117 protein-coding genes and 2 tRNA genes (2 of these 119 cut by a window edge) are annotated in these 113,268 nt (G+C 58.6%); 58 read left to right on the top strand and 61 right to left on the bottom strand.

Annotation, left to right across the window (positions count from 1 at the left end):
• Positions 1-235, top strand: partial view of a FecCD family ABC transporter permease gene (locus WG939_RS07040; RefSeq protein WP_339984099.1) — the 3' end only. 746 nt of this gene lie to the left of the window's left edge; the window shows 235 of its 981 coding nt (coding positions 747-981); its start codon lies beyond the left edge, outside the window; the stop codon is at positions 233-235.
• Positions 232-1,053: an ABC transporter ATP-binding protein gene (locus tag WG939_RS07045; RefSeq protein WP_339984101.1), complete on the top strand. Its 822-nt coding sequence runs from the start codon at positions 232-234 to the stop codon at positions 1,051-1,053. The genes WG939_RS07040 and WG939_RS07045 overlap by 4 nt, the downstream gene beginning before the upstream one ends.
• Before the next feature lie 11 nt (positions 1,054-1,064).
• On the opposite strand, the gene WG939_RS07050 is transcribed toward WG939_RS07045, so the two are convergent.
• Positions 1,065-1,769, bottom strand: a complete 705-nt coding sequence (locus WG939_RS07050; protein ID WP_339984103.1) for a hypothetical protein — start codon at positions 1,767-1,769, stop codon at positions 1,065-1,067.
• Between the two features lie 88 nt (positions 1,770-1,857).
• Here WG939_RS07050 and WG939_RS07055 point away from each other — a divergent pair, with 88 nt between their 5' ends.
• Together WG939_RS07055 and WG939_RS07060 are read left to right on the top strand one after the other, a co-directional pair.
• The gene (locus WG939_RS07055) at positions 1,858-2,379 is read left to right on the top strand and encodes a peptidylprolyl isomerase (RefSeq protein WP_339984105.1); all 522 of its coding nucleotides are present in this window, start codon (positions 1,858-1,860) and stop codon (positions 2,377-2,379) included.
• A 68-nt stretch (positions 2,380-2,447) separates the two neighbouring features.
• Positions 2,448-3,107: a rhomboid family intramembrane serine protease gene (locus WG939_RS07060; protein WP_339984107.1), complete on the top strand. Its 660-nt coding sequence runs from the start codon at positions 2,448-2,450 to the stop codon at positions 3,105-3,107.
• A gap of 247 nt (positions 3,108-3,354) precedes the next feature.
• Here WG939_RS07060 and crgA read toward each other — a convergent pair whose 3' ends face one another.
• The 8 genes from crgA to WG939_RS07100 all read right to left on the bottom strand — a co-directional run bounded on the left by crgA (position 3,355) and on the right by WG939_RS07100 (position 12,108).
• Positions 3,355-3,615: a cell division protein CrgA gene (crgA, locus tag WG939_RS07065; protein ID WP_339984109.1), complete on the bottom strand. Its 261-nt coding sequence runs from the start codon at positions 3,613-3,615 to the stop codon at positions 3,355-3,357.
• Between the two features lie 62 nt (positions 3,616-3,677).
• Positions 3,678-5,594 carry a Stk1 family PASTA domain-containing Ser/Thr kinase gene (gene pknB / locus WG939_RS07070; RefSeq protein ID WP_339984111.1) on the bottom strand — a complete coding sequence of 639 codons (1,917 nt, stop codon included), beginning with the start codon at positions 5,592-5,594 and terminating at the stop codon, positions 3,678-3,680.
• A 17-nt stretch (positions 5,595-5,611) separates the two neighbouring features.
• A complete protein-coding gene (locus tag WG939_RS07075; RefSeq protein ID WP_339984113.1) occupies positions 5,612-6,937 on the bottom strand; it encodes a serine/threonine-protein kinase in 1,326 nt (441 codons plus the stop codon).
• A 13-nt stretch (positions 6,938-6,950) separates the two neighbouring features.
• Positions 6,951-8,381, bottom strand: coding sequence for a penicillin-binding protein 2 (locus tag WG939_RS07080; protein ID WP_339984115.1), 1,431 nt, complete (start codon positions 8,379-8,381; stop codon positions 6,951-6,953).
• Positions 8,378-9,595, bottom strand: coding sequence for an FtsW/RodA/SpoVE family cell cycle protein (locus WG939_RS07085; RefSeq protein ID WP_445227890.1), 1,218 nt, complete (start codon positions 9,593-9,595; stop codon positions 8,378-8,380). Before WG939_RS07085 ends, WG939_RS07080 begins: the two co-directional genes overlap by 4 nt.
• Positions 9,596-9,654: 59 nt before the next feature.
• A complete protein-coding gene (locus WG939_RS07090) occupies positions 9,655-10,959 on the bottom strand; it encodes a PP2C family protein-serine/threonine phosphatase (RefSeq protein ID WP_339984119.1) in 1,305 nt (434 codons plus the stop codon).
• Complete coding sequence (locus WG939_RS07095; protein ID WP_339984121.1) at positions 10,960-11,397, bottom strand: FHA domain-containing protein FhaB/FipA; 438 nt, start codon at positions 11,395-11,397, stop codon at positions 10,960-10,962.
• A gap of 3 nt (positions 11,398-11,400) precedes the next feature.
• On the bottom strand, positions 11,401-12,108 hold the full coding sequence (locus WG939_RS07100; protein ID WP_339984123.1) for a DUF3662 and FHA domain-containing protein: 708 nt from the start codon (positions 12,106-12,108) through the stop codon (positions 11,401-11,403).
• A gap of 110 nt (positions 12,109-12,218) precedes the next feature.
• Here WG939_RS07100 and WG939_RS07105 point away from each other — a divergent pair.
• A tRNA-Leu gene (locus tag WG939_RS07105) sits at positions 12,219-12,301 on the top strand.
• 40 nt (positions 12,302-12,341) lie between these two features.
• Here the strand turns inward: WG939_RS07105 and WG939_RS07110 are convergent.
• Positions 12,342-13,625 carry an HNH endonuclease signature motif containing protein gene (locus WG939_RS07110; protein ID WP_339984125.1) on the bottom strand — a complete coding sequence of 428 codons (1,284 nt, stop codon included), beginning with the start codon at positions 13,623-13,625 and terminating at the stop codon, positions 12,342-12,344.
• Positions 13,626-13,841: 216 nt separating this feature from the next.
• Here WG939_RS07110 and WG939_RS07115 point away from each other — a divergent pair, with 216 nt between their 5' ends.
• Positions 13,842-14,081, top strand: a complete 240-nt coding sequence (locus WG939_RS07115) for a hypothetical protein (protein WP_339984127.1) — start codon at positions 13,842-13,844, stop codon at positions 14,079-14,081.
• An 828-nt stretch (positions 14,082-14,909) separates the two neighbouring features.
• On the opposite strand, the gene WG939_RS07120 is transcribed toward WG939_RS07115, so the two are convergent.
• Positions 14,910-16,895 carry a catalase gene (locus WG939_RS07120; protein WP_339984131.1) on the bottom strand — a complete coding sequence of 662 codons (1,986 nt, stop codon included), beginning with the start codon at positions 16,893-16,895 and terminating at the stop codon, positions 14,910-14,912.
• Between the two features lie 84 nt (positions 16,896-16,979).
• Entirely contained in the window at positions 16,980-17,984 is a 1,005-nt protein-coding gene (locus tag WG939_RS07125) for an App1 family protein (protein WP_339984133.1), read from the bottom strand.
• Positions 17,985-18,122: 138 nt separating this feature from the next.
• On the opposite strand from WG939_RS07125, the gene WG939_RS07130 reads away from it, so the two are divergent.
• Positions 18,123-19,376, top strand: a complete 1,254-nt coding sequence (locus WG939_RS07130; protein ID WP_339984135.1) for a cytochrome P450 — start codon at positions 18,123-18,125, stop codon at positions 19,374-19,376.
• On the opposite strand, the gene WG939_RS07135 is transcribed toward WG939_RS07130, so the two are convergent.
• From WG939_RS07135 to WG939_RS07145, 3 genes are all read right to left on the bottom strand, one after another.
• Positions 19,373-20,743 (bottom strand): L-aspartate oxidase, encoded by a 1,371-nt coding sequence (locus WG939_RS07135; protein ID WP_339984138.1) that lies wholly within the window; start codon positions 20,741-20,743, stop codon positions 19,373-19,375. The two genes, WG939_RS07130 and WG939_RS07135, sit on opposite strands and share 4 nt — an antisense overlap.
• A 78-nt stretch (positions 20,744-20,821) precedes the next feature.
• A complete protein-coding gene (locus WG939_RS07140; protein ID WP_339984140.1) occupies positions 20,822-21,670 on the bottom strand; it encodes a hypothetical protein in 849 nt (282 codons plus the stop codon).
• 36 nt (positions 21,671-21,706) lie between these two features.
• On the bottom strand, positions 21,707-22,342 hold the full coding sequence (locus WG939_RS07145) for an MOSC domain-containing protein (RefSeq protein WP_339984142.1): 636 nt from the start codon (positions 22,340-22,342) through the stop codon (positions 21,707-21,709).
• A 21-nt stretch (positions 22,343-22,363) separates the two neighbouring features.
• Between WG939_RS07145 and WG939_RS07150 the strand changes: the two genes are divergently transcribed.
• Together WG939_RS07150 and WG939_RS07155 are read left to right on the top strand one after the other, a co-directional pair.
• A complete protein-coding gene (locus WG939_RS07150; RefSeq protein WP_339984144.1) occupies positions 22,364-22,810 on the top strand; it encodes a DoxX family protein in 447 nt (148 codons plus the stop codon).
• A 587-nt stretch (positions 22,811-23,397) separates the two neighbouring features.
• Entirely contained in the window at positions 23,398-23,997 is a 600-nt protein-coding gene (locus WG939_RS07155) for a hypothetical protein (RefSeq protein WP_339984146.1), read from the top strand.
• Positions 23,998-24,239: 242 nt separating this feature from the next.
• On the opposite strand, the gene WG939_RS07160 is transcribed toward WG939_RS07155, so the two are convergent.
• Positions 24,240-25,196: an LLM class flavin-dependent oxidoreductase gene (locus WG939_RS07160; RefSeq protein ID WP_339984148.1), complete on the bottom strand. Its 957-nt coding sequence runs from the start codon at positions 25,194-25,196 to the stop codon at positions 24,240-24,242.
• A 157-nt stretch (positions 25,197-25,353) separates the two neighbouring features.
• Between WG939_RS07160 and WG939_RS07165 the strand changes: the two genes are divergently transcribed.
• Positions 25,354-26,028, top strand: a complete 675-nt coding sequence (locus WG939_RS07165) for an ABC transporter ATP-binding protein (protein WP_339984150.1) — start codon at positions 25,354-25,356, stop codon at positions 26,026-26,028.
• Complete coding sequence (locus tag WG939_RS07170) at positions 26,022-28,238, top strand: ABC transporter permease (RefSeq protein ID WP_339984152.1); 2,217 nt, start codon at positions 26,022-26,024, stop codon at positions 28,236-28,238. The genes WG939_RS07165 and WG939_RS07170 overlap by 7 nt, the downstream gene beginning before the upstream one ends.
• A 6-nt stretch (positions 28,239-28,244) precedes the next feature.
• On the opposite strand, the gene WG939_RS07175 is transcribed toward WG939_RS07170, so the two are convergent.
• The 4 genes from WG939_RS07175 to WG939_RS07190 form a co-directional block, all read right to left on the bottom strand.
• The gene (locus WG939_RS07175) at positions 28,245-28,598 is read right to left on the bottom strand and encodes a hypothetical protein (RefSeq protein WP_339984154.1); all 354 of its coding nucleotides are present in this window, start codon (positions 28,596-28,598) and stop codon (positions 28,245-28,247) included.
• A 52-nt stretch (positions 28,599-28,650) separates the two neighbouring features.
• Positions 28,651-29,847, bottom strand: a complete 1,197-nt coding sequence (locus WG939_RS07180; protein WP_339984156.1) for a hypothetical protein — start codon at positions 29,845-29,847, stop codon at positions 28,651-28,653.
• 12 nt (positions 29,848-29,859) lie between these two features.
• Complete coding sequence (locus WG939_RS07185) at positions 29,860-30,525, bottom strand: hypothetical protein (protein WP_339984158.1); 666 nt, start codon at positions 30,523-30,525, stop codon at positions 29,860-29,862.
• Positions 30,526-30,608: 83 nt separating this feature from the next.
• A complete protein-coding gene (locus tag WG939_RS07190; protein WP_339984160.1) occupies positions 30,609-31,451 on the bottom strand; it encodes a hypothetical protein in 843 nt (280 codons plus the stop codon).
• Between the two features lie 142 nt (positions 31,452-31,593).
• On the opposite strand from WG939_RS07190, the gene WG939_RS07195 reads away from it, so the two are divergent.
• The 12 genes from WG939_RS07195 to WG939_RS07250 all read left to right on the top strand — a co-directional run bounded on the left by WG939_RS07195 (position 31,594) and on the right by WG939_RS07250 (position 47,006).
• Positions 31,594-32,892, top strand: coding sequence for a glycosyltransferase family 4 protein (locus WG939_RS07195; protein ID WP_339984162.1), 1,299 nt, complete (start codon positions 31,594-31,596; stop codon positions 32,890-32,892).
• Positions 32,889-33,452, top strand: a complete 564-nt coding sequence (locus WG939_RS07200) for a hypothetical protein (RefSeq protein WP_339984164.1) — start codon at positions 32,889-32,891, stop codon at positions 33,450-33,452. Before WG939_RS07195 ends, WG939_RS07200 begins: the two co-directional genes overlap by 4 nt.
• Positions 33,449-35,506, top strand: a complete 2,058-nt coding sequence (locus WG939_RS07205; RefSeq protein WP_339984166.1) for a glycosyltransferase — start codon at positions 33,449-33,451, stop codon at positions 35,504-35,506. Before WG939_RS07200 ends, WG939_RS07205 begins: the two co-directional genes overlap by 4 nt.
• 111 nt (positions 35,507-35,617) lie before the next feature.
• Positions 35,618-36,463, top strand: coding sequence for an ABC transporter permease (locus WG939_RS07210; RefSeq protein ID WP_339984168.1), 846 nt, complete (start codon positions 35,618-35,620; stop codon positions 36,461-36,463).
• Positions 36,464-36,473: 10 nt separating this feature from the next.
• The gene (locus WG939_RS07215; RefSeq protein ID WP_339984170.1) at positions 36,474-37,304 is read left to right on the top strand and encodes an ABC transporter ATP-binding protein; all 831 of its coding nucleotides are present in this window, start codon (positions 36,474-36,476) and stop codon (positions 37,302-37,304) included.
• Positions 37,305-37,433: 129 nt separating this feature from the next.
• Positions 37,434-38,681 carry a UDP-N-acetyl-D-mannosamine dehydrogenase gene (gene wecC / locus WG939_RS07220; RefSeq protein WP_339984172.1) on the top strand — a complete coding sequence of 416 codons (1,248 nt, stop codon included), beginning with the start codon at positions 37,434-37,436 and terminating at the stop codon, positions 38,679-38,681.
• A 27-nt stretch (positions 38,682-38,708) separates the two neighbouring features.
• Entirely contained in the window at positions 38,709-39,128 is a 420-nt protein-coding gene (locus WG939_RS07225; protein ID WP_339984174.1) for a hypothetical protein, read from the top strand.
• 8 nt (positions 39,129-39,136) lie between these two features.
• On the top strand, positions 39,137-40,783 hold the full coding sequence (locus tag WG939_RS07230) for a hypothetical protein (RefSeq protein ID WP_339984176.1): 1,647 nt from the start codon (positions 39,137-39,139) through the stop codon (positions 40,781-40,783).
• Entirely contained in the window at positions 40,776-41,324 is a 549-nt protein-coding gene (locus WG939_RS07235) for a hypothetical protein (RefSeq protein WP_339984178.1), read from the top strand. The genes WG939_RS07230 and WG939_RS07235 overlap by 8 nt, the downstream gene beginning before the upstream one ends.
• Before the next feature lie 9 nt (positions 41,325-41,333).
• Entirely contained in the window at positions 41,334-45,161 is a 3,828-nt protein-coding gene (locus tag WG939_RS07240; RefSeq protein WP_339984180.1) for a glycosyltransferase family 4 protein, read from the top strand.
• 25 nt (positions 45,162-45,186) lie between these two features.
• Positions 45,187-46,110: a hypothetical protein gene (locus tag WG939_RS07245; protein ID WP_339984182.1), complete on the top strand. Its 924-nt coding sequence runs from the start codon at positions 45,187-45,189 to the stop codon at positions 46,108-46,110.
• A complete protein-coding gene (locus tag WG939_RS07250; RefSeq protein ID WP_339984184.1) occupies positions 46,110-47,006 on the top strand; it encodes a hypothetical protein in 897 nt (298 codons plus the stop codon). Before WG939_RS07245 ends, WG939_RS07250 begins: the two co-directional genes overlap by 1 nt.
• Positions 47,007-47,056: 50 nt before the next feature.
• Here the strand turns inward: WG939_RS07250 and WG939_RS07255 are convergent, their stop codons facing one another.
• The 6 genes from WG939_RS07255 to WG939_RS07280 form a co-directional block, all read right to left on the bottom strand.
• Positions 47,057-49,231, bottom strand: coding sequence for a hypothetical protein (locus WG939_RS07255; RefSeq protein WP_339984186.1), 2,175 nt, complete (start codon positions 49,229-49,231; stop codon positions 47,057-47,059).
• 28 nt (positions 49,232-49,259) lie between these two features.
• Positions 49,260-50,420: a non-hydrolyzing UDP-N-acetylglucosamine 2-epimerase gene (gene wecB / locus WG939_RS07260; RefSeq protein WP_339984188.1), complete on the bottom strand. Its 1,161-nt coding sequence runs from the start codon at positions 50,418-50,420 to the stop codon at positions 49,260-49,262.
• 125 nt (positions 50,421-50,545) lie between these two features.
• Positions 50,546-50,890, bottom strand: a complete 345-nt coding sequence (locus tag WG939_RS07265) for a hypothetical protein (protein WP_339984190.1) — start codon at positions 50,888-50,890, stop codon at positions 50,546-50,548.
• Positions 50,891-50,939: 49 nt separating this feature from the next.
• The gene (locus tag WG939_RS07270; protein WP_339984192.1) at positions 50,940-51,257 is read right to left on the bottom strand and encodes a hypothetical protein; all 318 of its coding nucleotides are present in this window, start codon (positions 51,255-51,257) and stop codon (positions 50,940-50,942) included.
• A gap of 358 nt (positions 51,258-51,615) precedes the next feature.
• Positions 51,616-52,647 (bottom strand): alpha/beta hydrolase, encoded by a 1,032-nt coding sequence (locus WG939_RS07275; protein WP_339984194.1) that lies wholly within the window; start codon positions 52,645-52,647, stop codon positions 51,616-51,618.
• 170 nt (positions 52,648-52,817) lie between these two features.
• A complete protein-coding gene (locus WG939_RS07280) occupies positions 52,818-53,357 on the bottom strand; it encodes a hypothetical protein (protein WP_339984196.1) in 540 nt (179 codons plus the stop codon).
• 99 nt (positions 53,358-53,456) lie between these two features.
• On the opposite strand from WG939_RS07280, the gene amn reads away from it, so the two are divergent.
• Entirely contained in the window at positions 53,457-54,782 is a 1,326-nt protein-coding gene (gene amn, locus WG939_RS07285; protein ID WP_339984198.1) for an AMP nucleosidase, read from the top strand.
• Between the two features lie 15 nt (positions 54,783-54,797).
• Here the strand turns inward: amn and WG939_RS07290 are convergent, their stop codons facing one another.
• Positions 54,798-55,736, bottom strand: a complete 939-nt coding sequence (locus WG939_RS07290) for a DUF559 domain-containing protein (protein WP_339984200.1) — start codon at positions 55,734-55,736, stop codon at positions 54,798-54,800.
• Positions 55,737-55,871: 135 nt separating this feature from the next.
• Between WG939_RS07290 and WG939_RS07295 the strand changes: the two genes are divergently transcribed.
• Positions 55,872-56,426, top strand: coding sequence for an HAD family hydrolase (locus tag WG939_RS07295; RefSeq protein ID WP_339984202.1), 555 nt, complete (start codon positions 55,872-55,874; stop codon positions 56,424-56,426).
• A complete protein-coding gene (locus WG939_RS07300; protein WP_339984204.1) occupies positions 56,423-56,944 on the top strand; it encodes a gamma carbonic anhydrase family protein in 522 nt (173 codons plus the stop codon). Before WG939_RS07295 ends, WG939_RS07300 begins: the two co-directional genes overlap by 4 nt.
• Here WG939_RS07300 and WG939_RS07305 read toward each other — a convergent pair.
• Positions 56,900-57,808: a hypothetical protein gene (locus tag WG939_RS07305; RefSeq protein WP_339984206.1), complete on the bottom strand. Its 909-nt coding sequence runs from the start codon at positions 57,806-57,808 to the stop codon at positions 56,900-56,902. The two genes, WG939_RS07300 and WG939_RS07305, sit on opposite strands and share 45 nt — an antisense overlap.
• 187 nt (positions 57,809-57,995) lie before the next feature.
• On the opposite strand from WG939_RS07305, the gene WG939_RS07310 reads away from it, so the two are divergent.
• Positions 57,996-59,483, top strand: coding sequence for a DUF885 domain-containing protein (locus WG939_RS07310; RefSeq protein ID WP_339984208.1), 1,488 nt, complete (start codon positions 57,996-57,998; stop codon positions 59,481-59,483).
• A gap of 84 nt (positions 59,484-59,567) precedes the next feature.
• Here WG939_RS07310 and WG939_RS07315 read toward each other — a convergent pair whose 3' ends face one another.
• Positions 59,568-60,614, bottom strand: a complete 1,047-nt coding sequence (locus WG939_RS07315) for an AbrB family transcriptional regulator (protein ID WP_339984555.1) — start codon at positions 60,612-60,614, stop codon at positions 59,568-59,570.
• A 31-nt stretch (positions 60,615-60,645) separates the two neighbouring features.
• Here WG939_RS07315 and WG939_RS07320 point away from each other — a divergent pair, with 31 nt between their 5' ends.
• Positions 60,646-61,416, top strand: coding sequence for a TSUP family transporter (locus WG939_RS07320; RefSeq protein WP_339984210.1), 771 nt, complete (start codon positions 60,646-60,648; stop codon positions 61,414-61,416).
• On the opposite strand, the gene WG939_RS07325 is transcribed toward WG939_RS07320, so the two are convergent.
• From WG939_RS07325 to WG939_RS07340, 4 genes are read right to left on the bottom strand one after another with little or no spacing between them, the layout of a single operon-like run.
• On the bottom strand, positions 61,413-61,604 hold the full coding sequence (locus WG939_RS07325; RefSeq protein WP_339984212.1) for a helix-turn-helix transcriptional regulator: 192 nt from the start codon (positions 61,602-61,604) through the stop codon (positions 61,413-61,415). The two genes, WG939_RS07320 and WG939_RS07325, sit on opposite strands and share 4 nt — an antisense overlap.
• 6 nt (positions 61,605-61,610) lie before the next feature.
• Positions 61,611-62,063, bottom strand: coding sequence for a hypothetical protein (locus tag WG939_RS07330; RefSeq protein ID WP_339984214.1), 453 nt, complete (start codon positions 62,061-62,063; stop codon positions 61,611-61,613).
• A 43-nt stretch (positions 62,064-62,106) separates the two neighbouring features.
• On the bottom strand, positions 62,107-64,248 hold the full coding sequence (locus tag WG939_RS07335) for an ATP-dependent RNA helicase (protein ID WP_339984216.1): 2,142 nt from the start codon (positions 64,246-64,248) through the stop codon (positions 62,107-62,109).
• Complete coding sequence (locus WG939_RS07340) at positions 64,241-64,837, bottom strand: DUF6474 family protein (RefSeq protein WP_339984218.1); 597 nt, start codon at positions 64,835-64,837, stop codon at positions 64,241-64,243. The genes WG939_RS07335 and WG939_RS07340 overlap by 8 nt, the downstream gene beginning before the upstream one ends.
• 39 nt (positions 64,838-64,876) lie before the next feature.
• Between WG939_RS07340 and WG939_RS07345 the strand changes: the two genes are divergently transcribed.
• Complete coding sequence (locus tag WG939_RS07345) at positions 64,877-66,268, top strand: TM0106 family RecB-like putative nuclease (protein ID WP_339984220.1); 1,392 nt, start codon at positions 64,877-64,879, stop codon at positions 66,266-66,268.
• Here the strand turns inward: WG939_RS07345 and WG939_RS07350 are convergent.
• Positions 66,237-66,887: a queuosine precursor transporter gene (locus WG939_RS07350; RefSeq protein WP_339984222.1), complete on the bottom strand. Its 651-nt coding sequence runs from the start codon at positions 66,885-66,887 to the stop codon at positions 66,237-66,239. The two genes, WG939_RS07345 and WG939_RS07350, sit on opposite strands and share 32 nt — an antisense overlap.
• Before the next feature lie 14 nt (positions 66,888-66,901).
• On the opposite strand from WG939_RS07350, the gene gluQRS reads away from it, so the two are divergent.
• Positions 66,902-67,744, top strand: a complete 843-nt coding sequence (gene gluQRS / locus WG939_RS07355) for a tRNA glutamyl-Q(34) synthetase GluQRS (RefSeq protein WP_339984557.1) — start codon at positions 66,902-66,904, stop codon at positions 67,742-67,744.
• On the top strand, positions 67,731-68,057 hold the full coding sequence (locus WG939_RS07360; protein ID WP_339984224.1) for a CHY zinc finger protein: 327 nt from the start codon (positions 67,731-67,733) through the stop codon (positions 68,055-68,057). Before gluQRS ends, WG939_RS07360 begins: the two co-directional genes overlap by 14 nt.
• Here the strand turns inward: WG939_RS07360 and WG939_RS07365 are convergent.
• Both WG939_RS07365 and arsB read right to left on the bottom strand, forming a co-directional pair.
• Complete coding sequence (locus WG939_RS07365) at positions 67,992-68,387, bottom strand: arsenate-mycothiol transferase ArsC (RefSeq protein WP_339984226.1); 396 nt, start codon at positions 68,385-68,387, stop codon at positions 67,992-67,994. The two genes, WG939_RS07360 and WG939_RS07365, sit on opposite strands and share 66 nt — an antisense overlap.
• Before the next feature lie 3 nt (positions 68,388-68,390).
• The gene (gene arsB / locus WG939_RS07370; RefSeq protein ID WP_339984228.1) at positions 68,391-69,419 is read right to left on the bottom strand and encodes an ACR3 family arsenite efflux transporter; all 1,029 of its coding nucleotides are present in this window, start codon (positions 69,417-69,419) and stop codon (positions 68,391-68,393) included.
• A gap of 74 nt (positions 69,420-69,493) precedes the next feature.
• Between arsB and WG939_RS07375 the strand changes: the two genes are divergently transcribed.
• Positions 69,494-69,805 carry an ArsR/SmtB family transcription factor gene (locus tag WG939_RS07375; RefSeq protein WP_339984230.1) on the top strand — a complete coding sequence of 104 codons (312 nt, stop codon included), beginning with the start codon at positions 69,494-69,496 and terminating at the stop codon, positions 69,803-69,805.
• Here the strand turns inward: WG939_RS07375 and WG939_RS07380 are convergent.
• Both WG939_RS07380 and WG939_RS07385 read right to left on the bottom strand, forming a co-directional pair.
• Entirely contained in the window at positions 69,802-72,189 is a 2,388-nt protein-coding gene (locus WG939_RS07380) for a multicopper oxidase domain-containing protein (protein ID WP_339984232.1), read from the bottom strand. The two genes, WG939_RS07375 and WG939_RS07380, sit on opposite strands and share 4 nt — an antisense overlap.
• A 50-nt stretch (positions 72,190-72,239) precedes the next feature.
• Positions 72,240-73,400, bottom strand: coding sequence for an MFS transporter (locus WG939_RS07385; RefSeq protein ID WP_339984234.1), 1,161 nt, complete (start codon positions 73,398-73,400; stop codon positions 72,240-72,242).
• Positions 73,401-73,444: 44 nt separating this feature from the next.
• Here WG939_RS07385 and WG939_RS07390 point away from each other — a divergent pair, with 44 nt between their 5' ends.
• Complete coding sequence (locus tag WG939_RS07390; protein ID WP_339984236.1) at positions 73,445-74,311, top strand: LysR family transcriptional regulator; 867 nt, start codon at positions 73,445-73,447, stop codon at positions 74,309-74,311.
• 37 nt (positions 74,312-74,348) lie between these two features.
• Here the strand turns inward: WG939_RS07390 and WG939_RS07395 are convergent, their stop codons facing one another.
• A complete protein-coding gene (locus WG939_RS07395; RefSeq protein ID WP_339984238.1) occupies positions 74,349-74,948 on the bottom strand; it encodes a superoxide dismutase in 600 nt (199 codons plus the stop codon).
• 76 nt (positions 74,949-75,024) lie between these two features.
• Between WG939_RS07395 and msrA the strand changes: the two genes are divergently transcribed.
• A complete protein-coding gene (msrA, locus tag WG939_RS07400) occupies positions 75,025-75,609 on the top strand; it encodes a peptide-methionine (S)-S-oxide reductase MsrA (protein ID WP_445227885.1) in 585 nt (194 codons plus the stop codon).
• On the opposite strand, the gene WG939_RS07405 is transcribed toward msrA, so the two are convergent.
• Genes WG939_RS07405 through WG939_RS07415 form a run of 3 tightly spaced genes read right to left on the bottom strand, consistent with a single transcriptional unit; the run spans position 75,604 to position 76,757 of the window.
• Positions 75,604-75,906, bottom strand: a complete 303-nt coding sequence (locus WG939_RS07405; protein WP_339984242.1) for a DMT family transporter — start codon at positions 75,904-75,906, stop codon at positions 75,604-75,606. The genes msrA and WG939_RS07405 overlap by 6 nt on opposite strands.
• A complete protein-coding gene (locus WG939_RS07410; RefSeq protein ID WP_339984244.1) occupies positions 75,903-76,202 on the bottom strand; it encodes a DMT family transporter in 300 nt (99 codons plus the stop codon). Before WG939_RS07410 ends, WG939_RS07405 begins: the two co-directional genes overlap by 4 nt.
• Before the next feature lie 42 nt (positions 76,203-76,244).
• Positions 76,245-76,757 (bottom strand): NADPH-dependent FMN reductase, encoded by a 513-nt coding sequence (locus WG939_RS07415; RefSeq protein ID WP_339984246.1) that lies wholly within the window; start codon positions 76,755-76,757, stop codon positions 76,245-76,247.
• 206 nt (positions 76,758-76,963) lie between these two features.
• Between WG939_RS07415 and WG939_RS07420 the strand changes: the two genes are divergently transcribed.
• Positions 76,964-77,422, top strand: a complete 459-nt coding sequence (locus WG939_RS07420; protein ID WP_339984248.1) for an alpha-ketoglutarate-dependent dioxygenase AlkB — start codon at positions 76,964-76,966, stop codon at positions 77,420-77,422.
• Here WG939_RS07420 and WG939_RS07425 read toward each other — a convergent pair.
• Positions 77,409-77,576 carry an antitoxin gene (locus WG939_RS07425; RefSeq protein WP_339984250.1) on the bottom strand — a complete coding sequence of 56 codons (168 nt, stop codon included), beginning with the start codon at positions 77,574-77,576 and terminating at the stop codon, positions 77,409-77,411. The two genes, WG939_RS07420 and WG939_RS07425, sit on opposite strands and share 14 nt — an antisense overlap.
• A gap of 191 nt (positions 77,577-77,767) precedes the next feature.
• Positions 77,768-77,977: an antitoxin gene (locus WG939_RS07430; protein ID WP_339984252.1), complete on the bottom strand. Its 210-nt coding sequence runs from the start codon at positions 77,975-77,977 to the stop codon at positions 77,768-77,770.
• A gap of 121 nt (positions 77,978-78,098) precedes the next feature.
• Between WG939_RS07430 and WG939_RS07435 the strand changes: the two genes are divergently transcribed.
• Genes WG939_RS07435 through WG939_RS07460 form a run of 6 tightly spaced genes read left to right on the top strand, consistent with a single transcriptional unit; the run spans position 78,099 to position 81,090 of the window.
• On the top strand, positions 78,099-78,698 hold the full coding sequence (locus WG939_RS07435; protein ID WP_339984254.1) for a DNA-3-methyladenine glycosylase I: 600 nt from the start codon (positions 78,099-78,101) through the stop codon (positions 78,696-78,698).
• On the top strand, positions 78,695-79,396 hold the full coding sequence (locus WG939_RS07440; RefSeq protein ID WP_339984256.1) for an SDR family oxidoreductase: 702 nt from the start codon (positions 78,695-78,697) through the stop codon (positions 79,394-79,396). The genes WG939_RS07435 and WG939_RS07440 overlap by 4 nt, the downstream gene beginning before the upstream one ends.
• The gene (locus WG939_RS07445) at positions 79,393-79,713 is read left to right on the top strand and encodes a YbjQ family protein (protein ID WP_339984258.1); all 321 of its coding nucleotides are present in this window, start codon (positions 79,393-79,395) and stop codon (positions 79,711-79,713) included. The genes WG939_RS07440 and WG939_RS07445 overlap by 4 nt, the downstream gene beginning before the upstream one ends.
• A gap of 11 nt (positions 79,714-79,724) precedes the next feature.
• Positions 79,725-80,012 (top strand): RNA-binding S4 domain-containing protein, encoded by a 288-nt coding sequence (locus tag WG939_RS07450; protein WP_339984260.1) that lies wholly within the window; start codon positions 79,725-79,727, stop codon positions 80,010-80,012.
• 2 nt (positions 80,013-80,014) lie between these two features.
• The gene (locus tag WG939_RS07455; RefSeq protein ID WP_339984262.1) at positions 80,015-80,830 is read left to right on the top strand and encodes a VOC family protein; all 816 of its coding nucleotides are present in this window, start codon (positions 80,015-80,017) and stop codon (positions 80,828-80,830) included.
• Positions 80,827-81,090 carry an MGMT family protein gene (locus WG939_RS07460; RefSeq protein ID WP_339984264.1) on the top strand — a complete coding sequence of 88 codons (264 nt, stop codon included), beginning with the start codon at positions 80,827-80,829 and terminating at the stop codon, positions 81,088-81,090. The genes WG939_RS07455 and WG939_RS07460 overlap by 4 nt, the downstream gene beginning before the upstream one ends.
• On the opposite strand, the gene WG939_RS07465 is transcribed toward WG939_RS07460, so the two are convergent.
• Positions 81,076-81,639 carry a hypothetical protein gene (locus WG939_RS07465; protein WP_339984266.1) on the bottom strand — a complete coding sequence of 188 codons (564 nt, stop codon included), beginning with the start codon at positions 81,637-81,639 and terminating at the stop codon, positions 81,076-81,078. The genes WG939_RS07460 and WG939_RS07465 overlap by 15 nt on opposite strands.
• A gap of 13 nt (positions 81,640-81,652) precedes the next feature.
• Between WG939_RS07465 and WG939_RS07470 the strand changes: the two genes are divergently transcribed.
• Together WG939_RS07470 and WG939_RS07475 are read left to right on the top strand one after the other, a co-directional pair.
• Positions 81,653-82,078 carry a methylated-DNA--[protein]-cysteine S-methyltransferase gene (locus tag WG939_RS07470; protein ID WP_339984268.1) on the top strand — a complete coding sequence of 142 codons (426 nt, stop codon included), beginning with the start codon at positions 81,653-81,655 and terminating at the stop codon, positions 82,076-82,078.
• Positions 82,075-82,692, top strand: coding sequence for a CG0192 family protein (locus tag WG939_RS07475; protein ID WP_339984270.1), 618 nt, complete (start codon positions 82,075-82,077; stop codon positions 82,690-82,692). The genes WG939_RS07470 and WG939_RS07475 overlap by 4 nt, the downstream gene beginning before the upstream one ends.
• Here WG939_RS07475 and WG939_RS07480 read toward each other — a convergent pair.
• The 3 genes from WG939_RS07480 to WG939_RS07490 are packed head-to-tail and all read right to left on the bottom strand — an operon-like array spanning position 82,689 to position 85,764.
• Positions 82,689-84,653 carry an FtsX-like permease family protein gene (locus WG939_RS07480; RefSeq protein ID WP_339984272.1) on the bottom strand — a complete coding sequence of 655 codons (1,965 nt, stop codon included), beginning with the start codon at positions 84,651-84,653 and terminating at the stop codon, positions 82,689-82,691. The two genes, WG939_RS07475 and WG939_RS07480, sit on opposite strands and share 4 nt — an antisense overlap.
• Positions 84,650-85,300: an ABC transporter ATP-binding protein gene (locus WG939_RS07485; protein WP_339984274.1), complete on the bottom strand. Its 651-nt coding sequence runs from the start codon at positions 85,298-85,300 to the stop codon at positions 84,650-84,652. Before WG939_RS07485 ends, WG939_RS07480 begins: the two co-directional genes overlap by 4 nt.
• The gene (locus WG939_RS07490) at positions 85,297-85,764 is read right to left on the bottom strand and encodes a PadR family transcriptional regulator (protein ID WP_339984276.1); all 468 of its coding nucleotides are present in this window, start codon (positions 85,762-85,764) and stop codon (positions 85,297-85,299) included. Before WG939_RS07490 ends, WG939_RS07485 begins: the two co-directional genes overlap by 4 nt.
• A 76-nt stretch (positions 85,765-85,840) precedes the next feature.
• Between WG939_RS07490 and WG939_RS07495 the strand changes: the two genes are divergently transcribed.
• Together WG939_RS07495 and WG939_RS07500 are read left to right on the top strand one after the other, a co-directional pair.
• On the top strand, positions 85,841-86,377 hold the full coding sequence (locus WG939_RS07495) for an ABC transporter ATP-binding protein (protein ID WP_339984278.1): 537 nt from the start codon (positions 85,841-85,843) through the stop codon (positions 86,375-86,377).
• The gene (locus WG939_RS07500) at positions 86,374-87,318 is read left to right on the top strand and encodes a hypothetical protein (protein WP_339984280.1); all 945 of its coding nucleotides are present in this window, start codon (positions 86,374-86,376) and stop codon (positions 87,316-87,318) included. Before WG939_RS07495 ends, WG939_RS07500 begins: the two co-directional genes overlap by 4 nt.
• Positions 87,319-87,341: 23 nt before the next feature.
• On the opposite strand, the gene WG939_RS07505 is transcribed toward WG939_RS07500, so the two are convergent.
• A complete protein-coding gene (locus tag WG939_RS07505; protein WP_339984282.1) occupies positions 87,342-89,114 on the bottom strand; it encodes a M13 family metallopeptidase in 1,773 nt (590 codons plus the stop codon).
• 20 nt (positions 89,115-89,134) lie between these two features.
• On the opposite strand from WG939_RS07505, the gene WG939_RS07510 reads away from it, so the two are divergent.
• Genes WG939_RS07510 through WG939_RS07520 form a run of 3 tightly spaced genes read left to right on the top strand, consistent with a single transcriptional unit; the run spans position 89,135 to position 91,512 of the window.
• Complete coding sequence (locus tag WG939_RS07510; RefSeq protein WP_339984284.1) at positions 89,135-89,686, top strand: hypothetical protein; 552 nt, start codon at positions 89,135-89,137, stop codon at positions 89,684-89,686.
• Positions 89,683-90,483: a PrsW family intramembrane metalloprotease gene (locus WG939_RS07515; protein WP_339984286.1), complete on the top strand. Its 801-nt coding sequence runs from the start codon at positions 89,683-89,685 to the stop codon at positions 90,481-90,483. The genes WG939_RS07510 and WG939_RS07515 overlap by 4 nt, the downstream gene beginning before the upstream one ends.
• Before the next feature lie 30 nt (positions 90,484-90,513).
• The gene (locus WG939_RS07520) at positions 90,514-91,512 is read left to right on the top strand and encodes a glycoside hydrolase family 25 protein (protein ID WP_339984288.1); all 999 of its coding nucleotides are present in this window, start codon (positions 90,514-90,516) and stop codon (positions 91,510-91,512) included.
• Positions 91,513-91,637: 125 nt separating this feature from the next.
• Here the strand turns inward: WG939_RS07520 and WG939_RS07525 are convergent, their stop codons facing one another.
• The 5 genes from WG939_RS07525 to WG939_RS07545 all read right to left on the bottom strand — a co-directional run bounded on the left by WG939_RS07525 (position 91,638) and on the right by WG939_RS07545 (position 100,576).
• Positions 91,638-93,119 carry a SulP family inorganic anion transporter gene (locus tag WG939_RS07525; RefSeq protein ID WP_339984290.1) on the bottom strand — a complete coding sequence of 494 codons (1,482 nt, stop codon included), beginning with the start codon at positions 93,117-93,119 and terminating at the stop codon, positions 91,638-91,640.
• A gap of 61 nt (positions 93,120-93,180) precedes the next feature.
• On the bottom strand, positions 93,181-96,480 hold the full coding sequence (locus tag WG939_RS07530) for an arabinosyltransferase domain-containing protein (RefSeq protein WP_339984292.1): 3,300 nt from the start codon (positions 96,478-96,480) through the stop codon (positions 93,181-93,183).
• A gap of 11 nt (positions 96,481-96,491) precedes the next feature.
• Positions 96,492-98,426, bottom strand: a complete 1,935-nt coding sequence (locus tag WG939_RS07535; RefSeq protein WP_339984294.1) for a galactan 5-O-arabinofuranosyltransferase — start codon at positions 98,424-98,426, stop codon at positions 96,492-96,494.
• Positions 98,427-98,440: 14 nt separating this feature from the next.
• A complete protein-coding gene (locus tag WG939_RS07540) occupies positions 98,441-99,184 on the bottom strand; it encodes a decaprenylphospho-beta-D-erythro-pentofuranosid-2-ulose 2-reductase (RefSeq protein ID WP_339984296.1) in 744 nt (247 codons plus the stop codon).
• A complete protein-coding gene (locus tag WG939_RS07545; protein ID WP_339984298.1) occupies positions 99,185-100,576 on the bottom strand; it encodes an FAD-binding oxidoreductase in 1,392 nt (463 codons plus the stop codon). It abuts the gene before it with no gap.
• A gap of 194 nt (positions 100,577-100,770) precedes the next feature.
• Between WG939_RS07545 and WG939_RS07550 the strand changes: the two genes are divergently transcribed.
• Positions 100,771-100,914: a hypothetical protein gene (locus WG939_RS07550; RefSeq protein WP_339984300.1), complete on the top strand. Its 144-nt coding sequence runs from the start codon at positions 100,771-100,773 to the stop codon at positions 100,912-100,914.
• 3 nt (positions 100,915-100,917) lie between these two features.
• Here the strand turns inward: WG939_RS07550 and WG939_RS07555 are convergent, their stop codons facing one another.
• Positions 100,918-101,145 carry a hypothetical protein gene (locus WG939_RS07555; RefSeq protein ID WP_339984302.1) on the bottom strand — a complete coding sequence of 76 codons (228 nt, stop codon included), beginning with the start codon at positions 101,143-101,145 and terminating at the stop codon, positions 100,918-100,920.
• A gap of 18 nt (positions 101,146-101,163) precedes the next feature.
• Here WG939_RS07555 and WG939_RS07560 point away from each other — a divergent pair, with 18 nt between their 5' ends.
• From WG939_RS07560 to WG939_RS07575, 4 genes are all read left to right on the top strand, one after another.
• Positions 101,164-101,553 carry a hypothetical protein gene (locus WG939_RS07560; protein WP_339984304.1) on the top strand — a complete coding sequence of 130 codons (390 nt, stop codon included), beginning with the start codon at positions 101,164-101,166 and terminating at the stop codon, positions 101,551-101,553.
• A 17-nt stretch (positions 101,554-101,570) separates the two neighbouring features.
• A complete protein-coding gene (locus tag WG939_RS07565; protein WP_339984306.1) occupies positions 101,571-102,599 on the top strand; it encodes a hypothetical protein in 1,029 nt (342 codons plus the stop codon).
• Between the two features lie 23 nt (positions 102,600-102,622).
• A complete protein-coding gene (locus WG939_RS07570; RefSeq protein WP_339984308.1) occupies positions 102,623-103,369 on the top strand; it encodes a hypothetical protein in 747 nt (248 codons plus the stop codon).
• Between the two features lie 116 nt (positions 103,370-103,485).
• The gene (locus WG939_RS07575; protein WP_339984559.1) at positions 103,486-103,872 is read left to right on the top strand and encodes a GtrA family protein; all 387 of its coding nucleotides are present in this window, start codon (positions 103,486-103,488) and stop codon (positions 103,870-103,872) included.
• On the opposite strand, the gene glfT1 is transcribed toward WG939_RS07575, so the two are convergent.
• Genes glfT1 through wzm form a run of 3 tightly spaced genes read right to left on the bottom strand, consistent with a single transcriptional unit; the run spans position 103,869 to position 106,418 of the window.
• Entirely contained in the window at positions 103,869-104,765 is an 897-nt protein-coding gene (gene glfT1 / locus WG939_RS07580) for a galactofuranosyltransferase GlfT1 (protein ID WP_339984310.1), read from the bottom strand. The genes WG939_RS07575 and glfT1 overlap by 4 nt on opposite strands.
• A complete protein-coding gene (gene wzt / locus WG939_RS07585; protein ID WP_339984312.1) occupies positions 104,766-105,557 on the bottom strand; it encodes a galactan export ABC transporter ATP-binding subunit Wzt/RfbE in 792 nt (263 codons plus the stop codon).
• A gap of 12 nt (positions 105,558-105,569) precedes the next feature.
• On the bottom strand, positions 105,570-106,418 hold the full coding sequence (gene wzm / locus WG939_RS07590; protein WP_339984314.1) for a galactan export ABC transporter permease subunit Wzm/RfbD: 849 nt from the start codon (positions 106,416-106,418) through the stop codon (positions 105,570-105,572).
• A gap of 96 nt (positions 106,419-106,514) precedes the next feature.
• On the opposite strand from wzm, the gene WG939_RS07595 reads away from it, so the two are divergent.
• Complete coding sequence (locus WG939_RS07595) at positions 106,515-107,756, top strand: aminotransferase class V-fold PLP-dependent enzyme (RefSeq protein ID WP_339984316.1); 1,242 nt, start codon at positions 106,515-106,517, stop codon at positions 107,754-107,756.
• On the opposite strand, the gene WG939_RS07600 is transcribed toward WG939_RS07595, so the two are convergent.
• Together WG939_RS07600 and WG939_RS07605 are read right to left on the bottom strand one after the other, a co-directional pair.
• Positions 107,728-108,924 carry a hypothetical protein gene (locus tag WG939_RS07600; protein ID WP_339984318.1) on the bottom strand — a complete coding sequence of 399 codons (1,197 nt, stop codon included), beginning with the start codon at positions 108,922-108,924 and terminating at the stop codon, positions 107,728-107,730. The genes WG939_RS07595 and WG939_RS07600 overlap by 29 nt on opposite strands.
• Before the next feature lie 11 nt (positions 108,925-108,935).
• Positions 108,936-109,877, bottom strand: a complete 942-nt coding sequence (locus WG939_RS07605) for an NAD(P)H-quinone oxidoreductase (protein ID WP_339984320.1) — start codon at positions 109,875-109,877, stop codon at positions 108,936-108,938.
• A gap of 78 nt (positions 109,878-109,955) precedes the next feature.
• Here WG939_RS07605 and WG939_RS07610 point away from each other — a divergent pair.
• The 4 genes from WG939_RS07610 (at position 109,956) to WG939_RS07625 (ending at position 112,466) form a co-directional block, all read left to right on the top strand.
• A tRNA-Ser gene (locus WG939_RS07610) sits at positions 109,956-110,043 on the top strand.
• Between the two features lie 262 nt (positions 110,044-110,305).
• Positions 110,306-110,878, top strand: coding sequence for a hypothetical protein (locus tag WG939_RS07615; RefSeq protein WP_339984322.1), 573 nt, complete (start codon positions 110,306-110,308; stop codon positions 110,876-110,878).
• Positions 110,879-110,959: 81 nt separating this feature from the next.
• Positions 110,960-111,514: a hypothetical protein gene (locus WG939_RS07620; protein WP_339984324.1), complete on the top strand. Its 555-nt coding sequence runs from the start codon at positions 110,960-110,962 to the stop codon at positions 111,512-111,514.
• Positions 111,515-111,539: 25 nt separating this feature from the next.
• Positions 111,540-112,466, top strand: a complete 927-nt coding sequence (locus tag WG939_RS07625; protein WP_339984326.1) for a lipase family alpha/beta hydrolase — start codon at positions 111,540-111,542, stop codon at positions 112,464-112,466.
• Here the strand turns inward: WG939_RS07625 and WG939_RS07630 are convergent.
• A protein-coding gene (locus WG939_RS07630) for an LCP family protein (RefSeq protein ID WP_339984328.1) crosses the window boundary here: on the bottom strand, positions 112,463-113,268 show its 3' portion. It continues 445 nt past the right edge of the window; 806 of the gene's 1,251 nt are visible here — the last part of the coding sequence; its start codon lies off the right edge, out of view; the stop codon is at positions 112,463-112,465. The genes WG939_RS07625 and WG939_RS07630 overlap by 4 nt on opposite strands.

The following is a 113,268-nucleotide window of genomic DNA, read 5'->3' on the forward strand; positions in this document are numbered from 1 at the left end:
ACCGATTTCCTTTGTGGCGCTGGCTGCACCGCACGTCGCTCAGGGATTGACTCGAGCAAAGCGCAGCCCGCTGCTGTCTACAGCGCTGGTGGGTGCACTCCTCCTGTTGGTTTCGGATGTCCTCGCGCAACGCCTTTTTCACCCTGTTCAGGTGCCGGTTGGCTTGGTGACTGTCGTCATCGGTGGCCTTTACCTGCTGTTCTATATCTCTCGTACTGCTAGGAAGAATTCATGACTGCATTGCACACCGAAAATGCCACTCTGGCCTGGGAGAAGAATGTCATTTCATCCGATCTGTCGGTCGAGATACCTTCCGGAGCGTTCACAGCGATTATTGGGCCAAACGGTTGTGGTAAGTCCACGCTGCTCAAGAGTTTCGCGAGGATCCTGAAACCGTCGCAGGGAGCAGTGTTTCTGGGGGAAGCTGACGTCAACGGGATGGCTAGCAGGGACGTCGCAAAGCAATTGGCGCTGTTGCCTCAGTCGACGGTGACGCCGGCAGACATTTCGGTGGAGGAGTTGGTGCGGCGCGGTCGCTACCCGCACCAGAGCTTGTTGAAGCCGTGGTCGGCTGAAGACGCGCGTGCGGTGGAGGCAGCGATGGTGGCGGCGCAGGTCGCGGGGCTCGCTGAGGAGCGAGTTGCAGAGTTGTCGGGTGGGCAGCGCCAGCGCGTCTGGCTCGCAATGGTGTTGGCGCAAAACACGCCGGTGTTGTTGCTGGATGAGCCGACGACCTATCTGGATATTTCGCATCAATACTCGCTGCTCGAACTAGCAAAGGCGCTGGTCACGCAGTTAGATCGAACGGTAGTGGCAGTGCTGCATGACCTGCAACAAGCGATTCGATACGCGGATCATCTAGTCGTGATGAAGGATGGCAAAGTGGTGGCTGAGGGCGGCCCAGCCGAAGTGGTCACTAGTGAGCTCATCCAAGACGTTTTCGGAATTTCGGTGGGAGTTCACGAGGTGGAAGGCCAGGTGGTCGTGCTGCCAGCGGCGTTGCCAACGCCAGATGTGGGGGTCATAGAAAAAGCCCCGGCGAACCGGGGCTAGAAAGCTAAAGATTAGCGGCCGTCGAACTTCCTCTCGGCGTCCTCAGCCTGGTCCTCCAGGGAGTCCAGCTCGGAAACGTTAGCCTCGTCGATGGCTTCATCAATGGCTTCGTCAGCGAACTCGCCGTCGTTGATAGCCTGTGCCTGCTGCGCAACCTCAGTGTCCTGAGCCTTGTGCTCAGCCAGCTGCTTGTCCAGGTCCTCCAGGAACTCTGGGGAAACCTCAGACTCGGTTGGGGTCACAGTCGAGTACACCAGGCGGGAGCCTTCCTGCTCCTCCACACGCGGTGGAACGGTGCTTGGCTTCTCCTCGCGGAAAATGAACCAGTAAACAGCAGCGCCGACGGCACCGAGCAGCGCAAGGATCAGAGCGACAAGGCCAGCCTTGCCCTTCTTCTTTGGCTTTTCCTTAATGCCAAGGTCGATGGCCTTCTTGTCAGCCTTCTTAGCCAGCTCCTTGGAAGCGGAAGCGGAGGCCTCACGAGCCTTCTCCAGGCGGACACGAGCATTCTCAGCGACCTTCGCAGCATTATCGCGACGCTCGTCGAGAAGCGCCTTGCCCTTTTCCTTGCCCTGTTCGGCGAGCTCAGCGATGGTGTAGTTCTCCGCAACATCGGCGAGGGCCTCGTAAGCTTCAGCGGCCTTGCGCTCGCGGTAGTCGTTGATCGCGTTGATGGCGGCTCGCGTGGTGTTAACAGCGAGGCGGACGTTATTCATAGTTAAACCTCAATTCCTGTAACTTAAATGGCTTCTTGATAACCAAGCGTAGCGACATTACGGCAATCATGTCGGTAACATGGTGCTCATGACTCAAAAGACCGCTACTGCGACGCTGCACACCAACCGTGGTGACATCGTCATTGAACTGTTTGGCAACCACGCACCTGAGACCGTCGCTAACTTCGTTGGCCTGGCTCAGGGCACCAAGGAATACAAGACCGCCAACGCCTCCGGCACCAACGAAGGTCCGTTCTACGACGGTGCGATCTTCCACCGCGTCATCGACGGCTTCATGATCCAGGGTGGCGACCCAACCGGCACCGGCATGGGTGGCCCAGGCTACAAGTTCGGCGACGAAATCCACCCTGAGCTGCGCTTTGACCGTTCCTACCTGCTTGCCATGGCTAACGCTGGCCCAGGCACCAACGGCTCCCAGTTCTTCATCACCGTCGCAGCTACCCCATGGCTGAACGGCAACCACACCATTTTCGGCGAAGTCACCGACGAGGCATCCCAGAAGGTCGTCGACGCGATCGCTACCACCGCGACCGGCGCCATGGACCGTCCAATTGAGGACGTCGTCATCAATTCGATCACGATTTCCTAAAGTTTTCGCCCACGCCTGCTTGTCGACGACCGTCGGCCGGCAGGCTTTTGTCATTTCGGAGCACATTAATGCTGAAAACCTGGTGGCGCCAAGCGCCCGTCACCGTCGCCCTCTGCGGCCTCATGATCCTGTGTTACCTCATCACGGCCACCCAATCGTTGTCCCTCCTCGACAACCTCCCGGAAAGCTGGTTGGCGGATCACTCAGTGCTGTATCTGCCGGTGATGAACGAGCCGTGGGGACCGATGCGCGCCATCACGGCAGCCTTTATGCACATCGGGCCGGCGCACCTGCTGCTGAATTTGCTGCTGCTCTTCCTGCTCGGCAGGGAAGTGGAAGGTAGCTATGGGTCCCGGCTGTATTTGCTGGTGTGGGTCGTGGCCGCAATTGGAGCGAGCACTGTGTCCGTGTGGATGGATCCCTTGGTCGCGACGGCTGGCGCCTCCGGCGTGGGCTACGCGCTGATGGTCATCTTCGCGTTCATCGTGGCCAAGCGAGGCGGGGACCTACGCGGACCGATCGTGCTGATCCTGGCCAACATTGCCTACACCTTCATGACTCCCACCGTGTCGCTCTGGGGCCACCTCGGCGGACTGCTCGCAGGCCTGCTGTTGTCTTTGGCGTTGCTGCCTCGCTCCCGCGCTTTGTGGGTGGTGCTCGTCGGTGCGTTCTTCATTGCAGGGTTGTTGTGGCGAATCAGTTCTTTTCACAGTGGCTGGCTCTTTTGATCCACAAGTTATCCCCAAGCGCTAGTTATCCACAAAAGTTATCCACACTGTGGATAACTACATTCTTGTAATTTACGAATCTGCTCTTCGAACAGTTCGCCGTTTCCAGGAGTTTTACCTAGAAAATAGAACAAAAGCGCGAAGGTGGATAAGTACTCCACACGGTTATCCACAGGTGTGGATAACGCTATATGCACAAAAAATTCCCCAGCCTGTGGATAACCAGGCTGGGGAATAAAGACTCTAACTAGCGCCATCCCATGGTCATGAGCAGACCCATGATGAACAGGCCGAAGCCGATGCCGTAGTTCCATGGTCCCAGCTCACGCATGAAGGTAATGTCCTGGCCAGCCAGGTAGTTCACTACCAGCCAGAGCAGTCCGGCAAGCATGAAGCCGAACATGATGACCTTGTACCACACTGGGGTGCCGGAGGAGCTAATCTTCACCGGGGTGCGGTTGGCCGGGCTTACTGGTACTGCGTTCTTGGAAACTTTTGCTTTAGGCATCTTTCACCCTTAATACGTTGTTAATTGGACTTCATTGTGCCAGCTGTGGACCTGCTGAGCAATTACGGGGCAGCTGGCAGCAGCTGGAATTCGTACACGTCAACGTACACCAGGGAGTCCTTTGGCAGTGGCTCACCCGCTTGCGGGTCTTGCTTGGCAATCTTGCCTTGGTCCACAAGCGCGTTCGTTGGCACTCGTCGTTGCTGCAGCGACGTCTCGGGTGCGGTCCAACCGGCGTCGCGAAGCGCCCGCACCGCCTGCGGCACGGTCATGCCCGTGATGGTTGGGGTGCTAATCGACGAACCGTTGGATACCGTCACGTTCACCACGGAACCCTTCGGCATCTTCTGACCTGCCTGTTCCAGTGAGATCACGGTTCCCTTTGGCAGGTCGGAGTCGATGATTTTCACCTCGGGGACGAAGCCCAGGGAGGTGAGGTTCTTCTCGGCGGTTTCCCACTGCATGCCGTCGATGGCTGGGACGCGCACTTCCTCCACGCCGGAGGAGACCTTGATGGACACGCGCGAACCCTTTGACACCTGCGCACCTGCGCCAGGGGACTGCTCCAGGATCTGTCCTTCTGGGACGGTGTCGGAGGCTTCCTTCTTCACCGCAGGGTCCAGCTGGAGACCGATTTCGGCGAGCGCCTTGGAGGCGTCCTCAACTGTCATTTTCTCCAGCTCAGGAACTTCCACGACTTCCTTGCCAGAGGAAACTACTAGGTTCACCACGGCTCCGTTGCGGATCTGCGAACCGGCGGCCGGGTTCGTGGCGATCACGGTGCCCTTCGGAACGGTCGGGCTGGCTTCCTCGCGACGCTCCACCTTCAGACCCATCTGCGTCAGCTGAGCCATCGCTGCAGCTTCCTGCTGGCCAGCAACGTTCGGAATCGTCACGTTGGACGCGCCGGTCTTCTTGGTGTCGTCGCCTAGCTGCGTGTAGGCGTAGTATCCGCCTCCGCCCAGCAGGGCGAGGACTGCGAGGGTTGCGACGACGGTGCCCCACGGCGACTTCCGTTTTTCCGCTGGCGGAATGTAGGTCACGGGCTCGGTGACAACCGTCGGCGGATCGTATGGCTGTGGGGTCGGATCAGGGTCCGTGTTGAGGTGATTGCGGGCAGCCATCGCCACGGAGTTGCGCTCAATGCGGCGCAGGTCCTCGGCGAATTCGGCGGCAGTTTGGTAGCGGTCACCCGGGTGCTTGGCCATGGCGGTCAGGCACACGGAGTCCACGTTCACACTCACCGTAGGGGACAGGCTTGGGATGTACTCCGACGGTGGGGTCGGTTCTTCCTGCACGTGCTGGTACGCGATCGCCAGCGGGGAATCACCAGAAAACGGTGCTTTGCCGGTCAGGAGCTCATAGAACACGCAGCCCAGGGCATAGATATCCGAACGCGCATCGGCGCTCTTGCCTCGCGCCTGCTCAGGAGACAGGTACTGGGCGGTGCCGATCACGGCGGCGGTGGCGGTCATGGCCGAGGTGGCGTCGCCAAGCGCGCGGGCGATGCCGAAGTCCATCACCTTCACATCCCCGGTCGGGGTGATCATGATGTTGGCCGGCTTGATGTCGCGGTGAATGATGCCGGCGTCGTGGCTGACCTGCAGCGCTTCGCACACTGGGACCAGCATCTTTGCCGCATCGGAAGGGGCGATCGGCGCTTGTTCGCGGATGATAGTGCGCAGCGTCTTGCCACGCACCAGCTCCATCACGATGTACGGAACGGTGACGCCATGGATTTCGGTGTCGCCGGTGTCGTACACGGCCACGATCGCGGGGTGATTCAGGCTGCCGCCATTTTGCGCTTCCTTGCGGAAACGTTCGCGGAAACCTTCGTCGCGGGCCAGATCGGCGCGCATGATCTTCACCGCGACTTCACGACCAAGCAGCGTGTCGGTTGCGCTGTACACATCCGACATGCCACCGGTACCGATCATGTCACCCAGCTCGTAGCGTTTACCGAGTGAATGTAGGGGCATGCGCCGATCCTCCTTCCTTAGTTGACAGGTGCATTAGTTATTAAATCACCTAAGTTAGGTAATTCAATGCTTGGTGGCGTCGGGGTCTTCGTCTTCGTGCGCGTCGGAGTAGGTTGCTGCTGCGTCGTCAACGTAGGCGTCGGCGTTAGCTCCGGCGTTTCGTAGATCGTCGTTGGCGACGGCTTCGGCGTGCTCGTCTTCGTTGGCGTCGGCTTCGGTGCCTGCACGCTTGTCGACGTCACCTGGCTCGTCACCGTCGTGGCCGGCGGGGCCGTTGGAGTTGGCAGTTCTTCGCCACCCTCCTGCATCGACATGAAAGCGAAGGCTCCGCCTCCCAGCGCGAGCAGTGCGGCGATCACGCCAGCTGCAATCCAGCCAGCGCTGGACTTCTTCTTCTCTGGGGCTGCCTGCTCCAGCACCTGCGCAGGGGTGCGCACCGGCATGACAGTCGTCTGAGCACCAGTTGGCGCATAATGAGGCTGCTGCGGGGCGTGCGGGCTCGGGTCTGCAGGCTGGCTACCGAGGCGGACCTGCGAAATCGCACCGGCGAATGCGCGGCCATCGGCGAACCTGCGCCTTGGATCCTTGCGCAGCGCAATAGCGATCAGTTCGCGCGCCGGGGCGGAAATCGACACGTCCAGTGGCGGGGCGGCGTCCTTGATGTGGGAAATCGCCACGGACACGGAGGAATCCCCGTTGAATGGTCGCTGGCCGGACAGCAGCTCGTAGCCCACCACGCCCAGGGAATAAATATCGGATGCGGCGGACACATCGTGGCCCTGCGCCTGCTCCGGGGAGACGTACTGGGCGGTGCCCACCACCATGCCGGTGCGGGTCAGTGGCACGGCTGCCGCTGCCTTCGCAATGCCAAAGTCAGTGATCTTCACCCGGTCTTCCGGGGTGATCAGAATGTTGCCCGGCTTGATGTCGCGGTGCACCAGTCCCATCGAGTGGATCGTCGCAAGGCCGTGGGCGGCCTGCTCCAGGATCCCGAGTGCCCGTTCTTCCGGCAGCTTGCCCTCGCGGGCGATCAGGTCCGCTAGCGATTCGCCACGCACGAACTCCATGACGATGAAACAGAAATTGCGGCCTCGGTCGTCGACAAGCTCGCGGTAGTCGTAGGTAGCAACAACGTTGGGGTGCTGAATCTGCTCAGCGGTGCGTGCCTCGTTGCGGAAGCGGCTGAGGAATTCCTGGTTGTCGGAAAATTCGGGGCGCAGTACCTTGATGGCGACTTCGCGGTTCGCGCGGTTGTCGTCGGCAAGCCAGACGGTGGACATGCCTCCCTGGCCGATTTCCCACTGCAGGGTGTAATCGGGTCCAATCAGTGCTTGAAGATCCATGCTCGTCCTTTCCTTAGCGCGTGCTCCGCAGCGCTGCGTCGATGACGGCGCGGCCAATTGGGGCTGCCACCGAACCGCCTGTTGCTGCCTGCCCTGCGTCGCCGCCGTTCTTCACGACGACAGCCACAGCGACGTCAGCGTCAGCAGATGGTCCGAAAGCGATGTACCACGCGTGTGGATTAGAGTTCCGAGAGTCCTCGCCATGTTCCGCAGTACCCGTTTTGGAGGCAATATCTGCCCCCGTTGCCCCCACGGTCATGCGCTCGGAGCCCTTCATCAACTCGGTCAGGGTCTTCGCCTGCTCCGCGCTGATCGCTTGGTTTAGCTCCTTCGGCTTCGTCTTCTTCAGGGAACGCAGGTCCGAGCCCAACACCTCGGCTACCAGGTGTGGCTCCATGCGCTTGCCCTTGTTTGCCACGGTCGCTGCCACCACGGCGTTCTGCAGCACCGACATGGAGATGTCGCGCTGGCCAATGGCGGACTGGCCGCGGGCTGCGTCGTCGGAAAGGTCGCCGATCGCGCCGGCGCTCATTGGCAGGCCGAGGTCGTAGGTTTCGCCCAGGCCGAATTCCTTGGCTGCCTTGGTCATGGCGTCGTCGCCGACCTTCACGCCCATTTCCACGAACGCAGTGTTGCAGGACTTGGCGAAGGCATCACGCAGGGTGGTCGTGGTGCCACCACAGGACTGGCCACCGTAGTTCTCCAGGGTGGTGTTGGTACCAGGCAGGGTGATCTGGCGGGCACCGGTGACGCTGGAGTCCGGGGTGTAGCCGTTGGCCAGGCCAGCTGCGGTGGTGACCACCTTGAACGTCGAGCCCGGAGGCAGCGTTTCCTGGGTGGCGTGGTTCAGCATTGGCGCGCCCTCTTGGGTTTGCAGCTGATTCCAGTTCTCCTCGATGCTCGCTGGATCGTAGGAAGGCGTGGAGGCCATCGCGAGGATTTCGCCGGTCTTCGGGTTGATCGCTACCACGGCGCCCTCATAACCGCGGCTGGCCAGGCCTTCGTAGGCGACCTGTTGGACAGCCGGGTTGATGGTCAGGCGCAGGGAAGCACCGGTCTTTTCCTTGCCCGTGATGGTGTCCCACCAGCGGGAGGCGAACAGGGAAGCATCGGTGCCGTTCAGTACGCCGTTGTAGGAGCTTTCCAGGCCCGATGCGCCGTAGGTGTCGGACAGGTAGCCCAGGGTTGGGCCGTAGGCCTTCACGTCGTTCGGGTACTGGCGGTAGTAGAAACCGTCTTGGCCGATTACGGATTGCGCGAGGACTTGGCCGCCTGCGGAGATTTGTCCGCGCGGGGTGGACTTCATCTCATAGAGACCGCGGCGGTTGAGGTCGCTCTTCGCGTAGTCCTTGTCCTTGAACACCTGCACGATGCTGAGGTTCACCAGGAGCGCCAGGATGATGATGATGGCGAAGATCGCGGTGTTTCGGATGGAGCGGTTCATGCGGTCCTCCTGGCCTGGTCGGAAATGCGGAGGATCAGCCCCAGCAGGATGTAGTTAGCCATCAGCGAGGAGCCACCGGCCGACATGAACGGGGTGGTAAGACCCGTCATTGGCATCATGGCGGAGATACCGGCGGTCACCACAAAGATCTGGATCGCCAGGGTGAGGGACAGGCCGGCGGCGACGAGCTTGCCGTAGGCGTCCTTCACCTTGAGGGCGGCGTCCATGCCACGGGAGATGAACACCATGAACAGCACCAGCACAGCCGCCAGGCCGACGAGGCCCAGCTCCTCGCCCACGGAGGAGAGGATGAAGTCGGACCAGGCGACAGGCACGATGTGCGGGTAGCCCTGGCCGAGGCCGGTGCCCGTGATGCCGCCCCAGGACATGCCGAAGAGGGCCTGCGCTAGCTGGTAGCTGGTTTCGTAGTTGCCGATTGGATCTTGGAAGTTCGCAAAGCGAGCCTGGATCTTGTCGGAGATTTGGTAAATTCCGAAGCCACCGATCGCCACGAGGACCACACCAATGAGCAGCCAGGAGGCGCGGTTGGTGGCCAGGTACAGCATGCCGAGCACCGTTGCGAACAGCAGCAGCGCCGGGCCGAAGTCGTTCTCGCCGGCCATGATGAACAGGGCGATGGCCCACACCAGCAGGATCGGGGCGAGGTCCCTCAGGCGAGGGAAGTCCATGCCCAGGATCCGGTATCCGGCCACCGTAAACAAAGCGCGCTTATTAACCAGCAGCTGCGCAAAGAACAGCAGCAGGAGGATCTTGGAGAACTCGCCCGGCTGGATGGAAAACGGGCCGAGGGTCAGCCAAATCTTGGCGTCTGCTGCCGTCTCGGGCTGGATTGGCCACACCATCGGCAGCGCCAGCAGAATCAATCCCACCAGGCCGAGCAGGTAGGAATACCGGCTGAGCACTTTGTGATCGCGCACGAACACGAGCACGAGCACCATCAGCACAACGCCCACCAGCGACCACATCACCTGCCTACTGGCCATCGCATTCCCGAGCGCTGCATCGAGCCTGGAAATCATGATCAGGCCTAGGCCGTTCAGTAGTGCCGCGACGGGCAGCATGAACTGGTCGGCGTTGGGCGCCAGGAAACATAGCGCCAGGTGCGCGATGGTGAACACCACGATGAATCCGCCGATGACGTAGAACATGTCGTGGGTCAGCGGATTACCGAGCGCCACCTCCAGGTTGACCATGGCCAGCCCGGTAAGTAGCGCTGCGAATAGGAGTAGGAAGAATTCTGTGCGTCGCCAGGTCACTTGCGTACCTCCCGGCAGTTCACGCCCGGCGTGGTCAAATCACCCGGCGTCGTCTCGTCCTTCTTCTCGCCCTCATGTGTCACACACTCAGGCAACAGCTGCTCAGACAGCCTGGTGACCTGCTGCATCACTTCGTCATAGGAACCAGCCGGCATCGCCGCAACGGAACCGCGTGCGTCGGGCTTGATGTCCTGGACGGTGAAGGGGGTGCAATCGCCCTTATCGACGACCTTCAGCTTCCCCTCCTCCAGGCATGCCTGCTGGTAAGTCTGGTGCAGGTCCTTCCCGAAGATGGTTTTGTTGAAGCCTTGCTCAATGACGATCTGGTCGTCTTTGGTGGCGACGAAGAAAGTGTCCTTGCGTTTCTGCATGGCCAAGTAGCCGAGGCCGGCGAGCAGGCTAATCACTACGACGGCGACCACGAGTCCGAGCCAGGGGCGACGCTTCTTAGCGGCTGCTGGGATTTCTACTGGCTGGCGCGATTTGTCCACCATGGCGGCTGCGCGTCCAGCGGAGGTGTCCGGCCGTGGCTGTTCTGGTTCCCCGGTATTAAGCGCTCCCGCGGTCACGGGAAGCTCGGGCACTTCGTCATCGCCCGAAACCACATCCGCAATTACTACAGTTACGTTGTCTGGGCCTCCGGAACGCAGTGCGAGTTCGATCAGGCGAACTGCTGCGTCGTGTGGGGTGCCTTCCTTCAGTGCGGTCTCAATGGTGCTGTGTGTGACGGGATCGGAGAGGCCGTCGGAGCACAGTAGGAGGCGGTCACCGATCTGTGCGTCCAGGAATTGCAGCGTTGGCTCAACTGGCTGGCCCGTGTAGGCCTTCAGGATCAGGGAGCGTTGTGGGTGCGTGGATACGTCTTCCGCGTCCAACTCGCCCTCATCGACGAGTGACTGGACGTAGGTGTCGTCCCTGGTGATGCGTTCCAGCTTGCCGTCGCGGAGTCGGTAGCCGCGGGAGTCGCCGACGTGGAGGAGTCCGAAGCGTTCGCCGTCGAAAAGCAGGGTGGTGCAGGTGGTGCCCATGCCGGCGTTTTCGGGGTGCTTGTCGGCTTCTTCGGCGATGGCGACGTTGGCGTCGTCGGCGACGGTGCCGAGGAGGGCGAGGATGTCGTTGTCTGCGGGGTCGGCGTCGAGGACCCGCAGGTGGTTGATCATGATTTGGGAGGCGACTTCGCCTGCTGCGTGGCCGCCCATGCCGTCGGCGAGCGCGAGGAGGCGGGGGCCGGCGTACGCGGAGTCTTCGTTATTGCCTCGGACGAGGCCGCGGTCGGAGGCGACGGTGAAGTTGAGTTTCATTTATGGCTCCAACCTGACGGTGGTCCGTCCAATTTTGATGTCGCTGCCGACCTGGACTTTTTCTGGCTGGTCGATGCGCATGCCGCCGAGGTAGGTGCCGTTGCGGGAGGCGAGGTCTTCGACGAACCAGTCGTGGCCGCGGCGGAAGAGGCGGGCGTGGCGGCCGGAAGCGTAGTCGTCACCGACGGTGAAGTCTGCGTCGTTGCTGCGGCCCATGGTTATTTCCTGCAGGGTGGAAATGTCGAGGTGGGAGCCGGTGAGTGGGCCGTCCACAATTGTCAGGAGGCGGGGCTGGCCTTTGGCTTTGAAGGTCGGCTTGGTGGCGGGGCCGGCTGCTTGGCCGAGGTCTTTGCGGATGGTGCGCACGATCACGAGGATGAAGAGCCACAGCAGCGCGAGGAGGCCGATGCGGAAGATGAGCAAAATTCCGATGTCCATCTGCTATCCCTTCGTGATTCTGACTTCGATGCGCGAGTGCCCCATGGTAATGACATCGCCGTCGGCGAGCATCCAGTTATCAACTGGCATGTCATTCACAGTGGTTCCATTGGTACTTTGCAGGTCGGTGAGAACTGCGTCTTCGCCGTTCCAGGTGATTTCGGCGTGTTCGCGGGAGACGCCGGTGTCGGGGAGACGGAGGTCAGCTTCGGTGCCGCGGCCGATGATGTTGGATCCTTCCCTCACTGTGTAGGTGCGGCTGGAGCCGTCTTGCAGGAGGAGGTTGAGGTGTTGCGTCACTGGCTTTTCTTCCACTTCATCGATGCTGGAATTTTCGTCGCTGCTGGAATTCAGTTTTAGCTGGCCGGTTTTGAGGGATTCGCTGGCTTGGATGCGAACTGTGATGGGGCCGACGGCGACCCAGCCTTGGTTGCGGAGGTGGCGCGTCATGAGGTCGGCGAGGTCTTCTTCGAGGCGTGGGTGCTGCTCGGCGAGGTTGTCGCGGTCTTGGCGGGAGACGAAGACGTCGTAGATGTTGGGCGCTTCGACCGTTCCTTCATAGGTATGGACGCGTCCGTCTTCGGCTTGTTGTTTGAGCGCTTCTTCGATTTCTGCGGGTACAACGTTGCCGCCGAATACTCGGGCCAGCCCATTATCGAGTCCACGTTGCATTGCTGAGTCGAGCCTTGCGAAACGATCCATCAATCCCACGAGCACACCTCCTTCGATTTTAACGTGTCCAGTATAGGGGCATTAGCTGCGGATTTGTAGATTTGCAGGTGGTACGTGCTAAGTTATTGGAGTCGCAATTGATGTTGCTCGGGCGAGTGGCGGAATGGCAGACGCGCTGGCTTCAGGTGCCAGTGTCCGCAAGGACGTGGGGGTTCAAGTCCCCCTTCGCCCACAGAAGGTAGAGCCCCGGTCTTGATAGGCCGGGGCTTTTACTATGCCCGGAGTTGGGCCCCGGCTGATTGGTTGGCGGGGTAGGAGTCATTGAATTGTGGGGGCGCGCCGGGTTGTTCGTGGTAGCCGACGCGTTTTGTATTGGGGCAGCGTTCGGCGTGGCCCCGGTCGGGTCTTCGTTTGGTGTCATCGTTGCTGGTGTGGTGGTGTCTGCAGAGCAGGGTGAGGTTGCTGAGGTCGGTGTGTCCGCCTTGGATCCAGGCTGTGATGTGGTGGGAGTCGCACCAGATGGCGGCTTGGTCGCATCCGGGGTGTGTGCAGACCCCTTCGGTGACTGCGAGGATGATTTTTTGTTCGATTGTGGCGTGCCGCGAGTGGGTGGCCGCTGCGATGGGGTCTCCTTCGGGGCCGTGGAGCAGGCTCATGCCCTTGCTGGTGATTCCCAGTGCGAGGAGTTCGTATGGGGTGAGGCTGTAGGAGGTGTTGGTCCGGATCTGGGTTGTGTTGTTGAGGTTCAGTAAATCGTTTTCGGTGAGGGACAGGACGATGGTGCCGAGGCCTTTGCGGTTGGTGCTGGACAGTAGGCGTTCGTGCTGGCGGATGATGCCCATGAGTGCGTCGTAGCGCTTCTGGGTAAAGGTGCGGTTTTCGTTGTTTTGAGCTGCTGCGCCACCGCGGATGCTGTTGGCTAGTGCGGCTTCGAGCATTGCAGCGTCGGCGGCGGGTGCGTAGCCGGAGAATTCGACTCCGCCGTCGCGGTCTTGGGCTCCCATGCGGAATGAGCGTTTACGACGGGCGCGGGTCGGATCAGGATCGAGTTGATTATTGAGTTCGTTTACCCGGTTACGTAACAACCTGCGGGTTTCATCGGGGCTGACAGCTTTCAGGGCAGTGGAGATGAGTTCTGGGGTGTGGCTCTTGAGTGAGTGGTCGAGCTTCTTCAGTTCTCTATCGATAATGCGTGCGGTTTCGCTGGATATCGATTGTTGGGCTATGGCCGCCTGGCATTCGGCAGCGATAGGGTCGCCGGCGCGGTGGAGCCTGTTGGCTAGGTCCATGCGGTGCATCGCTTCAGCTCGAGAAAGGCCGAGGCGTTTGGTGAGGTAGTCCAGTGTCTTCGCGGAGCCAACCTTTGAACCTGATCCGGCAGCCATGGCGGAGTAGGTAAAGGAGGCGTCGAGCTGGGTTTTGATGTGGAGCGCGTGCTCTAGGAGCTCGATCGCTTCGTGGTGTTGCTCAAAGGCCTCAGCGGACGGCGTGGCGAACTGGTGTTCCAACAATTCGAGATCATGTCGAATTCGTTCAACAACGTACTTTAGGTCCACCGAGGTCACCCCCTTCAAGCATGTAACTCTTGGCCTCGGTTATGACTCCATATTAGAACAGATATGCGTCCCAGGTAAACAAACAACGGGTTAACAGTATGCGAACTTTAGGCGTCGACAAGCGGCCCCCCAAGCGGACCGAAAGCAAGCAACAAGCGGACCGAAAGCAAGCAACAAGCGGACCGAAAGCACGGCCAAACCAACTACCCTAAAATCATGACCACCTGGAAACCCCCGCAAAAATGGCACTTGGCTCGAAAGAAGCGTTTCCGAGTAACCGTGCGGACCGCGCAGACAATAACCCAGCGCGACCTCGGCGGCGTCACATTGACTCCGCTGGATGGCGGACTCGTACAAGTAGAAAGTTCTGGCGAAGACGCGCTCGATTCGCTGAGCTATGCGCTCAACGAATATCTCACTCAACCGTTTGAGGTCGTTGATGAGGAGGTTTTATAACCGAGCCCCAGACACCCCATGTCCAGCGCGAGGGCGGTAGGGGTCATGAACTTGCGCTCAAATTCGGTGCCCATGAGCTGCGGCAATGTGTTCCCCAGGAATGCAATACCTAAAAGACGGAGCGCCAGGAGTTCCCGTTTCGAGCTTGCCGAACCAGCGGCCCGGGCGATAAGCACGCCCGCCGGCACTAACGACACCAGGCTGCCAATTGCGATCGCTCGTCCCGTTGAATCCGATTGAACGCGGCCACCATTTACCCGGGTAACGGACAGCGAACCTGTGATGACGCGCGCATGGGTCTGGACGGTCGCACCCCATCCGACCAGCGCCAATGAGCTTGAAATGGGCTGTAAATCGGTTTCAGAGCTTCAGAAAGTCCAGAGTTAACGTTAGCGTGCTCTTTTGAGCTCATCGGTAGGAGCCTTGTTCTACTTCTTAAAAGAGCAGGTCAAGATGATGAAGTGTACATTGCTGTCTTGAATGACCGTGGGCGCGAAAGTGATTGCCCAAACCTGCGCGCGAATCTCATAAACCGCAGATGCTTGAGGCCAATCGCAGCTGGACCCACGATTTCGAGCGAGTTGAATCCCTGGTTAGGCACAGGCTCCTGCTCCCCGCCAGGAGTAAACCACCGAAATTGATTCAGATATCCCATCGAATCCCCCAAGGTCGCCTCCATTTGAGGTTCCGCGCCACAGTGTGGGCCAGCACGCTTATCGACGCCCCATCGACCTCAGCTGCATCAGGGTGCCCTCGTAAAGGGACGTCCTTACCCAACCGTTTGAGGTGCTAACGGAGGAGGTGCTCCGCTAGCACCACGTGGCTCCGCTAGCCCCAGGTGCGGTGCTTCGGCAGCTGGCCAAGCACTTCTTCGACAGACTCGGATACTGGCTTGAAGTGGCGCTTTGCTTCCTCGACGAGCAGTGCTACCTCCGGCAGATCCGGCTGCTCCACAATCACCAGGGCATCGAACTCGGTGGACCGGGTGGTGGAGTAGGTGCGGTTGATGCCGTCGCCACCAGTCTTGGCGATCACGAGCGGTGTCACACCCGCATCCTTGAGGGCTGCGACCTGGTCGTCGGCGTGGCCGTCGGCGGTGAGGATGCCGACGGTGCGGCCGTCGATAGGCCAGGTCTTACCCAGCTGGGATAGCGCCTTGGAAGGGGTGACCTTGGCGACTTCGTCGGAGGTCGGTGCCTTCAGGCCGAGTTCGGCAGCGACAGCGGAGCACAGCTTCGGGGAAATGCGGGCCAGGACCGTGAGGGCGCGTTCCTTGATGGCCTTCTCGTAGCACTTGCCCAATTCGAACGCGTAGGCGGAAGCGACGTGATCCTGCTCGACCGGGGTGAGGGATTCGAAGAACAGGGTGGCCTGCGAGAAATGGTCATCAAAGGAGGCCGGCTTTTCGCGGGTGAAGGTACCGGAGACGTCCTGCGGGACGTCGATGAGCGTTGCCTCGCCTGCAATGAACGGGCAGCCCGCGCCGAGGGAGTTCGGGTTGTACGGGGCGCCGCCGTGGATCGCGGTTTGGTGCATGCCGTCGCGGAAGTTGTCGTTGACTGGCGCGTGCGGACGGTTGATCGGCAGCTGGGAGAAGTTCGGGCCACCCAGGCGGGACAGCTGGGTGTCCAGGTAGGAGAAGAGTCGGCCCTGGAGCAGTGGGTCGTTGGTGAGGTCGATGCCCGGCACCAGGTGACCAGGGTGGAAGGCGACCTGCTCGGTTTCGGCGAAGTAGTTCGTCGGGTTCGCGTTCAGGGTCATCGTGCCGATGATCTGGACGGGAGCGAGTTCCTCTGGAACGAACTTGGTTGGGTCGAGGAGGTCGATGCCCTCGAAGGTTTCCTCCGGGGTGTCAGGGAATACCTGCACGCCGAGGTCCCACTCCGGGAAGGCGCCAGCTTCGATGGCGTCGGCAAGGTCGCGGCGGTGGAAGTCCGGGTCCATGCCGCCGGTGAGCTGCGCTTCCTCCCACACCATGGAGTGCACGCCGAGCTTCGGCTTCCAGTGGAACTTCACCAGGCACGTCTCGCCGGAGTCGTTGATCAGGCGGAAGGTGTGGATGCCGAAGCCTTCCATCATGCGGAGCGAACGCGGAATGCCTCGGTCGGACATGTTCCACAGGGTGTGCGCGGTGGCCTCGGTGTGGAGCGTGACGAAGTCCCAGAACGTATCGTGCGCGCTCTGGGCCTGCGGAATTTCGCGGTCAGCGTGCGGCTTACCTGCGTGAATGAGATCCGGGAACTTGATCGCGTCCTGGATAAAGAAGATCGGCATGTTGTTGCCCACCAGGTCGAAGGTTCCCTCGGACGTGTAGAACTTGGTGGCAAAGCCTCGGGTATCGCGCACGGTGTCTGCGGAGCCGCGGGAGCCCAATACAGTGGAAAAGCGCACGAAAACAGGGGTTTCCACGTCCTTGGCAAGGAACCCGGCCTGGGTCAGCTTCGCCGCCGCCCCATTGGCCTTGAACACACCATGGGCACCAGCGCCACGGGCGTGAACTGCACGCTCCGGGATGCGCTCGTGGTCAAAGTGAGTGATCTTCTCGCGGAAGTGGTGATCCTGCATGAGCAGTGGGCCGCGACGGCCAGCCTTCAGGGAGTGGTCCGTGTCATTGATGCGAGCGCCCTGCTGGGTGGTGTGGAAAGCGCCCTGCTCGCCGAAGTCGGCCGGGTTGGCGTGAACCGGGCAACCCGTCGGGGTGTGTGGCTTCGGGCTGCCCTGGTCTGGCTTAGGAGGGATCGGCCCACGCGGATCCGTTGGCTCTGCCTTCTGAGCTGGGGTGGAGGTCGGTACTCCCGGTACGTCGTGATTCATAGCTCTCCTAACCTCGATGAGTGTGTGACTCCACAGTAGGGGAAAGTGATCACAAATGTTCCGCCTCCTGGCCCTAAGTGTTGCCTAATCGTGATCGTTCAGCTTGGCGGATTCCAGGCGCAACGCCGCGCCATCGCTGCCCTCGATCCATGGCACCGGGGTGTAGTTGGTGCCGGATTCTATTGGAGTGGCGGTGCCGTGAGCCAGGACGTGTTCGCCTGGGGTGAGCTGGCGAATCGCAACCATGGTGACGCGGTCCGGGTGCTCGGATACGAAATTTCCGTAGATCAGCGGGTCGTGCTGGCCGTCGTCGCCGACGAGGATCCAGTGGATATCCGGGAAATCGATGACCAGGTTGCGCAGCTGAACCTTCTTGTGCTCCTGGCCGGAACGGAACATGCCGGTTGCGGTTGGGCCCCAGTCGGTGAGCAGCATCGGTCCACGTGGGAAGCGGTTTTCCTTCAGGAAGGTATCCAGTGCCGGGAAGGTATTCCACGCGCCGGTAGACAGGTAAAACACCGGCATGTTCTCGCCGAAGCGCTCCCGCAAAGCCTCGTAGAACGAAGCCATGCCAGGAACGGCCTTACGAGCATTGGTACGCAGGTACCAGGAGTTATATGCGGCATGGAGGGCGCGGGGGAGCATGGTGACCATGACCGTGTCGTCAATGTCGGAAATCAATCCGTAGCGCACGCCGCGCTCCAGGACGAGGACGTCGGCGTAGGCCGGATCGCCACCCTCAATCTCGAGCTTCACCTGCTGCCAGCCAGGCTCCAACCCGTGATCCAAAACGGGAACGTCGATGTAGCCGTTGTCGTTGGTGCGGGCGTGCACGGTCTGCGAACCGGCCGTGATCGTCACCGGCACATCAGCAACCTGGACCGTGAAGAACTGGCGGAAACCACGCTGCGCTTCGGAAGAAGGCTCATCGCCCTGCATCAACACACGCGCTAGCACACGCACCCGATCCTGGTCACCGTAGCCGTAATAGCTGGTTACCGCGGGCCGCCACCCGGCCTTCACCGCACGCTGCTTACCGACGCGATTGATTGTCTTTTCTACCGAACGAGCAATATCAGAAAGTGCCATGAACCCCAGCGTAGCCATAACCCCGGTCACGATTCCATAACCATTCGACCAGCGAATACTCACAACAACGACGCGAAACGCTAGCGCCGTTACCTCGCAGTAGCCCGAGTGCTGCCAAGAATTCGGACAATAGGAGACATGGAACTCAAGAACATGATCAAAGATGAAGCAGCCAATTTCATTTCGCAGGGCTACCTGTTTGCGGGCAGGGTGCGTCGCAAAGCGGGCTTTGCCCCGGACAGCAACCAGCCGGTGACCTTTAACCTCCTCGGCACCCCAACGGTGCTTTTGCGCGGCAAGGAGGGCGTGCGATATTTCTACGACACCACCAAGGTCAAGCGCGAAAACGCGATGCCGAAGTTCATTTCCACCCCGCTGTTCGGCAATGGTGCGGTGCACGGCCTGGATGGCGACGCGCACCTTGAGCGCAAGAAGATGATGGCCGACATGGCCTACGACGATGCGCGCGTGGAGAAGTTCAAGCAGCTCGTCGCTGAAGAGGTCGAAACCATGGTGAGCAAGTGGCGCGAGAAGGAAGGCAACGTGTACGACGATGCCGCCATCGCCTATGGTCGCGCCGCATTCCGCTGGGCCGGCGTGCCAATGTCCGACGCCGAGATGGAAGAAAAGGCCACCCAGTACTCCCGCCTGCTGGACACCTTTGGCAGCCCGCTGACCAACATCGTGTCCTGGCGCGAGCGTCGCAGCCTCGACGCCTACTTTGCCGAGGTCATCGCGAAGGTCCGCTCCGGCGAAACCCCCGTCGACGAGGACTCCGTCACCGCGCACATCGCCGCCTCCGACCTCGACGACACCACCGCCGGCATCGAACTACAAAACCTAACGCGCCCGACCGTCGCGGTCTCCCGCTTCGCTGCCTTCGCCGCCGCGGCCCTCGTGGAGAACCAGGACTGGATCGAGCGCATCCGCACCGCCGCAAACGGGCAGCTTATCGACGTCCCAGAAGCCATCGCCTTTGCCCAAGAAGTGCGCCGTACCAAGCCTTTCGTTCCGATGCTCCCGGCAACGGCTACCCAGGACGGCGAGGTATCCGGTTGCCCAATTAAGAAGGGCCAGCGCGTCCTCATCGACATCCTGAACACCAACACCGGCTCCGACTGGGACAAGCCTGGCACCTTTGACCCGTCCCGCTTCCTGGGCGTGGACGGCGAATCCATCGACACCTTCATCCCGCAGGGTGGTGGCGACGTCTACACCGGTCACCGCTGCCCAGGCGAGAAGATCGCCGTGACAGCGCTGTCCGTCACCATCGCGGCGCTGTGCCGCCCAGAGGTGCAGATCTCCGATGACCAGGAGGACACCACCTTCTCCTGGACCAAGATGCTGACCCGCCCAACCACCGGTGTGCGCGTAAAAGCAGTAACGGCCTAGCCCGCCGGGTCGAAGCTGTGGCAGCCGAGCGTCTGGGGTCGCTTCATCGCGGCCAAGGCGATCTGCTTGGCCACCACGACGGCCCCGGCCTCGGGTAGCTCTTCCAAGACCGAGAGGGCATCGCGCAGCCCGTCAAAGGTGCGCATGATGCCAACGCCCCTGGTCATCGCGTTGCGGAGCATGGCCCATTCGGCATCGCTGAGCTGCGGGCGGACAACGCCTGAGAGGCGAGCGCTGCCCGCAATGCCACCGGCTGCCACATCTTCCGCCACGCGCTTACCCACAACGAGCCCCTCCAACAGGGAGTTGGAGGCGAGACGGTTGGCACCGTGCAAACCGGTGCAGCTGCATTCACCCGCGGCGTACAGCCCGGTCACGCTGGTGCGACCATGCGCGTCCACGGCAATGCCACCACAGGTGTAGTGTGCGGCAGGCGCGACCGGCAGCAGGTCCTTTGAAGGATCCAGGCCGATCGTCGCTGCACCCTTGGTCACGGTAGGAAAGCGCGAGGTCACCTCCGGGATGGAACGGGCATCAAGGAACGCCTCGCGTCCGAAGATCGCCCGGGAGACCACGTCACGCGGGGCGAGGTCATTTTCGGTCAGTCGGTTCCCAGAACGATCCACCAGATGCGCGCCCTCACCGCGCAATGCTTCCGTGAGCAGCGGTTTCTGCCCATTGCCAGGGGTGCGCAGCACAGTGGGGTGGAACTGGATGAACTCCATGTCTTTAAGCGTTGCACCAGCATCCAGCGCCAAGGCCATCCCTTCGCCGGTCGCTCCGCGGGGCGCAGTGGTCGCCTCGAAAAGCTGACCGCAGCCGCCCGTGGCGACCAGCACATTCCTTGCCTCAACCTCTCCAACGGACGTCAGCAGGCCAGTGGGAGTGATGGCTAGGACGTCGCCAAGCAGCACCTCAACCTCGGTGACCGCGGCGATCAGCGCGCGCTCAATTTCGGCACCGGTCGCGTCCCCGTTGGCGTGGATGATGCGCCGGCGCGAATGCCCGCCCTCCAGCGTCCGGTTGTACACCCCGCCGCTTGAATCAAAAACGGCACCGTTGCCGATGAGCCATGCCACGGCATCCGCCGCCGCGCCGATGATGTCCGCGGTCGCCGGGACATCGTTATGAAACACACCCGCACGAACGGTGTCCTCAACATGCAACTGTGGGGAATCATGCAGTTCAGCGGGCTGATCGGGCAGCCCCACCACGGCGAGTCCGCCCTGCGCGTAATGCGTGGCGGCGCCGGGGAAACCCCGCCCATGCCTATCGACGACCACAACCGCCAGCCCCAGTTCATGGGCGCGCCGGGCTGCGGAGAGTCCTGCGACTCCACCACCAATAATCGCGAGGTCGTATGCCATAGGAAAACTGTACGCCCGCTATTTTTTCAGGCAAAAACACTCACCCATTGGATAGTGCATTGGTGCGAAAACGCAGCGCTAGCGACGTTTTGTCACAGCGGTCACTAGCCCCGTGAGCAGGAGCAGCGCCAGCACGCCCGCTACGGCGTACAGCCCGTACTTCTTGGTTGGTGATTCCTTCGTGTTCATGGTCGACGGCTGGCTCGGGCTTTTCGCCGCATCGGTCGGGGTGGCCGCTGGCTGCGAAGAGTCCGTGAGCGTGACAACCGCGATGGACTTGCCGTCCTTCACGGCCTCCATGATGAACGGATTATCCGGCGTCTGGCCCTCTGGGTAGGTCAGCGTCAGGGTGCGGGCACTCTTGTTGATATCCCGCTTTACGCCCTTGATTTCCTTGCCGTTGACGTCCAGGTAGCGCAGCTTCACGCCCTCGGTGGCGGTCCCGCCGAACTTGCTTTGCAGGCTCATCGCCTCGGATAGTCCCAGCTTGGCCACGATCGTGTTGCCCTCAATCTTCGCGTCGAGGTGGATCTGTTCCGCCTCCGCGCGGTCGGGTTCATTATTTGCTTTGGAAGGCTGCGGGTTCTCCTCGGATGCCTCAGGAATTGCAGGAATAGCTGGCACTTCCGGTACCTTCGCCCCTTCCTCCGCGATTAGCGTGACGGTGGCGTTGTAGCCCTGCGCGGACACAGGGACGCTCACACTGCCCGACTCGGGCGCGGTCACGGTGACGGAGCTGCCCTGGGACGATACTTGCCAACCACCGCCGCTGTAGTTGGCGGTCACGGGGATCCCGAGGTCGATAGTGGTGGTTTGACCTGCTGGAACGCTGTATGGTCCGCCGACTAGCGACTGAATGTCCTGGGCGTATGCGGGTGCCGGCGCCACGATGGCGACAGCGATGACAGGTGCAATGAACTCTCGCATGGTTTCGCCTTCCCTTCGTCGTGCGTGTTGTTCAACCTACCCGAAAAGTCGGGCGCGGTAGCGCTGCAGGTACATCTCCGGCAGGGCATTAAATTCAACGATTCGGCGCATGGCCTCCTCCGATCCCATGTGCGCGGCGAACGCATCGACCATGGTGATCCCGTGGTCCGGCGCCTCACCCAACTCCAGCACTGACCCCGCCGAGATCCGCCCCGGCTCCACCACCCGGAAGTACGCGCCAGCCCGCCCTCGCTCCGAGAATGTCCGCGCCCAGCCCTGCACACCGAGCCACTGCGCGAAGGTGCGGCACGGCGTGCGCGGAACCGAAACTTCCAGCACCGCCTTATCGACGGCTACCCGCTGCCCCAACACCAGGCCGGAAAGATCCAGATCAACGGTGGTGAGATTCTCCCCAAAGTGGCCGTCGGGGAAGACGTCGCCAAGCAGCGAACCCCAGTAGTCCAGCTCCTCACGCTCATAGGCGTACACCGCCTTGTTGGCGCCGCCGTGGTGTTTGCTGTCGCCAACAAAATCGCCGCGCACGCCCGATCCATCGCCATAATTCGGGCCCGGGGCGAACACATCCAGGTAAGCGACGGGCTCCTTGGAGATACCCGTGACACGGCCAGGAGTTTGCGGAGCGAGATTCGTTGACTTCACTATTGGGGACATAGCTGCAATATACTTCCAACCATGTCAAAGGTCCTCGATATCATCTCCGCCATCGCCCGCTTTTACATGGCATACGTGTGGATCCACGCGGGCATCGCGAAGCTTGGTAAGCACATGGCGATGACGCAGGCCATCACCGCATACAAAATCTTCACCCCAGAATGGTCCTCCTACCTGGCACAACTCATCGGACCCCTCGAAATCGCCGGCGGCGTCCTCCTACTCCTCGGCATCTTCCTGCGCCACTCCTCCAAAGTCGCAGCCGTCGTCCTCATCCTCTTCATGATCGGCATCGGCCAAGCCTGGGCCCGTGGCCTCGCCATCGACTGCGGCTGCTTCAACGTCGAAGGCCTTTCCGACGACCAAACCATGGACTACCTCAAGACCCTGGCGCGCGACGCCGGATACCTCTTCCTCACCGCATGGACCATTTGGCGGCCGTTCAAGCGATTCGCCATCTACGCCTAACGAAATCTTTCCCCCATTAGGACTGCCTGCCTGGTGTTTTCCCAGGTCGGCTTGTCCGAATGGGGGATGTTTTTGTCTCCGCCGGAAATCTTTCCCCCAATCGGACGCCCTGTCCTGGGCTTTTGCCGAAAATCCAGTCCAAAGACGGGAAAGATTTCCCCACCCCGGAAATCCATCCCCCATTTGATCCACCCCTCCTGGGCAAACGCCAGAAATCCGTCCCAAATACGGGATGTTTTTCCCCAAATGGAACCTTTTGGCCTGTTCCATCAGTCCAAGTAAGTATGGAGCATTTACCAAAATTAAGGTCTGAGATTCTGTCGTCTGGTGTTTCTAGGAAACAATTTGGGGAGGATTTTTGTCGTGTCACTAGGGGCGTGTACCTGCCGCGGGCGTCGATACCGCCGGCTGGGTTGATGGGGTTGTCGGTGGGCACGCGCGCGTTTGCGTGTTTCTTGCGTTTCCCGAGTTCGATTATTGGGGGTTGGGCGGCGGCCCAGTATTGGGGCCTGCGGTTTTTCTTGGAGGGGGCGCCGGTGAATGTGCATTCGCGGTCGCGTTCGTTGGGGGAGGTGCGCGATCTGAAGGTGCGTCATCATTTTTTGGTTCGGGATTTGTGGGCGCGGACGGAGACGGTGCGTTATGTCCTTTTTGAGCAGGCGCTGATTGATTGCCTCGTCGACATCCGCGATGGCGCCCACGCGTGGTGGGTGCCGGCCGTGGAGGGGCTGTCGCCGAAGCAGGTCATGTCGATCCAGCTTATCGACGCCTTCCGGAACATCCAGAAGGTTTCCAAGGCTCGATTGTTGGCAGCGGCTCATCATCGCTTTGACCGGGAAGTCCTGGAGGACTATTGGCGTCAGAGCTGCGCGAACGCGCAGTCTCCTTGGGAGACGATCCTTCGACTTACCATCCGCGACCTCGCCCAATGGACCCCACAGCAGCCCTTCCATGACGCCACTGGTTATCAGTACACCGTCGCCGATTTTGTCTCCACGCGCCACCGTGTCGCTGCCTTCTACGATGGTCACCACCACAACGAACCAGCCCAGATCGCCCATGACAAACTCGTGGACCAGAAGCTCCTCGAAGCCGGCTGGTATCCCTTCCGGGTAACAAAAGAGCAGCTCAAAGACGCACGGGCTTTGCGACGCCGCCTAGCCAACATCCTCAACCGCCGCAACTGAGGAAATCTTTCCCCTCTTAGGGACGGATTCCTGACGTTTTCCCAGGACAACCTGTCCAAAGAGGGGAGGTTTTTCTTCCGGGGCGAAATCTTTCCCGTGCTTGGGACGGATTTTCGGCAAAACCCCAGGATGGCCTGTCTAAAGACGGGAAAGATTTCCCCGACGACCAAAAACATCCCCCAATTAGGCAGGCCGACCTGGGGAAACGCCAGGAAAGCATCCTAAAGGCGGGAAAGATTTCCTCAGACCCCGAGTAGCTGCCGCACCCGCGGAATGACCTCGGTGCCGTACAACCGGATGCATTCCAGGGAGTCTTCGTGTGGGTGGAGTCCGCAGGTGTAGCGCAGGTAGAACCGGTCGAGGCCGAGTGTTTCTACGGTGGTGGCGATTTTGCGGGCGACGGTTTCGGGGGAGCCGACGAAGAGGGCGCCGTCTTCGACTTCGTGGAGGAAGCGGTCGTATTTTTCGCGGTCGCTGGTTGTGCTTCCGAGGTTGTGGGACCAGGGGTCGAAGGCGCGGGAGCGTGCTTCTTCGTCGGTGGGGGCGATGATGCCTGGGGCGAGGAGGCCGAGTGGGTTGTGGGCTTGGCCGAATCTGGTGTTGGCCATGCGGTAGAGGTCGGTGAATGGTTTTTGTTCGAGGGGGTCGCCGCTGTTGACCTGGAGCATGATTGGGATGCGGTAGCGGACGGCCTGGAGGATGGCGTCGGAGCGGCCGCTGACTTCGATCCAGGTGGGTTGGATGTGGCAGTCGGCGGTGATGCGGCACCATTCGTCGAGGTTGGAGTTGAATTCTGGGTCGGTTTCGGTGACGTCGGTGTGGTTGCCGATGATGAAGCGATCGCGGTCCAGGACTAGTTCGACGCGGCCGTCGGTGGCGTCGATAAGCGTGTGCAGTTGTTCGTGGCGTGGTTCGAGGTCCTCGGTGGCGATTTTGCCGATGGAGGTGCACATGTTGAGGGTGGTGGTGCGCTTGCCGATGTCGAGGACGACGTCGAAGGGGTCGAGGCCGAGGACGGAGCGGGAGTAGCCTTCGCTGACGCCGAAGAAGTCGATGCCGCTCTGTTCTGCGCAGATGGCTTCTTCGATGGTGTTTTCGTAGGCGTTTTCGGAGTAGCACAGGGGGCTGCTGTTGCCGAACACGCTAAATGAGGCCACGCCGAAAAGGGGTCCACGGCCAGGTTCGTTGACAAGGGGCATTGCGCTACCTCGAGAAGGAAATGATAGTTCTTAAAGGATTGTATCGCTGTTATGTAACCGTAACAATAAAAATGGTAGAGCGCTTCGTTAAGAAAGGCTGAGTTGGGCCGACTCACTACACTGGAGGAGTCCTGACCGCGTCGACAAGGAAGCCCCCATGACCGAATCTGTGATTTCAGCTCGCCATCTCCAGCACACCTTCGGTCGCGCGGATGCCCAGGTGACCGCGCTAAATGATGTCAGTGTGGATATCCCCCGGGGGCAATGGACGTCGATAATGGGCCCCTCAGGTTCCGGCAAAACGACGCTGCTGCACACCCTCGCGGGGCTGAGCGTCCCCGATCGCGGGCGCGTGCTTCTCGACGGCACAGACCTCACTCGCCTGAATGAAAACCAACGCGCGAAGCTACGTCGCACTAAAATCGGCGTGATTTTTCAGGAGTTCAACCTCGTTCCCGTGCTGAGCGTGCAGGACAACATCAAGCTGCCGCTGCGGCTCGCGCACCAGAAGATCGACAAGCAGTGGTACGAGGAAATTGTTGAACGACTTGGCCTCGGCGGCCGCCTGAAGCACCTACCTCACGAGCTTTCCGGTGGCCAGCGCCAGCGCGTCGCCATTGCCCGCGCCCTCCTGCCACGCCCCGCGATCATCTTCGCCGACGAACCAACAGGCAACCTCGATTCCGAGGCGGGCGCGCAGGTGCTGGAGCTGTTCCGCACGCTTGTCGACGACTACGCCCAAACCCTCGCCGTGGTGACCCACGATCCGGCAGCCGCTGAGCGCGGAGATCACCTGATCACCATGCATGACGGCAAGGTGGTCGCATGCTAAAGCTGGCATTAGGGCAGCTCAGGCACCGCTTCGCGCGCTACCTGTCCCTCTTCTTCGCAGTGTTCGCCGCGGTCGCGCTCACCACTGGCACGGTGGCGATCGTGCAGTCGCTGCAATCTACGGTGGGTGGCCTGTTTGATAAGCCGTATGCCGGCGTCGCCCAGGTGGCGCAGGTGCGCAGCTCGGAGCCGCTGACGATCCCGGAGGGCGCTGTGCTGGAGCAGCAGACGTCGGTGTCGGTGAAGGTCGACGGCAATCTGTATGACCAGGTCACCGCGCGTTCCATCGCGGAGGGCCCCTTGCAGTGGCGTGCCATTCAGGAGGGGCACTTGCCGCATGGCCCTGGCGAAATCGCCGTGTCCGATGACACCCCGCTCGGCACCGTCTACCAGCTGAAATCCGGCCCCGTGACGGTGGTTGGCCGCGTAGAGCAGAGCGCACAGGAGCAGCTGAACGGCGCACGCACCCTCTTCGCCGATCCCGCGACCATCAAGGAATGGGCGGGCACCACCACGGTGGGCGAGCTGCGCTCCCCAAAGCCGATTGAGAAACAGCAGGGCATCACGGACATCACCTCCGCCCAGAAGCACACTCAAAAACTTGCTGATAAATACCTAGCCAAGCGCGGCCAGTACTTCCTGCTGCTCAGCGCGTTCATGGCGGTGGTCGCTGTGGTGGCCATGCTGGTGATCTTCTCCAGCTACTCCGTGATCGCCGCGGAGCGTCGTCGCGAATACGCCCTGCTGCGCGCCGTCGGTGCGTCCGCCCCGCAGCTGCAAGGTTCCGCCGTGCTGGAAGCCCTGATTCTGGGTGGCATCGCCGGCGTGTTGGGCGCTCCCGCGGGCATGTGGGCGGCGAAGTGGGCCGGTACGAATGCGGGCCGCTTCGGTATCCGCGTGCCCCTCACCGACGTCTCCATCGACCCCCTATGGGCCGTGGCCATCGCTCTCGCCGGCATTGCCGTGTGCGTGCTCTCCGCCCTCCCGGCGGCCAGTGGCGCCATCCGTTCTCCGCTGGTCTCGTCCTTGAGTGCCAGTGCTCCGCGCGCCACCCTATGGGGCCCAGTCGTGCTGGTGCTGGGCGCCGCGCTCGTGGCCGGTGGCTGGTGGTACATGCCGCGCGCCAACGGAATCATCGATGCCATCGGCGTCGCCGGGCTCATCGTCTTCGGTGCCGTGCTGCTGCTCGCCGTGGTGCTCCCGTGGCTCATCTTCGCCATCTCCCGCCTGCTTTCAGCCCTGCCATCGCTGCAGCTCGGCATGGCGTTTGTGGGTAGGCAGCGCCTGCGCGCCGGGGCCCTCGTCGCGATCGTCCTCGCCGGTTCGGCGCTCGTCGCCGCGGTGCTGTCTGGCCAGCAGCGCATCGAAACCCACCTGCTGTCCACGGCCACGAATAAGGGCGCGGTGGATGTCGCCGTGCGGGCGCTGGATAACACGGCGGAGCAAGAGCTCATCGACGCCCTCCTCGCCACCCCAGGCGTCGCCGCCGGCGTTGCCCCCACCGCACTGCCCGTCAGCTTTGGCGGTGCCTCCGATTCGGCGCTTGCGCTCCTCGACACCGAAGGCGCCCCCGTCCTCCGCGGCCCCGTCACGGGTGCCCGCCCCGGCGAGCTCGTCCTCGGCACCAACTCGCCGCTGCGCAGCACGCTTAGCGACGGCCAACAGGCCACCATCTCCGTGCGTGGCCTTGAGCATGACCTGACCGTCCGCTACAACGACGGCCTGGAAACCTTCATCGACCCAGTAACCACCCCGATGCTGCCAGCGGTGGTCCGTCCGGGAGTGGATACTCGCATGCCTAGGCCATTCGTGCTGCTGCGCCTGGAGGGCGACACGGATCAGAAGGCGGACTCGCCTGTTTTGAAGGACTTGCGCAGAGTGGCCGCTGGCTCCGCCGAAGAGGTGTCCTTCCAGGAGGCTTTCAGTGCGCGTCAGGACATTGCCGACATGACCGCCCGCGTGCTCACTCTCTCCACGCTGATGTCCATCGTGGCGTTGCTCGTCGCCCTGGTGGGTGCCGTGAACACCGTGATCCTGATGGTCCGAGAACGACGCCAAGACCTATCGCTACTGAGCGCCATCGGCGTGGGTAGCGCAGGACGATTCACCATGCTGGCAGTCGAACTCATCGTGTTGGTCATTCCAGCCTTTGCGGTCGGCTGGCTGCTCGGCGGCTGGATCGGCGACTGGGTTGCCGGGGTAGTGGTCTAATCCTCATTACGGGAATCGCTGAGGTGGGCGGACCTTCGTCATCTCCGCAGTAGGAGCACCTTGATCCGTCCGCGGAGGCGGATCCTCGCGACCAATTGGAAGTGGAGCAGGAACTGGTTGCTCCTTCGGCGGTTGTTCGATGCTCGTAGGCACTGGTTGAGGCTGGTGTTCAGGGGCTGGGTTTGGGGCGATGACCTGCTCGGATGTGGTTGGTTGAGTCTTTGTTGGGGTCGGGGTAACCGATGTGGTTGCTTGGGGAGTGGTTTCCGGCGTCTTTTCGGGTGCCTCTTCTGGCGTTTTGGAGCAGGCAGTGAGGGCCAGACAGCTCACCACCGTGGCAGTAACTAGGCGCAAATGCATGGGATTCCTTGAAGAATTAAAGGGTCTCTTCAATTCTGCCGGAGAATGGCACCTAGCGGGTGTAGCTAGCTGTGATGTATTGTCGCAGCTCGGTCTTATGGTCGTTATCTGCGGGGCTGTACCATTCGATGCCTGCGTTTTGCAGTCCTGATTCCAATGATGGGCGAACACCAGCCGGCAGGTTCTGATAGAGCTCTGGATCGGCTTTGATCAGGAAAGATAGGTCCATCGCTTGTGCATCGCGAATGATGCTGTCTTCCAAGCCTCTAACCATTTGTTGGGCGAGATCGGGCCTTCCGAGCCAGCAAACCAATAACGCGCTCAAGTCCACCACGAAATTTTCACCGAGGGCATAGTGTGGTCGCATCGGAGCGGAAACATTGCCCAAGTTAAAGGGTTTTCCCGCATATTGAAGGGTGGCCACTGCAATGGCCCACTTCCTGAACAGCTTTTCTTCCTTCGGGTTAGCTACGGAAAGCAAGGAGGACTGCAGGTTCTCGCGCTCGAAATGATCGACGATCAATATGGTTCCAGCTTCCGAAAGTCCCTGAACAACTGGGGCATTTTGGTAGCCAGCAATCGCAAAAGGCGGGAAGGTTTTGTTCTTGGCGTAGACAGAGTTTGATTTCAGCTCTGTAGCCTCGATGATCGAGCCAAAAGACATGTATTCCCGCTGGAAAGCTTCAGATGAGAGTAGTGAAGCAATACCCAAAAAAGACCAAGAATTGGTGCGGAGCGGTGTGTCAATGATGTTGGTGGACACGATGAACGGGTCGTACTTTTCAAAAAACACTCGTTCACGTGAGAACGTCCCGCCGAGGTCCATAGACACTAATTGCGTATCAGCAGGAAGCAGGTGGCGTGCCGCCATAGAATCCAGGCCACCCGAGAAATTGAGGATGGCTCCGTGTCGTGAAATTTCGGTGAGTTTCTCTGTTTCTGATGAGGATACTTCTGCCTTCGTCCAGTCAGAAATCCGCGAATTGATCTCGGCAGAGACACCGAAGTCAAAGTGGATACGATCGAATGCTTGACCAGCCAGGGTGGATAAGGCGTTGGCCAATGAATTGCCTGACACTTTTACGTCTTTATTGAATTCAAACGTGATCGATATCGGCTTTTCAGGGAGTAAACGAATGAATGGCTGAAAAATTCGAGATGGGGATAGACGTTCAGTGGACAAGTTAGTCCTGAGCACAATTTTTCGGTCAGTCCAAACCACAGGGTGAAATGAAAGGATTGTACTCATTAATCGTCCTTCTTAAGGCTCGGCGACGGTGGGGGATGCGTTTGCAACGCCAACAGGTGGGGTAGGAGTTCGTTCATCGGCACCCCCGGGCTCATTTCCAGGAGTGGAGGTCACCCCTCCTTGATACTGCAGGTCAGTGGTTTGTGCTTGAGAAGGCGGTGTGTATGCGGGCACCGGTTGGTATTGAGATGTCACAGTGGTCCGCTGCTGAAAGCTAGAGGTAGTCACTTCGGGAGCCGTAGGTTCCGTGCTCGGAGAAGGCGATGGAGTTTCTGAAGTGGTGAAAATCGGTGTTGACTCGACAGACTTAGTAGGTGTCATCGGTGCCGGGTAGTTCTTGATGCCCTTCAACTTGTTGTGGCCGTGTGGCAAAAGGATGAAGGCAGCTACCAAACATACGATGCACAGCACGACGTACGGCGCTAATACCGTTGCGTTCGGCTTCTTCAGCTTAGGGCCGGGAGTGGAATCGAGCTTGGAGCGGTCATCTGGAGAAAGCAATGACCGGACATATGCGTAGTCGCGGATAGATGCTCCGTGGATTGCCTCCGCGCGAACCCATCGGCGCCTGTACTGAAGCAAACCAAGACCAAGCACTATTCCTGCGAAGCCAACGGCAGCGACAGACTTGTACAGGGGCGCGGGGCGGAAATAAAGAAAACCTGAACTAGCGAGCAAAATTAGTCCACTGAGCAGGCTCAACCACACAAAAATGGTGAGCCAGTGGCGCCTTCTATTAAACATTCTCATGTTTCAAAGCTCTAGTTTTCGAACAGCTCGTCGGCGAAAAACTCCGCCCAATTTCCGTCAACGGCAGCGGCAAATCCCAGGATTCCCATTAGTAGCATCCGTGGTACAGGTGAGTGCCCTTCTCCCCAGTCACCCAGGACGAGTTTCCAGCGGTCGTCGTGGTTGGCCACAGCGTCACGCCATGGATTTAGGTGATTGGCAATGTGGAAGTCGTCGTCTTGGTTTTGGAAATACGCAACAAAATTGGGGAAGGACTGCGCATACAACTCCGTCAGATCAAAGGTGCAGTTCGAATCAGCTAATTCATTGCCTGACCAGCACGCATCGCGGTACATCTTTACTGCATTTGCGTAGTACCGGTTGATATTGGTTTGAGGGTTTCCAACCACAGCCAGTGATCCCGGGAAGCAGTGGGAGTAGTACAAAGCTGCAAAACCACCTGCCGACGGGCCAAAGAAGACCAAGTGTTTGGCGTTTGGTATCGAATCTTGAACATGCGCAATGATACGTACAAGGTCATCTTGCAGTGTGGTTCCTTCAATTCCGGCATACCAGCCAATCGAGGAACCGCGCTCCAATGCTGGCTCACACACGTAGACAACATTGGCATCCACATCTGCAACAGTATTCTTTCCAACAAAAAGCGGGAGGGACGTCTCGTTTGGATTTACTGCCCCATGAAAAATGACAATGGTTGTGGAAGCACTACGATTTTCGACCATAATGTCGAGAAAACTACCGTCGAAACCAATGGCGTGGAGACCATCGGAGGTTGGTACCGACAGGAAATCTTTAATATCAGAGTAAACAGTCAGATCTGCCGGATAACGCGAGTAGTTTCTTCGGATTGGCATATTCGGAATTGTACTCAATCGGTGAATGCGTCAATAAACGTTCGCGACTACGCTTGTAATAATATTGCTATTGCATTTTGTCGAGTGTGCTGTGACCGTCTCCGGCGGTACCCAAAAGAAGCTAGAAGGTGGAATGAACTAAGTGAAAATCCTGGTTCTTTCGCAGTATTGGGCACCGGAAAATGGTGTTCCGCAGCGCCGCTGGAGTTGGCTGACAAAATTGCTGGTCGACGCCGGACATGAGGTCCTCGTTATTGCTCCGCCACCTCATTACCTGCGGAAAGTGGACAAGAAGAGGTGGCTGAGGCAACTTCGGGGTTCAGCAGAGATTGAAGCAGGTACTTCAGGTGAACGCATTGTTCGATCTGGATTCATGCCAGCTGGACGTGCGCTGACTTCCCGCATTGTTAACCAAGCTGTTGTTGCAGCATCCATGGTGACCACCCGATTGGGCCGTTTTCCGGAGCTGCGCGACTATCGCCCTGACGTAGTCATTGGTACTGTTCCTGCACTACCCACGGCCGTAATTACAAAACTCGTAGCAGCGCGTTTGAGAGCACCCTACATCATCGATCTTCGTGATGCCTGGCCTGAACTGTTGTACAACAGCGGTGATTGGAATGCAGGAGTTGGAAAGCGTTCATTCCGAGAGAAAATTGCGTCGCTGGGTCCACTTCAGGCCTTGGTAAAGGTCACGGAAATCTCAATTTGGCGTACGCTGCGTCAGGCGGACGGAATCATTACTACATCTCAGGATCTTCAATTGCACTTGCAGGAGATTTTTGATTCCTCAAAAACATCACAGCGGTTTGCGACGGTGCGTAATGTGTTCCCCCCGAAGACAGAATTCTTCCCAGTGGACAAGAAGGCACGGGTTTCTCCTGAACTTAATGTGTTGTACGCCGGCACAATTGGTCGAGCTCAGAAGCTGGACAATGCTATCGCTGCTGCAAAGATAGCCTGGGAACGAGGTTTGAAGGTCAATTTGCGTTTTGTCGGCGACGGCGCTTCTTGGCTCAACCTGCAACAGCAGATTTCAGAACTTGATTTTGAGGTGAGCATTGAGCATCGGCTCCCAGCTGATGACCTGTACCAGCATTATGACTGGGCTGATACCGCACTTGTTCATCTCACTGACTGGGCGCCACTCGCACGGACCATTCCTTCGAAGGCCTATGAATTGATGTCACTGGGCATCCACATTTGTGGTGTCGTGGAAGGGGAAGCGGCACGACTAATTGAGGAACTACATGCCGGTCACGTGGTTGCTCCAGAAGACCCAGCCGCTTTGGCTGACCTGTGGGAACAATTAGTAACGGATCGTTCGCTATTGCACGTGACCTCCGAGGGGCGCAAATGGGTAGAACACCAGCGCAACGAAATTGTCCCGGAGGCCTTCTTGGGCATAGTTGAGGCTGTTGTTGTGGAGCGACCACAATGAAAATTCGTTCGCTCGAGCCGTTTGAGGCAACCACACGTGGGTTCACGATCGTCGTGACTGAGGGCGTTGACTTAGTCTTTGATGAGCCTGTCGATGACGTTGTTGTGTGTGACGACCTCTCCGCGCTTGTCGACGACCACAGTCTCACCCTAGTGCTGGTCGACCCTGCCGTGGGAACTTTAATCGAGGCATGTCAGCAGTGGCATGGTCAGATCGAGGTATGGGGGTCGCTTGCTAGTCGGGGCCCAATCCTTCACCTGCTCAGTGCCGACGTTCCTTTGTCAGTGTCTGGCTGTGTGACCAGCGAACATTGGGTTCGTTTGTTGGTAAGCAAAGAATCTCCGACAGACAGAAATTCCGCGGATTTTCGCCTTGGACTGGCTATTGCCGACGCGAAGGATTGTGCTGGGAGCACTGATACGGATGTGCCTGAGCTGACGCAGCCTTCAGTGCGGGCAGCGTTGATTGCCGCGGTGGTGCCGTACGCTAAGCCCTTCAAACGGTATCTGCCCACTCGTGTTGTCGTGGGCTTGTACAAGCTTTTGGATAGGATCCGATGACTGCGCTCGAGCCTGGAATTACTGTTGTTATTCCCACTGTGAATGCGGGGGAGTCGCTTGCCCGAGCGTTGGATTCTTTGGCTCGGCAGTCGCTATCGCCACAGCTTTTTGATGTTGTAGTGGTCGTCAACGGCGTCGGGGCGCTCGAAACCCAGGTTGATGTACCTGCTGGACTTTCGGTTCGTATCATTCGAACCGCACAGCCTGGAGCTGGTCGCGCGCGCAATTTGGGACTTGCTGCTGTGCGCAGAGAGTACGTGACATTCCTGGACGATGATGACGTTTTGGAAACGAACTTTCTGTTGTCTGCATTCCCACTTACAGGACCCAACACGTGTGTGTTGCTGCCGATCGTTGATTTGGAAGGAGAGAGGCGCAACGAGCACAATTCACTGAACGTGCGCATTAAGTCCTTCCAAGGGCAAACTGTTCCAGCGCATGCGGTCCCATGGGCTTTTGGCTTCAATGCATGCAAGGTCATTCCGACTTCGATGGCCCGCAGTGCGCATTTTCCCACTGATCTTCGCTCGGGGGAGGACGTTGCTTATTTTGCGCAGGTTATGGCCCAGCCTCGTCTTGCTGTGAGCGTTGCAGCGGTGCGGTCTGACCAGGCATACGTCCGTACCGTGCGGGCAGACTCGGTTTCACGCAAGGAAGCCAGTTTTGATTTCAACGTTGTCCAACGTCTCGAATGCATTGCGCATCTTCGCGCAATTCCAACTGCAAATGCTGCGCGCCGGGCAATCGATTCACTCGAGTCTGCTCAGTTTGCGTTTGTGCGTGACTACCTTTCACAGCATCCAGATGAGGTCACAGACGCTATCGATCGTGCAGTGGAACTGCGACTTCCTGGGCTTCCGTGGCAGGAGCTACGCCGTGATAAGGCCAGCACGGCAGTCTATTCCTATTGCTTCCCGCCGTATGCGGATCCTTCGGCTAATGTCGTGGCGAAGTACATTCGGCAGCGTGGCGAGTTAGTGGATGTTTATTTCGCAAACATGGACCGAGTGCGTCGTCTGGACGAATCTGTGCAGCTCATTGTGGAGCCTTATGTGGTTCATTCTGTGCGGACGAAGACGCAGCCGTCGTTTACTGACTGGAATTTGATTTGCGACTATGCGCGAAAAGCGTATCGTGCTGCAGCGCGACGCCAGCGGGAAACGGGCACATATGACGAGATTTACTCGCGTGCATTGTGGTCGGGTTCCCATGTGGCAGCGTTGATTCACAAGCACAAGAATCCGTGGGTTCATTGGGAGGCAGAGTTTTCCGACCCAATGGCAGTGGGGATCGATGGCAGGCCTCGTGCCGGCAAACTCACGCTGAATCGAACCACTTTGTTGTTGCGTGCGATGCTGAAGCAGAAGAACTTCGACAGTATCGCTGTGTTATCGCATTTTGAACTCACGGAGCTAGCCACATTAGTGTGCGCAGATAGTGTTATTTTCACCAATCACAACCAGCGCACCGTCATGCTTGAGCGGTATCCGTTGCCGGTTCGAGAGTTGGTAATGGACAAATCGGTGATTCGTCATCATCCGGTTCCTGCTCCCGAATTGTATTCATTGGGGGAGTCAGACTATCAGCTGCCAAAAGACCGCCTTAACCTCGGCTACTTCGGCAATTTCTATAAGGAACGTGGAATTGGTGACGTGGCGAACGCGCTTGCTTCCCTAAGTACCGAAAATGCCCAGCGGATCACGCTTCATGTGTTTACCAGTAAGCCGACCGAGGTACGTGCGCAGCATTTTGACCTCATCCAACGTGGCTTACTCAAGGTGAATGGATATGAACCCTACCTGAAGTTTTTGCGCCTAGCTCAAAAGTGCGACGTCCTCATAGTCCCAGATACGACGATGCAGGATGCAGCGTTTTCCGTGAATCCCTTCCTTCCGTCCAAATATGCCGATTACAAGGGTTCTGGTACTCCCGTGTGGGGGCTCGTGACGGAGGGTTCGCCGTTGTCTCAGTTGGACTTGGATTATAGAAGCGAACTCGGAAACGTAGAGCAGGCAACGAACGTTCTCAGGGATCTCTTGGACTCGGGGAAGTAGGATAGCCTCGAGAATTCAATCGATGAAAGGCAGTGTGAATTGTCCCGCCATAGGTCGAAAGTAGACGCAATTCCGAGCCTGGAATCGAGGCTCCGGCAGCACTCGGGTCCTGTGCTGGTAGTTTCCGGTGCTGGGCTCAGCGAGCTCTCTTCGCGCCCTTCACTCATTAACTATTGTCGTCAGCTCTGGCAGCGTCGGCATTTCATTTTAGAAGATGCCAAAGCCAAAGCCCTTCGCAGCACGCGCGATTATCGATTGTGGCGGTTGTGGCTCGTTGTTAACCCGCTTTTCGACGTAGTCCTCTACGGATTTCTCTTCGGATTTCTGTTCAAGACATCCCGAGGCATCGATAACTTTATTGGCTGGCTCTTTATCGGCATCATTTACATGCGCATGCTCGTAAGCCTATTCACCTCCGGCAGCGGCCTGCTAACAAGCAATCGTGCAATGATTCGAACGTTTCATTTCCCACGGGTTTCCGTGGTCTTTTCTTCGGCATTGCGACAATCTATCGATAATACGGTTCCGGGCGTCGTTGCACTAGTCGCCGCATTCTTGTTGCAGTGGGGGAAACTACCTACTTGGACAACTCTATTGGTAATTCCGCTATTTGTGCTGATGCATATTTTTGGTACTGGCTTGATGATGATCCTTGCTCGCATTACTGCTGAGATTTCGGACGTCAAAGTAGTTGTGCCTTTGATTAGCCAGGCATGGTTCTTCCTTTCTGGCGTGATGTTTTCTCTCGAACGGTTCAACTCCAACCCGACTGTCAAGGAAATAATGATGTTGAACCCTGCTCACACGTTCTTAACTGCTGTGCGAGATACGACGATTTACGGTCAGGCTCCTACATTCGACGTCTGGATTCAATTGTTCGTCTGGTCCGCCTCAGTATTTCTACTTGGTTTCATCTTCTTTTGGGCAGCTGAAGAAAAGTACATTCGGATCGCCTAAGGAGAAGCTCATGGATAATTTAAAGGTCAAGGTGGTCGAGGAAGCTAACGTCATTGTTTCCAACGTTTCCAAGCAATACGTAATCAGTCAGAGCCGATCAGATGATGCATCGACCCGACGAATTGGCAAGAAGTCAACCGTGGTGGACGCCATTACCGATGCCTCCTTGGTGGCCTATCCTGGGGAGTCGATTGGACTCATAGGACTCAACGGATCGGGTAAGTCGACTCTGTTGAGCATGATTTCCGGGTCATTGGCGCCAACTTCTGGAACCATATTGACGAGATCGAAACCAACGCTGATGGGAGTCTCGGCTGCATTGCAACGCAACTTATCTGGGCGCCAAAACGTCTACTTAGGTTGTTTAGCACTTGGAATGACTCCCGAAGAAGCTCGTGAGCAAGTTCCGATCATTGCAGAGTGGACCGAGCTGGGAGATGCGATTGAGCGTCCAATGAGTACCTATTCTTCAGGTATGTCGGCCAGGTTAATCTTTGCAATTTCAACGGCAATTCAGCCGGATATTTTGATGATCGATGAAGCTCTAGCGACTGGTGACGCTGCCTTTGGTGCAAAGGCGAAAACCCGCATGCGCGAAATGTTGGACCGTGCTGGAAATCTCTTCTTGGTTTCGCACGCCATCGGCCAAATTGAGGAGAACTGCGAACGTTGTCTTTGGATCAGTAAAGGTCAAATCATCGCTGATGGTCCCACTAAGGAGGTAGCGCCAAAGTATCACGAGTGGGCTCGGCGTCTGGGGAAGGAGGATAAGAAACCAGCCCACGATTACCTCAAGGAGGTAATAGATTCATATGAAAAGCCTTTGATTGTGATTAATTAGCTGCAGCCAAGGGAAATGGTTTTAATGTGCAATTAAATCGGTTCGATTACGAGAGGTGAAATTCGGTGAAAAACGCTACGATAATGGGGTTAAACCCTTTTCGGTCAGGCTTCAGAAAGGCACCTCACTATGAGTAGCGCTCACGTCGCGTTTGTTGGTTTGGGATATATCGGACTTCCCACCGCCGTCACCATGGCAAAGCACGGGGTAAAAGTCACTGGTGTGGACGTAAATCAGAACACGGTGGATCGAGTCAACGAGGGCAAAGTCACCATCGTTGAGCCGGGTCTGGAAGAAGCTCTGAAGGAAGTGGTGGATAACGGTAACCTGACTGCTACCACCGAGATGATTCATGCGGATGTCTACATTATCGCCGTGCCCACCCCATTCAAGGAAGATCACGAGGGTGACCTTTCCTACATCATGTCTGCGGCCTCGAACATTGCGCCACAGCTGCAGGGCGATGAACTCGTGATCTTGGAATCTACAAGCCCACCGCTGACCACCGAAAAGATGGCAGCAAAGATCCTTGAGCTGCGCCCAGATCTAGCTGCTCACCGCGACGGTGAGACTTCTGAGAAGCCAGTTGTTTATTTCGCACACTGCCCCGAGAGAATCTTGCCTGGATACGCAATGGAAGAGCTCATTACCAATGATCGCATCATCGGTGGCATGTCCGAAGAGGCTACGCGACGTGCGACTGAGGTCTACCGCTCGTTCTGCAAGGGCGAACTGCTTGGTACCACTGCAACAACTGCTGAACTTGCAAAGCTAACTGAAAATTCTTTCCGTGACGTAAACATCGCATTCGCCAACGAGCTGTCCCTGATTTGCGACAAATTGGGAGTCGATGTTTGGGAGCTTATTGAGCTGGCTAACCATCACCCACGTGTGAACATCCTGCAGCCTGGACCTGGTGTAGGGGGGCACTGCATCGCAGTGGATCCGTGGTTCATTGTCTCCTCTGACCGCGAAAACTCTAATCTGATCCGTACCGCTCGTGAAGTCAACGACCGTAAGCCAAATTGGGTGATCAACAAAGTCCGCGAAGCTGTCAAAGATGATTCCGTGGTGGCAACCTTGGGACTGGCATTTAAAGCCAACATCGACGACCTTCGTGAGTCCCCAGCGCTGAACATTACTAAGCAGCTCGCATCTGATATGCCGAGCACCAAGATTCTTGCCGTTGAACCCAACGTCGTCGAGTTGCCATCCAGCCTCGTGGGTACCGGAAACATCGAGCTGACCAATCTTGACGACGCTCTTGAGCAGGCTGACGTCATCGTCGTACTCGTCGATCACAAGGAATTCTTTGACGTGCCTGCGACCAAGCTCGCAGGTAAGACTGTCGTTGACACCAAGGGACTGTGGCGTTAATTTCGCATTTGCAATAGGGAGGGCAGTATGAAGAATTTTTATATCGGCGCGATGGCTGGCGTTTCACTGCTTGCTTTCGCCGGAGCAGTTTTGGCGCTAGTAGGCCAAGACTCCCTTGCCATTGCAGTGATAGGGTTCGCCATTGCAATTACACCTGCTCTGCATCATCTGCGCATGCGTCGCATGCTGGCTGCATTGCGCAATGTCACTGGTAGTCAATTTCAAAATGCGCCGGCGATCATGGGCGGTATTGAGTCCCAAGTACGGGCGATGGAGAAGGTTTCGGAGTCATTTTCGAAGGACGTTGCTGAGCTCTCACGGAACGCAGGAACCAAAACTGCGATCTCTGAAGAGTCCCTTGCACAAGCGATCACGGATATTCGTCGTGAAGCGCGAATGGTGCGATTGATTTCCTCGAAGCTTGCGCTGCGCCAGGATGAACTCTGAGGAGATTCGTGAGTCCTCAAAACTATGCCGAAGCCATCGCAATTGTCGATGGCTTCCGTGCTAACGCGAACTTTGGGTCGATCGCCAAGCAAGCGCGGGCGATCGTCGATGGCAGCTCCGTGACTGCAGGAAATATTCCGCAGCCAAGCTCGGATAACTTGGGCGAATTCACGGCACAATATTGCGAACTGCTTGGTGCCCTGCGGGCTCTGGCAGTGCACGCACCTACTCGTGAAGCGCATGATGCATTCGAAGCACTCGCACGGGAATCTGCTGGGTGGTTGCCGGAATACTTTGCTGCGTACCCTGATCGTCGTAAGCACGTTTCAGACCTGATTCAAGCTGATTATGATGGGGTATTCCCTTGGGAGTGGGTACGTCCAAAGTCTCGCGGTTTGGCGCTGCTGTACAACTTTTCGCCGTTCCAAGACACTGGCGCAACCGTAGCTTCCAAGCGAATTCGCGACATGGAAGTCAGCGTTGATGTCATCGCTTGTTCGTTCCTGAATAAGAAAAAGCAGGATCCGACGATTGAAAAGATCGCGGCACCGTACATCAACCGTCGCCATTTCCTACCTCTCAATGCAAGTTGGGAGTCGTGGGACCCGATCCGTGCATTTGCGTATCAAGCATCGACATTGGCAACCAAGTTCATGGAAACCAATGGCGGTTACGAGTTCATCTACACCCGCGCGATGTGGGTGGCCTCGCTGTATGCTGGCGCATTGTTCAAGTTTGAGCACCCAGCAGTCGAATGGATCGCTGAATTTTCTGATCCCCTGAGCTTGGACGTCGAAGGCCTGCCTCGTGGGTCGAAGTTGCCGGATACGGAAGCTGCGGCATGGTGGATTGAAAAGATTGAAGCCAAGGTTGGCCCAATTCCGGAAGAAAAGAAGACCACCTTTGGTCTTGGCGAATACATGGTCTACGCATATGCAGACAAGATCATGTTCACCAATTCAAATCAGCAGCTCACCATGCTGGAATCCATCGAAAATGATGAGCTGCGGGCATCGATTCAAGCACGATCCATTGTTTCGAATCACCCGACTCTGCCAAGCGAGTACTACCGCATTGAATCCACCGATTACGAGGTGGACGATGACAAGCTGAATCTTGCTTACTTCGGTGAGTTTTATTCCAGTCGCGGCATTACCGAAGTGTCCGCTGCGATGCGTTCGTTGCCCGAGCCACTGGCGGAAAAGGTGGTCTTGCACGTCTTCACCAACTACATTCCGGCCGGTGACGGCAATCGACGTCCACGTGGTTTCTCGAAGCGACAATTCGATCTGTTGGTGCAGCGCGCGCACGATGGCATTGGTTCCCAAGGAATTGAGCATCGCATTCGATTGAACGCTTCGCTGCCTTATCTGAAGTTCCTTGCTACGACCATGAAGATGGACTATCTCATCGTCAATGATGCCCGTTCCGGCGAGCATCATGAGGTGAATCCTTACCTGCCATCAAAGTGGAGCGATTACGCAGGCTCCTCGGCAAAATCATGGGGATTTGTCGAGGAAGGCTCGATTCTTTCGACGAAGCCAGTGCATATCAAGACCCCGCGTGGCGATGCATGGGCAGCTCGACAGGATTTGTGGAACATGGTGGTAGCTAAGTTCCCAGAATTTGAAGAGGAGTTTGGTCGCCATGTCTAATGGCCCAGAATCAAACATCAGCAGCGTCTTGGCCAACCTTGGTCGCGCTTCCACGCCCACCGTCAAGCAAAGCAAGTTTGGAATTACTCTCGGGCAACTCATTCCGCTGAACCAGGAACAGCTGACTCAGGGACGCTACTTAGTCGTGGGTTCCAATAGCTTTTGGGATTTTGTGGGAGAGCGCGCTGATTTCGTTCCTGGCACACCAGGTTTGCTGGCTGAGCTGGCAGGTGAGCGTCAATTTGATGCGCTCATCATTGAGACTGGTGCATTTGATGAAGGGCAGTGGCTTGGGGCAGACAATGGTGTCGCACGTGCGCTGGCAGAGGAACTCTTTGAAGCTGGCCGAGTGATGCGGGCGACTGGTCGCAATGTGTTTATGGTGCGAGACAAAAACCATTTCGAGGGTGCCGATTACGCCTACATCCAAAGCACCTTCACCGTGCGACTCCATGATATTCCGGAAGTCGATATGGAAGAACAGGCACCGCAGTCCGCTGTGTGGGATCTGCTGGTGCGCTACGTCGAAAACCAAAACTAGGAAGCAAGCATGATTGATACCGAATTGCGTGGCAAGCGAATTCTCGTTGCCCTTGACATTGACTATGTACACAATGCACTCGGTTTCGCTTGGGCACAAAGTTTGGTGCAAACGCTTGTCGCTGACGGCAACGAAGTCAGTGTGCTCGCCCGAGCTGTTGATGCACCGGATCATCACGCTAAGTTCAGCGCTCTCGGCGCGAACCTCATTGAGGTAAAGCGTTACGAGGATGCTGGGTCTGAGGACGAAACAGGCGTGCTGCCGCGGTATCGCGCTCGCCAAATCGTACAAATTGGCAGACTATATGACGTGGTGCTGGTGCAAGGATTTGACCTAGCTAATTACTGTGCCGGCCCGCAGAAATTGCAACGAGTGCTGTGGTCGTTTATTGATGACCACCCAGTCACTAATGCATTGTTTACCCCGCCACAGATCAACCGTTTCCAAAAGATTGCGGAAGGTTCGCGCAAGATTGTGGTCTCTTCTGAGTCCCAGCGATCTGTCGTGGATTCGCGGTGTCCGCAAGCGACGTCGAAGACCATTGTGCTTCCGGTTCTTGCGCTCGACTTAGCGGACTTTGCGGAAAACAGCATCGAGGACCTCACGCAGTCTTGCGACTACGCCATCGATTTGGGGATGTGGCGTAATGAAGCTCCGTACTTCTTTGGCAACGATGCGGAGACCCTTCGGGCAAGTTTTGCGCCACCGCGTTTTGTGGTCTTTGGTAATCGCGACGAGCATGCCGCGCTCATAAAGCAGCTCGAGGTGGAATACCTGCCTGGTGTGGTGTTCATTGAGAAGCAATTCATCGAGGCCGGCAAGTCGATTGCCGGAGCGAAGTTGCTCTTGCCGCGGTCGATGACTGGCTCGAAGTTGGCTTATGCGCTGCAGATGGCGCAGCGCCTTGGTTGCCAAGCCAAATACGCGACAATCTTGTCGCACGAAGAAGGCAACGCGTCCAATGTTCCAGAGGGGGCCCCAGTTGCTGCTTCGTTGGAACCATTCTTTGCACGAGATTTCGCAGATTTGAAGCAGACACCGCGTCGTGACGAAACGGTTCGAGTCGTGTTGGCGGGTTCCGACTTCAAGTTTGCCGGCGAAATTGTGGAGACCCTGCTCCAGCGTCCGGATATTGACCTGCGTATCGACGTTTTCGAACATAACTCTCGCCCGCAGCCAGAAAAAAGCATGCCGTATCTGCTCTGGGCAGACGTCATCATTGCCGAGTTTTCTTCCTACAACGCGATTTGGTATTCGAAAAACGTTGGCAAGCACCAGCGCTTGTTGGTGCACCTGCACGGTTTTGAGCTGCTCCAGGATTGGATTGAAGAGCTGCGCGTTGACCGATGTGCTGCGATCATCGTCGCTTCGGAGTTCTATCGTCAAAAGGCGATTGAAATGCGTGGCTGGCCGGAGCAAACCGTCAAGGTCATTCCAAACAGTGTCAACGTCGACGACCTGTATCGACCGAAGCTTGACGACGCCCGATTCCACATCGGACTGGTCGGTATCGTTCCAATTTTGAAGCGCCCAGATCGTGCGTTGGATCTTCTGGAAGCCTTAATCGAGGAGGACCCTCGGTACACCCTCCACATTCGTGGCCACGCGCCGTGGAATTACACGTGGGAGTGGCAGAAGGCAGCGCACCAGGATGCTTATCGGACGTTCTACCGCCGTATCAGCGAGAACGCTCGACTGCGCCGTCACATTTCCTTTGAGCCATTTGGCCCGGACATGGGCAACTGGCTCCGCAAGATCGGTTGGCTGCTGTCCACTTCGACTCGTGAGACCTTCCACATGGCGGCAATTGAGGGCGCGACCAGTGGTGCTGTGCCAATTGCATGGGAACGAGAGGGTTCGCGCGAAATCATCGGCGAGGCCTTCAACGTGTCCTCGACGGCAGAAGCAATTCAACGAGTCGTGGAAGCGAACCGTTCTGAGTCTGAATACCTGCAGCTCAGTGCTGCAGCGCGCGAGCATGCACAACGGTACAACTCTGCAAATGTCCGGGCATTGTGGCTTGAGGAGATTTTTGCGCACCTTGACGGAACTGGCGCAGATGCGTCTGTCGAAGCGCAGCAAATGATCAACACCGATCCAGCACGCCTTGAAGTCTTTGAGAAGGTTGAAGGCCTCCTCGAAGAAAAGGACTTTGAAGGTGCGTTGGCAACTTTGGATGAAAATATCCGCCTGACTGCACATCACCGAGGTCCACTCAAGGATCTTGAATTGTATGTACGCGGTATTGGCGAGGCCGATTCACGACGCTTTGACATGTTCCTGCCGGAACCAGATTGGCCAGAGTTCGCGAAGTTGCCTGATTTCGATGCGCTCACCGATGCCATTTTGACCGTGCAGCCGAATGGCGACGACAATGAAATCGCTCTGCGATATGCATTGACCCGCAACTTGGTAAAAGTTGCTCCGCCAAACTACTTGCAACTTCGTTCGCTTGACGACGCCGCACAATCAGCCGATATTACGGCGACTGAAGACTTGCGTCTTGATCGTTGGTTTGAATTCGTAAAGTCCGCGCTGATCGAACGACTGCGCGATACCTCGGTGCGAGTTGTTCTCGCTACGGGCCCATGGTGGTTGGCAATCCCAGTGGCGAAGGCTGCTGATCAACTGGGGTTGCGTTGTGCTTGGCTCATCGACAAGCCAACGGTCTTCACTGATGTCGACCTTGTTACGAATCGTCGATCAAGTACTGATGCGATTGCACAGCTCACTACCTTGGCGTTCGAGCGAATGGACTTCCGATTTGTCACAGACCCCGAAATTGTTGGCGACACCGCGGCTCGATGGTCAGTTTCTGGTGTTTTGAATCCTGACTTCAAGGGGGAATCCCATGGCATCCAAAAATGGCGAGTTGCCGATACTCCTGAAGCCCTGCTGAGTGCTGAGAGCCAGCGGATGTCAAAGTCTGATGCTGAGCTTGAAAAGCAAATGGCTGAGCTGCATTTCGGCGTCGTTGCTGGAAGAGAATTTGGTGCAGCTGTCCGGGAAACCGGTGCGCAGATCACCGACCTCGACCCAGAATACTTTGAGGCACAACTCGATCCCGCCATGGATGCGGTGATCGTGGACATCGAAGCAAATGTCGCGGGTCCTTGGAAAAACCTGATTTCCTTCAACAAGGATCAAGGTGCCACGACTGCAGCGAAGTTGATGGACCGCGCCCGTGCACTCGGAATCAAAACCATCTTCGTGTACAAGCGCAGCGCTCCGGTCCCGAAGAACTACCAGGCAACGGCACGCAAGGCCGACACCGTGGTGTTTGCTTCTGAAATTGGCATGCGACGTCTGTTTGAGCTCAATCCGCTTTCTGCTCGGTACGGCATTGTGGTACCTGACAGGTCGAATTTGTTGGAAGCTGCTCTCTTGGCTGGAACGACCGTCATGAAACAAGAAGAAATGTCAATTGAATTTGATGACGGCTGTCGCGATCTCTTCCTTGACGAGAGCGCCGAGGAATTTGTTGAGGCATTTCCACCAATGGAACGAATCGGGCTTGTGTTGGTTGATCGGAGTGAACAAGAAGTAGAAGAATTCAAAAACCTAGACATCGTACAAGCTCTTGGAGACGTCATCGTTTTCAAAACGAATGAATCGGCAATATCTCTGCATGCTCTCGATCGCTACCATTCCGAGAATGTTGAAGTCGCAGACTTTTTGATCATAAGCAGCTCGCCTGAAACATCTGAATATGAAATTGCAACAGAATGGATCAGCTTGCGAACAAATGATTCAAAATCATTGACTTTTACTAAACTTCGAGACAAATTGGTCAAAATGAATTCTCAAGAAATGGGTGATGAAACAAATGAGCGGTAGAAAAATCGAGCGAAGTCGATACAAGGTGAATCAAACCAAGTTTGATTCACTTACAGAATTTCTGCAAACGGAAGTCAAGCCCAATGGATTGGTAACCGTTGTTGACAACGGTATTCCGATTGACATATTGGTTCACCCATCTCCCGGTTCTCACACAGGATTGGTGCTCTTCCATGGGGCTATTGACCCTAAGTTTACGCTTCCTGTTTTTCAGGGAGGAGGGGTCACTTCGCCGATTAAGACGAACCGAATTTTTATTTCGGACCCAACGCTAGCTATCGCAGGCGATAATCAATTCGATGGCGGCGGCCTTACACTTGGTTGGCATGCAGGAAATTACCGACAGCCAAATCTTCAAGATACGATCACCAAGATTATCAAGAAGCTATTCGAGCTACTTGACGTAAAGAAGCCTGTTTTTCATGGGATTTCGGGTGGAGGTTTCGCGGCATTATATTACGGGGCCCAGTTCTATGATTCCGTGATCGTGCCGTGCAATCCACAAACAGATATTAAACATTATCTTGATTGGGCAGTTGCTCGCTGGGCTAACGTGGCATTTGGCGTTGATATCAATGCTGAGGATCCACTTCGGCAAGTCCCTCGGCATATCGTTACCAACGTTGCTCCGTTGTATGCCGTTCCAGTAAACGGCAAAGTTCTGTTTATGCAGAACAGTGACGATGAACTTCATATTGAAGAACACTTGAAACCATTTGCTGCGCGACTTTTCCCAACAAATGAGGCGTATTTGCTTCTGGACTATTGGGGGCCAAGGCATGCCCAGGCGCCGAAGGAATTGTTTACTGCAGTGCTGCAGGCCGCGGTTGATGGTGCTCAGCCAAAGTATCTTGAGGACTTGGGTTTCGAGAAGTTGGATCGCTCTTTTGTGTATTCATCGGTGGACACTCCGCTTGCGCTCGCATTAGAAATTGGGGAACAGGACTAATGGCAGGTCGCGATATAGACCGAAGTCGATACTCGAAAAACAACACGGTATTTCAATCGCTCGCGGAGTTTTTGGTTTCGGACTCTCTCAGTGAGGGTGTAATTACAGTAGTTCACAACGGATTGCCGATCGACTTTTTGTATCGCCCAGTGGCGAAATCCGATCAAGCCTTGTTTATTTATCATGGTGCCGTGGATATTAAATTCACGCTTCCAGTGTTTCAGGGCGGTGGCGTTTCGGCGAATGTGAATTGTCATAGAATCTTCTTTTCCGATCCTTCACTTACCATATCGGGTGATAAAGAAATTGACGGAGGTTTGACGCTTTCGTGGCATGCTGGAAATTATCGGGTGCCAAACTTGCAAGACATTCATACAAAGATCATCCGTAAAATTTTGGAGTTGTTGAATGTTAAGGTGCCAATCTTCCACGGAATCTCTGGCGGTGGGTATGCAAGCCTTGTTCAAGGATCTCGTTTTGATGGCTCGATTGTGATCCCATGCAACGCGCAGACAGACATCTCAAAGTTCTACGACTGGCCAATCGAACGGTACGCAAATATTGCATTTGGAATCCCGAAAGGTACTAAATATCCTGTTTCGGAATTTCCGTCAGAAGTCACTTCAGAAGTTCGATCCATATATGCAAATCGAGTCAATTGCACTGTCTTCTACATGCAAAATGACCAAGATGCATTGCACATCAAATGGCATATGCTGCCATTCTTTGATGAGTTGTTGCCAACGAATGAGGTGTATCTCCTTCTTGACTATTGGGGCCCTGGGCACACTCAAGCACCGAAAGAGCTCTTTAGTTCGGTGCTCGAAGCAAGCATTTCCCCAGATGTCGTGGAAGAAATGAAGAGTTTGGGGTTCAAGAAGATTTCCGGATCCTAACGAAAAATATTGGAAGGGCCGCACCAAATGGTGGGCTCTTCCAAATCCGGTTAGTCACTCAAAACGTTTGCATCCTTCCAGAACACGATGCGCTGGTCGTCCTTGTAACGAGCGAACACTTTCACCACAACGTTGGTGGCAGCTTCTGGGGTGTCAAACACGCCATAGGTCTTGTCGCTGTACCAATGTTCGGCAGTTTTCTTTCCATCCACCAGAAGGGTGAACGCCCATTCCACTGGGGACTCGTTAGTCGACATCGGAATAGCGGATACAATGAACTGTCGTTTGTTGATTTCCTCCACATTGGTATTGAACGAAATCGTAGAAAGATTTGTTCGGAATGCCGAGGTAATTCCAGACTGCTTCACCATCCGCTTCGCCGCCATTTCTCGAGCGCTCGTCGTTGGCTCTGCACTTTGCAGTGCGTGCACTTCCACATGTTCGACCGGCATGACAATGTCTCGTAGCGTGTGGAGCTTAGCAAGCTGCATCGACGGCTTCAGGCCACCAAGCAAGGACACAGAATTGAGGTGCCGCTTCATTGCAGGGGTCAGCAATGATTGCGAACCATTCAAAGTTGAAAGTTCACGAATCACTTCGCGAGTTTCATGCTCAAGAAACTCAGGACGAGGGTACTGGACAATCTTCATTCGATCAGCCGGCACCTTAGCGAGCGCTTCCTTTCGACGCCGCTGCGCCTGCTCAAGATTGATTTGGAAGCCGGAAACTTCGCTTGCCGAGGTAGCGATATCCCAATCGCGTCGAGCAGGATTGTGTCGCTTTTCGTAAAACTCGTCAGGCCAGTGGTCAGAATCAAAGCGCAAGTCATTGAGTTCGGGATTCAACGTTTCGATAATGTCGAAGAACATTTGACCCGAAACGCGCTGCTCCTCGGTAATCTTCTCTCCAGCCTTCGTCCACGCACGCTGGCTTGGCGGGAAAAACGGAATAGCACCAATTGCATTTGATTGGCTGACATGCCCGAAGTGGCCGCGGTTGCGGTACAGATTGAAGTGAACGTCGACCGCTTCAAGAATGGTGTTTCGGCCAGTTGCCTGGAGCGATTCCAAGAATTGTTGCCTGATCGTATTCGCCATGGCTTCTTCGTGCTGGTCTAGACGATAAATATCGTGTGCCAGCTTCGCCGCGTCCGATTCAAACGACTCCGGGTTCAATCCCAACGATGCAAAGGAAGGCAAAGCCTTGAGGTAGTAGCGCCAGAAATAGCGGTAGGTTTCGCCACCAGCTCCGCGCAGTTCGAAGTATGGATCCTCGGACCACTGCATTTGGTAATTAGTGGTGAAACGGTAGTTCTTGGCAGATCGGAAATGTTGCCAATAGTCGAGCGATTCATACAACGAAATAGGTTGTACGCTCATTGGGCCTTCAGTCGCCCACGCCATGCTATAACGACGGCGCATGGCGTCGGCAAGCAAGAGGTCCTGGGTGAGTCCCTTCCGTGCAGCACGATCTGGCCATGTGGACGGATCGACTGACTTCATTTGCCACTTATTTTGGTGACCGCCACCCGTAATCAAAGCGAGCATCACACGGGAATCCTTGCCGCCGGACATGTAGATACGGCGCTGTGCGATATCAGCGTTAGAAAGCACTTCGATTTGCTTGCTGGCTGTTTCGAGACCGCGGTTGAGCAGCACCTCGTATGACAAGTGATCGATAGGGTCCAAAAGTTCAGTGTCTAGGACGTGGTAGTTCGAGCCACTGACGAAGATGAATTGACCTGGATGCAGGTTCTTGACACCTTCGGCAAACGTCTCGTCCGAGTTGACCGTGATCGCCCAGCTATGGTCCGTGCCCAAAGCACCTGCAGCACGATGCCAATCAATTTCTGCGGTCTCGCCGGCCTTTGCCAATGCACCATTGATGGCACGGAAGCTTGGCGTGACCAAAAGTCCGTCCTGAGCAGACAGCGTGTAAAACACAGTCTGATAGCAGAACGGATCGGCAAGAATGATGTATTGGTCAGGGCTACGGAAGTTTTGGAAAACTGCCACCCACTCGCCGGAAGAATTCAGCGCTTCAACAATGCCGACCGAATTGTGCTCAATAGAGCAATCCTGAATGATGATTCGTTCGCTGCTCACCATTGTGCCGGAAAACGCAATGCAACGGAACGAATCTGGGTTGATATTCGGGACTTCCGAGGACTGGGAAGTAACCGAAGCAAAGCGAAAAACATCGCCCGAGTTAGGACGCGAAAACATTGGAACCCCTATATAAATAGTATGTAGTTTAGGACTGCATTTCTACGGGATTAAAATCTGGCAGCCGCTCGCCGAAACCGAGTAGCTCTGCAATGGCTGCCACCGTACGTGCTGCGGCCTTGCCGTCACCGTATGGGTTTACCGCGTTAGCCATGGCCTCATACACGGCTGGGGTATCTAGCAACGTCATTGCCTCAGAAACAATGCGATCTTCATCGGTACCGATCAGTCGCACCGTGCCGGCAGTGACGGCTTCTGGGCGTTCGGTATTCTCGCGCATAACGAGCACTGGCTTTCCAAGTGCAGGCGCCTCTTCCTGCACTCCGCCGGAGTCGGTCAACACAATGTGAGCTCGAGCCATCAGCTTGGTGAACTCGTTGTATGGCAGCGGGTCGGTCACCAGGATGTTTTCGCATCCTTCAATTTCAGGGAAGACTGCGGCGCGAACCTTAGGATTAAGGTGAGCCGGGAGCACAAAGACGATTTCAGGGTATTCAGTTGCGAGACGAGCCATAGCCTTACCGATGTTGCTCATGGCATCGAGATTCTCGCGACGGTGCGTCGTGAACAGTACAATTCGTGCATCGGATTCGGCAGCTTGCTGCAGGCGCTCATCGGTGAAAGTCGTGTTCCACGTTGTAGCTTCCAATAGAGCGTCAATGACGGAATTGCCTGCGACCACAATGTCTGCGGAGCGGAAGTCCTCACGCTGCAGGTTACGCTTCGACTCATTTGTTGGAGCTAGATGCAGCGAAGCTACCTGGCCGATGATGCGACGATTGGCTTCCTCGGGGAAAGGCGACAGAATATTGCCGGTGCGCAGGCCTGCCTCCAGGTGGACAATCTTCACCCCACGGTTAAATCCTGCGATGGCTGCTGCCATAGCGGTGGAAGTATCTCCCTGAGAGATGATGACGTCGGGCTGAACCTTCTCGATTACTTCATCCAGGCCAGCAATGGCGCGAGCGACAATGCCATTCAGGGTTTGGCCTGGACGCATGATGTCGAGGTCAAAGGCTGGAGTGATGCCAAATTGGGTATTAACTTGGTCCAACATCTGACGGTGTTGGCCGGTGGTAACGGCGATCGACTCGAACCTAGGATCGGCTTCCAGAGCCTTAATTACTGGGGCAACTTTAATGGCCTCCGGACGCGTGCCGTAAACCGTCATCACTTTTGGAGCAGACATCTTCAACTTTCAGAATTGATTGTGGGACGCTTCTATTTTAGTTTTGTCAACAACAAAATTGGGCGTTAAAAAAGTGGGTTCCGATACAGGAACCCACTATTTTTAAACAATTTCTAGAACATCAATTAGATGATGAAGCCCTCGTGCTTGAGCCAGTTGAAGCCAGCCAGAACAGCGCCACCGATGATGCCGCCAGCCAGGGTGTACAGGCCGATGTTCCAAGCCTTGATCCAAGCTGGAGCCTCGGAGTCGAGCTTGTCGCCGAAGCCCTGCTCGCCGGTAGCAGCTTCGTCAGCGTTCAGCAACTTGCCCCACTCGGAGGAGCCAGCGATGAACTCGGAGGAAGAGACGTCGTTCTGGGAAGGAGCGGTTGGGTACTCAGCGGTCTGGGCGTTAGCAACAGCGGTGCCAGAGATGGTGAGTGCAACAGCAGCAACGGAGGCAACTGCAGCGTTCTTGAACTTACGCATTTTGGTTTCCTTTCAACCCATTCGGGTTAATTAGTGAAGAAGGGGTTGATTACCACTTAGGGAGTGGGAGGATGTTGTTGTATGCCAGGAAGTTGTAGGCAGGAGCGATGATCAGGGAGAACACAGCAGCGCCGATGCCAGCGTAGGTGATGGCGCGCATGTTGGCAGCCCAGTCAGCGCCGCCGTCCTTGAGCTCGTCGTCAGTCTTGGTGGAGGAGCCCCAGATGTCCTCGCCTGGTACAGCGGTGTCAGCGTTCCAGTCCTGGCCAACCTCGGAAGAGAGGGAAGCATTTGCAACGGAAGCAGCGCCGAAGGTCAGTGCAACGGCGGTGGCGCCAGCGATGGTGGCGTTAACGAACTTACGCATGAAGTAACCCTTCATAAAAAGAAATACGGTTAGTGTGCTTGCTTGCACCTTCGGCTGCATGTTTGCAACCTACAGCGAGTAATTCTAGGGCAAGAAGTGGTAAAAGTCGCCTGCTGATGTCGAATTAACTTCAATACGGGCCGCAAGTCTGCTACTTTGCCATTGTTGTGCGGAGGTCAAACGTGTTGCCTTTGATGAATAAAAAGGCTTGCGTATAGAAAACTCCCAGGAAATAGGCATGGGGTGCGTTACGGGCTCGTTCACAGCAATCTTTACGCTGTTTTGAAGCTTAAATTGGGCTTAGAAAAACCGCTCACCCCAATATAGGGGTAAGCGGTGGGTGTCTAACGGAGGCTAGTTAGCCAATAGCCCACAGAACATCGCCCTTGTGGTCGTTCATGTAGCGCCCCCATGGCTGCCAGGTGTGTAGTCCGGCGCCAAAGTGGCGGTGAACGTTCAGGCCTTGATTGCGAGCCTTGTTGACGAAAGACTCGGTGGACATGTTGATCAGGGTCTCTCCATGGATAGAGATAGCATCTGGACCAAGGGAACCTGGGTAGGACTCGCCGGCGCCTGGATGGGAATTTCCGGACCAGACGTGAACGTCGACTCCACCGTCGCGAAGCTTGTGTGCATTGGCGACTGGGTCAGCGTGCAGGGCGCGGGCGCTGGCCTCGAGTGGGTTCCAGCTCCACCAGTCCCAGATGAATGCGCCGCTGTGGAGCAGCATGGCAACGCTGAAGCCGGCAATCATGCCAACGTGGGTGGCCATTGCTGGGTCAATGAAACCGGAGATGGCGTGAGCCTGACGGAACTGGTCTGGGTGGTGAGCTGCCAGGGTGAGTGCAGGAATCGCGCCCATGGAAACACCAGCGATAGCGTTTCGGTTAGGGGAAACGCCGAAATGTTCCTGAAGGTAGCCTGGGAGCTCGTATGCGAGGAAGGACTCCCACATTGGACGCTGAGGTCCGGAAGACAGGCTGCTGGTAGCAGGAGCTGCCCAGTCTGCGTAAAACTGGCCGGCGCCGCCTGCAGGCATGACCAGAGTGACATTCTCATTCACGTAGTCAGCAGGGGTGGTGGAGTAAGACGCCCAGTTAGAGTCGCGGGCACCGACCTGTGCGCCGTCGAGAAGGTACAGGCCACCGTTACCGCCAGCGCTAGCAGGCTGGATGTAGACCAGCATGTTGCGGTTGTTGGAAGGCGACCAGACTTCGCAAGCCTGAATGTAGTAGCCCTGTGGTGCCCAAGAGCAACCTGGGCGCAGCCAGCCACGATTGTCAGCCTTAGCGGCAGGCGTGACCATGAAAGCTAGCGTCAGAGCGGTGATAGCAGCAACGATGACGCGCATCCATTTGTTACGCGTGTGACTGATGTGACTAGTGTGCATGATTGTTAATTTATCCTATGTTCCGAGAATTGCAACAGAATTCCGCAATTCTTTTGAGTAGGGAAGTAAGACCGCTAATAAGGTTAGCCGGTTATATAGGAGATGGGAACCTAGGAGACAGCAAAAAACCGGCGCCAGATGACGCCGGTTGGATGCTTGAAGGATGACTACTAGATATGCACGCCGTACTTAGCCAGGAAATCCTTCACGATCTGCTGCAGGTTAGGCAGGGTGATCCACTGGCCACCCGGCAGCTGAACGTTGATGGAAGGCAGGCCTGGGGCGGAGGAGTTGATTGCGCCAGCTGGAGCTGGAGCTGGAGCGTTGCCACCTGGAGCTGGTGCCGGTGCAGGTGCAGGCGCAGGTGCGTTGTCGCCAGGAGCCGGAGCTGGTGCTGGAGCTGGGGCAGGAGCCGGTGCGGCGCCACCACCCTTGAGGCCACAGCGGTTCGCGGCTTCGTCGATACGCGCGAGAGCCTCGCGGATCTGTGGGCCACGGGAATCAACCATGGCGAGCATGTTGGCCTGGGCGACCTTGTCGTTGTAGTCGGCCTCGTTGGTCCAGTAGCGGGACGCCTGCTCGCAAGAGATTGGGCCGGAAGGCAGCTTTGCGAGGGCGTCATCGATAGCGTCCGCCTGTGCAACGGCTGGGGCGCTGAGCAGAGTCACGGTCAGGGCAGCGGTGGTCAGATTGCGGAAGTTAAGGTGCATGCCCAGCAGTGTTCCATACTTTTGCCACTTTCGCCACAGGGGTTACAGGGTTTTCTTTCGGCCCCGGCACAATATCAGGGTTCCAACTAGGCTCGAGACATGGAAAAGATGCAGGATCCCGGCCAGGCCGTCGACCGGCTCATCTCTCTCTATGAAGATGCCACCACCCTCGGCATTCAGCTCCTCGAGCATGACAGCGCCGACGGCTACGACCGCGTCGTCTACCCGAAACTCATCGTCGATGTCCTCGACTGGCATCCCATCGACCGCACCGAACCCTTCGGCTACGTCGACCGCCCCGGCCGCTATTCCGCCACGCTCTCCCGCCCGGCGATCATGCGGACCTACCTCCTCGAAATGCTCGAACGGCTCACCACCAACTATCCGTGCGACATTTTCGTCGGCCCTTCCGAGGAACAAATCCCACCCGAATACATCGACGACGCCCCGATCATCGAGCGTTCGCCGTCGTCAAGCTTGCCGCGCCCCAGCCTCGACGCCGTAGATGACGCCATTATCGACGGCGAATGGCACGCCTTCCACGGCGAAGAACTACCCCTGTTCCACTTCACGCCACAGCGCTTCGACATCGCCTGCAAACGCATCGAACACTACACGGGCCTGCCAGTCGAGACCGTGCAGAAATTCATCCTGTTCACGAACTACCAGATGCACACCACCGAGTTCGTCAGCTTCGGGCGCCACGCGGGAGGCCGATACACGTCGCTGGAAATCCCACGCGAAGGCGTGCAAATGCCACGCTACGACCTGTGCACGCCCGACGGTGATGGCATCACGATGATCAACATCGGCGTCGGCCCATCCAATGCCAAAACCATCACCGACTGCCTGGCCGTGCTGCGCCCGGAATGCTGGGTGATGATCGGACATTGCGCCGGCCTCGACGGACGCATGCGTATCGGCGACCTGATCCTAGGAAACGCCTACCAGCGCCACGACCACGTCCTCGATGGCCACCTCCCCGGCAGCGTCCCCATCCCCGCCGTCCCCGAAGTCCAACGAGCCCTAGAGAAATCCGTGCGCGCCGTCTACGGCGACTCCGCCGAACTCATGCGCACCGGCACAGTCCTCTCCACCGACGACCGCAACTGGGAATGGCACACGCCATCCGTACTCTGGGAGGCCTTGCGGGGCTCCACCGCGGTGGCAGTAGACATGGAATCCTCGGCTTTGGCGGCTAATGGCTATAGGTATCGAGTGCCCTACGGAACCCTACTTTCAGTGTCTGACCTGCCACTACACGCCGTGCCGAAACTCCCGGCCGGAGCGCAGTCTTTCTATCGCTCGTCTAAGGAGGCGCACGTCATGTGCGCCGTCCGGGCCGTCGAAGCCCTAGCAGCCGACCCCTCTCGACTTCGGACGCGCAAGCTGCGCAGGACGATTGGCGAGGTGCCGTTTAGATAGGGGTGCCGGATTTGGTTATGCAAACCGACCTTTTGAGTCGTTTTCTACAGTTTGCTTTACCAAATCCACCGCGCCTTTCTCTTGAAGCCGCCGGACAACCCGCCTGATGAGGACTCCCTCCCGACGAATCATCCCTTTCGAAACTCGCAGCACCGTCCACCCGCGATCTTCGAGGTATGCAGTGATTTCATTGTCACGATCGGTGTTCCGTTGCTCATTGTGGTCAGCGCCGTCGTAGTACACCGCAACTTTGTATTCTGGCCACGCGAAGTCGATCCGGGTAATCAGGCGGTCGCCCTCCCAAATCGCAACTTGAGTCTCCAACTCTGGGTGCAAGCGGCTGAGGATGAGGCGGAGTGACGTTTCGGGCGGGGAATCGCATTCGGCGTCGGCAAGCTTGAGCAACCTGTTGAGAGTGCGTTTGCACAGGCGCCTTTTCGCGGCCTCGCGGAGTTCACTTTTGGTGACTGAGGTGTAGCGCAGGGCAGCGTCAATGATTTGGATGGCGCGTAGTTCATGCAGCCAAATGCCGGTAACTTTCGGAGTCCAGAAGCGGATGCGCTTGCGGAGGACATAGATCAGGCAATCGATTGTGGCCGTCGCCGGGTCGACGCACACCAGGTCAGGAAAATGCTGGTCGAGCTCGAAATGAGGTTCATAATTGACGGACTTAATGAGGTGAAATCCATCCTGTTCTCGGATCCCCCGCGCGGGAGTATGAACAGTAGTGAGCGGAACATCCCACCAAAACGGCACACCATGAAACGCCAACGCGGCGAAGCCGCCAATAGCGCCCGAAGGAAAACGCAAGTGAGCAGCGCGAGCGTGGAAAGCGGAATCCTTCACTCCACCTGGAGCTGAATAGAGTCCATAAGAATGCTTGAGCACACGACCATTGCGGATTTCAGATAGACGGACATTGGAAGCAGCGATTGGAATTTGAAAAGTAGTCACACTTAGTTAGACGGACGAAGTCGTCCGGAAGGTTCCGTTTTAGACAAAACTTCTGGATTTGGTAAAGCAAACTGACGTTTTCGGGGAATTTCTACAGTCTGCATAACCAAATCCGACGCGAGTACTCTGGACCCCATGACCTACCTCTTTGACCTCTACGGCGTCCTGCTGAAAACGCAGAGCGACCAGGCGCTCCGCGACCTCGAGAGTGTGCTGAACACGGATGAGAGTCTGTGGCCGGTGTACTGGGAATATCGCCCGGATTTTGATGCCGGTCGCGTGAGCGAGGAGGAGTATTGGGAGCTCGTCCGCGCAAAGCTGGATCTCGAGCCGTTCGATGTGCAAAAGGCGATCGAGGTGGATTACGCCGGCTGGCTCGAGGCCGACGAGGAGATGGTTGAGCGCGTCAAAACCCTCAAGCCGAAGGGGTTGCTCAGCAACATCCCGGAGGGCCTGGCCAAGAAGGTGTTGGAAAAGCACACGTGGTTGCAGGATTTCGATGCGATTGCCATGTCTTGTGAGATTGGCGTCGAGAAGCCGCAGCGGGAGGCGTATGAGATCGCGTTGCAGCGCCTCAAAGCCAAGCCAGAGGAGACCCACTTCTTCGACGATAACGAGGCAAACGTGCAGGCAGCGAAGGAGCTCGGCATCAACGCGACGCTGTTTACCGGGATTGAGGTGTTGAAGTGATCATCGAATTTCAGGGAAAGACCCCGCAGATCCACCCGAGCGCGTTTGTGGCGCCGAACGCGACGATCATCGGCGACGTAGAGATCGGCCCGGACGCGAACATTTGGTACAACGTGGTCATCCGCGCGGATGTCAATAAGATTCGCATCGGCGCCCGCACAAACGTCCAGGACGGCGCCGTGCTGCACGTCGATGCCGACGCGCCGTGCACGCTTGGCGACGACGTCACAGTAGGCCACATGGCGCTAGTCCACGGCACCACGGTCGGCAACGGCACCCTGGTCGGGATGAAGTCGGCGCTGCTCAGCAGGTCCACGATTGGCGATAACTGCCTGATTGCCGCGGGAGCCGTGGTGCTGGAAGGCCAGGAAATCCCAGCGAACTTGCTGGCCGCGGGCATCCCGGCGAAGGTGAAACGAGAAAACGACCGGGAGTTCATCACTCATGCCGGTCGTTACGTGGAGCTGTCGAAGCTAACTGCGAGCGAGCTCGAGCGGGCGGGCATTAATCTCCGCTAGCGCCAGGGCATGCGTGATGGTGCGCATGGTTTCCAGCTCAGGGCGAAGCATTCTGAGGATGACGGTGCCCTGGAAGGCGTCGTTAAGCTGCGCCCTGATGCGGTTGCGGTTGTCGGTGTCGGTGAAGTACGCGCCGGAGAAAACGATCTGCTTCGGGCGGAGCTCGATGAGGTAGTCGAGCCATTCTTCAACGGTCAGCTGATTAGGTGCGACGCTGACGCCATCCGCAGTGATGAAGGCGCCAGAGGTGACGTTCTCGGAAAACAGGACGAACACGTCTTCTTGGGAAGGGTCCTGCTGGATTTCGGCGAGCGCGATAGAGGCAGCAGCGTTCGTGGCGATGGCGGGAACCTTGAATTCGAACTCGAGGCGTTTAGAGATTGCCGTGAAGTCATTCCAGTGAATCGACGATGCACCCAGCGCAATCGCCTTCAGCGGGACGCGCATATCGCCCTTGATGCGGTAAATCGCGGCGATGATGTACTCGAGTGTGTCTGCGCACACGTGATCCTTCGCGAATTCACTCACCACGATCTCGCGCAGCAAACGGCCCTTGGAGTCGTAGCAGCCGACCATAGCGTCATCGCGGTCCAAAGCGACACCGATCAGCAGCCCCTGCCAAGTATCGAGCTCAAGCGGAACAACCGGGCGGCCGGGGCGGGACGTATTAATGAGGTCGCGTCGTTCGCGAAGCAAACCAGCATCTGCCAGGGCCGTCACGGCGCGCGTGATGGTTGGTTGAGACAAACCAGTGACCTTTACCAAGTCGCCACGCCCAATGAGTGGGTGCTTGCGAACGTGGCAAAAAACCTGCGCGGCGGGGGTCGCCGGCTTTTCAAAAATCTGGCCAAACTCGAGCTGCATGTGAATTTTTAAACTCCGCCTTGTTCATTCTCGGTCGGTGGTACTTGAAAGCGTACGCTTCGTGAACTGCTGAAATAGATCGCTTACTGGGAAAATGCATACCGACTGGGACGATTTTATAACATCAGCGATTTCTTAGCCACGCGAATGGAGCGTGTTGTGCGTCGCACCGTTACACTTGTCGCTTATGAGTTCATCCCTTCTCGATGCAACCTGTGAGGCCTACGTCCTGGACGTCGCTAAGCATTCGCCCACCGACGCCACCGCTTGGGGGATCCCCGGGCACGACGGCGAGCTCCAGGACTTCTCGCCCGCGTACTGGGACGGCCTCGCCGACCTCGCGCGCAACATGCTTGCCGATGTCGACGCCCTCGAAGACGACTTCACACCAGAAGACGAACTCACCGCTGCCATCCTTCGCGATCGCCTCGGCATCGAACTCGACCTCCATCACCGCGCCGAAACTTACGGACAACTCAACAATATCGCGTCGCCGGTGCAAACGATCCGCGATTCGTTTTCTTTAATGAGTGATCCTGACGTCATTCGCGCGCGCCTATCCCGCGTCCCAGCCGCGCTCTCCGGCTACCGCGAATCCCTGGCCCTCGCAGCAGGGCAAGGCCGGATCGCGGCGCAGCGCCAGGTTGAACTACTCATCAACGAATGCAACGACACGTCCTTCTGGGACACGCTGGAAGCGCCGGCCACTGAAGTGGAGGCCGTCAAACGTGCCCACATGGAGCTCGCGACCTGGCTATCCGAGCAGCTTGCCGGAAACGCGCCTACTTGCGACGGTGTCGGCCGCGAACGCTACGAACTGTTCTCCCGCCACTTCCTCGGCGCCACCGTTGACCTCGACGAGGCCTACTCCTGGGGTCTCGACGAACTCGAGCGCATTGTCTCCGAACAAGAAGCCCTCGCCCGCGAACTCTACGGCTGTGGTGTCGAAGAGGCCAAGGCGCGCCTCAACAAGGAACACGTCATCCACGGTGTCTCCGAGCTCAAAAAATGGATGCAAGGCATCGCCGACTCCGCCGTAGCAACCTACGGAACCCCACCTATCGAATGCTGCATCGACCCCGCCGGCACCGGCGGCATCTTCTACACCCCACCCGCCGAAGACGGCTCCCGCCTCGGCCGCATGTGGTGGTCCGTCGCCCCAGGTGAAGACACCTTCTACAAGTGGCAGGAACTCACCACCGTCTACCACGAAGGCGCGCCCGGCCACCACATGCAAATCACCGCCGCCATGGCCGCACCCCTGAACCTGTGGCGCCGCGTGGCCTGCTGGAACTCCGGCCATGGCGAAGGCTGGGCACTGTACGCCGAAAACCTCATCGACCACGAACCCGCCACCCGCATGGGGCTTCTCGACGCCCAAAGGCTCCGCGCCGCTCGCGTAGTCCTGGATATCGGGGTCCACCTTGGCAAAAAGAACTGGGACGCCGCGTACGCGCGGAACTTCCTCCGCGAGAACTGCACCATGTCGCCAGCCTCAATGGAATTCGAGATCAACCGATACCTTGGCTGGCCAGGACAAGCGCCGTCCTACGCGCTGGGCCAGCGACTATGGGAAGAGATTCGGGATAATTCGGGATTGCCGCTGGACGAGTTCCACTCTCAAGCTTTGTCCTACGGGTCTATTCCATTGGGGTTGCTGAAGGAGCAGTTCTAGGGGGAGGGGCGTTCCGCCCCAACGATAATCCCCATTAGATAATGGCCACTTCAAAAGTTCTACAGGCGACCTATCTAACGGAGATTATCGCTGGGGCGGAAGCCGCTTCAACAGCTTCGGCAGATAGCCCGCCACGAGCAGGATCGCGATCAGTCGGATGACTTGGATGGCGGCGATGGCAGGGCCAGCGCCGAATTCGTCGGTAAGCGCGAGCACCGTTTCGAGAGCGCCTGGGCTCGAGGCGAGATAAGCCTCAAAGTAGGTGAGGTCGAGCCACCACATGAGGCCGATGGCGGTGATGGCGCAGGCGCCGAGCAGGAAGAAGATGAAGGTAAAAGTCGCAGGTAGTTGCCGTGCGAATAGCTTCAGTGCTGGAATTGATAGTGCGCCGCCGGCGATCCAGCCGATGGAAACAAAGGTGGCGATCTTCAGTTCGGCAGGTAGAGCAATGCCGGGGATGAACTGGGCGGCCAGGATGGTCAGCAGCAGTGGGCCCAGGATTGTAGGCGCGGGCAGCCGGAGGAATCGGCCGAGCGGCTCGCCAATGATCACGATCACGATGATCGCCAGGATCGGCACCAGGTGGTAGGTCACGGTGTGGTGTTCGACCTGGCCTTGTGGGACATCCATGAGGGGCACCAGCAGTGGCAGGGAAATCGTGACCGTCAACAGGCGCAGGTATTGGGTGAGCGTGACGTAGCGATAGTCAGCGCCCAGGTCTTGCGCCAGCATTGGCATTACCGACGCGCCTCCGGCCAGCATCGATAGCACTCCGGTTTCGCGGGAGATTTCCTTCTCAGAGCGCGCGAGCATGAGGCCACCGAGGATGCCGATGCCGATCGTAATGAAGGAAACCACTAAGCCGGGAAGAATAAAATGTGCTAGCTCGCGAGGGTTAGCCGCGACGATCGGGGCTGCCGCCATGATGGCGATGAGGCTGCGGCCAACGCGTTTGATCAGCGGATGGACCGGGAGGTCTTGGCCTGTGTACAGCGCAACGCTGGCAGATCCGACAATTGCTGCCAAAATCCAGGCAGCGGGTACGTTTAAGTAATCGAAGGCGAAGCCGCAGGCGAAGGTCGTCGCGATCGCGATGAGCCAGCGCACAGCCACACATGCCTCCAATAGAATTGTTGTCGTTACTACGTTAGGAGCATACGCCGTGGAACTAGCGCTTAGTGGATGGGCCATCTTGATCGCGGGTTCCGCCGTGGCTGGGTGGGTGGATGCGATGATCGGCGGAGGCGGTCTCATCCTGATCCCGCTCATCATGGCGGTGATGCCCGGGATGGCTCCGGCGTCGGTAGTGGCTACGAACAAGGTTGCCGCGGTGACTGGAACGGCATCAGCGGCAGTGACCTACGTGAAAAAGGTACCTGTTCCTCGCAAGCTCGCCCTTGCGTATATCCCCTTGGCGATGGTTGCCTCCGGCTTTGGTGCGCTGGTCGCGGCGATGATCTCCAAGGACGTCATGCGGCCTCTGGTTATCGTGCTGATGCTCGTCGTCGGCAGCATCGTTGCCCTTCGACCATCCTTCGGACAGACCGAGTCCGACTCTAATCCAGCGCTGTGGCGACGCCTCGCCTCGCTGCTCGGCGTAGCTGCTATCGCCTTTTATGATGGAATCTTTGGCCCAGGCACCGGCATGTTCTTGATCATGGTCTTCACCGGTATTTTGTCCCAGGATTTCTTGGCATCGACGGCGCTCACGAAGGTGGTTAATACCGCGACGAACCTCGGTGCCCTCGCGGTGTTCGCAATCGGCGGTCATATTTGGTGGCAACTCGGGCTAACTCTTGCCGTTGCCAATGTCGTCGGTGCCCAGATTGGAGCCCGCACTGTGCTCGGTGGTGGCACCAAGCTGATCCGAATGCTGCTGCTCGCGATGGTGGTAGTTATGAGTTCTTATCTTGCTTGGCAGCAGTGGGGCTAATCCGGAATAAACAGATCCTCGATCTGGCAGTCAAAGAACTTCGCTAGCTCAAAAGCGAGAGGGAGAGATGGATCGAAGCGGCCCTTTTCGATCGAGATGATGGTTTGGCGGGAGACACCGAGGGCGTCGGCAAGCGCTTGCTGGGATAGGCCTCGTTGTTTGCGGGCGGTGGGCAGGTTGTTGCGCACTGGTGTCTATCCTCGTTTGCTGCTGATGAGGTAGCGGAGTCCTAAGTCGATCATCATGAAGATGAAGCATCCTGCCAGGGCGTTTGTGCCGGTAATCTGCCATTCGGCGATGCTGAAAAATGTCAGGGCGATGCCGGTGAGTGCCATGGTGTCGACGAGCGTTGCTGATGCGGCTTGGTCGAACCAGTGGCTTTCAATCGACTTCTCTGGATCCTTGATGGCGCCGCGAATTGTGTTGCGGTCAACGAGGAGAGCCCAGGCGAGTATTGCTGCGGTGGGCCACATGCAGCCAAAAGCGATGAGAAACTTCACCACAAATCGCAGTTCGGTGTGATTGAAAATCGCAAAAGCGATGCCACAAGCTGCTGCGATAGCGCATCCAATGATGGCCGAGATGATCAGGAGGGTTGTTTGGGAGCCTCCAAACTTGGAGCGCCCAAAGCGCGATGTGTTGCTCATGGCTACACTATAAATGTAAAGCTCGCTTTACGTCAAGTGTCCTTTACATTTTCTTTTTGGTACGCGCGGTCGCTGGCGCCGTCCACGGATCCTCCGGCCACGGGTGCTTCGGGTACCGGCCACGCATGTCTTTGCGAACCCCCTGGTAGGGGCCATTCCAGAAGCTGGCGAGGTTATCTGTGACAGCGAGTGGTCGGCCGGCAGGGGAGAGCAGGTGGAACTGCACGCGGACTCCAGCGAAGACCGGAGACTCGGCGAGCCCGAAGCATTCCTGCAGCTTAACGCTGCACACCGGACGCCCCGTTGAGTAGTCCAGCGCATGCTTGCGGCCGCTCGGCACCTCTAGGGAGGCGGGCGCCAGCTCGTCGATACGCGCAGCCTCTGGCCAGGGCAGCAACGGTTGGAGGGCATCGACGCCCACGTCCAGCGAGGTGAAAACGAGATTCGACGCCTGGACCAGTGGCCATGGATCGCCGAGCTGCGCGTGCAGGAAATCCAGGCGTTGCTTCAAGGAAATGTAGGCGGGGGAATAGCGCAGGATCGAATCGCCCCGCGTGCGCACAGCGTTGGTCAATGCCTCCGACACCTGGTCAGGGGACAGGGAAATCGGGGTGGAGGACAGCTCGATCGCACCGGCTCGGCGCACCTGGCGACCCTGAACTTTGCCATCCACCACATCCGCGGACACTTCCGAAGTCACCGGGATAACGGTCAGCGCCTCCTCCTCGGTCAAGGGAAAAGCGGCCCGAATAACTGCTCGTGAGCTGTGCAAACTCACTTCAGAGCAGGCTAGCCACTCATCATGCATGTCGCAGCTAGCTCGGCTCCCGGAGGCCAACAAGTACTCACCGGGGCCGACGCGCCGGGCCACCCACTCCGGGAAGGCAACGGCCGTGGTGAAACCGGGTCGAACGGGGCCCGGCTTAATGAAGCGAGAAAGGCGCGAGGGGCGGTCGTCGGCAAGCTTTGCGACGGTATCCACGTCCCGCGTGATCAGCAGGGCGTTGCCGAGTCGCGGTGGCAGTGGCAACTCGGCGAGCTGTTCTAGTGGGGAATCCAAATTATCGAGCACGGCAGCAGCCTGGGAGAGGGAAGCGGCCGGTGGTTGATCGAGGAGTGGCAACTCGTCCGAACCCCAGCAGCGCATGAACAGCAGCGCTTGGGTGAGGTCGCTCGTGAGGATCTCCGGGGTTCCGAACGGCTGAAATGCCTGGTACTCGGCCTGCGAATAACACCTGATGACGGTGCCCGGTCCTTCACGTCCGGCGCGGCCTGCACGCTGGTCGGCCGAGGACTTGGACGTGGAAACGGTGACCAACCCGGTGAGTCCCCGCGAGCGATCCAGGCGCGGTTCGCGGGCCAGGCCCGTATCGATCACAGTGCGCACGCCAGGTACGGTGACGGAGGACTCGGCGACGTTCGTAGCAACAATGACGCGCGACCTAGAGGTATACAGCGCCGCATCCTGCTCCGCCACGCTCAGGCGACCGTGCAACGGAAACGCATCGATTTCCTCGCAGATCAGCGACACCTCGCGAATGCCAGGCACAAACACCAACACGGAGTGGTCACTGAGCTGGGAGGCGGCAAGGCGGGCCACTTCCTTGTAGAAGGACCGCTCCCCGGCGATGCGCCCAGGAAGAGGCTGGTAGCGAATGTCCAGCGGATGGGTGACCGCCGGCGTAGAAATGATCGGGGCGCCCAGCAGCTCAGAGAAGCGCTCGGCATCAACCGTCGCGGACATGGCGTAAAGGGGCAGGTCACGCACGCTGGCGAGCTCCACGAGCATGCCGAGCACCAGATCAGTATCCAGCCCGCGCTCGTGCACCTCGTCCACGATGACGGCGGAGACGCCCTCCAGGAACGGGTCCTTGATCAAGCGCCGCAACAGTACGCCCGGGGTGACGAATTCAACCAGGTCAGAAGGCTTTGAGGATCCACGGATGGCATATCCAATGGGCAACCCGGATAGCGCCTCCAGGCGCGCGGCGGCAGCGCGCACGGCAACGCGACGGGGCGCCACCACGATGACACACCCGCCGAAAATATTGCACACCGCCGGCGGCACCAGGGTCGTTTTACCCGTGCCGGGCGGTGCTTGGATGACGGCCTTATGGGCGTCGATAAGCGCGTCGAGCGACGCGGCGACAGGCAGCCCCGCGCCGATCTCAGCGAGGTTAAACAAGCTTGGAAAGGAGCGCGTCCAAGTCAGCGGAGATGGAGCGGTGTGCGCGCTTGCGCTGCTCAGGGGTCATGTACTCCGCATTATCGACGGCCTTGTCCAGCTCATCCAGTCGCTCGCGAACGCTGAACTTCAGGTCACCATGCTTGCGGGCGCCTGCAATGCGAGCCTTGAGGGCAGCGCCATAACCGGCGAACTGGCTCATCTCAGCAGTGGTCAGGCCGTGCTTCTGTGCGCGCTGCTTGGTCAGCACTTCCTGGCCAGCAGTCATGCCCTTGTAGATCAGTGGGAGCAGCACAGGGGTCACCATGCGAGCCACGCCCAGGTAACGCTGCACCTTCGCCTTGTTCAGCTTGCCAGCCTTAATGCGCTCGAGCTCGGTCTTGGCCAGCTTCAGCTCCTGCTTCCGCTTCGCCTTCAGACCCTTTTGCTCAGCCTTGAGCAGCTTGTGCTCCTGCTGCGCGAGCAGCTTCGCCTGACGATTCTTCGTCTTAGCTGCAGCCTTGACCTCTGCCTTTGCACGCGCCTTGGCGGCCTTCACCTCGGCCTTGGTCTTTGCGCGTGCCTTACGAACCTTCTCAAAAACACCCATGCGCTCAACACTACCGATTTTCGTGGCAGAGTATAGGTTGTGATTTCTCCGAGCGATCTGGTGGGCTGCAGGTTCCGCGCTGTTCAGCACGAAGCGTACCCTGAAGTTCCGCCAACCGAGGCGGCGCAGGCCCGGCTAAATCGCGTGGAGGCGGCGCGCGCGGTGGTGTTCGCCTCGTTGCCTACCCGACCGGCGACCGGAGATCGTGGCTATTTTCGTCGTGGCGACGCCGGGGGATCCTTTTTCGACACCCTGGAAGCCATCGCGGCCGGCGACACCCTCATCACCGACGCCCGCCTGGAGATCGGCGACCTCTGCGTCGATGTGGACATGCTCGTGGCCATGGGCGGAGGTTACCTGCCGGTCATCATCAGCAATCACCGCGCCGCCCGACCCGCCCCGGGCAAGAAGGCCCAATTCCTGTCCGTGCCCCGCCTCGGCCTCGGGCAGGTGCTCACCGGCGAATACCGGATCCGGCACCACGCTCTTGATTCCTATCGACTCGCCATCGCCGGCCGCGCCCTCGACGACATGGACTTAAGCTGCGGATTCGGTGCCCGCATCGGTCAGGACCGCACCCGCGCCTTCCTTGAACCCCTCGGCCCACTCGACGAATCCCTTGCCCGCGCCCTCGCCGTCCCCGTCCCCGACGGCCCCCGACGCGTCAAAGAATGCGATTCCTGCAGGTTCTGGCCCCTGTGCTCCCGCGAACTTGAAGCCGCCGACGACATCTCCCTCCTCCTGCCCGGCGATCGCGCCCGCACCTACCGCGAACGCGGCATCACCACCGTGCAAGGGCTTATCGACGCCGATCTCGGCGAAGCCTCCCAGCTGGCCGAAGCCTACCGCTCGGGCTCAGTCCTGGTGCCCCGTGGGCCCGTGACCGCGCCTCGCTTTGATGTCGAGCTGTTCATCGACATGGAAGCCTACCTAGACCAGGGCGTATACCTGTGGGGCGTGTTTGATGGCAGCTCGTATCATGCCTTCACCGCGTGGTCGTTGGAGGATGAAGGCGATGCTTTCCGGGCCTTCTGGTCCTACGTGACGTCAGTGCGGGACTCGGCTAGTTCCTTTGGCGCCTACTGCTATTCCAACCACGGCGAAAACCTGTGGCTGCGCCGCTCCGCAGCCCGTTTCCTGGACGAAAAGGGGCAGCAGGAGGTGGAAGAATTCATCAACGCTCCCTACTGGATCGACGTCTTCCGCCTGGTCAAAAGCCAATTTATTGGCCCATTCGGATTGGGGTTGAAAACGGTGGCGCCCGAGGCCGGATTCAATTACACCGGCGACGTTGACGGTGAAGCCTCAGTGAACCTCTTCCTCGCCGGAGCCCGCGAGGAGCTGTTGCAATACAACGAGGACGATTGCCGGGCCACCGCCACCGTGCTCGATTACTTAACTAGTAGTTTTCCCGCTTCTTCACCCAAGTGATCACGGCATAGGTCACCGGCATCATGCAGATCTCCACGGCGGTCTTCCACACAAAGCCGACGATCGTGTAGTTCACGGTGTCCCCGAAAGACGTGATTCCGATGACCGGCGCTGCGATGAGGCAGAAGATCAAAGTGTCGCCGAATTCGCCGATCACGGTGGACCCCAGCAGACGTGCCCACAGCGATTTCTCCCCGGTCTTTTCCTTGATCTTGACCAGCGTAAATGCGTTGAGGAGCTGGCCAACCAGATAGCCTGCGAGGGAGGCGAGCACGATTTGTGGCACGAGGCCCAGCACGCCCGCGAAGGCTTCCTGGCCTTCATAGAAATCCGCACCCGGCAGGCCAATAGCTATGTAGAAGGCAATGACGGCCAGGATCATGCCGGCGAATCCGGTCCAGATCGCATTCCGGGTGGCTTTGAATCCGTAGCACTCGGAAAGGACGTCGCCGATGACGTAGGCGGCGGGGAAGAGGAAGAAGGCGCCGTCGGTAATGACGGGGCCGAAGGCCACGCCCTTTTGGGCGGTGATATTGGAGATGATGAAAATCGCCACGAACAGGGCGAGCAGTACTGGGTAGAAGGATCGCTGGACGGGAATGTGGCGAGGCGAGTTCACTAGGATTGAATATCATGATTGGACGCTACGCACCTAGCCCAAGCGGTGACCTCCACTTCGGAAACCTGAGGACAGCCCTGCTGTCCTGGCTGTTTGCGCGTCACGACGGCGGGGGCTTCGTCCTCCGAGTCGAAGATGTCGACACCGCCCGCTCCTCCATGGCATCGGCGGAAAGGCAGCTCGAGGATTTGGCGGCTATCGGCCTCGACTGGGACGGCGATCCGCTGTACCAATCCACCAGGTCCGATGCCTACGCTGCGGCGTTAGCATCGCTGGACACCTACCCGTGCTACTGCTCCCGCAAGGAAATCCTGGAGGCGTCCCGCGCCCCGCATGCCGTGCCCGGTTCCTACCCCGGGACCTGCCGAAACGGCGGGACATTCAAGGAGGGCAAAGCTCCGTCCACCCGCCTGCGCGCAACCGTCTCTTCGTTCACTGTGCAGGATTTTTTCGCGGGCGTCTACACCGGCGAAGTGGACGACATGATCCTGCGCCGCGGCGACGGGGACTGGGCGTACAACCTGGCCGTCGTCGTCGACGACGCCTTCCAGGGCGTCACCCAGGTCGTGCGCGGCGATGACCTGCTCTCTTCCGCCCCGCGCCAGGCCTACCTCGCCTCTCTGCTGGGACTTCCTCCCGTGGAATACGTGCACGTCCCCCTGGTGCTCAACGCTTCGGGGCAGCGCCTGGCCAAGCGCGATGGTGCCGTCACGCTGCGCGATCTGCCCCTGGATTTCGTGCGAGACGAACTCGCGCGATCAATCGGCCTGCAGCCCGCCTCGCCCGCAGGCCTGCTGGAACAATTCGATCCCGCCGCGCTGCCACGGGAACCGGTGGTGTTCCATGATCCGCGGTGAGCTTATCGACGGCCAAGGGCGCTGCATCCACTACCACTCACCCCTCGATGTGGTGGCTAACAAATGCAGCGTCTGCCGGGAATATTGGGCTTGCTACCAGTGCCATTCCAGCGCTGGGCACGAGTTCGGGCCCATGCCACTTTCCGAACTCGCGGTCATGTGTGGCGTGTGTGGGCACGAGATGACCGGGCATTCTTATGCGGATTCGTGCCCCTCGTGTGGCGCTCGCTTCAACCCGGGGTGCAAGCTACACGCGGGGATCTATTTCACGGATGAGGTTCCTGACGCGGGCATCGATATCGTCTCGCACTAGGCGCATGCGCTCCATGCCGGTGATGCCTTCTTTTGACGGCTCAACGGTGATCCAGCGGTCGAATTCACCGTCCAGCTGGGCGTCTTCACCCAGGACGATGACTTTGTCGGCGGTCTTCAGTAATTCCGGGTCGATTGGCTTCGGGACGCCCTGGGACATGTCGGCGCCCACTTCCGCGATGGCCTCAACTGACTCCTGGTTGAGTTTGGTGCCTGGTTTGGTGCCGGCGGAGTGGATCTCGAAGCGATCACCAGCGTGCTTTTCCGCGAGCGCGGCTGCCATCTGGGATTTGCCGCCATTGCCTTGGCAAATAAACAGGATCTTCTTCACAGTTTAGGACTCCTTGGAAAATAGGCGCGGGCGAAGCCAACGCATGACGTAGACGAGGGAGACAAGGACGGGGACTTCAATGAGTGGGCCGATGGTGCCAGCCAATGCTTGGCCGGAGGCCGCGCCAAAGGTGCCGATAGCAACGGCGATGGCAAGTTCAAAGTTATTGCCTGCTGCCGTGAATGCAACCGACGCAGACTGGGCATAGCCCATGCCGGACTTCCACGAGACGAAAGTGGCGATAAAGAACATGCCAAAGAAGTACGCCACGAGCGGGATTGCCAGGCGCACGACTGCCCAGGGGTTCTGCGCGATGTGTTCGCCTTGCAGGGCAAACAGCAGCACGATCGTGTACAGCAGGCCAATAAGTGCCAGCGGAGAAATGACTGGAATGAACTTGTCCTGGTACCAGTCGCGCCCCTTGGCTCGTTCACCGATGATGCGGGACAACGCGCCAAGCAGCAGTGGGATGCCCAGGAAGATCAGTACCGAGCTAACAATCGCCCAAAAGGAGAATTCGGCAGAGGTCGTCGGCAAGCCCAGCCAGCCGGGCAGAACTTGCAGGTAAAACCAGCCGAGCACGCCGAACATCAGGACCTGGAAAATCGAGTTGACCGCGACGAGGACAGCGGTGGCTTCAGCGTCGCCACAGGCCAAGTCGGACCAGACGAGGATCATCGCGATGCAGCGGGCAAGGCCGACGATGATGAGGCCGGTGCGGAGTTCGGGAAGGTCAGGGACGAACACCCAGGCGAGGGTGAACATAAAGAGTGGGCCGACCAGCCAGTTCAGGATCAAAGAGACCGTCATGAGACGGCGGTCGGCCGTGATCTCTTTGGTTTTGTCGTAGCGAACTTTGGCGAGCGGCGGGTACATCATCACGAGTAGGCCGATCGCGATCGGGATGCTGACGCTACCGATGTGGTAAGAGTTCAGGGCGCCCGCGAGGCCGGGGACCGTGTTGCCCAGGACGAGGCCGAGGGCCATCGCGAGGATGATCCACAGGGGAAGGAAGCGGTCGAGGAATGACATGAAAGATCCTTTTGTATTGACGTTCATCAATACAATATGTGACTTATTGACCACTGTCAATATATAGTTGGGTCATGGAATGCTGCTCGCTGTGCAATGGCCCCCTCTCCGAAGCGGAGTCTGTGATGTACGCTGCGCTGTTCAAAGTGCTTTCGGATCCGGTGCGCCTCAAACTCATCTCCGAAATCGAAGCTGCAGGCTGCGGGCCACTGACCGTCAATGATTTGGTCGCGCGGACATCACTGTCACAGCCCACAGTCTCCCATCATCTCAAGCTGCTCACGGAGGCGGGCCTGTTGCGCAAAAAACGAGAAGGGCGCACGGTCACTCATGAGATCGTCCCCGGGCCCTTCCAGCAAATGCAGCAGGTGCTCAACCTGAACTAGCGGACCACGATCTTTCCGCGGGCGCCACGTTCAGCGTCAATGAATTGGTGGTTGACCATGGTGTACGTTCCTGCCTCGGGGAACGAGGCCTCCACAAAACCACCCTGGGCAGCCAACAAATCCAGCGCCTGGCCACCACCCTCAGCAGTGTTCTTCAGCGTGTAGGCGCCTTCCTTGTACATCGTGTGGAATTGCGACCCGACAATATGGAAGCTCAAAGACCTATTTGGCCCCGCATTGAGCAGCCAGAATCGCGCCGTCTGCCCCGCCTTTAGCTGCAGGGGTGTTGCTACATACTGGTCCTCCCAGCCGTTGAATACCACGGCATCCGGCTCGCCCGCTGCAAGCTTGGCAGCATCCACCGGGTTCGTGGCCGTACCATCCAGGCCATAAACCTCCGACTGGACGATCAAGAACTCCTGATCCACAGGTGCCAGATTCGGCGGATCGATGATCACCGCGCCGTACATTCCCGCCGCCACGTGCATAGACATCGGCATCGTGCCACAGTGGTACAGCCAAATCCCGGCGTAGTTTGCTCGGAAGTTGTACTGCAAGGTCTCGCCCGGGTTGATGCTTCGCATGACTTCGTCAGGGGAGACCTGCCCCGCATGGAAATCGATCGAATGGGCCATCGAGCCAGAATTGGTAAAGGTTACGCGAAACTCATCGCCGACCTTGCCCCGAAGCACCGGCCCTTGGAGACCACCGTTAAACGTCCACCGGCCACGGTCATTGATCTCCAATTCCTGCACATCAATGGTGACGTCATGAATCGTGCCCGTTGGTGCTGCCGACAGCTCCGCAGGTACCAAGGAATGATCCGGCGCAACCGGTTTCTGCTTAGCGACGACCTCTGGCCCACTTTGAGTAGGCGCCGAATCATCCGTATTGATCTGCAATGTCATGCCCTGCATCCGATGTCCAGCAATCGAACACCACGCCTCCTGTGACTCCGCGATGACGCCCGCGTCCACAGTCGCGGTCGCGCCGGGCTCAATTCGGCTGGTGGTGGCCCCATTTGCGAAGGTCAGGTCGTGCACTTGATCGCCATGATTTGTCACATTGAGCACCAAGCGATCGCCCTTCGGAACGTCGATCACTTGGGGGACAAAGTCCATGCCGTGAATCATCACGTCAACCGTCGTGGTGTGGCCCGTTCCAGCCGTGGGCGTAACTGGGGTTGGGGTGCCGCCGAGGAGGACTGCGATGGCAGTGAGCGTCGCAATGCCCGCGGTGACCTGGTGCCACTTTGCTTCGGGTTCGGGCACGGGGCGTTTTGCCTTCTGGTCCTTGACTGCGCGAGGCATCGCCACCAGCAGCCAGCCCAGCGACGCACAGACCAGCAAAGAAGCAGCCACCTTCAGCCAGGAATTATCGCTGAAAATCCAGACCAACAGGCCACCATTGATCAGGGTAGTGCGGAACAATCCGCCCTCGTTCATGCGATGCAAACCCGCGCGAACCGCGGCCGGGCCACCACCAATCGTGGTTGGGAGCAGATAGCTCATCGTGCCGATTAAGAGTTGTGCCGCGAAACCGACCAGGAGACCCAAGGTGGGGAGAGAATCTGTCACGCCGAACTTGATGAGCGAACCGATGAGCCACACCATGCTGAGCAAGGCAGAGATCGCGGGAAAGGAAGGCTTCTTCAGGGAGCAGGTCAGGAAGCCGCCGAGTGCGAGTGCCCAGCCGAGAGCGTAAAGGAAGATGCCGTACTTCTGGTTCACCATGCTCAGGGCAAGGCCGACGGTGCAAATGAGCAGTGCGGGTTTGGTGAAGTCGCGGACAATTTTGGTGCGCCACATTGCTGGGAAGAGCACCGCCAGGCTGCCCAGCGCGGCTAGCCCGACGAAGCCACCAAAATTCAGCAAAAGGTGGATGCGTAAGAGATGCGGATCGGGGCTAAAGGCCATGGCTGCGCCGACCACGGCACTCATGATGAGGGAGACAGCAGAGAGGAGATAGGCAAGAACTGAGTGGGAAAAACGCTGGTCTGAGCGGTACTGACGGAACAGAAATACAAGCTGCCACAGCAACGCGCCGGTGACCCCGCTGGCGCCGAGGGCAGTCACGTAATCAAGGTTAAAGAGCTGTCCGAGGACCGTAGCCAGGATGCCTGCGTTGAGCAAATAGAACCTGTTGGGGGAATGTCGCGGGGTGGTGTGCAGCCACTTGTCCGTGAAATGGCTGCTCCACAACATGATCGAGTTTGTGAGCGCGCCTAGCGTGAACAGGTGAATGAGCACCCAACGGTAATTCGGCAGGATTGGGTGGACGAGTCCCGCGATCACGAGAAGAACCAGCCACCAGGTGACGAACTTACTGGCCTTGCTATGCCAGGTGGCAGGCCTGCGGGACTTAATCATGTAAATAATATACATGATTGGAGCCTTTTGGGCCCTACCGGCCGTCTAGGCAGGAGCGGGAGCTCTTACTTACGGCTCATTTGGGTCGATAGCAGGGTGACCAGTCCGCCCAGCACTGCCAGCCAGCCGATGAAGTGCCACCAGCCGAAATGCATCATGTAACCGGACAGCCAGCCGATAATCGAACTTCCCAGGTAGTAGCTCAAAATGTATGTGCTCGATGCCTCAGCCTTATGTGACTTCGCTAGCAAGCCAACCCAGCTGGACGCCGTGGAATGCAGGGCGAAAAAGCCAGCGGTAAACGCAAGCAGTGCCAGCAAGACGGGGAAGAGGGACTTCAGTCCCAGGAGTGGCAGGGGCGCCAACATCAGCAGCGCGGAGCAGGTCAGTACTGGTCTCCGGCCAAATCGTCGAATCATCTTTCCCGCGCGCGCGGATGACCATGTTCCGGAAAGGTACATGATGAACAGCAGTCCGACCAGGCCTTCGGATAGCCCGAATGTGGATATCAGGCGGAATCCCAAATAGTTGTACACCGATACGAATGTGCCCATCGCAAGGAATGGCACTAGAAAGAGGATTGCCAGTTGCGGATTGCGCCAATGTCCAGCCATCGCCTGCAGTTCGCTGCGAAAATGCAGGTCCTTGGCGTGAAAATTTCTCTGTTTCGGCAGCAGCATCAGGACGGCGATGGCCATGGCCAGCGCGAAGAGGGCATTGATGCCCATCGCCCACCGCCAACTGGCGATCTCAATGACCCCAGCGGGGATTAGACGCCCAATCAGTCCGCCGACGCTGTTTCCCGCAATGTACAGTCCCATCGCGTGCGCCAAATCTTCCCGATCGATCTCCTCGGACAGCCACGTCATCGCCACGGCTGGCGTCCCCGCGAAAAACATGCCTTGCAGTGCGCGAATAGCAATGAGTGTGATGGGGTTGGAGACGAATGGGATGGTGAGCCCAAGCAGGCAGGCAGCTAGCAAGGATGCAATGAGCACTCGCCCGCGCCCGAACCTTTCGGACAGAATTGACGCGGGCACGACACACAGCGCGAGCATGCCGGTGGTCGCGGAGATGGTCAGCGCGGCGGTTGTCGGCGGAATGTGAAAGACGCTGCTCAGGGTTGGTAGCAGGGCTTGGGTGCAGTACAGGCCGTTGAATGTTGCCAGGCCGACGGCGAGCATTGCGAGCGTCGCCCGCTGATAGCTCCTCTCCCCACGTCTCATGCTTCCAGTGTATACTTAGTCAGAAAAACAATACGGAGAATGAATTGAATATTTCTACCGTTGATCTACGAAGCTTCCTAGCTGTCGCCGAGTCGGGCCACCTCACCGAGTCGGCTGCTGAGCTGGGCGTTCCTCAGCCAACCCTGTCCCGCCGCATCGCCCGCCTTGAGGACGAGCTCGGCGCCACCCTCTTCGACCGCGTCGGCCGCTCCCTGCAGCTGAACGCCCGTGGCCGCGCCTTCCAAACCTATGCGCGTGACATGGTCGCCGCCGCCGACGCTGGGGCCCGCGAAATCGCCCGCCTGATGAACCCCGAATCCGGTACGGTCCGCATCGGGTTCATGCATTCCCTCGGCACCTGGCTCATCCCCTCCCTGCTCCGCGAGTACCGCAACCGCTACCCACACGTCCAATTCGAGCTGCGCCAAGGGCCCGCCCGCCAGCTCGAAGAAGCAGTGCTTAACGACGACATCGACCTCGCCTTCGTCAGCCCCGCCCCGTCCTCCCCGGACCTGTCCTGGGCTGTGATGCACATGCAACCCCTTGTGTTGGCAGTGCCCGAAGGGCATCCACTTGCTGATCGCAAGGAAGTCGCGTTGGAAGAAGCTGCCCAAGAGTCTTTCATCGGCATGAAGCGGGACTACGGCATTCAGATCATTCTCGATCGTCTTGCGGCTGGCGCTGGTTTCGAGCCGAAAATTGCCTTCCGCACTGAGGAAATGACGACCGTCGCAGGACTCGTTGCTTCCGGACTCGGCGTGGCGCTGCTTCCCGTCGGAGATGTTGAGGGCGTGAGCTTTGTCCCGCTGGCCCCGCCTTATGAAAGGGAAATCGGGATGGTGTGGCGATCCGGGCTGGCGGAAGCGCCACCAGTCGAGCTGTTCCGCAGATTTGTCCTGTATGGGGCATGAAAAAACCGCCCCCTAGGGGGCGGTTCATCACAAGGAATTACTTAGCTGCAGCGTAGCGCTTTGCAACTTCATCCCAGTTGTAAACGTTCCAGACTGCCTTGACGTAGTCAGCCTTCACGTTCTTGTACTGGAGGTAGAAAGCGTGCTCCCACATGTCCAGGAGAAGCAGTGGAGCGAGGTCGATGGAGAGGTTGCCCTGCTGGTCGGTCATCTGCTCGATGACGAGGCGCTCGCCGAGCTTGTCATAAGCAAGAACTGCCCAGCCGGAGCCCTGCAGGCCGAGAGCAGCAGCCTCGAAGTGTGCCTGGAAAGCTTCGAAGGAACCGAAGTCGCGGACGATGGCGTCGGCAAGCTCGCCGGTTGGCTGGCCGCCAGCGTTAGGAGCCAAGTTCTTCCAGAACAGGGAGTGGTTGGTGTGGCCACCGAGGTTGAATGCCAGGTCCTTGGAAAGTGCGGTGACGGCAACGCCGATGTAGCCCTGCTTGCGTGCGTCCTCGAGCTTCTCGAGAGCAGCGTTAGCACCGTTGACGTAGTTCTGGTGGTGCTTGGTGTGGTGCAGCTCCATGATCTCAGCGGAGATGTGTGGCTCGAGAGCATCGTATGCGTAATCGAGCTGAGGGAGTTCGTACTTAGCCATGAATTTTCCTTCCGTAAAGCGGTGTGCCCCCCATGATAGGCGCGTTTTCGATTTTCGCAACGATATGATGGCGTATATGGGATTTCTCTTCGAAACAGGTGCCGCTCTCAGGGGTGGCTCAATGCCAGTCAATCCAACGCCCGCGCCACACGCTGTGTTGGGTGTGCCACTGGACCTGCCGGGCGACGAGATTCTGGTCGGTATGGGTTGTTTCTGGGGCGCAGAAAAGATGTTCTGGCAGATGCCGGGTGTGCTGTGCACGTCCGTGGGCTACGCGGGCGGTGTGACGCCGAATCCGACCTACCGTGAGGTGTGCACTGGTCGTACCGGGCATGCGGAAGTCGTGCGCGTTGTTTTTGATTGCCCACTCGAGAGCGTGGTGAAGGCGGCGCTTGAGAACCACGATCCGACGCAGGGCAATCGCCAGGGCAATGACGTCGGCACGCAATACCGGTCGGTGTTCTATACGCACGCCGTGGAGACCGTGCGCCCCATTGTGGAGGCCTACGGGCGCAAGCTCGCAGAGCACGGCTACCCGCCGATCACCACGGAAGTGCGCGAGATGCAGCCGTTCTACCTAGCCGAAGAGGAGCACCAGCAGTACTTGCACAAGAATCCTGGCGGTTACTGCCCGGTGCACGCGACCGGCGTGTGCCTATAGCTCGATTATTGCGACGCCGATGATGATGAGCAGCAGGCCAAGCGCCTGCCGGTCGCTGATGCGCTCCTTGAAGAAAACGCGGGAACAGATCGTAGTGATTGTCAGCCCGATGGCCGCCCACAGCGCGTAGGCGATGCCGACGGGGACGCCGTGTTTCAAGGTGAGTGCGAGCATCACGTAGGACGTGACGTACAGGGCTGCGACCGGGATCCAAATGAGCTTGCTCCCGAACGTGGCGACGCGCAGTAGCAGCGTCGCGATGACTTCCGAAATGATTGCGCCAGCTAGGTAGATCATTTCTGCACCAAGTAGACGCCAGCGACGATGAATGCGATCCCGAGAATAGGGAAGGGATCGTGGAAAAGGACGGTCGCCAGGGTGGCGGTGAGTGCTACTCCGATGGCGGACCAGAGCCCATAAGCCATCCCCAGTCCCATGCCGGCTTTCAGGGTTTTGCTTAAGAAAAAGAAGGCAAAGAAATAGCCCGCGATCACCACAGGCCATAGCAATGGCTGGGTGAGGGCGGGCTCCAGGCACAAAGTGGCGACCACTTCCGTGGCAATGGCGACGCTCAGCGGAATCAGAGGTGGCACGCTTGTGGCTCCTGGTTTCTAGAAGATGATAGTCCCAGGATATTAGGCCTGCAGCTGCTCCACGACCTGTGCGAGGGTGCCTGCCTGGTGTGCGCCAGGGGTGAAGGTACCGTCGACAACTTCGGTGTTCATGTTGATGGATACCTGTGCGCGGGTGGTGCGCATGGAGAAGTTGCCGAGGACGGTGCGCAGCTGGTCGACCGCGCGGATGGCGCCGTCGTAGGAGTAGCCGATGAAGCCGGCCTTCTTGCCTGCGATCTCTATGCCGAGGGAGTCGATGGCGTTCTTCAGGGCACCTGGGATGCCACGGTTGTACTCGCCGGTGACGAAGATGTATGCGTCGTACTTGGCCATCGCATCGCCCCATGCCTGCTGCTCAGGGACGTCGTACTTGCCCTTGGCCATCATCGGTGGGACTGGGGAAGTAAACAGTGGCAGGTTGAATTCCTTGAGGTCGACGAGCTCTGCGCCTTCCACATTCTCCACTGCCCAGTCCGCGATTTGCTTGCCCAGACGGCCTTCACGGACGGAACCCAGTACGATTGCGATATTCATAATCACTCCAAGTTGTTGACGTTTTAACAAAAAATTCTAGCACTGTGCCCACTCTCTTCAACTCATTGCCTTTGGAGCCGCGTCGAATAGCGAGCGGGGTAGCTTACGTACCCGAATTTTTGTCGCTTGACCAGCAAAAGAACTTGGTTGAGTTGTCTCGTGGGGTGTCGCGGGGCATGGCTCGGCCCCGCCTTAAGTCGGGCGAGATGAGTGTGTTTATGCAGTCGCTGGGGCGCAGTACTTTTGGGCCGTCGGCTGCGCCGATGCCGCAGTGGGCGATCGATCTTGGATGCTGTGGTTTGCGGGAAGCCGTCAGGGTGGCGCCGGAGCTCAAAAGGGATTTTTGTCCGCAAATGTTGCTGATCAATTTCTATCCGCCCGGCGCCACGATGGGCATGCATCAGGATGCTGGCGAGCAGTCCAGCGCGCCCATCGTCTCAATTTCCATCGGAGACTCAGCGGTGTTTCGCCTGGGAAATGCAGAAAACCGCAACCGTCCGTGGCGTGATGTGCAGCTGCACTCGGGCGATCTCCTCGTTTTTGGCGGAGATCATCGCCGGGCATATCACGGCGTGCCAAAGGTGCTGGATGGCACGCTTCCGGAAGGTTGCGGTCTGGCGCGCGGGCGCCTAAACCTCACGATTCGGCAGGTTACTGGCCCTTGAGGTGATCCTTAGCCATGTCCTGTGCGCGGTCAACGTGCTGCTCGTGCTGGTTGCCGGTCTTGGCGTCGATAGCGTTGCCCGCCTTATCGACGACCATGTCTGCCTTCTCTGGGTTGTTAGCAGCAGCTTCCTTAGCCTTATCGAAAATGCCCATGTTGATTCTCCTTAAGTCAAGTAATTGTCTGGTGCGTTTCCCACGGTAGGGGCAAAGCAAAGGAAATTGTTGTCGATAGTGGCGGGGCTGACGCGCGACCTGCGGTTTTGCTATTGGTTGATATGTGATTGATGTCCAACCGTGATGAATGAAGGCATGAAAAAGCCGCGATCTCTCGCGGCATTGTTGTTTTAGAGGTTCTCTTCTGCAGGAGCTTCCTCTGGCTGAGCTGCCTGGCCGCCGTGCAGTTTTTCCTTTGCCAGTTTCTGGGCCTGGTCAACCTTGTCTGCGTACTTGCCGTCGGTCTTGGCGTCGATCATGTCGCCAGCCTTATCGATGACCTGGTCTGCCTTCTCGGGGTTCTGCTCTGCGAAGTCCTTGATCTTATCGAAGATTCCCATTGTGATGCCTTTCGTTTGGTTGTCTTATCAAGATTGTATGGCACATTCGCTACTTTCGATCTAGGAACAGTTGTTCGAAGAAGGAAAGGTGGTGTCCGTTGTCGCAATTACACTTGCAACCATGAATGAAAATCTGATCAATAAAGGCCTTGTTATCTGCGAAGATGGGCGAGTTCGCCCAGTGTGGGCAACCACATCTGACCTCTTGAGAACCTACTACGACAACGAGTGGGGAAGACCTCTCATGACGGAACGGGAAGCATTTGAGCGCCTGAGTTTGGAGTGCTTTCAGGCTGGACTTTCGTGGGAAACCGTGCTGAAGAAGCGCGACGCCTTCAGGAAGGCCTTCGCCGACTTTGATGTGGACACGGTCGCTGAATTTAATGACGCAGACATCACACGTCTGCTGGAAAACCCGGCAATCATCCGCAACGGAAATAAGATTCGCGCCACCATCAACAATGCGAAAGCAACCCAAAAGCTACGTGAACACGGCGGGCTGATCGCCTTCCTCGCCTCCTTCGCGCCGACGACCTGGAAACGACCAGCGTCTTTGGCAACGGCGAAAACTCAAAGCGAGGAATCCACTGCAATGTCTAAAGCACTGAAGAAGCATGGATTTAAGTTTGTGGGGCCCACCACCTGTTTCGCCCTGATGGAAGCCACAGGGCTCATAGACAACCGCGTGGTCGGCGCATCCGATCTAGAGTGGGCAGTATGAAGAAAACAGCACTCGTAACAGGAGCTTCCAGCGGTATCGGCGAAGCAACCGCCGAGGCCCTCGCCCGCGACGGCTGGGATGTTTTCGTCGCAGCCCGCCGCATCGACCGCCTCACAGACCTTGCCAACCGAATTGGTGGCACTGCAATTGAACTCGACGTCACGGACGCTGAGGCAGTGGCCAACATGGCACAGCAGTTCGACCGCCTTGACCTGCTGGTTAACAATGCGGGCGGAGCCAAGGGCCTCGATTCCATCGCCGACGCCAATGTTGACGACTGGCGCTGGATGTACGAAACCAACGTCCTCGGCACGCTCAACGTCACCAGGGCACTCCTGGACAAGCTACTCGCAGCAGAAGGAACCATCATCAACATTGGCTCTATCGCAGCATTTACTCCGTACAAGGGTGGTGCCGGCTACAACGCAGCGAAGTTCGGCGTCCGCGCAATGACCACGGTTCTCCGCCAGGAAATGGAAGGAAAACCACTGCGTATTACGGAAATCGACCCAGGACGCGTAAAGACCGACTTCTCTCTGATCCGATTCAAGGGCGATGAGGACAAGGCGAATGCCGTCTATGCAGATAAACTGAACCTGACCGCGGCGGACATCGCTGAGTCCATCCGCTGGGTTGCGTCACTACCAGCTCATATGAACATTGAGAACATGACCATCAAGCCGAGGGATCAACTGTGATTGTCACAACTACAAACTCTGTCGAGGGGCGAGAAATCTCCCAGTACTTGCGCGTTGTCGCTGGCGAGACGATCGTCGGCATCAATGTGTTCAAAGACTTCACAGCAGGGTTGCGCAATATCGTTGGCGGTCGCGCCGAAGCATACGAAGGCGAAGCCAAGGCAGCACGTGATAGCGCTCTCGCCGAAATGGTGGAGCGTGGCCTAGAGCTCGGTGCGGATGCGATCGTCGGTGTCGCCCTTGATTACTCCACGATGGGGCAGGCGAACAACATGCTCATGGTGAGTGCCACCGGCACTGCAGTGAAACTGGCGTAAGCTGATTCCTCATGTACGACGTCGGAATCAAAGACGAATCCATCAAGCTTGGCCAGTTCATCAAACTGGCCAACCTGGTGGAAACAGGTGGCGAGGCCAAAGAGGTCATCGCTGCAGGTCAAGTCACCGTCAATGGTGAAGTAGACACCCGCCGAGGCAAGACACTCCGGCACGGAGATGTCGTCTGCATCGGAGAAAGCTGCGCGCGAGTAACCGCAGCGGACGAAGATGAAGATGACTACTTCGATGAAGCCACCGCCAATGATGATTTCGACTACGAAAAGTGGAGGAACATGTAGCCATGCCAGCCTTTGAAGCACGACACGGAATGCCGATCTGGGTGGAACTGTCCACCTCCGACATCCGCAAAACCTCCCACTTCTACAGCGAAATCATGGGCTGGGAAGTCGCCGACGGTGAAGAATTCCGCATGGCTCGCTCCCAGGGCCTGCCAGTGGCCGGATTCGTAGCCCAGGCTGAATCCTCCATGCCAGACACCTGGATCACCTATTTCTACACCGAAAACATTGAGAACACTCTCGTTCGAGTAGCAGAGCTTGGTGGCCGAGTACTCATCGAGCCAACAGAAGTCACCCGTGGCACCATCTCAATCTGTGCCGACACCTCGGGCGCACTCTTCGGCCTCATGACCACCGAGGAACTCTTCGTCGCTGGTGGCGAACCAGGCACCTGCGCTTGGTACGAACTCACCGCAACCAACAACTATGAACGGGCCGTCGAATTCTACGAAGAGCTCTTCGGGTGGTCAACCAGCGCAATGACCAACGACGACCACAGCTTCAACTACACCACCGCCCTCGAAGAAGGCGCACCATTCCTCGGAATGTGGGATGCAGCCGGCCAATTCCCGCCACAAATTCCAAGCTTCTGGCAGACCTACCTTGGTGTCCTGAACGTCGATGAGACCGTTGCCAAGGTGGCTGACCTCGGAGGCACCGTCATCCGCGAACCATGGGACTCCGACTTCGGTCGCATGGCCCTCATCGCAGACTCCACTGGCGCGACCTTCACCCTCGCCCAGGTGCCAGAACCAATCGAAGAAGGCCGCGAAGAAGACCCACTCGAGGGCTTCGACCTCAGCCAATTCGGACTGTGACCCCACTCGAAGAAGCAGTCATCGACTACGTGTCCACCATCCCACGTGGACACGTAGCCACCTACGGTGAGATAGGCGAAGCCGTAGGCTGTGGCCCACGCCAAGTGGGGCGGATCATGCGCGACTACGGCGCACTCACCTGCTGGTGGCGAGTCATCCGCGCCGACGGAACCAGCGCCATCGCCGACAAAGCCCGCCCCCACTGGATCGAGGACGGGCTGCCACTAACAGAAAACGGTGTCGACCTAAAACAGATTTAGAAACTCCGCCACGGCCTGAATCTCCTCACGAGCAGCCTTCGGCGTCTGAATCCAATCGCCATTAGGCCTGGTCAGCAAGTAGTGATCAAAACCGGCGTCCTCAACGAGCGGACAACCATCAGCCAAACCCCAACCAATCGACGCGAAGGACTTAGCCTCCGCCACCTTATTGGTCACCAGAATTGTCGTGCCCGAAAGCTGCGCAGCAGCAGCCACCAACGGATGCCAATAATTATCCGTAGCAGGACCATCAGGACGGCCCCACGACGCCACAGCGGTCAGCCCAGACGGCTTCGACGGAGTGAACAACACCCCAAGCCCATGCTCAGACAACTTAATGCCCTCGGAAAACAACACGCCAGGCATCTCATGATCAGCAGCCGTACCCAGCTGCATCATCGCAGCATGCGTCAAACGATCAGGAAGTCGCGCCAGCCACTCCTCCAGATCAGATACCGGATAATGCTCCTCCACGTACGACTTAATCTGGTCGAGCTGCTCCTGCGGGCTCAGCTCACGATCCTGGCCACCAACAACGAAATCATCCACGATAATCAAGTATATGTTGTCCTTCGACACCGCCATCGGGCCCCTCACCGTCATCGCCTCCGAAAAGGGCATAACCCACGTGAACTTCACCCGCGGAGCCTCCGAGCCGACCGCCCTGGAAGAACAAGCCAAAGAACAAATTTTGGAATACCTCGCCGGCACACGAAAGACCTTTACGGTGCCCCTCGATCCGCCGGCCACCACGACGTTTCGGCAAGAAGTGTGGCGGAAAATGGCGTCGATAAGCTACGGCGAGACCAAAACCTACGCCGAGCTGGGCCCAGCCCGGGCCGTCGGCACGGCGTGCGCCAAAAACCCGCTGCCGATCCTCGTGCCGTGCCACCGCGTCGTGGCCAAGAACGGATTGGGGGGATATCTGGGTGGTTTGGACGCGAAACGACACCTGTTGCAGCTAGAAGGCCTACACTTGCAGCCATGAGTGGCGTCGCAGAAATCCTTCAAGCAGAACTAACCCCCAGCAAGGAAGAAGTCGTGGCCGGGTGGTGGCCGCGATTTCGTCAAGAAGGCGCATTCCGCCTGGTAGATCCCGCCGGGGAAGTGGGCATTGAAGTGCTGATCGGCACCGACGACGGCACCCGCACCCTCCAACTCCCACTCACATACCGCAGCGACGCCCTCAAAACCGGGCAGGTCGGCACCATGGAGCACAGCGTCCTCGGCACCCGCCACGTCACCAAAGCCACCCACGATCCCGTGGCAGTCGGCGAGTTCGTGCGCGTCATCCTCGCCGGCGACACCGAAGCCGAGCGTAGCGACGGCCAGCCGGCCCACCTACACATCCAAGGCACCGGCCAAACCCCCACCACGGAAATCACCGAGGTAATCATCGAGGACGCCAGCGAAGAACGCACCCTCGCGACTGCAAAAATCAATGGTGTGACCCGCTCCTTCGAACTGCGCCTGCCACGGCGACTGCTGCCGGTGAAATACCTCCGCGCCTCGCGAGTGCCATCGCCACGCAACATCACCGGCACGCTGCCCGGCTCCGACGAGCCACTCGTCGTTGCCGAGCTGATCTGGCGCGACCTCTAGAGGGGCAACAGACTAAACCCAAGCACAATCGCCATCCCGATGCAGACTCCCGGAACAGCAACGTCAAGTACTTGGTACAGCCGGTAGCGCCTCAAGGTGCGTCGTCCCGCCCCGACAGCTTCCAGCTGCTCGTGTTGGCGTCGGGATTCCTGTTGGGTAAGCGCCACGATGAGGCCCAACACCGCGGCCACGAACGCGATACTGAGGACGGTTAGCACGACCGCCACCAGCATAAATACTGGCCCGTCGGAGACTGGGGCGATCTCTAGCCCCGATGTTTGGCTCATGCGATGCAGCTCAATCGTCTGCACCATACCCGGCTCGCCTGGGAACAATGATCCCTTGTAATACAAGTTGCGGTCCCTGGCCATCGCAGGAGTAATCAACTTTCCCGGATTAGGCAGGCCAAGCTCCTTTTCAGTGACAGCATTACCCGCGAGAAGCTGGGCGCGGGCTGCCTCGCGGGTGGCATCATCCAGTGTGATGAAGTCGAGGATCTCAGGCTCGGCCACCAGCTCGTATGTGAATACGTCGAGCGGATACCAAGCCAATTGACCATCGTAAGAGTCGGTTGTGCCGTCAACTGGTGCATACACATCAACTCGAGTTCCATACTCGGATTCCAACTGCTGCAATTGCTCTTCAAATCCAGCCGGGGAATTCACAATGCCCGTAGTCCTCGCCTGCGTGCCCGCGACAAAAGCCTCATCTTTCGGCGCCGTGGTGCCCGCGAACAAGCCGAGTAAAGCAACTGCGATCGTAGCGAGAATGATCGCCCCGATAGCACCTGAACTGCGGAGATGGTTCCGGTGGGCGTCGCGAAGCGCCATGCTCGGCACAGGGGCCAGCAGCTTAGCGACGACCGGGAGAAGCGCCACCACAGTCCAGCCGCACATCGCCCCGCCGAGTGCAATGAGTGGAAGTGGGAGGAAGGGGTTCGATTTCGGCATTGACATCAGGAAGGCACCCAATGCGAGGAGCAGCGGGCCGGGAAATGTCAGCCAGGTGCGTTGTTTCTTGTGTCCTGTGAAGAGCAATGGGATCTGCGAGGAGACGACGGCGGAGAGGATGGCGAGTCCCGAGGTGGTGAGGCCGAGGATCCAGTCCCAACGCACGGGCTGGCCCGTGATGAAGCGCATAACGGCATCGGCAAGCAGCCAGGAAAAGGGCAGTCCGACCAGGGTGGCACCGAGGCCAAGGAGGAGGCCTTCGGCGGCGAAGACTCTGCGGATGAAGCCGTGGCGCGCGCCGACCTGGGAGAGTAGTTCGACGGTGCGGGACATGCGGGAATGGGCGACTGCGAAGAGCGGTGCTGTCATGCCCGCGGATACGATCACGAGGACTGCGACGAAGGAGCCGATGAACACCGCTCCGCCGATCGAACGGAAGAAGGCTTTGAGGAAGGGGCCCGAGTTGGTGGGCAGGGGTTGCGCTACATCGATCGTTACGTATTCCGCTGGAGGTTTGTCCAGGACAACCCACCATTTTCCGTGGTCGTTGGGGTTGAGACCTTCGCGGAAATCGGCGTAGTTGGCAATCGCTTGCGGGTAGTGGATCACGTCGTTGACGGTGAGGCCTCGCCCGGCAACGACTACGCGGTCGCCTTCCTTCACGCCGAGTGCTCGGGCGGTAGTGAGCGGCAGGTCGACGGTTCCGGCTGGCGGAATATGCAGGTCCTTGGTGGCTACTCTTGGTTCGAGCGCGGTCAGCCAATTTTCTGCCTTGACCTTGCCGTTTTCAAAGGTGGCCATATTTTGTTCGAGGGGCGAGAACCCAGGACCCGGGTCTTCGAGGGTTCGGACCTTGGTGATGGTGTTCGTGGGGTGCTCTTCCCAGCGTATCGCGGTGAACATCATCGAGAAGAAGCTGGTGACGAGCACAATCGGCAAGGCGAAGAGTAACACAGCGGCGATGGATCGGCCCCAGTGTTTGCGGATATCTCGCCAGGCTAGGCGCATCATTGCAGCTCACCATCCTTCAGGCGCACGGTTCGATCCGCGTAGGCAGCAAGTCTCGGTTCGTGGGTGACCAGGAGGCCGGAGGCGCCTTCGTCTACCCGGGCCCGAATGAGACGCATGACGGCGTCGGAATTGGCGGTATCCAGGGCGCCCGTTGGTTCGTCAGCCAGAATGACTGAGCGCTTGCCGATGAAAGCTCGCGCAATCGCCGCGCGTTGTTTCTCACCGCCAGAGACGTCGGCAGGGAACTGATCAGCTACCGCTCGAAGTCCGAGGTTCTCCAACTCCAGCAGGGCCGCATCCCGCGGGCGCGGAGTCCGGGCCAACTCCAGAGGCAGGGCAACATTCTCAGCAATGGTGAGCGTATCGATCAAGTTGTAGTCCTGGAACACGAATCCGAGGCGGTCGCGCCGCAGGTCAGCGCGCTGATTTGCGGTCAGGGTGGAGCAGTCCTGGCCGTCGATGATGACGCGGCCATGCGTCGGGGTTTCCAGCAGTCCGGCAATGCGCAGCAGAGTGGTTTTGCCGGCACCGGATGGGCCCATCACTGCGACAAGCTCGCCGGGGCTGACCTCCAGGGTGACATTCTTCAACACGGTGCGTTCGTGCATGCCATCTTGGTAGGTGTGGGTGATGTTGTCGAGCTTCATGATTGTTCCTCCAGGTAGTCGAGCCAGCGGGCCTCGGCTTCGAGATCGAAAATCTGACGCTGTTTGAGCAAATCGGCGGCGCCCTCGGCAGAACTGCGCACAAGCTCGCGCATCCGCGCCATGTTCGCCTCCCGCTGCGCCTTGATGAGCTGGTCGCGCTCCCGTGTGAACGCCATCTTGATCACGAGCTCATCGCGGTCATCAGCGGGCTTAACGACGGCCTGTTCCCGCCATTGCTGCAGTTGGGCCAAACCCGATTCGGTGAGGGCGAAAATGTCTGCCTTGCCCTCGCGGCCGACGACTTCAATGAGGTTGTCGCGCTGCAGGCGTTTGACGGTTTGGTAGACCTGGCCGATGTTGAGCTTCCAGGTGTTGTTTGTTCGAGCGTGGAATTCGTGCTGAAGCTGGGCGGATCCCATTGGTGCATCGGCCAGGATGCTGAGCAGGGCGTATGTGATGGCCATTGGGCTCCCTTCTTCAACTTACTTAGTAAGTTACCGGGTAAGTTAGGGGGAGTCAATAGATTGATAGGATTTGAACATGCTTCATGCGCACTGTATCTATGGCCACAAGCTTCCCTTAGGCCACATCGATCGAACATTCGTTATGGGCAAAATTTACGGATTTCAAGGACCAAACGGATCCGGCAAATCAACATTGCTGCTGACCATCGCAGGTGAGTTAGCCCCTTTGGAAGGGGAGATTACACATGAAGGGCAGCGTCCAATTGTGCGCATCGGGGACCCGATTTTCTACCCTGACCTCAGCGTTCGCGAGCATCTGGAACTGCTCCCCATCCCAGTGGAGGAGATAGTTGACCTTTGGCAATTAGAAGAGCTTGCGGACCTCCCACCGATCTGGCTTTCAAGCGGTCAGCGCCAACGAGTCTTCCTTGCTTCCCAACTGGAAATCCCAGCAGACGTGCTGATCATCGACGAACCCGAACGGCACCTAGATGCAGATTGGACTTCATTCTTGGCCAGTGAACTCCAGCGCCTGGCCCAGGACCGCATCGTGTTGATCGCCTCCCACTCACCAATCATCCTCGAGGCCTGCGACGAGTTGATCACGCTGTGATGCGCTTTTTAGAGAAGATCTCCGGCTTCCTTTACCCGATCGTGCTGATTGGAATGATCGGTGGCTTCGCCTGGCAATTCATCTCGGTGCCACAGTTAACTCTGGCTCTCAATCCTTCGGTGTTAGACCTGCTCTCCGGCGGTGCCGCAATGCTCATAACGAGCTACCTGGCTGAACGATTGATGCCACTGCGGGCGCTTTCTGAGCTGCGTTGGGTGTACAAGTTGCGTCCCAAGAACCAGATGCGCACATTCGATTGGGTATCGGTTGCCCAGCTAGTGGTGTTCTTCTTGGTTTTCAACGTTGTGCATCCCGGGCTGGGGATCGCGGCAGTGATCACGCGTTTGGTGGCGGGATTGGTGCGCAGGCGCAGCCTGGCCAATTTGCTGCAAGCAGGTAGAACGCGGGGATTTGGCATGGTCCAAGACAGCTCTCTGGTGTCGGAAGTCCTTGCGGCCCAGTGGATCCGGCACTGGAAGCAACTTCCAGGGCCAGTTGTCCTGCGACGCTACCTCAGGCGTTCGTACCTGATCCTCGCGGCGGTGGCGCTGTTTCTCTATGCGAGTGCCACGAGCTATCTATTGGGAAAATACGTGGTGATTCTCTTCGCGGTCTGCTGGACCGTCCTTGGCGCCGAAGCGTACCGATGTGCTGATCTCGGAAAACTAAGGCGCAACAAGCGAGCCGAAATTGCAGTATTGGCGATTCACAGCGTGGTCGGCGCCGCAATCTGCCTCGTGTTTATCCCAATGGTCTGGTGGAAACTAGCGCTGCTCGCAGCTGCTTTGGCCTGGGGGTCCTACCGGCGAGGCAGACCACGACGGATCACGACCTTGACCTATTCCGATCATGGAATCGGAGTGTCCGTTCCACCGGAACTCGTTAGTTATTTCTTCTCTGGACTGATCGCGCCCGTCGTGGTGGCTGTCTTGATTGCATAAGTATTGACTACAGCTCGAAAGAGCTACCAGATCCGAACTCGCTCGGACGCTGGCAGGGCCATCTCGCCGACCTCAAATGCCTCGTAAAACTCGTCGATGTTCGCGACAATGACGTTGCAGCGGAACTCGGCAGGGGAGTGCGGGTCGATCGCGAGGTATTGCTCCGCCATCTCTGGACGAATCGCGGTGCGCCAGATCCGTGCCCAGGACAGGAACAGCTCTGGCAACTCCTCGCGGGAACCGCCGGACATGAGGTAAGCGGTGACGGCGATGCCAAGTCCGCCGAGGTCACCAATGTTTTCACCCAGCGTAAATTCGCCATTCACGCCCTTGATTCCTGGGCGACCTGCCAGAACAGAAGGGATCAGCCCGTCGAACTGCTTGACCAACTTGGAGGTCAGCTCGGTGAAAGCCTTGCGATCCTCCTCGGTCCACCAGGAGTTCAAATTGCCGTGGCCGTCGTAGTGCGAGCCCTGGTCGTCGAAGCCGTGCCCGATCTCGTGGCCGATGACGGCGCCGATGGCGCCGAAGTTAGCGGCGTCGGAGGCTGTCGGATCGAAGAACGGAGCCTGCAGAATGGCTGCTGGGAAGGTGATGTCGTTGACCACTGGGTTGTAGAAAGCGTTGACGGTCTGCGGGGTGGTGACCCATTCGTCGCGGTCGGCAGGCTTGCCCACTTTACCCAGCTCATAGTCATGGTTGAACGCGGAAGCTGCACGGATGTTGTCCAGCAGCGAGTCGCCAAAAGTGAGCTCCTCAAAGGAGCGCCATTCCTCTGGGTAGCCGATCTTCGCGCGGAACAGGCCGAGCTTTTCCAAGGCCTTCTCGCGCGTTGCAGGCGTCATCCACTCGAGCTGAGAAATGCGGGACTCGTAGGCCTTGAGCAGCGCGGCGACCAACGCATCCATGGCTTCCTTGTGGGTTGGCGGGAAGTGTTCGGCCACGTATGCCTTGCCGATCTCCTCGCCCACCTGCGATTCCACCAATCCGACTGCGCGCTTCCACCGGTCGCGTTGCTCGGTGGCGCCGGTCAGGGTCCGGCCGTAAAACTCCCAGTTGGCGTGGGAGATCTCTTCGCTGAGGTAGGCCGCGCGATCGCAGAGAATGTGCCAGGTGAGCCATGGCGTCCAGTCCTCGGTCTCCAGCAAAGACGCCAGCTCGGTGGTGAACGATGGCATCATGTTGACCACGCGGTATTCCGGAACATCTGCGGCGCGCAGCAGGTCCTGCACCGAAGCTGGCAGGTCTTCGAAAGCACACGGGTTGAAGGTCTTTTGCGCGTCGCGCGCTTCCACGTTGCTCCAGTGCGCAGCGGCAAGCTTTACTTCCAATTCCAGAACAGCCGGCGCCAGGTCCGCCTTGTCCAGGTAGCCGAGCATGCGCTCAACGTGCTCTTCGTAGGCGGCCAAAACGTCAGGATGCTCGCGGTAGTACGCCTCGTCGGGCAGCCCGAGCCCTGCCTGGTAGAGGTACACCAGGGACTCTTCCGACGCGGAATCCTTGGCCACGTACGCGCCGATAGGTGCGGAAATTCCGGTGCGCCACAGCTTGCCGATCGCCTCCGTCACCGGCAGTTTCAGCATCTCCAAGTCCGCTTCGAGTGGGGCTACGCCCAGCTCATTCAACACTTCGGTGTCCATGAAGCCGGTGTACAGCGGGTGTTCTTTCACCAATTCGTGGACGGCTGCCTCGGCGTCGTCGCGAAGCTTGTGGAACGTGCCGTCGACCGCGCGGTCCTCGGGGATGACGTGGGTGGCGAGCCACCCACCGTTGACATGTTCATATAGGTTGTCCATACCCAACTATCCTAAGGCTTATGCCCTCCTTCCGACTCAAACCTCGCCTGCCCCTGTGGCGCATCGGGGCGGTGGTGGCGGCTCTATTGCTGGCGCCGTTGCTGCTCGACCTGGTCACCCCGCGGCTTGTCGACGACCACAGTCCCGTCACCCTCGGCGCCGCTGGGAACCCGTGGGAGAACGTCATCGAATGGCCGGAAGGCGGGGAGCTGGTGTGCAAGAAGGCCGGCGACATAATGATGCCGGCCTGGGATTGTGACGGCACGATGATTCACGCGATGATGGTCGAGGGGAGCCGGGACGAGGAGAACACGTTGAAGCGCGCGATGCGCTCGATCCTCATGGTGCCGGCGAACGAGGGCAAGTTTGTTCGCGATGACGGAGTTCTGCTGTTTGAGACCGATGAAGGTATCGCGATTTCGCAGGAGGGGACCGGGGACTTTGAGGGACAGACGATGATTGCCGTCGTGACCGGTGAGAAGCAGCGCCCGTACTCGGCTGTGATTTTGCATGACATGCGGGGTGGCGACGGCCCACTGCCAGACCTGAGTGAGATTGGGGCAAAGGCATGAACCGCACTTGGCCAATGATTGTCCTGGTCGCGCTGGGTCTTCCTGGGTGGTTGATCAGTTCGGCGTTCAATACGATCATTTCCCCAACTGGCATGGCGATTGGACTGCTGTTTGTGGCCATCGAGCTGGTCGCGGGAATTTTGTTGTTCCGGGCAGGTCCGCTTTGGCCGTCGGCGGGCAAGCTGTACGTGGCTAGCTGCCTGGTGTGGGGGTCGCTCATGTCGTTGGTCCTAGTCTTTCCGGCCTCTTTGGCGTGGATGAGTATCACGGACAAGTTGGGGTGGGACATAGTTGCTGCGTCGTTTTCGGGTGGGTATCCCGAGGAGATCGCGAAGGCTGCGGGCGTGCTGGTGATTTTGTACGCATTCCGCAAGCTCAACCGGCCATGGCACGGCTTTGTTACCGGCGGACTGGTTGGCCTTGGCTTCGAAGTGAACGAGAACCTCATGTACGGATCCATGGGGGCGACGATGGATCCGAACAGTGATGCCGAAGGTGCGCTCATGATGTGGGGCATGCGCCTAATGGCTGGTCCGGGTCTGCATATTGTGCTCAGCGCGTTGGCGGGTTGGGGCGTTGGGCTTGCCCTCTTCCGAACGAAATCTCTGGTCGCGCTGTGGTGGGTTGGCCTGGCCTTTGTGCTGCACTTCCTATGGAATCTCATGATTCCGCATGAGACTGCACTCATTGGGCATTACGTGGTTATGTCGCTGCTGATCTATCCGACTTTCATTTGGGTCTATATACGCGCCGTAAAAATGAAAAAATCGGACAATTCTTACGTGTTGCTAGTGTGACTTATGTGAAAGTTGTGTACATTTGGGGACATGCGAATTTCTCGAGCACTGCTTCCCCTGCTCCTGTCCGCCACCTTGCTGACCCCATCAGCCATCGCCACCGGCCACAACGCCCCTTCTGGCGTTGACGTCGCCAGCTGGCAAGGTGCCATTGACTGGTCTGCCGTCAACCAGTCCCAGGACTTCGCCTTCATCAAGGCCACCGAGGGCATCGGCTACCAGAACCCGCAGTACACCCACGACATCCAGCAAGCCCGCAACAACGGGCTCGTCGTCGGCGCCTACCACTACGCGCGCCCGGGCACGGACCCAGTAGCTCAGGCAGCCGAATTCGCGGCCGCCTACAACGCACACCCACAGGACCTGCCTCCGGTCATGGACCTCGAGCAAACCGACGGCCTCGGCCCAGCCGAACTCCAGGCCTGGACCCGCACCTTCCTTGGTGAAACCGAACGCCTCACCGGTCGCACCCCAATCGTCTACACCTACCGCTACTTCTGGCAGCAGGACATGGGCAACACCACCGAGTTCAAGCGCTACCCACTGTGGCTCGCCGCCTACCAGAACGAAGTCCCAGGTCAGCTCCCTGGTGGCTGGGATCAGATGGCCTTTTGGCAGCGTGCCGACGATGGCCGCGTCAGCGGCATCCACACCCCAGTGGACATGAACCTGTTCAACGGAACCCCAGGACAGCTCGCCGGATTCTCCGGCTACGGCGGAGTCCTCGCCCCAGGTGAAAAGGTCGCAACTGGCTTTGATCTTGGCGGATCCGCGAAGGAACTCATTCTGGCGCTGCTCGCGGCAGCAGGCGCAATGGGAGTCATGCCTGCTGACCAGGCCGGCGCCCTCGCACAACAGCTCGGTGGCGCAGCCGGCCTTCAAGGAGACGTGGCAGGCGCACTCGGAGGCCTGGTGAAGGACCTCGGCGGCAACCTGCCAGTCGGTGATCTGCAGGCCATGGCCCAGGGTAACTACACCATCGGTGATCTCCTCTTGCTGCTGAATGCGGCAGGGCATAAGGCGCCTTAAGGAGTCGCGGAACCCGCGACAGCGATAATCCCCGTTAGATATTGACCACTTCAAAAGTGCTACAGGGCCAATATCTAACGGGGATTATCGTTGGGGCGGCCGCCGCCCCACCGCGCCGTCCCTCCCTACGAAGGAAGACCATCCCGCAGGCTGCGGTACCGGCTGGCGCTGTCTTCGTCTAGCCCGGTGAATTCGACGTGGGTTCCGCGGTCTTCGTATTTCCTGGCGATTGCGTCGAGGGTTGCCACGGCTGAGCTGTCCCAGATGGTGGCGTCGGAGAAGTCGATGACCACGGTCGATAGTGGTCGCGAGTAGTCGAAGAAGTAGATCAGGTCATTGCTGGATGCGAAGAAGAGCTGGCCGGAGACCAGGTATCCGGTCGGGGTGGGAGTCACGGACACCATTTGGGCGACGTGGCGCGCGAAATTTACCATCGCGACGAGGACGCCGGTAACCACGCCGATGGCCAGGTTGTGTGTGGCCAGAGTGACAGCCACGGTGCAAACCATGACCAGCGTTTCGGATAGTGGCATCGCCTTCAGTGTTGCGGGCCGCACCGAATGCCAATCGAAAGATCGCAGCACGACGATCAACATCACGGCCACCAGAGCTGCCATCGGGATGAGGCCCACTACGTCTTGAAGTGCCATCAGCAGCACGAGCAGGAATGTGCCGGCGAGCAGGGTCGATAGCCTGGTTCTGGCGCCGACTTCCTTGACGTTGATCAGGGTTTGCCCGATCATCGTGCAGCCACCCATGCCTCCGAACAGGCCCGACACGATGTTGGCCACTCCTTGCCCTGCGCTTTCCCGCGCTTTGGAACTGTGAGATTCGGTGATGTCGTCAATGAGCTTGGCCGTGAGCAGCGATTCCATCAGCCCCACCAGTGCCATTCCCAGCGAATAGGGTGCGATGATCCGGAAGGTTTCCCAGGTCAGTGGCACCTGAGGTATGAGCAACGTGGGAAGTGAGGTCGGGAGTTTCCCTTGGTCTCCCACCGTTGGCACGGACCAGTCGAAAACGCTGCACAGGACCGTGAGTAGGACAACGACTACTAGTGGGGCGGGGATGGTCGTCGAAAAGCGTGGCAGGATCAGCAGCAGCGCGACGCCCACCGCAACCAGCGGATACACCAGCCATGGCACGTTCATGAGGTGGGGCAGCTGGGCCATTAACACCACAAGTGCGAGGGCGTTAACGAAGCCGACCATCACGCTGCGGGGCAAAAAGCGCATGAGCTTTGCGACGCCTAAAGCCGCCAAACCCAGCTGGAAAACGCCGGCGAGGATCACGGTTGCGAGGAAGTAGTCCAGGCCGTAATTCCGGGCGACCGGGGCGATAACCACGGCCACGGCACCCGTAGCGGCGGCGATCATTGCTGGGCGACCGCCGGTGAAGGAAATGACGATTGCCATGATGACGCTGGAAAACAGGCCGACCGCCGGATCCACTCCCGCGAGAACTGAAAAGGCAATCGACTCCGGGATCAGGGCTAAGGCGACGATCAGGCCACCGAAAATTTCTTTCCTAAGCTGCCCCTTCGTTGTGAAGGCGTATCGGAAAGAGCCGGCGATGGATACCGGGAGAGTGGATTCAGCGTAGGCCACGGAACAAGCCTTTCGGGGTAAAGAAAAAGCAGACTGCAAAATCTTACAGTCTGCTTGATCATTACTCTGCGGTTTGCATCGGTCCTGGGTTCCAGAGGCCGGAGCGCTGGATCACGCGGTGGTCGATGACGGCCTCGTCAGGTGCTTCGCCTCGCGTGTTGGTGCGCGGGGTGTAGCGGGTGATGGAGCCCCAGTCGCGGTGCCAGTCGTCCTTCAGGTAGCCAGGGATTTCAACAGAGGTGTTGACTGCTTCGGTCACGCCGAGCACGCCGCCACCTGCGTAGTCCATCACTGGAGACAGGGTGACCTTGCCTGGGTGGTCTGGGGCGACGCGGAACTTCGGCAGCTCTGCGACGCCGGCGAAGTGACCGAAGGTGCGCTGGCAAGGGAACTGCAGTGCAACGGCCCAGTCGAGCAGGCCTGGGTCTTCGGAGCCGATGACGTCGTTCAGCGACTCGAGTTCAGGCGCGCGTGGTGGCAGGAATGCGAGCCACTGCTCTGGGTCGAGGTTGCTGTCCTCGGCCACGATGCGCACCGCGTTTGCCTCTTCTGGGATGGCAGACATCGGGACGCGCAGGTTACGCCACGATGGGGTTGGTCCGATATCGAGTGGTTCGAACTTGCCCACATTGGTGACGGAGGACCCGTTGACGGTGGCGTACTCCACGATCAGCTTCTGGCCCTTTTGCTCCACGCCGTTGATGTCGTGGTGGTAGATGCGGCCGGCAGCGGAGATGACCACCAGTGGGGTCTTTTCGGATCGCTGCGGCAGCTTGTACCAGGAGCTGGTCAATTCACCTGGGAACTGTGGGCCCTCGGTGAAGGAACCGACCACTGGGATCTTGGTGTGGTCGAGGCCGAATGGCAACTGGGCCTTGGAGCCGTTGACGCCGAGGTCGTCGCGGACGCCACCGGAGTTACCGGTCTGCTGGCCGCCGCCGGTTTCCGTGGTGTCTTCCTTAGCGGTCGCGCCGCCAATGGTGCCTTCGGATTTCTCCACGCCCACGGCCTCCGCGTTGATGGAGGTTGGGATGTTGTTGGCTCCGAAGCCACGCGGATCATTGGCTTCCAGAGACTCACCGAGCGGGGTGCCGTCGACCGTCTCGAGGAAGGAGTCGTTGGAGTTGGTCTCCAGCATGGCGTCGTTGGCCAGCGCGCAGTGATCGCCCGCGGCCGCGCGGATGTTGCCGAGGCCGACCGAGTACGCCGGGTACTGGGACACGAAACCCTTACCGAGGCTAGCCACAGTGAACACAAGCACCAGCGCGGACACCACTGCGATTGGGGACGCAGCCAGTCCCTGGAAGCGCTGCAAACGCGCGCTTTGCGACGCCCGCAGTTCCTCCAACTCGCCCGCAGCTTCCGCCTGCGCGGTGCGAACGTCGGAAATGAAGGACTGCACCACGCCGATGAGCAGCACCAGCAGCGAGATGCCCAGCATGACGCTGGAGGCCTCGATGCCCTTGAGCTGGACCGTCTTGTCGTACCAAGGGATGCCGAAACTGGAGATGTACCACCAACCATTCGGGCCGGAGAGGCAGAACGCCAGCACGAAGAGAATGCCACCGAACAACAGGGTGCGGGAGCGCGCAGACTTGAGCGCCATGTGGGACAGGGCTACTGCTGCCAGGCCTGCCATGGCAGCGCCGATGCCTGCCCACACGCCGAAGTGGTGGGTCCACTTGGTTGGGGTGAACATCATGAAGAATAGGGTGCCCAGGAAGGTGAGCAGCAGGCGCAGCGATGGCCCCTGCGCGGATCCTGGAACGCGGCCGTTGCGCAGCATGGAGGCAAGCACCAGGGCGACGGAGACGAACACCATGATCACGGCGAAACGACGCGTGAAGGAGCCGTCCACCGTCTGGCCCATGAGGGATTCGTAGCGAACCCATTCCATGTACCACGCCAGGGCAGGACCCTTGTCCGCGCGGACGCGGATGGCTTCCACCACGGTGGTGAGCGTCTGGTCGCCGAACACCGCGAGCAAAATAGCGGTGCCTGCAGCCAGGAACGGCGCGATCATGGCCATAGCAGCCGGGAAGGTGCCCTTGCCACCGTGAGGGGCGCCCAGCAGTGGCAGGCGTCGATAAATGATGCGGATCAGGCTGGAAAGGCCAGCCAGCAGCGCGGCGACAGCCATGAGGCCGGTAGGGCCAGCGCCGAGCGACAGGGTGGCCACGATGACCGCGATGGCGGCTGGCAGCAGACGGGAGGTTGCGATGGCGCGCTCCATGCACACCCAGGTCAGCAGCGCGCCGAGGGCGATCACTGGCTCTGGGCGGGTGCCGTTGTTGTAGACGATCCAGAAGCTCAGGAAGGAGAACGCCGCAGTCCAGTGCGCTACTCGACGATCGCCAATGCGGGTGCCCAGGCGAGGCAGCACCTCGCGGGTGATGAGCAACCACACAATCCAGCCAGCAAGAAGTGCAGGCAGACGCATCCAAATCGAGCTGGTGGACACGCGGGCCATCACGGAGAGCAAGTCATAGTATGGCGCGCCGAATGGGGACTCGGGGACGCCGAACCAACGGTAGTAGTTGGCCATGTAGCCCGAGTCGTGGGACAGGCGGGCCATGGTGAGCAGGTAGCCGTCGTCTGCAGTGTTGGCACCGATGAAGTGCCACAGCAGGAGGATGCCGCCGACGAGGCCGTCGAGAGGCTTGAACTTCCACCACTCCGGCGGGAAGAAGTTGCGGGAGCGACGGCCGTCGAGAATGTCCATGCGGTGCAGGCACCACAGGGCGACGATGAGGCAGGCCACGCCCAGGAACATGGCCGCGTACTTGATCAGGCTCGGGCTGGACGTGAAGCGGGAGTTGATCTCGACGTGGGCGTTGATGCCGTCGACGTGCTCCTCGCTAGGCAGGTCAGTGTAGATGCCCGTGAGCTGCGGGCGGACATCGCCTTCGACGACCTCCGTCTTATCGCCAAGCTTGACGGTAGTTTCCGTGGCAGTGGAGTGAACCTCCAGTACGCCACCCGCAGGAATCTTGTCTTTAGGGACGCTGAGCGGGACGCGGTCACGAACGATGACGTCCAGACCTTGCGCGGTGGAGCGGACGAACATGCCACGGGCGGTGGCGTCCTTGGAATCTGCAGGCAAAGTGCCCAGCACCATCCACTCATGGTCCGGGAGCTTATCGGCTGCGCTCACCGGCACCTTCAGAGTGATCTCCTGCGGGGCATAGGACAGCAGTGGGGCATTGACGCTGTTCAAGCCCTTTTGTGGCCAGTCAAACGACGACTGCGTTTGACTAACCGGGAGGAAAGGCGTGAGGACGAAGAGAAGAAATCCGGCCAGGCCTGAAATGATTGCGGTGGACTTTAACCAGTTCGGGGCTAGGTTGGCTGCTTTTGACACAAGTATTTACTCTACGTCACTGGCTTAACAACCACCACAAATGGACCTACCTGCTTGAGAGCCCATCCGGCGAAAACCTCCGGGTTAAAGTACACGCCGCGGGAGCGGACATTCGGATTATTTGGGTAGATATCTTCGGCGAGATCGTACTTCCACTTGCTCTCCGGGTCAGTGCTATCACCGTGCAGGATGAACACCTGCGGGGCAGGCCAGGGCGCCTTGGCAACCTCAGCCTGGAACGCTGCCGGATCCTTCAAATCCTTGTGGGAGCGGGTCGCCCACTGTTCGATGAGGTCGTTGCGGACCTCGAATTCTCCGAGTGGGTTGGCGTAGTGGCTCGTGAAGGCCTGGAAACCGTAGTACGGGTGGAAGGAGAAGAAGTCTTTCGAGTCCGTCAGCACGACAGTCTTGGTCGGCTCGTAGCCCTGTTCCTTAATGAAGGCGTCGATCTCCGGGTAGTACTTTGCAGAATCAGCCGGGAAGCGGTCAGCGCGTTCGCCATTGCCGTCGGTGTCGGTGTACGCGAGGTCAATGGCCACCTTGTTGCGGTCTGGAATCTTCTGGGCGTAGACGATGCCTCCGGCCAGCAGGACGACCAGCATCAGCGCCGTCATTTTCAGCTGCAGCTTCGCATCGCTTGGGTCGGAAAGGAATCGAGAAGCATTATTGAGCCGGAACTCAGCGATGCCGAGCACGCCAGCGGTAGCCATGATCACGGCCACTAGGATGTCGAGGCGGAAGCCGAGAAGAGTGTTGCCGGTCAAGGTGAACACCATGGAAGCGATCACCCAGCAGTACACCACGATCAAGGTCAGCGCCATCGCACGGACGTCATGACGGTCGAAGTGGAAGATCAAGAACGCCAGGCCGATGAGACACAAACCACCGATGAGCGTGAAAGAAAAGAACGGCATCGGCACCTGAGTGCCTTCCCACGGCAGGTAGTGGGTCGCGCTGGAGCCACTGGTTGGGGCGCCGGAGAGCACCTTCCACAGGTACGGGCCCCACGCGAGCGCCGCAATGGCCATGGAGCTGATACCAACGACGAACAGCTTGATCACCGGGCCCCAGGAACGCTCAACCACGACGGCGTACAGCATAGCGATCGCCACGACGCTGAGCGCAATGGCAGCCGTGAAAATGGTGTACGTAGCGGCGGAAAGGCCGAGGTAAACCGCAAGGCCAGCAGCGCCGGTCCACTTGTTTGCCAGGGCGTGCGCCATCATCACGGAGGCGGCAGGGACGCCCATCGCCACGATGCCGGCATAAGGCTCTTCTGGGCTCATCACCAGGAAGATAGACATCGTGACCAGCGCAATTCCGACGGCCACTGGCAGGCTACCGGCTAGTCGCTGCCATACGGGCACCAGCACGCAGCCCATCATGGCGATGGACACGATCGCCCAAGGCTGATATGCCTCCCAGCCCGTAAGTCCCAACAGGTTGGCAAAGCGACCACCGAAGAAGAACCAGCCGGCCGGGTAGAAGGTTGGCAGGCCCATGTAGTTCATGTCCCCAAGCCCGAATTCCGCGGTGGTACGGGTGAGGAATTGGGTGCGGAATCCCTGGTCAACGGTCACGCCGTCGAGGTACAGGCGGGTTGCGGACAGTGGCAGGGCGATGGTTGCCACCACGAGCGCCGCCGGGGAAAGGTAGCTCACCAGGTAGGTGAGGATCTTTCGCCAGCGCGGGGTTTCTTTCCCTAGCTGGCCGTCGCGGAGCCAGAAAAATGTGAGGACGCCGACGACCAGGAGGATGAGGACGACTCCTGCCGTCGATAAGGCGCGGGAGACGTAAGAACCACCAAACGCTGGCAAGTTGGTCGTCTTGATGACGAACCAGCATGCCAGCGTGAAGAGGAAGCCACCGAGGGTGGCTGCGAACATCGCGAGGAGGGTGGAGCGGAAGCTGAGTCGATCAGCGGTGAATTTCTCGTCGACGTTCATATTCTCTCTACATATTAGATGGGCAACTTTCGGAAAATTGGCTTAGGAACGTGCTGGAGTGCGAGCATGACCAGCTGGAATGCTGGGTGAATCCACAGCTCTTCCTTGCGGTTAAGCACACCAGACACCACTGCCTTGGCCACGTCTTCGCGGTTGACGGTCAGCGGAGCTTCCTTCACACCTGCGCTCATCTTAGTGCGCACCTGGCCCGGACGGACAACCAGAACGTTGATGCCGAACTCGCGCAGTGCCTCGCCGAGCTGGGTGTAGAAGCCGTCGAAGCCCGCCTTGGTGGAGCCGTAGACGAAGTTGGAGCGGCGAACCTTCACGCCAGCGACCGAGCTCAGCGCCACGATCGTGCCGTGCTGCTGCTGCTTCATGCGCTCCGCGAGCAGCACGCCCACGGACACAGCGCCGGTGTAGTTGATCTGTGCGGCTTCCACGGCCTTGGCCTGGTTCTGCCACTGCTCTTCGTTGTCGCCGAGCACGCCGAAAGCGACGATAGCAACGTCGATGTCGCCCTCGATCTTCTCGAACAAAGCTGGGTGCGCATCAAAGTCGGTGGCGTCGAACTCGAGGAACTCCGCCGTACCGCCGAGCTTTTCGACGGCCGCGATTGCGCTTTCTGGCTTGGTGCGGTTAGCCAACGTGACCTTGGCTGGGCCCTTGGACAGGAACTCTTCGACGATTGCGAGTCCGATGTCAGAGTTGCCACCCAGTAACAGGATGTGTTGTGGCTTGCCTACTGCGTTCAGCATTTACTTTCCTCCCAGTTCGAGGCGTCGGGACATGTCGGAGGCGAAGACGCCGGTTGGGTCGATCTCGTTGCGGATCTTCAGCCAGCCTTCCATGCCTGGGTACATCTTGTGGAAGTTCTCCGCAGAGGTGCGGGATTCCTTGGCCAGGTAGAGGCGACCGCCGAATTCCATGACGCGCTTGTCGAGGTCGTCGAGGAACTTGCCGAGGCCCGGCTTGATTGGGAAGTCGACACAGACGTTCCAGCCTGGCATTGGGTAGGACAGTGGAGCCTTGTTGCCCTCGCCGAACAGCTTGAACACGTTCAGTGCGGAGTAGTGACCGGACTTCTGAATGTCCTTGACGATCTCCTTGAATGGCTCCACAGCTTCGCGTGGGACCACGAACTGGTACTGCAGGAAGCCCTTCTTGCCGTAGCCACGGTTCCACTCACCAATGAGGTCAAGTGGCTGGTAGAACTGCGTCAGGTTCTGGACCTGGTTCTTGTACTTGCCGGACTTGATCCACCACAGCTCACCGATGGTGATCATGGTCAGCTTGTTCATGGTGAAGCTTGGGAAGATGTCTGGCACAGTGACCAGCTGTGGAGCGTTGAACTTCAGCGGATCCTTGGCCAGCTTCGGGTTCAGCTCTTCCAGCTGTGCGAGCGTTGCCAGGGAGCCACGGGAGATGGCTGCACGACCCAGCTTTGGCTCTGGGGAGATAGCGTCGAACCAGGCGGAAGAATAGGTGTAGTTCTTCTCGGAGCCGTCGGAGTGGAACTCGATGGTTTCGTCCAGGTTTGCGGTGAGATCGCCGTCTGCGATGAAGTAGGCGGTCTCGGTGCGGGTCATCTTGATGCGGGCGCGCAGGATGATGCCGGTAAGGCCCATGCCACCGACGGTGGCCCAGAAGAGCTCACCCTTTGGATCGTCTGGGGTGCCTTCTGGCTCCAGGTGCAGGATGCGGCCGTCGGCCACCAGAAGTTCCATGGAGACGACGTGGTCGCCGAAGGAACCTGCAGAGTGGTGGTTCTTGCCGTGGATGTCTGGTCCGATTGCGCCGCCGATGGTGACCTGGCGGGTGCCTGGCAGAACCGGAACCCAGAGGCCGTAAGGCAGGGCTGCCTTCATCAGCTGGTCAAGAGTGACACCGCCGTCGACGTCGACAATGGCGGTTTCGGTGTCAATGGAGTGGATCTGGTTAACCGGCTGCATATCGACAACCAATCCACCTGCGTTTTGGGCTGGGTCACCGTAGGAACGGCCCATACCGCGGGGAATGATGCCGCGGTCGTTCTTCTCTGCAGCTTCCTTGACTGCGCGAACGATCTGCTCCACGTCCGGCGTGGACAATACCTGCGCAGTTGTAGGGGCAGTGCGGCCCCAACCTGTCAGTACTTGTTGAGTAATCACGACCTCAAGGCTACTCGCGTTTGACGCCGGTCGCTTGTCCCCACAAATGGGGGGTCGCTCACATTTTTGGGTTCTCGAGCTGAACTGGAGTTTCGGCAGAAGTTATAAGATCCCATCAATCTGGGTTGCTTGAAGCCTGCTGACGTGTCCTGCAACACTGGGCACTCCAACCAACCAACAAGAAAGGATTCATCATGGATCTCGGACTTCTGTTTGATGGCATCGTTAACTCTGTCAAGGCTCTCTTCGAGGTAGCTACCGGCTCTGCAGAGGGCATCTTCGCTACCGTTGAGTACCTCTTCGACAACACCTCTTCTGCACTGGGCTCCTCTAAGTAAGAGCTAGTACAGGTCTAGAAGGTCCCGGATTTCCTTGGGCAGGTCTTCCTGCTTGGTGATCGTGGGCCCTTCATAGCTTTCCAGGATTTCGTAGACCCGAACGCGGGCCACGGAATCAAGGAGAGGTAGTTCCTGGGCCAGCATCATCGTGAGCTCATTGCTCAGCGGTGTGTTGGTCATTTCCGCAGCCGTGTGTTCGGTTGCGGTTTTTTTCTTCATAAATCCGAACATGAGGCCATACTAGTAGGTATGGACGATCTAATTTTGAGTGTTTCTGTGGGCGTTGCCACTGCGCTGCGCAAGCCGTGGTCTCGATTGGGTGCGCTGGCCGCTGGTGTTGGCGCCGTCGCAGTCATTAATTCCGTTGACGATGATCCAACGAATGACCCAGCTGTGGTCATCGACCGCGTGCGTCAGCGCATCGGCGATATCGGCGACGAGCCGGGCCCAAGCTCCGATATGCCAGCTGGTGATCTGGGCTCCCCAGTACGCACCTGGGCGATTATCGGCGGCGCTGTTCTCGGTTTGATTGGTCTTGCGAAGATCGATCAAAAGGTTTTGAAGAAGACCCCTTCTCGTGTCGCTGCGGGCCTGGTCACGGGCACCGCCACTTACTTGTACTGCCAAAGTGTCGCTTAGCGCTTAGCATTCGAAGCGTGAGCTTCGTTCCAGTTTCTGATCCCACCAAGCAGCGCCCGCTGCGTCGCGAACCTGCGACGCCGGGCCAAGCTGTGCTGGTGCATGCGGTCAGTGGCTCTGCTTGGCGACGCCTCCGCGTCCCCAGCGACATTGGAATGGAGCGTTTCGCCCGTATCCTGCAGCTCGCTTTTGACGTTGTGGAGCCTGCCGAGCACGCGTTCTTGCAGCTAGATGGCTCGGAACAAGGTGCGCCCGTCGTCATGCCCGCGCCCACTTTGGTGCGCTTTGACGCGGCCGGAACTCCCTCTGAGACCGTGATGCTTGGAGAGTTGCTGCGGGTGGCTGACCTGCGGTTCGTGGAGAAGTTTTCCGAGCCGCTGGTCATCGACATTTCTCTGGTGTCTGAGCTGCAGCGCTCGCCACGCCTGGAGACGCTCTGCATCGATGGCGAAGGCGCCATCAACGGGCAGTCCTTTGACATTAAGTCCGTGAACCGCGAGCTCGACGCCGAACGTTGGGTCTTTGCCAAGATGAGCGAGGTCAAGCCGAGCCTGCAGGACTTGATCTTCCGCACTGGCATGTGGGAGACCGCGCAGCTCGTGGCGTTCCTCAACATCGATTCGCCACCCGAGGTGACAGAAGCGGAAGCAGCGAAAATGATCGCCCCGCTGCTCGCCGACACCCGCCTGGTGGAACTGCTCGACCTTGATGACGAGCGCCTCGGCCTTACCACCGCCCTGGACAAGTGGCACCACATCGCCCACCGCCTGCCCGTCGAACGAGACACCCGTGGAAACGATGCCGCATGGCTCCGCCTCATCGCCCTCATTTCCTCCATGCCGTTCGGCGCCGCCACGACATTCATCCTCGAGGGCATGGCCTGGACAGGACAGCGAATGACGCTTGCCGAGGTGGATTCCCTCACTCGTCAAACAATGGATGTGCTCCGCGCGCTCGGGGTGATTGTGGGCGATGACCTGGTACTTGGTGGCGCTTTGTCCAAGCCACGCCGCGAATTCCTGCGGATGGTCCTCGGCGGGTCTTAGCATCCTTCACTACGCTGGGGCCTATGCGTTCCTTGATTCTGTGGGCCGGGGTGCGAGGCACCAATGTTTACCGGCATATCGGAGTCAATGACACCATGTGCCTCCGCGAGCTACGCCACGTCCTCGACGTCTGCTTCGGCTTCGACACCGCCGAACCCGCCACCTTCCCCGGCCTCGATGCCGATTCCCTAATCCCGGACGTATTCACCTACGAGTGGGGCCTGTGGACCGTCGACATCCGCATCATCGACGCCTACCCGCGCGACGAAGGCACACCCCGCGCCCTCTGCATCGGTGGCACCGGCACGCTTATCGACGACTTCGACCTCGCCACAGTCAACACGGAACTAACCGGCAGGGAAACCATCTCAGCTGTCCTTTCCCTTGCCCACCCGGAGCTTCGCGACCTCATCGAACGAGGCTCCCTCTACGACTTCGTGCCACTTCTGCAGGCCATCGACCTGCGCCAAGCATTTGGATCCTCACTTGGCCTTCCAGTTGAGCGTTCGCAGGCCGCACGCGACGCCTTTTGGGTGACGGTACTTGTGCTCTCGTGTTTCAGCGAACCTTCAACTTCCGATCAACTCCTGGAAGGCACCATGGCCGAGCTTGGTTGGGTCGAGGACGATGGCTCTCCACTGAAAGCCCCGGCGATTAGGGCGCTGTGCGCGGAGTCCTTGGCTCGATTGGCCTCGCTCGGCGGATATGGGCGCCGGGCGAAATCTCCGGTCGACCGGCTGGAGATTTATCGGAACCTGTTGGCGGGCTAGTGATTCTTCCTGGCGAGATTTCCCCCGTGAGATTGCCGAATTTCGCTAGTTTCTGACAATTTCGCGGGGGAAATCCCGGCCGACCGAGCTTAGCGGTAGGCTACACCAACGTGGATATGAAAACGCAAAGCTACCGCTTCATCATTTCTGGCGTGATTTCGGCTGTGGTCGACTTCGGCTTTACCCTGCTCACGCAGTTCCTCTTCGGAGTGGCAGCCTCGAGGGCCCGTCTGGTGGGCTTCATTTTCGGCACCATCACGGCCTACATCATCAATCGTCGCTGGACTTTCCAGGCCGATCACTCCTGGAAGCGCCTCATTTACGTGGCCGTGCTCTACACGATTACTGGCTGGCTGAACATGACACTGTACGGCAACGGCTTCCACTTCCTGGAGCCAAACATGCACAAGTACATTGCAGCGACCATCGCCTTCGTGTTTGCTCAGGGCATCGCCACGGTGATCAATTTCTTCGCGCAGCGGATGTTCATTTTTAAGAACTAAGGCCGCTCAAACCTCTCCAGCCTGCCTTGGCGGTGCAGGCGGAACCATTCCTTGAAACCGGCAAAATCTCGCTCCTGCACCAGGAAGAACCACGCGAAGCGCGCGTATTCCTGTGGCAGGAGTTTGCGCATTCCTGGCTGGTTCATGAGGTAACCGCGGTTGCGGTAGGTGAAGAAGCGCTTGGATTCCGACGATGGGTATTGGGTGTGCATGCGCCCGCCGAGGATTGGCTTGAATTCGTCGGAGCCGTTTGGATGCAGGTAGGCGCAGGTCAGGCAGGTGCCGAATGGGAGGCCGGAACGGACCAAGCGGCGGTGGTATTCGACTTCGTCGCCGCGGATGAAGAGGCGGTAGTCGGGGACACCGATCTGTTCCATGGCGGATGCGGAAATCAAGGCGCCGTTGAACAGGGAGGCAATTCCTGGCAGGAACCCGGACCCGAGTTCGGAACGAGAGCGTCGCCAGGTCAGGCCACGGCGCAGCGGGAATGCCAAACTTTCCGGAGCAGCTTTGTCCACAACTACCGGGGATACTTCCGCCAGCCCGTGTTTCAGAGCGCAGTCGTACAGGGAAGCCAGTACATTAGCGTCCTCTGGGCGACCGTCGTCGTCGGCGCACCAGATGGCGTCGGCGCCCAGCGCCAAAGCGGTGAGGAATCCGTAAGCAAAGCCGCCGGCGCCGCCGAGGTTGGTGTGGGAAGCAAGGTAGACACCACGATCTCCGCATACCTGGGAGACCAGGGATGCCACGGCCTCTTCGCAGCCGTTGTCCACCACGATGATCCACTCGACCGGGCGGGTCTGAGCTGCAACAACTTCGAGGGATTCGCGCAACATCTCGACGCGCTTGTGCGTGACGATGACGGCGGCGACGCGGTCAGACTTGGACAGCATTTAGGATTCCTCTTCCATTCGCTTCAGCAGGCGACGCACATGATCGGCCGCACCCTTACCTTCGTATGCTTCCACGACATCGGGAACACTGCCAGCCTGACGAATGGTGCCGTGGTCGACCCAGAGCGCGGTGTCGCAGAGCTGGGCCAGGAAGTCGTTCGAGTGGGAGGCAAACACGAGGATGCCGGAGCGCTTCACGAGCTCCTGCAGACGGGTCCTAGCCTTAGCCATGAACGCGGCGTCGACAGCGCCGATGCCTTCGTCGAGAAGCAAAATTTCGGGCTCGATCGAGGTGACCACGCCGAGCGCGAGGCGGATGCGCATACCGGTGGAGTAGGTGCGCAGTGGCATGGCGAGGTATTCGCCGAGCTCGGAGAATTCGGCGATCTCGTCGATTTTCGCCTTCATCTGCTTGCGGGTCTGGCCGAGGAATAGGCCTCGGATGATGATGTTTTCGTAGCCGGAGATTTCCGGGTCCATGCCGACGCCAAGGTCGAAGACTGGGGCGACGCGGCCCCGGATGTGCGCGGAGCCACGGGTTGGCTCGTAGATGCCGGAGAGCAGGCGCAACAGGGTGGACTTGCCGGCGCCGTTGTGGCCGACGAGGCCGACGCGGTCGCCTTCGCGCAGGTGCAGGTTGATGTCCTTGAGCGCCTCGACGACGACAGTGTTCTGCGCATTACGCCCGATAGCGCCACCGGCAGCGCCGAGGAAGGCCTTCTTCATGGAGCGGGACTTGGCGTCGAAGATAGGGAAGTCGACGCAGGCGTTGTGGGTATCGATAGAAACCATGGGAAATTCTCCTTATACCCAGTAGCTGACGCGGTAGCGCCACTTCTTCATTGCGAGCATCGCCAGGATCAGGCCGCCGACGGTGCAGCCGAGGACAACGTACCAGTGGTACATCGGCAGGGGAGCGCCGATGAGGGGGGCGCGGACGACCTCCATGTAGTGGTACAGCGGGTTGAGCTCAACGATCCGGGCGCGGGTTTGCATCTCCGGACCTGCGCTCTTGAGTGTCGCGGTGGTCCACACGATTGGCGTGACGTAGAACAGCAACTGGACGAGCGCCTCGAGGAGAGGAGCGACGTCGCGATAGCGGGTGGCCACGATGCCGAAGAACATCGCGACCCACACGCCGTTGACAATGAGCAGCAGCAGCGCCGGGATGGCCAGCAGCAGATCCCAGCCCAGCGGGCGTGGGAAGATCAGCATCAGAACCAGCCAAATCACCATGTTGTGCAGCAGGAACAGGGTCTGGCGCCACACCAGGCGGTACACGTGCACCGACAACGCCGAAGGCAACTGCTTAATCAGGCCTTCGTTGTCGATGAAGATGTCCGCGCCTTCCTTGATCGCACCGGAGATGAAACCCCACATGATCAGGCCCACCGTCACGTGTGGCAGGAATTCTGCCAACGGGATGCGGAAGAGCAGCGAGTACAGCAAACCGAGGGCGAGGGCCATCACGCCGGTGGCGATGGTGATCCACAGTGGGCCGAGGACGGAGCGGCGGTAGCGCTGCTTGATGTCCTGCCAGCCGAGCTGCAACCACAACTCATGCTGATTAAATCCGCGCACGAGGTCCGCCCACGCTGCCGAAAAGGTCTGGGAACGGGAGGCTGGAGCATCGGTTTCGTCGACGCGGGTCATCCGCTCTAGTATTGCTGCATTGTCTGACACCCTTATGAGCCTAGCGGTCGCTGTATGCTGGTTCGGGTAAGCGGGTGCCCAATCCAAGGAGTTTTTATGTTCGATGTCGCCTATGTGAGAGGTCATTACACCTCTCTCAGCGACGGTTGGACGTACCTAAACGCCCATGTCCAAGCGCAAATCCCTGAGCGGGTTTCCGCCTCCGTGGCCACGGCATTCCGCACCAGCCCGCTTTTCGACGTCCACAGCCCAGCATCCGGATCCCACTCCCGATCCCCGGAGCAGTTTTCCAGCATCGGCGCGAGCCACATTGCCTCTGCGAGGGCAGCGATCGCTGACCTGACTGGCGCAACTCCGGACCGGGTCGTTCTTGGCCCAAGCAAGCAGGTATTGCTCGAAACACTGGCTGCCGCGATGAAGCCGCGACTGCGTCGCACCACCCAGGTCGTGCTCAATCGCATTGATCCGGAGAGCACCAATGCGCCTTTCCTGCGCAGCGACGCCACCGTGGCCTGGGCAGAACCGGATCTGGGCACCGGTGAGCTTCCTGCTTGGCAATACGAGCACGTTGTTCAGGGCTCAACCCGGCTGGTCGTTGTCCCGGCAGCTCACGAACTCACGGGCACCGTGACTGACGTTGCTGCGATCTCCGATATCGTGCGTTCTCGTTCCCGGGCCTGGCTGCTCGTTGATGCTTCTGCGGTCGCTCCCTACAGGGCAGTGTCCATCGACGACTGGGGTGCGGACATCCTCGTCGTCGAGTGCGCCCCGCTCGGTGGGCCACACCTGGCGGCTTTGGTATTCCGCGACACCTCGATGTTCCCGCGCCTGAAGGCGGTGAACCCGGCAGGGGGCGTCGATAAGGCGGAGAAGCTGGAGCTCGGTGCTATTTCGCCTGGGCTGGCCGGTGGCGTGGCGGCGATCGTCGATCACTATGCGGGGTTTGCCGCGCCGGGCGGCACGCGGGCGACGCGACTGGGGCGGGCGATGACCGATCTGAATCGCTATTCGCGGGAGATCACTCGTCACCTGATTAATTCTTTGCTGGGGCTGCCGAGTGTGCATGTTTTGGGCATCACGGGCGATGCCGCTGGGGCTGACGCGATGCACCTTGATCGGGTGCCGCGTGTGTCCTTCATGGTGCGGGGTGTGCCAGCGCCGACTGTGCAAAAGCGCCTACTCACCAATGGTTTGGTGACGGAGCTGAGCCCGCGCGATCCGCTACTCGAAGCAATGGGTGCTTTCGAGGAAGGTGGCGCGATTACGGTGTCGCTCGCGCCGTACAACACTCTCAGCGATATCGATCAGCTCACGCGCGTGCTGGCGTCGCTGGCGTAGCCGTAGCCATTAGGCGTCGCCACCAGATGACGGTGGTAAGCAGCAGCACGAACATCAGCAGGTTCCTGCTGGCCAGGGCTAAGGTAGGCAGGAAATCTGGGTCGTTGGTCATCAGGCTGTCGTAGTGGCCTGGGTAAACGTATTGGGTCAGCCACACAATCAGCAGCACTAGCGCGGCGTTGATCTTGGCAAGCAGCGTCGGCTTGAAACACAAAATGACGGCCGTGATTGGGGCGAGCCACACCATGTACTGCGGGGAAAAGACCTTGTTGGTCACGAGCACCGCCATGATCAGCACCATGGCCAGCCCGATTGCTTCCTGGGAGCGCCAGGTGCTGCGCAGCAAGCGGCGAAGAACCACGATCGCTGCGCACAATACTGTCAGGTACAGGGCTGCGCTGGCCACATGGGTGGCTACCTCGACGCCGGGGCCGGTGATTTCAAAGCTCTTCGATTCCGCGTAACGGATCGTGTACTCTCCGCCGCCACGGGAAGCGAGAACGATGAATGGGGTGGCCGCGATGGATTCGATCTGCAAGCCGCGCTCCGCCTGGTAATCAAGCGGCGAAAGAAGCCGGTCAAGGCCCTGGGTGACGATCGTGATCCCGGCCATCGTCGCCATGGTGCCCACGAAGACTGCGATGCGGATCCAGGACTGCTTGCTCTTGAAGTGGCCCACCAAGGACGCCGCGAGGACGCCCGGCCACAACTTCATCATCGTGGCCGCAGCGAGCACTGCTGCAGAGGCCCGCGGGTGCGTGGCCAGCAGGTAAGCGAACACGCCCACAAGCAGGCCGGGGATGAGGTCGAGGCGAGTGAGGAAGATTGGGCCGACGACCAGTCCAAACGCCACCCAAAATGCGCCTGCGAGATAGTGCTTGCGGTGGATCAGCAACGCGAGGAAGAGGAAATCCAGGATGAGGATGAATGCCACATAGGTGTGTTCCATGCCGGCTTGGGTGTCTGGCGCGATGCGGTCGACCATGCGGAGCAGCCACAGGTTGGCCTCCGGGTATTCCTTGAGCGCCACGCCACCGCTGCGCTCTTTGGCGAGTTCCTTGAAGTAATAGTGGACGTCACCAAAAATCCAGCGCTGCGGGCCGAAGGTCTGTTTTACCATCAGCCATCGGCTCAGCGCCCAACCGGCAATAAGAACGACGAAAGGCACGGGCTTAGATATTAGGCGACGGTCAGGACGATTTTGCCCGCCACGCTGCCTTCCTTGAGCATTTGGTGCGCCTTGGCAGCCTCTTCCAATGGGAGTGTGGTGGTCAGGTGATGCTTGATCTTGCCTTCCTTGATAAGTGGCCACACGGTGTTTTCCGTGTCCTTCACAATTCGGGCCTTGTCGGCAAGATCGCGGGCGCGCAGCGCAGTGGCGGAAATGCTGCCACGCTTGGTCAGTAGCCTGCCGATATTCAGCTCGCCCTTCACACCGCCCTGCATGCCGATGATGATCAAATGCCCGTCCATCGCCAGCGCCTTGACGTTGGCCTCAAGGTACTTGGCTCCCATGATGTCGAGGATGACATCGCACTTGTTCTTCATGACCTCCGCGAAGTCCTCTTCCTTGTAGTTGATGAGGATGTCCGCGCCGAGCTGCTTACACACTTCCAGCTTCTCGGCGCTGCCAGCGGTCACGGCCACGGTGCAGCCGAGCGCCTTGGCGTACTGAATGGCAAAGGTGCCAATTCCGCCTGCACCACCATGGATGAGCAACGTGTCGCCCTGCTTCAGCCCAGCGAGCTGCATGTTTGAATGCACTGTGCAGGCGACCTCCACGATCGATGCAGCCTCCGCCATCGAGTAGCCCTCAGGCAGGCTCATCAGTTGTCCTTCCGGAACAGCCACGTACTCGGCGTAGCCACCGCCGGCCAACAAGCAGGCCACCTGCTCGCCCGCTTTGCGACGAGTATCGCCCGCATCCACGATCTCGCCCGAGCACTCGAGTCCCATGATTTCGCTCGCGCCGGGAGGTGGTGGATAGTGGCCGGCGGCCTGCAGGATATCGCCGCGGTTGACGCCGGTGGCATGTACTTTGACCAGGACTTCTCCCGGTTTCAGCTCGGGCTTTGGGACATCGGTGATTGTAAGGTCGTGTTCGATTGAAATAGCTCTCATGGGCCCAACACTACGCAAAATGGCGTTCCGGCAAGTGGATACGTTATTATTTCTTCCATTGCCTTCCCAAGAGGCAATGGAAGTGTGGCAGAGCGGCCGAATGCACTGGTCTTGAAAACCAGCGATGGGAAACTATCCGGGGGTTCAAATCCCTCCACTTCCGCCAAAAGTAGAACCCAGCTCATTGAAAAGGGCTGGGTCTTATTTGTTATTCATTAGTGTGGCTTCACAACTTGCATAAGGTGAATCTATACTTGTGACTGGTTGATGTCAGCAGGTGCTGGCTGTGGGGGTGGGGGTTGCTAATGGAAGGAAACCCCACTTCGGTGTCGGTATGTGGGTGAATCTAAAGGGCTAGGAATGTCTCTTAAATTCCAAAGCGTCAGCTAAGCTACCTTTTTACATTCACATATCCGTAGGCAGGGCTTATGCAAGGCAACTCCCACTCCTTAAGCAGGGATCAACTTGTCGCATACCTAGCAGTCTTTTCCATTGTTGCAGTGATCGTCACGCGAGCGCTGGTGTTCACTATCGCGCTAGACAGTACGCCGTTGCTGCTGGTCATGACCGCCGTCAGCTCGCTCACCTGGGTATGCCTGTGGCTGTGGTTTAAGGAGTACGCGCCTATCGTGGCAATGTTGGCCATGGCCTCCTACCTGGCTGGCCGAATGGTGCGCTTCGGAGAAACAGTTTCTACCTGGAATGACGCGAACTCTTTCTATCATCAGACACAGAAGTGGTCGCTCACCCAATGGCTTGTCATCCTCGCATTCGCATTGCTGTCCGTAGCCATGGCAAAAAGTGGACGAGTTTCTCCCGTCTTGTTGTGGGTCGTTGGACTCTACTGCGCAGTTTCTACCGCACGCGTCGTGCTGGCAGGCTACACCCATCTTGGTGAATACACTGCACTGACCTTCGCCAGGAACTTGTTCGGGGGTGCTTCCTACATCGGGTTGGGTGTCTTCTTCCTGATTGAGATCTTTAGGCGTCGAGAAGCGTGAAGCCTTTAGTGGCCGCACCAAGCCTCTGGACGGCTTAGAATTAGTCCACTCATTGATGACCGGCGGAAACGAGGTAGCAGCGTGCTAAAACTCGATGAACGCGTGCTCTCCGCCGTGACTGCCATCGCTCTCGTGGTGTTTTTGCTGTCCCGCGCCATTGGTTTTGCCTGGTCCGACAAAGGATCCATCGCGATCATCTCGATGACTATTGGCGGGGTAATCGTCTGGCTGTGTTTTCTGCTGTGGTTTGCCCGCCGGGTACCGGTTACCGCAACGCTCGCCTTCGTAACTTATGTGATGAGCCGACTAGTGGGTTTGAGCCGATTTGGCGAGTATTGGGTCGATTCCCGTTCCTTTTACGTGCATGATGGCACCTGGGTGCTGGCGGAAATCCTGGTTGGTATCGCCTTTGCCTTGCTCGCCTACGCGCTGTGGCGCACCCATTATTTCCCAATCCCCGTTGTGGCCATTTTCCTCATCTATATCGGCGTCACGATTGTGCGCGCCCTCGGCGTCGATCAGCTGGATATCGGCACCTACGCCACTATGACTTTCGTCCGCAATCTTTCTGGCGGCGTGTGCTACTGCTACCTCATGGCCTACTTCTTTATCGAATCCCGCATACCGAAGCATTAAGGGCGCCACGGGCTATGCTGAGTGCGTGAAGAAAGCGCTCATCCTTGCTCTGATCCTGTTTTTCGGTGCCGCCCCAGCCCACGCGGTGCCCACGCCCCTGACCGACAACGGCTTTCCGACGGGCGGGACCGGTGGCATCCACCCAATGCCGGCGGGCGCCGCGCTGCAAGAGCTATTCCAGCCCGGGCTCACCCCGGTTGGTGCCAATGATTTCTCCTGCAAACCAGCCAAGGGGCAGCGCCCGGTGATTTTGATTCCTGGCACGACGGGTAGCGCGTTCAACTCCTTCTCTGGGATGGCCCCGGTACTGAAGGGCGAGGGGCTGTGCGTGTTCACCTTCAACCACAATCCGTTGGGCTTCAGCTCGCAGGTGAGCTTTGCAGGCGATATTGCAGATTCGGCGCGGATGCTGGGGACGGTCGTCGACAAGGTGCTCGAAAGCACCGGCGCCGAGCAGGTTGATCTGGTGGGTTGGTCGCAGGGTGGCGGGCCACTGCCGGTGTTTTACATCAATAAGCTCGGCGGGGCGGAAAAGGTGCACAAAGTTGTGGGCGTTGTGCCTTCGCACCACGGCACGAATTTCTGGTTGGTGCACGACTATGCGCAGCGCAACCCGGCAGTGCGGGCCGACTTTGACAACTTCGGCGCGGCAGTAAACGGGTTGGCTCTAGCGCAACAGCTGGCAGGTTCGGAGTTCATGAATGATCTGTACAGCGAGCCGGTGCGTGCGGAATACATGAACATCGCGACGCAGTTTGATCAGATCGTGCTGCCTTACTCGAACTCGTACCTGGAAGGCTCCGATAATCGCCTGGTGCAGGACTATTGCCCAGGTCGGCAGACCACGCACCTCAACGCTACTTATGATCCGGTGGTACATGCGTTGGTTCTGGAAGGGCTAAGCGGGGTGCCGCGGCCAAAGAATTGCGCGGCGCCCGTGCCGGTCATTTAGCGCAGCGGGCCGAGGAGAGCCTCGGTGCCGGCCTCGTCCCAGAGCACCACGGAACCGACTGCGGTATCGGCAAAACCACCCACTGGAATTGTTTCGGTCTTCACTCCGCCCTTCAGCGCGAGAGCCACGCGGGCTAGGTGCCACGTGTGGTCCTTCTCGCCGACGATGAACGCGGAACCAGTCTCGGAAATCAACGGGATCGTGCGGAACGGATTTGCGATAGTTGCAGGTGACGTCGATTTATCCATCAAGGCGGCGAAGAACTTACGCTGTCGCTCAACGCGATCCAGGTCGCCCATCGGGGTGGCGCGCGTACGGACGTAACTCAGCGCCGTTGGGCCGTCCATTTTCTGGCACCCGGCATCGAGGTACAGGCTGATGACGTCATCGGCAATCGGTTCGTCCACGCAGATTTCTACGCCACCGACGGCATCGACCATGCCGGAGAATCCGCCGAAGCCGATCTCCGCATAGTGGTCAATCCGCAGGCCTGTGGACTGCTCCACAGTCTGGGCGAGCAGCTGCGGGCCACCGATGGTGAAGGCAGAGTTGATCTTGTCCTCACCATGGCCAGGAATATTGACGTAAGAGTCACGCGGGATCGAAACAAGCGTTGCCTGCCCATTGGAAGGGATGTGTAGCAACATGATCGTGTCGGTACGGCCAATGCCGATGTCGCCACCGGTGTTGAGCTTGGCAATCTCTTCTTCGCTCAGACCCTGCCGGGAATCCGAGCCGACAAGCAGCCAGTTCGTTCCAGCTGTATTGGCTAGGCGCTGGTCGGGGAGGGCTTCCACGCGGG

It is taken from the genome of Corynebacterium sp. H130, assembly GCF_037572395.1.
GTDB lineage: Bacteria > Actinomycetota > Actinomycetes > Mycobacteriales > Mycobacteriaceae > Corynebacterium.

Coding starts and splice junctions, on each gene's coding strand:
- wecB (WP_339984188.1), bottom strand. CDS start 50,420: ATGTCTGCTCCAAAAGTGATGACGGTTTACGGCACGCGTCCGGAGGCC.
- WG939_RS07440 (WP_339984256.1), top strand. CDS start 78,695: ATGAAGAAAACAGCACTCGTAACAGGAGCTTCCAGCGGTATCGGCGAA.
- WG939_RS07340 (WP_339984218.1), bottom strand. CDS start 64,837: ATGGGTGTTTTTGAGAAGGTTCGTAAGGCACGCGCAAAGACCAAGGCC.
- WG939_RS07515 (WP_339984286.1), top strand. CDS start 89,683: ATGAACCGCACTTGGCCAATGATTGTCCTGGTCGCGCTGGGTCTTCCT.
- WG939_RS07045 (WP_339984101.1), top strand. CDS start 232: ATGACTGCATTGCACACCGAAAATGCCACTCTGGCCTGGGAGAAGAAT.
- wzt (WP_339984312.1), bottom strand. CDS start 105,557: ATGGTTTCTATCGATACCCACAACGCCTGCGTCGACTTCCCTATCTTC.
- WG939_RS07425 (WP_339984250.1), bottom strand. CDS start 77,576: ATGGGCATTTTCGATAAGGCTAAGGAAGCTGCTGCTAACAACCCAGAG.
- WG939_RS07250 (WP_339984184.1), top strand. CDS start 46,110: ATGGCAGGTCGCGATATAGACCGAAGTCGATACTCGAAAAACAACACG.
- WG939_RS07330 (WP_339984214.1), bottom strand. CDS start 62,063: ATGAGCAACACATCGCGCTTTGGGCGCTCCAAGTTTGGAGGCTCCCAA.
- WG939_RS07200 (WP_339984164.1), top strand. CDS start 32,889: ATGAAAATTCGTTCGCTCGAGCCGTTTGAGGCAACCACACGTGGGTTC.
- WG939_RS07050 (WP_339984103.1), bottom strand. CDS start 1,769: ATGAATAACGTCCGCCTCGCTGTTAACACCACGCGAGCCGCCATCAAC.
- WG939_RS07490 (WP_339984276.1), bottom strand. CDS start 85,764: ATGGCCATCACATACGCCCTGCTCAGCATCCTGGCCGATGCACCAATG.
- wecC (WP_339984172.1), top strand. CDS start 37,434: ATGAGTAGCGCTCACGTCGCGTTTGTTGGTTTGGGATATATCGGACTT.
- WG939_RS07310 (WP_339984208.1), top strand. CDS start 57,996: ATGAGTTCATCCCTTCTCGATGCAACCTGTGAGGCCTACGTCCTGGAC.
- WG939_RS07145 (WP_339984142.1), bottom strand. CDS start 22,342: ATGTCCCCAATAGTGAAGTCAACGAATCTCGCTCCGCAAACTCCTGGC.
- WG939_RS07385 (WP_339984234.1), bottom strand. CDS start 73,400: ATGAGACGTGGGGAGAGGAGCTATCAGCGGGCGACGCTCGCAATGCTC.
- WG939_RS07395 (WP_339984238.1), bottom strand. CDS start 74,948: ATGGCTAAGTACGAACTCCCTCAGCTCGATTACGCATACGATGCTCTC.
- WG939_RS07405 (WP_339984242.1), bottom strand. CDS start 75,906: ATGATCTACCTAGCTGGCGCAATCATTTCGGAAGTCATCGCGACGCTG.
- wzm (WP_339984314.1), bottom strand. CDS start 106,418: ATGACCCGCGTCGACGAAACCGATGCTCCAGCCTCCCGTTCCCAGACC.
- WG939_RS07555 (WP_339984302.1), bottom strand. CDS start 101,145: ATGTTCGGATTTATGAAGAAAAAAACCGCAACCGAACACACGGCTGCG.
- WG939_RS07605 (WP_339984320.1), bottom strand. CDS start 109,877: ATGAGAGCTATTTCAATCGAACACGACCTTACAATCACCGATGTCCCA.
- WG939_RS07115 (WP_339984127.1), top strand. CDS start 13,842: ATGACCACCTGGAAACCCCCGCAAAAATGGCACTTGGCTCGAAAGAAG.
- WG939_RS07160 (WP_339984148.1), bottom strand. CDS start 25,196: ATGCCCCTTGTCAACGAACCTGGCCGTGGACCCCTTTTCGGCGTGGCC.
- WG939_RS07430 (WP_339984252.1), bottom strand. CDS start 77,977: ATGGGAATCTTCGATAAGATCAAGGACTTCGCAGAGCAGAACCCCGAG.
- WG939_RS07575 (WP_339984559.1), top strand. CDS start 103,486: ATGAAAACGCAAAGCTACCGCTTCATCATTTCTGGCGTGATTTCGGCT.
- WG939_RS07095 (WP_339984121.1), bottom strand. CDS start 11,397: ATGGACATCGGAATTTTGCTCATCTTCCGCATCGGCCTCCTCGCGCTG.
- WG939_RS07280 (WP_339984196.1), bottom strand. CDS start 53,357: ATGCACCTTAACTTCCGCAATCTGACCACCGCTGCCCTGACCGTGACT.
- WG939_RS07455 (WP_339984262.1), top strand. CDS start 80,015: ATGCCAGCCTTTGAAGCACGACACGGAATGCCGATCTGGGTGGAACTG.
- WG939_RS07375 (WP_339984230.1), top strand. CDS start 69,494: ATGGAATGCTGCTCGCTGTGCAATGGCCCCCTCTCCGAAGCGGAGTCT.
- gluQRS (WP_339984557.1), top strand. CDS start 66,902: ATGATTGGACGCTACGCACCTAGCCCAAGCGGTGACCTCCACTTCGGA.
- WG939_RS07420 (WP_339984248.1), top strand. CDS start 76,964: ATGAGTGTGTTTATGCAGTCGCTGGGGCGCAGTACTTTTGGGCCGTCG.
- WG939_RS07085 (WP_445227890.1), bottom strand. CDS start 9,595: ATGGTCAACCTGGAGGTGGCGCTCGGTAATCCGCTGACCCACGACATG.
- glfT1 (WP_339984310.1), bottom strand. CDS start 104,765: ATGCTGTCCAAGTCTGACCGCGTCGCCGCCGTCATCGTCACGCACAAG.
- WG939_RS07205 (WP_339984166.1), top strand. CDS start 33,449: ATGACTGCGCTCGAGCCTGGAATTACTGTTGTTATTCCCACTGTGAAT.
- WG939_RS07225 (WP_339984174.1), top strand. CDS start 38,709: ATGAAGAATTTTTATATCGGCGCGATGGCTGGCGTTTCACTGCTTGCT.
- WG939_RS07415 (WP_339984246.1), bottom strand. CDS start 76,757: ATGAATATCGCAATCGTACTGGGTTCCGTCCGTGAAGGCCGTCTGGGC.
- WG939_RS07380 (WP_339984232.1), bottom strand. CDS start 72,189: ATGTATATTATTTACATGATTAAGTCCCGCAGGCCTGCCACCTGGCAT.
- WG939_RS07240 (WP_339984180.1), top strand. CDS start 41,334: ATGATTGATACCGAATTGCGTGGCAAGCGAATTCTCGTTGCCCTTGAC.
- WG939_RS07265 (WP_339984190.1), bottom strand. CDS start 50,890: ATGCGTAAGTTCAAGAACGCTGCAGTTGCCTCCGTTGCTGCTGTTGCA.
- WG939_RS07615 (WP_339984322.1), top strand. CDS start 110,306: ATGCAAGGCAACTCCCACTCCTTAAGCAGGGATCAACTTGTCGCATAC.
- WG939_RS07180 (WP_339984156.1), bottom strand. CDS start 29,847: ATGAGTACAATCCTTTCATTTCACCCTGTGGTTTGGACTGACCGAAAA.
- WG939_RS07090 (WP_339984119.1), bottom strand. CDS start 10,959: ATGAAACTCAACTTCACCGTCGCCTCCGACCGCGGCCTCGTCCGAGGC.
- WG939_RS07165 (WP_339984150.1), top strand. CDS start 25,354: ATGACCGAATCTGTGATTTCAGCTCGCCATCTCCAGCACACCTTCGGT.
- WG939_RS07130 (WP_339984135.1), top strand. CDS start 18,123: ATGGAACTCAAGAACATGATCAAAGATGAAGCAGCCAATTTCATTTCG.
- WG939_RS07255 (WP_339984186.1), bottom strand. CDS start 49,231: ATGTTTTCGCGTCCTAACTCGGGCGATGTTTTTCGCTTTGCTTCGGTT.
- WG939_RS07505 (WP_339984282.1), bottom strand. CDS start 89,114: ATGGACAACCTATATGAACATGTCAACGGTGGGTGGCTCGCCACCCAC.
- WG939_RS07080 (WP_339984115.1), bottom strand. CDS start 8,381: ATGAACCGCTCCATCCGAAACACCGCGATCTTCGCCATCATCATCATC.
- WG939_RS07510 (WP_339984284.1), top strand. CDS start 89,135: ATGCCCTCCTTCCGACTCAAACCTCGCCTGCCCCTGTGGCGCATCGGG.
- WG939_RS07175 (WP_339984154.1), bottom strand. CDS start 28,598: ATGCATTTGCGCCTAGTTACTGCCACGGTGGTGAGCTGTCTGGCCCTC.
- WG939_RS07150 (WP_339984144.1), top strand. CDS start 22,364: ATGTCAAAGGTCCTCGATATCATCTCCGCCATCGCCCGCTTTTACATG.
- WG939_RS07135 (WP_339984138.1), bottom strand. CDS start 20,743: ATGGCATACGACCTCGCGATTATTGGTGGTGGAGTCGCAGGACTCTCC.
- WG939_RS07140 (WP_339984140.1), bottom strand. CDS start 21,670: ATGCGAGAGTTCATTGCACCTGTCATCGCTGTCGCCATCGTGGCGCCG.
- msrA (WP_445227885.1), top strand. CDS start 75,025: ATGGGATTTCTCTTCGAAACAGGTGCCGCTCTCAGGGGTGGCTCAATG.
- WG939_RS07535 (WP_339984294.1), bottom strand. CDS start 98,426: ATGAACGTCGACGAGAAATTCACCGCTGATCGACTCAGCTTCCGCTCC.
- WG939_RS07475 (WP_339984270.1), top strand. CDS start 82,075: ATGAGTGGCGTCGCAGAAATCCTTCAAGCAGAACTAACCCCCAGCAAG.
- WG939_RS07540 (WP_339984296.1), bottom strand. CDS start 99,184: ATGCTGAACGCAGTAGGCAAGCCACAACACATCCTGTTACTGGGTGGC.
- WG939_RS07495 (WP_339984278.1), top strand. CDS start 85,841: ATGCTTCATGCGCACTGTATCTATGGCCACAAGCTTCCCTTAGGCCAC.
- WG939_RS07270 (WP_339984192.1), bottom strand. CDS start 51,257: ATGCGTAAGTTCGTTAACGCCACCATCGCTGGCGCCACCGCCGTTGCA.
- WG939_RS07170 (WP_339984152.1), top strand. CDS start 26,022: ATGCTAAAGCTGGCATTAGGGCAGCTCAGGCACCGCTTCGCGCGCTAC.
- WG939_RS07075 (WP_339984113.1), bottom strand. CDS start 6,937: ATGGATCTTCAAGCACTGATTGGACCCGATTACACCCTGCAGTGGGAA.
- WG939_RS07570 (WP_339984308.1), top strand. CDS start 102,623: ATGCGTTCCTTGATTCTGTGGGCCGGGGTGCGAGGCACCAATGTTTAC.
- WG939_RS07470 (WP_339984268.1), top strand. CDS start 81,653: ATGTTGTCCTTCGACACCGCCATCGGGCCCCTCACCGTCATCGCCTCC.
- WG939_RS07520 (WP_339984288.1), top strand. CDS start 90,514: ATGCGAATTTCTCGAGCACTGCTTCCCCTGCTCCTGTCCGCCACCTTG.
- WG939_RS07235 (WP_339984178.1), top strand. CDS start 40,776: ATGTCTAATGGCCCAGAATCAAACATCAGCAGCGTCTTGGCCAACCTT.
- WG939_RS07275 (WP_339984194.1), bottom strand. CDS start 52,647: ATGCACACTAGTCACATCAGTCACACGCGTAACAAATGGATGCGCGTC.
- arsB (WP_339984228.1), bottom strand. CDS start 69,419: ATGTCATTCCTCGACCGCTTCCTTCCCCTGTGGATCATCCTCGCGATG.
- WG939_RS07120 (WP_339984131.1), bottom strand. CDS start 16,895: ATGAATCACGACGTACCGGGAGTACCGACCTCCACCCCAGCTCAGAAG.
- crgA (WP_339984109.1), bottom strand. CDS start 3,615: ATGCCTAAAGCAAAAGTTTCCAAGAACGCAGTACCAGTAAGCCCGGCC.
- amn (WP_339984198.1), top strand. CDS start 53,457: ATGGAAAAGATGCAGGATCCCGGCCAGGCCGTCGACCGGCTCATCTCT.
- WG939_RS07305 (WP_339984206.1), bottom strand. CDS start 57,808: ATGCAGCTCGAGTTTGGCCAGATTTTTGAAAAGCCGGCGACCCCCGCC.
- WG939_RS07190 (WP_339984160.1), bottom strand. CDS start 31,451: ATGCCAATCCGAAGAAACTACTCGCGTTATCCGGCAGATCTGACTGTT.
- WG939_RS07485 (WP_339984274.1), bottom strand. CDS start 85,300: ATGAAGCTCGACAACATCACCCACACCTACCAAGATGGCATGCACGAA.
- WG939_RS07060 (WP_339984107.1), top strand. CDS start 2,448: ATGCTGAAAACCTGGTGGCGCCAAGCGCCCGTCACCGTCGCCCTCTGC.
- WG939_RS07480 (WP_339984272.1), bottom strand. CDS start 84,653: ATGATGCGCCTAGCCTGGCGAGATATCCGCAAACACTGGGGCCGATCC.
- WG939_RS07560 (WP_339984304.1), top strand. CDS start 101,164: ATGGACGATCTAATTTTGAGTGTTTCTGTGGGCGTTGCCACTGCGCTG.
- WG939_RS07125 (WP_339984133.1), bottom strand. CDS start 17,984: ATGGCACTTTCTGATATTGCTCGTTCGGTAGAAAAGACAATCAATCGC.
- WG939_RS07215 (WP_339984170.1), top strand. CDS start 36,474: ATGGATAATTTAAAGGTCAAGGTGGTCGAGGAAGCTAACGTCATTGTT.
- WG939_RS07055 (WP_339984105.1), top strand. CDS start 1,858: ATGACTCAAAAGACCGCTACTGCGACGCTGCACACCAACCGTGGTGAC.
- WG939_RS07450 (WP_339984260.1), top strand. CDS start 79,725: ATGTACGACGTCGGAATCAAAGACGAATCCATCAAGCTTGGCCAGTTC.
- WG939_RS07295 (WP_339984202.1), top strand. CDS start 55,872: ATGACCTACCTCTTTGACCTCTACGGCGTCCTGCTGAAAACGCAGAGC.
- WG939_RS07595 (WP_339984316.1), top strand. CDS start 106,515: ATGTTCGATGTCGCCTATGTGAGAGGTCATTACACCTCTCTCAGCGAC.
- WG939_RS07550 (WP_339984300.1), top strand. CDS start 100,771: ATGGATCTCGGACTTCTGTTTGATGGCATCGTTAACTCTGTCAAGGCT.
- WG939_RS07360 (WP_339984224.1), top strand. CDS start 67,731: ATGATCCGCGGTGAGCTTATCGACGGCCAAGGGCGCTGCATCCACTAC.
- WG939_RS07435 (WP_339984254.1), top strand. CDS start 78,099: ATGAATGAAAATCTGATCAATAAAGGCCTTGTTATCTGCGAAGATGGG.
- pknB (WP_339984111.1), bottom strand. CDS start 5,594: ATGCCCCTACATTCACTCGGTAAACGCTACGAGCTGGGTGACATGATC.